At 67.4% G+C, this 111,883-nt stretch carries 110 protein-coding genes (1 of these 110 cut by a window edge); 68 read left to right on the forward strand and 42 right to left on the reverse strand.

Translation table 11 applies throughout. From position 1 onward, the window contains the following. Positions 1-3 precede the first annotated feature (3 nt). Positions 4-1,170 (forward strand): hydroxymethylglutaryl-CoA reductase, encoded by a 1,167-nt coding sequence (locus tag ACJMKX_RS11420; protein ID WP_405225195.1) that lies wholly within the window; start codon positions 4-6, stop codon positions 1,168-1,170. Positions 1,171-1,172: 2 nt separating this feature from the next. Beyond that, a complete protein-coding gene (locus ACJMKX_RS11425; RefSeq protein WP_405225198.1) occupies positions 1,173-2,831 on the forward strand; it encodes a BamA/TamA family outer membrane protein in 1,659 nt (552 codons plus the stop codon). Here the strand turns inward: ACJMKX_RS11425 and ACJMKX_RS11430 are convergent. After that, positions 2,828-3,205 (reverse strand): DUF2784 domain-containing protein, encoded by a 378-nt coding sequence (locus tag ACJMKX_RS11430; RefSeq protein ID WP_405225201.1) that lies wholly within the window; start codon positions 3,203-3,205, stop codon positions 2,828-2,830. The two genes, ACJMKX_RS11425 and ACJMKX_RS11430, sit on opposite strands and share 4 nt — an antisense overlap. Before the next feature lie 152 nt (positions 3,206-3,357). Here ACJMKX_RS11430 and ACJMKX_RS11435 point away from each other — a divergent pair, with 152 nt between their 5' ends. The 8 genes from ACJMKX_RS11435 to ACJMKX_RS11470 all read left to right on the forward strand — a co-directional run bounded on the left by ACJMKX_RS11435 (position 3,358) and on the right by ACJMKX_RS11470 (position 8,305). Beyond that, complete coding sequence (locus ACJMKX_RS11435) at positions 3,358-3,978, forward strand: sulfotransferase family protein (RefSeq protein WP_405225204.1); 621 nt, start codon at positions 3,358-3,360, stop codon at positions 3,976-3,978. A gap of 74 nt (positions 3,979-4,052) precedes the next feature. Next, positions 4,053-4,724: a glutathione S-transferase family protein gene (locus ACJMKX_RS11440; protein ID WP_405225207.1), complete on the forward strand. Its 672-nt coding sequence runs from the start codon at positions 4,053-4,055 to the stop codon at positions 4,722-4,724. Between the two features lie 21 nt (positions 4,725-4,745). Next, positions 4,746-5,141: an MAPEG family protein gene (locus tag ACJMKX_RS11445; RefSeq protein WP_405225210.1), complete on the forward strand. Its 396-nt coding sequence runs from the start codon at positions 4,746-4,748 to the stop codon at positions 5,139-5,141. 155 nt (positions 5,142-5,296) lie between these two features. Next, positions 5,297-5,761 (forward strand): FKBP-type peptidyl-prolyl cis-trans isomerase, encoded by a 465-nt coding sequence (locus ACJMKX_RS11450; protein WP_405225213.1) that lies wholly within the window; start codon positions 5,297-5,299, stop codon positions 5,759-5,761. Beyond that, on the forward strand, positions 5,761-5,967 hold the full coding sequence (locus ACJMKX_RS11455) for a SlyX family protein (protein ID WP_405225216.1): 207 nt from the start codon (positions 5,761-5,763) through the stop codon (positions 5,965-5,967). The genes ACJMKX_RS11450 and ACJMKX_RS11455 overlap by 1 nt, the downstream gene beginning before the upstream one ends. Positions 5,968-5,991: 24 nt before the next feature. Continuing rightward, entirely contained in the window at positions 5,992-6,783 is a 792-nt protein-coding gene (locus ACJMKX_RS11460) for a CPBP family intramembrane glutamic endopeptidase (protein ID WP_405225219.1), read from the forward strand. 88 nt (positions 6,784-6,871) lie between these two features. Beyond that, positions 6,872-7,135, forward strand: a complete 264-nt coding sequence (locus ACJMKX_RS11465) for a DUF4404 family protein (RefSeq protein WP_405225222.1) — start codon at positions 6,872-6,874, stop codon at positions 7,133-7,135. Between the two features lie 90 nt (positions 7,136-7,225). Beyond that, positions 7,226-8,305 (forward strand): mechanosensitive ion channel family protein, encoded by a 1,080-nt coding sequence (locus tag ACJMKX_RS11470; RefSeq protein ID WP_405226621.1) that lies wholly within the window; start codon positions 7,226-7,228, stop codon positions 8,303-8,305. 6 nt (positions 8,306-8,311) lie between these two features. On the opposite strand, the gene ACJMKX_RS11475 is transcribed toward ACJMKX_RS11470, so the two are convergent. After that, positions 8,312-8,638, reverse strand: a complete 327-nt coding sequence (locus ACJMKX_RS11475) for a hypothetical protein (protein WP_405225224.1) — start codon at positions 8,636-8,638, stop codon at positions 8,312-8,314. Positions 8,639-8,731: 93 nt separating this feature from the next. Between ACJMKX_RS11475 and uvrD the strand changes: the two genes are divergently transcribed. Genes uvrD through ACJMKX_RS11505 form a run of 6 tightly spaced genes read left to right on the forward strand, consistent with a single transcriptional unit; the run spans position 8,732 to position 16,112 of the window. Further along, positions 8,732-10,909: a DNA helicase II gene (uvrD, locus tag ACJMKX_RS11480; RefSeq protein ID WP_405225227.1), complete on the forward strand. Its 2,178-nt coding sequence runs from the start codon at positions 8,732-8,734 to the stop codon at positions 10,907-10,909. Between the two features lie 39 nt (positions 10,910-10,948). Beyond that, complete coding sequence (trkA, locus tag ACJMKX_RS11485) at positions 10,949-12,325, forward strand: Trk system potassium transporter TrkA (protein ID WP_405225229.1); 1,377 nt, start codon at positions 10,949-10,951, stop codon at positions 12,323-12,325. A gap of 52 nt (positions 12,326-12,377) precedes the next feature. After that, positions 12,378-13,829: a TrkH family potassium uptake protein gene (locus ACJMKX_RS11490; protein WP_405225232.1), complete on the forward strand. Its 1,452-nt coding sequence runs from the start codon at positions 12,378-12,380 to the stop codon at positions 13,827-13,829. Further along, the gene (locus tag ACJMKX_RS11495; protein WP_405225235.1) at positions 13,829-14,164 is read left to right on the forward strand and encodes a tetratricopeptide repeat protein; all 336 of its coding nucleotides are present in this window, start codon (positions 13,829-13,831) and stop codon (positions 14,162-14,164) included. The genes ACJMKX_RS11490 and ACJMKX_RS11495 overlap by 1 nt, the downstream gene beginning before the upstream one ends. After that, on the forward strand, positions 14,157-14,735 hold the full coding sequence (locus tag ACJMKX_RS11500; RefSeq protein WP_405225238.1) for a TRAP transporter small permease subunit: 579 nt from the start codon (positions 14,157-14,159) through the stop codon (positions 14,733-14,735). Before ACJMKX_RS11495 ends, ACJMKX_RS11500 begins: the two co-directional genes overlap by 8 nt. A 3-nt stretch (positions 14,736-14,738) precedes the next feature. Then, positions 14,739-16,112 (forward strand): TRAP transporter large permease, encoded by a 1,374-nt coding sequence (locus tag ACJMKX_RS11505; protein ID WP_405225241.1) that lies wholly within the window; start codon positions 14,739-14,741, stop codon positions 16,110-16,112. Between the two features lie 330 nt (positions 16,113-16,442). Here ACJMKX_RS11505 and ACJMKX_RS11510 read toward each other — a convergent pair whose 3' ends face one another. After that, entirely contained in the window at positions 16,443-17,558 is a 1,116-nt protein-coding gene (locus tag ACJMKX_RS11510) for a TRAP transporter substrate-binding protein (protein WP_405225244.1), read from the reverse strand. Positions 17,559-17,941: 383 nt separating this feature from the next. Between ACJMKX_RS11510 and dtd the strand changes: the two genes are divergently transcribed. From dtd to ACJMKX_RS11535, 5 genes are all read left to right on the forward strand, one after another. Beyond that, complete coding sequence (dtd, locus tag ACJMKX_RS11515) at positions 17,942-18,379, forward strand: D-aminoacyl-tRNA deacylase (protein WP_405225247.1); 438 nt, start codon at positions 17,942-17,944, stop codon at positions 18,377-18,379. A gap of 138 nt (positions 18,380-18,517) precedes the next feature. Continuing rightward, entirely contained in the window at positions 18,518-18,778 is a 261-nt protein-coding gene (locus ACJMKX_RS11520; protein ID WP_405225250.1) for a Sec-independent protein translocase subunit TatA, read from the forward strand. Between the two features lie 15 nt (positions 18,779-18,793). Then, entirely contained in the window at positions 18,794-19,345 is a 552-nt protein-coding gene (gene tatB, locus ACJMKX_RS11525) for a Sec-independent protein translocase protein TatB (protein ID WP_405225253.1), read from the forward strand. Then, positions 19,342-20,145 carry a twin-arginine translocase subunit TatC gene (tatC, locus tag ACJMKX_RS11530; protein ID WP_405225256.1) on the forward strand — a complete coding sequence of 268 codons (804 nt, stop codon included), beginning with the start codon at positions 19,342-19,344 and terminating at the stop codon, positions 20,143-20,145. The genes tatB and tatC overlap by 4 nt, the downstream gene beginning before the upstream one ends. Positions 20,146-20,149: 4 nt before the next feature. After that, positions 20,150-22,570: an ATP-binding protein gene (locus tag ACJMKX_RS11535; protein ID WP_405225259.1), complete on the forward strand. Its 2,421-nt coding sequence runs from the start codon at positions 20,150-20,152 to the stop codon at positions 22,568-22,570. A gap of 33 nt (positions 22,571-22,603) precedes the next feature. Here the strand turns inward: ACJMKX_RS11535 and ACJMKX_RS11540 are convergent, their stop codons facing one another. The 11 genes from ACJMKX_RS11540 to ACJMKX_RS11590 all read right to left on the reverse strand — a co-directional run bounded on the left by ACJMKX_RS11540 (position 22,604) and on the right by ACJMKX_RS11590 (position 31,349). Then, positions 22,604-23,125 carry a GNAT family N-acetyltransferase gene (locus ACJMKX_RS11540; protein ID WP_405225262.1) on the reverse strand — a complete coding sequence of 174 codons (522 nt, stop codon included), beginning with the start codon at positions 23,123-23,125 and terminating at the stop codon, positions 22,604-22,606. Positions 23,126-23,130: 5 nt separating this feature from the next. After that, positions 23,131-23,997 (reverse strand): Kazal-type serine protease inhibitor family protein, encoded by an 867-nt coding sequence (locus tag ACJMKX_RS11545; protein WP_405225264.1) that lies wholly within the window; start codon positions 23,995-23,997, stop codon positions 23,131-23,133. Between the two features lie 73 nt (positions 23,998-24,070). Then, complete coding sequence (locus ACJMKX_RS11550) at positions 24,071-24,694, reverse strand: class I SAM-dependent methyltransferase (RefSeq protein ID WP_405225266.1); 624 nt, start codon at positions 24,692-24,694, stop codon at positions 24,071-24,073. Further along, entirely contained in the window at positions 24,691-25,251 is a 561-nt protein-coding gene (locus ACJMKX_RS11555; RefSeq protein WP_405226624.1) for an NUDIX domain-containing protein, read from the reverse strand. The genes ACJMKX_RS11550 and ACJMKX_RS11555 overlap by 4 nt, the downstream gene beginning before the upstream one ends. Continuing rightward, the gene (locus ACJMKX_RS11560) at positions 25,232-25,867 is read right to left on the reverse strand and encodes a DUF1254 domain-containing protein (RefSeq protein WP_405225269.1); all 636 of its coding nucleotides are present in this window, start codon (positions 25,865-25,867) and stop codon (positions 25,232-25,234) included. Before ACJMKX_RS11560 ends, ACJMKX_RS11555 begins: the two co-directional genes overlap by 20 nt. After that, positions 25,860-26,423: a DUF1214 domain-containing protein gene (locus ACJMKX_RS11565; protein ID WP_405225272.1), complete on the reverse strand. Its 564-nt coding sequence runs from the start codon at positions 26,421-26,423 to the stop codon at positions 25,860-25,862. Before ACJMKX_RS11565 ends, ACJMKX_RS11560 begins: the two co-directional genes overlap by 8 nt. 39 nt (positions 26,424-26,462) lie before the next feature. Then, the gene (locus ACJMKX_RS11570) at positions 26,463-27,536 is read right to left on the reverse strand and encodes a GGDEF domain-containing protein (protein ID WP_405225275.1); all 1,074 of its coding nucleotides are present in this window, start codon (positions 27,534-27,536) and stop codon (positions 26,463-26,465) included. A 22-nt stretch (positions 27,537-27,558) separates the two neighbouring features. Further along, on the reverse strand, positions 27,559-28,131 hold the full coding sequence (locus ACJMKX_RS11575; RefSeq protein ID WP_405225278.1) for a DJ-1 family glyoxalase III: 573 nt from the start codon (positions 28,129-28,131) through the stop codon (positions 27,559-27,561). Then, positions 28,086-28,892 carry a divergent polysaccharide deacetylase family protein gene (locus tag ACJMKX_RS11580; protein ID WP_405225281.1) on the reverse strand — a complete coding sequence of 269 codons (807 nt, stop codon included), beginning with the start codon at positions 28,890-28,892 and terminating at the stop codon, positions 28,086-28,088. The genes ACJMKX_RS11575 and ACJMKX_RS11580 overlap by 46 nt, the downstream gene beginning before the upstream one ends. Further along, the gene (locus ACJMKX_RS11585; RefSeq protein ID WP_405225284.1) at positions 28,889-30,112 is read right to left on the reverse strand and encodes a S41 family peptidase; all 1,224 of its coding nucleotides are present in this window, start codon (positions 30,110-30,112) and stop codon (positions 28,889-28,891) included. The genes ACJMKX_RS11580 and ACJMKX_RS11585 overlap by 4 nt, the downstream gene beginning before the upstream one ends. Positions 30,113-30,194: 82 nt before the next feature. Continuing rightward, complete coding sequence (locus tag ACJMKX_RS11590; RefSeq protein WP_405225287.1) at positions 30,195-31,349, reverse strand: murein hydrolase activator EnvC family protein; 1,155 nt, start codon at positions 31,347-31,349, stop codon at positions 30,195-30,197. A 112-nt stretch (positions 31,350-31,461) separates the two neighbouring features. Here ACJMKX_RS11590 and ACJMKX_RS11595 point away from each other — a divergent pair, with 112 nt between their 5' ends. Genes ACJMKX_RS11595 through ACJMKX_RS11610 form a run of 4 tightly spaced genes read left to right on the forward strand, consistent with a single transcriptional unit; the run spans position 31,462 to position 33,758 of the window. Further along, a complete protein-coding gene (locus ACJMKX_RS11595) occupies positions 31,462-31,899 on the forward strand; it encodes a rhodanese-like domain-containing protein (protein ID WP_405225290.1) in 438 nt (145 codons plus the stop codon). Next, the gene (grxC, locus tag ACJMKX_RS11600) at positions 31,896-32,210 is read left to right on the forward strand and encodes a glutaredoxin 3 (RefSeq protein WP_405225293.1); all 315 of its coding nucleotides are present in this window, start codon (positions 31,896-31,898) and stop codon (positions 32,208-32,210) included. The genes ACJMKX_RS11595 and grxC overlap by 4 nt, the downstream gene beginning before the upstream one ends. A gap of 21 nt (positions 32,211-32,231) precedes the next feature. Next, a complete protein-coding gene (gene secB, locus ACJMKX_RS11605) occupies positions 32,232-32,702 on the forward strand; it encodes a protein-export chaperone SecB (protein WP_405225296.1) in 471 nt (156 codons plus the stop codon). Positions 32,703-32,714: 12 nt separating this feature from the next. Next, entirely contained in the window at positions 32,715-33,758 is a 1,044-nt protein-coding gene (locus ACJMKX_RS11610; RefSeq protein ID WP_405225299.1) for an NAD(P)H-dependent glycerol-3-phosphate dehydrogenase, read from the forward strand. A 22-nt stretch (positions 33,759-33,780) separates the two neighbouring features. On the opposite strand, the gene ACJMKX_RS11615 is transcribed toward ACJMKX_RS11610, so the two are convergent. Continuing rightward, positions 33,781-34,251 (reverse strand): tRNA (cytidine(34)-2'-O)-methyltransferase, encoded by a 471-nt coding sequence (locus ACJMKX_RS11615; RefSeq protein ID WP_405226627.1) that lies wholly within the window; start codon positions 34,249-34,251, stop codon positions 33,781-33,783. Positions 34,252-34,299: 48 nt separating this feature from the next. Between ACJMKX_RS11615 and ACJMKX_RS11620 the strand changes: the two genes are divergently transcribed. Beyond that, complete coding sequence (locus ACJMKX_RS11620; protein ID WP_405225302.1) at positions 34,300-35,298, forward strand: dihydroorotate dehydrogenase; 999 nt, start codon at positions 34,300-34,302, stop codon at positions 35,296-35,298. Between the two features lie 6 nt (positions 35,299-35,304). Here the strand turns inward: ACJMKX_RS11620 and ACJMKX_RS11625 are convergent, their stop codons facing one another. The 5 genes from ACJMKX_RS11625 to glnA form a co-directional block, all read right to left on the reverse strand. Continuing rightward, positions 35,305-35,934: a peroxiredoxin-like family protein gene (locus tag ACJMKX_RS11625; protein ID WP_405225304.1), complete on the reverse strand. Its 630-nt coding sequence runs from the start codon at positions 35,932-35,934 to the stop codon at positions 35,305-35,307. A 103-nt stretch (positions 35,935-36,037) separates the two neighbouring features. Next, positions 36,038-37,444: a nitrogen regulation protein NR(I) gene (ntrC, locus tag ACJMKX_RS11630; RefSeq protein WP_405225307.1), complete on the reverse strand. Its 1,407-nt coding sequence runs from the start codon at positions 37,442-37,444 to the stop codon at positions 36,038-36,040. Next, on the reverse strand, positions 37,441-38,625 hold the full coding sequence (gene glnL, locus ACJMKX_RS11635) for a nitrogen regulation protein NR(II) (RefSeq protein ID WP_405225310.1): 1,185 nt from the start codon (positions 38,623-38,625) through the stop codon (positions 37,441-37,443). Before glnL ends, ntrC begins: the two co-directional genes overlap by 4 nt. Further along, the gene (locus ACJMKX_RS11640) at positions 38,529-39,065 is read right to left on the reverse strand and encodes a DUF4124 domain-containing protein (protein ID WP_405225313.1); all 537 of its coding nucleotides are present in this window, start codon (positions 39,063-39,065) and stop codon (positions 38,529-38,531) included. The genes glnL and ACJMKX_RS11640 overlap by 97 nt, the downstream gene beginning before the upstream one ends. Before the next feature lie 73 nt (positions 39,066-39,138). Next, positions 39,139-40,548 carry a glutamate--ammonia ligase gene (glnA, locus tag ACJMKX_RS11645; RefSeq protein ID WP_405225316.1) on the reverse strand — a complete coding sequence of 470 codons (1,410 nt, stop codon included), beginning with the start codon at positions 40,546-40,548 and terminating at the stop codon, positions 39,139-39,141. A 335-nt stretch (positions 40,549-40,883) separates the two neighbouring features. On the opposite strand from glnA, the gene glyQ reads away from it, so the two are divergent. From glyQ to ACJMKX_RS11665, 4 genes are read left to right on the forward strand one after another with little or no spacing between them, the layout of a single operon-like run. Then, complete coding sequence (gene glyQ / locus ACJMKX_RS11650; protein ID WP_405225319.1) at positions 40,884-41,840, forward strand: glycine--tRNA ligase subunit alpha; 957 nt, start codon at positions 40,884-40,886, stop codon at positions 41,838-41,840. After that, the gene (gene glyS, locus ACJMKX_RS11655) at positions 41,837-43,945 is read left to right on the forward strand and encodes a glycine--tRNA ligase subunit beta (protein ID WP_405225321.1); all 2,109 of its coding nucleotides are present in this window, start codon (positions 41,837-41,839) and stop codon (positions 43,943-43,945) included. The genes glyQ and glyS overlap by 4 nt, the downstream gene beginning before the upstream one ends. Before the next feature lie 19 nt (positions 43,946-43,964). After that, positions 43,965-44,501: a D-glycero-beta-D-manno-heptose 1,7-bisphosphate 7-phosphatase gene (gmhB, locus tag ACJMKX_RS11660; protein WP_405226630.1), complete on the forward strand. Its 537-nt coding sequence runs from the start codon at positions 43,965-43,967 to the stop codon at positions 44,499-44,501. A gap of 5 nt (positions 44,502-44,506) precedes the next feature. After that, the gene (locus ACJMKX_RS11665; protein ID WP_405225324.1) at positions 44,507-45,523 is read left to right on the forward strand and encodes a lysophospholipid acyltransferase family protein; all 1,017 of its coding nucleotides are present in this window, start codon (positions 44,507-44,509) and stop codon (positions 45,521-45,523) included. Between the two features lie 6 nt (positions 45,524-45,529). On the opposite strand, the gene gyrB is transcribed toward ACJMKX_RS11665, so the two are convergent. The 4 genes from gyrB to dnaA all read right to left on the reverse strand — a co-directional run bounded on the left by gyrB (position 45,530) and on the right by dnaA (position 51,802). Then, positions 45,530-47,968, reverse strand: coding sequence for a DNA topoisomerase (ATP-hydrolyzing) subunit B (gene gyrB, locus ACJMKX_RS11670; RefSeq protein WP_405225326.1), 2,439 nt, complete (start codon positions 47,966-47,968; stop codon positions 45,530-45,532). A 93-nt stretch (positions 47,969-48,061) separates the two neighbouring features. After that, entirely contained in the window at positions 48,062-49,129 is a 1,068-nt protein-coding gene (recF, locus tag ACJMKX_RS11675) for a DNA replication/repair protein RecF (protein ID WP_405225329.1), read from the reverse strand. Between the two features lie 22 nt (positions 49,130-49,151). Continuing rightward, complete coding sequence (gene dnaN / locus ACJMKX_RS11680; protein WP_405225332.1) at positions 49,152-50,249, reverse strand: DNA polymerase III subunit beta; 1,098 nt, start codon at positions 50,247-50,249, stop codon at positions 49,152-49,154. 209 nt (positions 50,250-50,458) lie between these two features. Beyond that, complete coding sequence (dnaA, locus tag ACJMKX_RS11685; protein WP_405225335.1) at positions 50,459-51,802, reverse strand: chromosomal replication initiator protein DnaA; 1,344 nt, start codon at positions 51,800-51,802, stop codon at positions 50,459-50,461. A 245-nt stretch (positions 51,803-52,047) separates the two neighbouring features. Here dnaA and rpmH point away from each other — a divergent pair, with 245 nt between their 5' ends. The 3 genes from rpmH (at position 52,048) to yidC (ending at position 54,392) form a co-directional block, all read left to right on the forward strand. Beyond that, the gene (gene rpmH / locus ACJMKX_RS11690; protein ID WP_405225338.1) at positions 52,048-52,182 is read left to right on the forward strand and encodes a 50S ribosomal protein L34; all 135 of its coding nucleotides are present in this window, start codon (positions 52,048-52,050) and stop codon (positions 52,180-52,182) included. Continuing rightward, positions 52,179-52,592 (forward strand): ribonuclease P protein component, encoded by a 414-nt coding sequence (gene rnpA / locus ACJMKX_RS11695; protein WP_405226633.1) that lies wholly within the window; start codon positions 52,179-52,181, stop codon positions 52,590-52,592. Before rpmH ends, rnpA begins: the two co-directional genes overlap by 4 nt. 66 nt (positions 52,593-52,658) lie before the next feature. Next, positions 52,659-54,392, forward strand: a complete 1,734-nt coding sequence (yidC, locus tag ACJMKX_RS11700; protein ID WP_405225341.1) for a membrane protein insertase YidC — start codon at positions 52,659-52,661, stop codon at positions 54,390-54,392. Between the two features lie 15 nt (positions 54,393-54,407). Here yidC and ACJMKX_RS11705 read toward each other — a convergent pair whose 3' ends face one another. Continuing rightward, on the reverse strand, positions 54,408-55,622 hold the full coding sequence (locus ACJMKX_RS11705) for a bifunctional alpha/beta hydrolase/OsmC family protein (protein WP_405225344.1): 1,215 nt from the start codon (positions 55,620-55,622) through the stop codon (positions 54,408-54,410). Positions 55,623-55,672: 50 nt separating this feature from the next. Here ACJMKX_RS11705 and mnmE point away from each other — a divergent pair, with 50 nt between their 5' ends. From mnmE to ACJMKX_RS11720, 3 genes are all read left to right on the forward strand, one after another. Further along, positions 55,673-57,025 carry a tRNA uridine-5-carboxymethylaminomethyl(34) synthesis GTPase MnmE gene (gene mnmE, locus ACJMKX_RS11710; RefSeq protein ID WP_405225347.1) on the forward strand — a complete coding sequence of 451 codons (1,353 nt, stop codon included), beginning with the start codon at positions 55,673-55,675 and terminating at the stop codon, positions 57,023-57,025. Between the two features lie 34 nt (positions 57,026-57,059). Further along, positions 57,060-58,547 carry a flavin-containing monooxygenase gene (locus ACJMKX_RS11715; RefSeq protein WP_405226635.1) on the forward strand — a complete coding sequence of 496 codons (1,488 nt, stop codon included), beginning with the start codon at positions 57,060-57,062 and terminating at the stop codon, positions 58,545-58,547. A gap of 174 nt (positions 58,548-58,721) precedes the next feature. Next, positions 58,722-59,963 carry a sensor histidine kinase gene (locus ACJMKX_RS11720; protein ID WP_405225350.1) on the forward strand — a complete coding sequence of 414 codons (1,242 nt, stop codon included), beginning with the start codon at positions 58,722-58,724 and terminating at the stop codon, positions 59,961-59,963. Here the strand turns inward: ACJMKX_RS11720 and ACJMKX_RS11725 are convergent. From ACJMKX_RS11725 to ACJMKX_RS11740, 4 genes are all read right to left on the reverse strand, one after another. Continuing rightward, a complete protein-coding gene (locus ACJMKX_RS11725; protein ID WP_405225352.1) occupies positions 59,952-60,641 on the reverse strand; it encodes a response regulator in 690 nt (229 codons plus the stop codon). The two genes, ACJMKX_RS11720 and ACJMKX_RS11725, sit on opposite strands and share 12 nt — an antisense overlap. Before the next feature lie 96 nt (positions 60,642-60,737). Continuing rightward, positions 60,738-61,907, reverse strand: coding sequence for a response regulator (locus ACJMKX_RS11730; protein WP_405225355.1), 1,170 nt, complete (start codon positions 61,905-61,907; stop codon positions 60,738-60,740). A 129-nt stretch (positions 61,908-62,036) separates the two neighbouring features. Next, positions 62,037-64,139: a multicopper oxidase family protein gene (locus tag ACJMKX_RS11735; RefSeq protein WP_405225358.1), complete on the reverse strand. Its 2,103-nt coding sequence runs from the start codon at positions 64,137-64,139 to the stop codon at positions 62,037-62,039. A 322-nt stretch (positions 64,140-64,461) separates the two neighbouring features. Further along, a complete protein-coding gene (locus tag ACJMKX_RS11740) occupies positions 64,462-65,022 on the reverse strand; it encodes a helix-turn-helix domain-containing protein (RefSeq protein WP_405225360.1) in 561 nt (186 codons plus the stop codon). 103 nt (positions 65,023-65,125) lie between these two features. Between ACJMKX_RS11740 and ACJMKX_RS11745 the strand changes: the two genes are divergently transcribed. Further along, the gene (locus ACJMKX_RS11745) at positions 65,126-65,530 is read left to right on the forward strand and encodes a VOC family protein (protein WP_405225363.1); all 405 of its coding nucleotides are present in this window, start codon (positions 65,126-65,128) and stop codon (positions 65,528-65,530) included. Between the two features lie 68 nt (positions 65,531-65,598). On the opposite strand, the gene ACJMKX_RS11750 is transcribed toward ACJMKX_RS11745, so the two are convergent. The 4 genes from ACJMKX_RS11750 to ACJMKX_RS11765 all read right to left on the reverse strand — a co-directional run bounded on the left by ACJMKX_RS11750 (position 65,599) and on the right by ACJMKX_RS11765 (position 69,646). Then, positions 65,599-66,153: a porin family protein gene (locus ACJMKX_RS11750; protein ID WP_405225366.1), complete on the reverse strand. Its 555-nt coding sequence runs from the start codon at positions 66,151-66,153 to the stop codon at positions 65,599-65,601. A 114-nt stretch (positions 66,154-66,267) separates the two neighbouring features. Beyond that, positions 66,268-67,446, reverse strand: coding sequence for an ABC transporter permease (locus ACJMKX_RS11755; RefSeq protein ID WP_405225369.1), 1,179 nt, complete (start codon positions 67,444-67,446; stop codon positions 66,268-66,270). Then, a complete protein-coding gene (locus tag ACJMKX_RS11760) occupies positions 67,443-68,174 on the reverse strand; it encodes an ABC transporter ATP-binding protein (protein ID WP_405225372.1) in 732 nt (243 codons plus the stop codon). The genes ACJMKX_RS11755 and ACJMKX_RS11760 overlap by 4 nt, the downstream gene beginning before the upstream one ends. Continuing rightward, positions 68,171-69,646, reverse strand: coding sequence for an alpha/beta hydrolase (locus ACJMKX_RS11765; RefSeq protein ID WP_405225374.1), 1,476 nt, complete (start codon positions 69,644-69,646; stop codon positions 68,171-68,173). The genes ACJMKX_RS11760 and ACJMKX_RS11765 overlap by 4 nt, the downstream gene beginning before the upstream one ends. 222 nt (positions 69,647-69,868) lie before the next feature. On the opposite strand from ACJMKX_RS11765, the gene mnmG reads away from it, so the two are divergent. Genes mnmG through ACJMKX_RS11790 form a run of 5 tightly spaced genes read left to right on the forward strand, consistent with a single transcriptional unit; the run spans position 69,869 to position 77,118 of the window. Next, positions 69,869-71,779: a tRNA uridine-5-carboxymethylaminomethyl(34) synthesis enzyme MnmG gene (mnmG, locus tag ACJMKX_RS11770; protein ID WP_405225377.1), complete on the forward strand. Its 1,911-nt coding sequence runs from the start codon at positions 69,869-69,871 to the stop codon at positions 71,777-71,779. Beyond that, complete coding sequence (locus ACJMKX_RS11775) at positions 71,779-73,482, forward strand: peptide ABC transporter substrate-binding protein (protein WP_405225380.1); 1,704 nt, start codon at positions 71,779-71,781, stop codon at positions 73,480-73,482. The genes mnmG and ACJMKX_RS11775 overlap by 1 nt, the downstream gene beginning before the upstream one ends. A gap of 2 nt (positions 73,483-73,484) precedes the next feature. Then, positions 73,485-74,402, forward strand: a complete 918-nt coding sequence (locus tag ACJMKX_RS11780; protein ID WP_405225383.1) for an ABC transporter permease — start codon at positions 73,485-73,487, stop codon at positions 74,400-74,402. Further along, a complete protein-coding gene (locus tag ACJMKX_RS11785; protein WP_405225386.1) occupies positions 74,399-75,268 on the forward strand; it encodes an ABC transporter permease in 870 nt (289 codons plus the stop codon). The genes ACJMKX_RS11780 and ACJMKX_RS11785 overlap by 4 nt, the downstream gene beginning before the upstream one ends. Continuing rightward, entirely contained in the window at positions 75,265-77,118 is a 1,854-nt protein-coding gene (locus ACJMKX_RS11790; protein WP_405225389.1) for an ABC transporter ATP-binding protein, read from the forward strand. The genes ACJMKX_RS11785 and ACJMKX_RS11790 overlap by 4 nt, the downstream gene beginning before the upstream one ends. Here the strand turns inward: ACJMKX_RS11790 and ACJMKX_RS11795 are convergent. Beyond that, a complete protein-coding gene (locus tag ACJMKX_RS11795) occupies positions 77,081-78,451 on the reverse strand; it encodes a DUF945 family protein (protein WP_405225392.1) in 1,371 nt (456 codons plus the stop codon). The two genes, ACJMKX_RS11790 and ACJMKX_RS11795, sit on opposite strands and share 38 nt — an antisense overlap. A gap of 96 nt (positions 78,452-78,547) precedes the next feature. Between ACJMKX_RS11795 and ACJMKX_RS11800 the strand changes: the two genes are divergently transcribed. Continuing rightward, positions 78,548-79,225 (forward strand): c-type cytochrome, encoded by a 678-nt coding sequence (locus ACJMKX_RS11800; RefSeq protein ID WP_405225395.1) that lies wholly within the window; start codon positions 78,548-78,550, stop codon positions 79,223-79,225. Between the two features lie 33 nt (positions 79,226-79,258). On the opposite strand, the gene ACJMKX_RS11805 is transcribed toward ACJMKX_RS11800, so the two are convergent. Continuing rightward, positions 79,259-80,800 (reverse strand): cryptochrome/photolyase family protein, encoded by a 1,542-nt coding sequence (locus ACJMKX_RS11805; protein WP_405225398.1) that lies wholly within the window; start codon positions 80,798-80,800, stop codon positions 79,259-79,261. 237 nt (positions 80,801-81,037) lie between these two features. Here ACJMKX_RS11805 and ACJMKX_RS11810 point away from each other — a divergent pair, with 237 nt between their 5' ends. The 5 genes from ACJMKX_RS11810 to ACJMKX_RS11830 all read left to right on the forward strand — a co-directional run bounded on the left by ACJMKX_RS11810 (position 81,038) and on the right by ACJMKX_RS11830 (position 87,079). Then, positions 81,038-82,033: an oxidoreductase gene (locus ACJMKX_RS11810; RefSeq protein WP_405225401.1), complete on the forward strand. Its 996-nt coding sequence runs from the start codon at positions 81,038-81,040 to the stop codon at positions 82,031-82,033. 108 nt (positions 82,034-82,141) lie between these two features. Continuing rightward, positions 82,142-83,035, forward strand: a complete 894-nt coding sequence (gene prpB, locus ACJMKX_RS11815; RefSeq protein WP_405225403.1) for a methylisocitrate lyase — start codon at positions 82,142-82,144, stop codon at positions 83,033-83,035. A gap of 51 nt (positions 83,036-83,086) precedes the next feature. Beyond that, positions 83,087-84,211: a bifunctional 2-methylcitrate synthase/citrate synthase gene (prpC, locus tag ACJMKX_RS11820; protein ID WP_405225406.1), complete on the forward strand. Its 1,125-nt coding sequence runs from the start codon at positions 83,087-83,089 to the stop codon at positions 84,209-84,211. Positions 84,212-84,223: 12 nt separating this feature from the next. Further along, positions 84,224-85,669 (forward strand): bifunctional 2-methylcitrate dehydratase/aconitate hydratase, encoded by a 1,446-nt coding sequence (locus tag ACJMKX_RS11825; protein WP_405225409.1) that lies wholly within the window; start codon positions 84,224-84,226, stop codon positions 85,667-85,669. A 162-nt stretch (positions 85,670-85,831) separates the two neighbouring features. Further along, entirely contained in the window at positions 85,832-87,079 is a 1,248-nt protein-coding gene (locus tag ACJMKX_RS11830; RefSeq protein WP_405225412.1) for an OmpA family protein, read from the forward strand. 275 nt (positions 87,080-87,354) lie between these two features. Here the strand turns inward: ACJMKX_RS11830 and ACJMKX_RS11835 are convergent, their stop codons facing one another. From ACJMKX_RS11835 to ACJMKX_RS11850, 4 genes are read right to left on the reverse strand one after another with little or no spacing between them, the layout of a single operon-like run. Beyond that, complete coding sequence (locus tag ACJMKX_RS11835; RefSeq protein ID WP_405225414.1) at positions 87,355-88,764, reverse strand: glycosyltransferase family 2 protein; 1,410 nt, start codon at positions 88,762-88,764, stop codon at positions 87,355-87,357. Next, positions 88,761-89,837 carry a HEAT repeat domain-containing protein gene (locus ACJMKX_RS11840; protein ID WP_405225417.1) on the reverse strand — a complete coding sequence of 359 codons (1,077 nt, stop codon included), beginning with the start codon at positions 89,835-89,837 and terminating at the stop codon, positions 88,761-88,763. Before ACJMKX_RS11840 ends, ACJMKX_RS11835 begins: the two co-directional genes overlap by 4 nt. Further along, positions 89,806-90,975: a YaiO family outer membrane beta-barrel protein gene (locus ACJMKX_RS11845; protein WP_405225420.1), complete on the reverse strand. Its 1,170-nt coding sequence runs from the start codon at positions 90,973-90,975 to the stop codon at positions 89,806-89,808. The genes ACJMKX_RS11840 and ACJMKX_RS11845 overlap by 32 nt, the downstream gene beginning before the upstream one ends. Continuing rightward, positions 90,972-91,391: a response regulator transcription factor gene (locus tag ACJMKX_RS11850; protein WP_405225423.1), complete on the reverse strand. Its 420-nt coding sequence runs from the start codon at positions 91,389-91,391 to the stop codon at positions 90,972-90,974. The genes ACJMKX_RS11845 and ACJMKX_RS11850 overlap by 4 nt, the downstream gene beginning before the upstream one ends. Before the next feature lie 181 nt (positions 91,392-91,572). Between ACJMKX_RS11850 and rsmG the strand changes: the two genes are divergently transcribed. The 3 genes from rsmG to ACJMKX_RS11865 all read left to right on the forward strand — a co-directional run bounded on the left by rsmG (position 91,573) and on the right by ACJMKX_RS11865 (position 94,079). Then, entirely contained in the window at positions 91,573-92,253 is a 681-nt protein-coding gene (gene rsmG / locus ACJMKX_RS11855) for a 16S rRNA (guanine(527)-N(7))-methyltransferase RsmG (protein ID WP_405225426.1), read from the forward strand. Continuing rightward, positions 92,250-93,044, forward strand: coding sequence for a ParA family protein (locus ACJMKX_RS11860; RefSeq protein WP_405225429.1), 795 nt, complete (start codon positions 92,250-92,252; stop codon positions 93,042-93,044). The genes rsmG and ACJMKX_RS11860 overlap by 4 nt, the downstream gene beginning before the upstream one ends. A 111-nt stretch (positions 93,045-93,155) precedes the next feature. Then, positions 93,156-94,079, forward strand: coding sequence for a ParB/RepB/Spo0J family partition protein (locus ACJMKX_RS11865; protein WP_405225431.1), 924 nt, complete (start codon positions 93,156-93,158; stop codon positions 94,077-94,079). 26 nt (positions 94,080-94,105) lie between these two features. Here the strand turns inward: ACJMKX_RS11865 and ACJMKX_RS11870 are convergent, their stop codons facing one another. Beyond that, positions 94,106-94,921, reverse strand: a complete 816-nt coding sequence (locus ACJMKX_RS11870) for an EAL domain-containing protein (RefSeq protein WP_405225434.1) — start codon at positions 94,919-94,921, stop codon at positions 94,106-94,108. 292 nt (positions 94,922-95,213) lie between these two features. Between ACJMKX_RS11870 and ACJMKX_RS11875 the strand changes: the two genes are divergently transcribed. From ACJMKX_RS11875 to modC, 12 genes are all read left to right on the forward strand, one after another. Further along, positions 95,214-95,630: an ATP synthase subunit I gene (locus ACJMKX_RS11875; RefSeq protein ID WP_405225436.1), complete on the forward strand. Its 417-nt coding sequence runs from the start codon at positions 95,214-95,216 to the stop codon at positions 95,628-95,630. Between the two features lie 8 nt (positions 95,631-95,638). Next, the gene (gene atpB, locus ACJMKX_RS11880; protein ID WP_405225439.1) at positions 95,639-96,487 is read left to right on the forward strand and encodes a F0F1 ATP synthase subunit A; all 849 of its coding nucleotides are present in this window, start codon (positions 95,639-95,641) and stop codon (positions 96,485-96,487) included. 66 nt (positions 96,488-96,553) lie between these two features. Further along, positions 96,554-96,820: a F0F1 ATP synthase subunit C gene (gene atpE / locus ACJMKX_RS11885; RefSeq protein WP_405225442.1), complete on the forward strand. Its 267-nt coding sequence runs from the start codon at positions 96,554-96,556 to the stop codon at positions 96,818-96,820. 94 nt (positions 96,821-96,914) lie between these two features. Further along, positions 96,915-97,385 (forward strand): F0F1 ATP synthase subunit B, encoded by a 471-nt coding sequence (locus tag ACJMKX_RS11890; protein ID WP_405225445.1) that lies wholly within the window; start codon positions 96,915-96,917, stop codon positions 97,383-97,385. 9 nt (positions 97,386-97,394) lie between these two features. Then, positions 97,395-97,955, forward strand: a complete 561-nt coding sequence (locus tag ACJMKX_RS11895; protein ID WP_405225448.1) for a F0F1 ATP synthase subunit delta — start codon at positions 97,395-97,397, stop codon at positions 97,953-97,955. A 12-nt stretch (positions 97,956-97,967) separates the two neighbouring features. Beyond that, on the forward strand, positions 97,968-99,509 hold the full coding sequence (gene atpA / locus ACJMKX_RS11900) for a F0F1 ATP synthase subunit alpha (RefSeq protein ID WP_405225451.1): 1,542 nt from the start codon (positions 97,968-97,970) through the stop codon (positions 99,507-99,509). 53 nt (positions 99,510-99,562) lie between these two features. Further along, positions 99,563-100,435, forward strand: coding sequence for a F0F1 ATP synthase subunit gamma (gene atpG / locus ACJMKX_RS11905; protein WP_405225454.1), 873 nt, complete (start codon positions 99,563-99,565; stop codon positions 100,433-100,435). A gap of 104 nt (positions 100,436-100,539) precedes the next feature. After that, a complete protein-coding gene (gene atpD / locus ACJMKX_RS11910) occupies positions 100,540-101,919 on the forward strand; it encodes a F0F1 ATP synthase subunit beta (RefSeq protein WP_405225457.1) in 1,380 nt (459 codons plus the stop codon). Positions 101,920-101,961: 42 nt separating this feature from the next. Beyond that, on the forward strand, positions 101,962-102,381 hold the full coding sequence (locus ACJMKX_RS11915; protein WP_405225460.1) for a F0F1 ATP synthase subunit epsilon: 420 nt from the start codon (positions 101,962-101,964) through the stop codon (positions 102,379-102,381). A gap of 106 nt (positions 102,382-102,487) precedes the next feature. Continuing rightward, complete coding sequence (gene modA, locus ACJMKX_RS11920) at positions 102,488-103,243, forward strand: molybdate ABC transporter substrate-binding protein (RefSeq protein ID WP_405225463.1); 756 nt, start codon at positions 102,488-102,490, stop codon at positions 103,241-103,243. Position 103,244: 1 nt separating this feature from the next. Further along, positions 103,245-103,925, forward strand: coding sequence for a molybdate ABC transporter permease subunit (modB, locus tag ACJMKX_RS11925; RefSeq protein WP_405225466.1), 681 nt, complete (start codon positions 103,245-103,247; stop codon positions 103,923-103,925). Next, complete coding sequence (gene modC / locus ACJMKX_RS11930) at positions 103,925-105,004, forward strand: molybdenum ABC transporter ATP-binding protein (protein WP_405225469.1); 1,080 nt, start codon at positions 103,925-103,927, stop codon at positions 105,002-105,004. Before modB ends, modC begins: the two co-directional genes overlap by 1 nt. A 16-nt stretch (positions 105,005-105,020) precedes the next feature. Here modC and ACJMKX_RS11935 read toward each other — a convergent pair whose 3' ends face one another. Further along, positions 105,021-105,575 carry a hypothetical protein gene (locus ACJMKX_RS11935; protein ID WP_405225472.1) on the reverse strand — a complete coding sequence of 185 codons (555 nt, stop codon included), beginning with the start codon at positions 105,573-105,575 and terminating at the stop codon, positions 105,021-105,023. A gap of 161 nt (positions 105,576-105,736) precedes the next feature. On the opposite strand from ACJMKX_RS11935, the gene glmU reads away from it, so the two are divergent. From glmU to ACJMKX_RS11950, 3 genes are all read left to right on the forward strand, one after another. Then, positions 105,737-107,104, forward strand: a complete 1,368-nt coding sequence (glmU, locus tag ACJMKX_RS11940) for a bifunctional UDP-N-acetylglucosamine diphosphorylase/glucosamine-1-phosphate N-acetyltransferase GlmU (RefSeq protein WP_405225475.1) — start codon at positions 105,737-105,739, stop codon at positions 107,102-107,104. Positions 107,105-107,134: 30 nt separating this feature from the next. After that, entirely contained in the window at positions 107,135-108,967 is a 1,833-nt protein-coding gene (gene glmS / locus ACJMKX_RS11945) for a glutamine--fructose-6-phosphate transaminase (isomerizing) (RefSeq protein WP_405225478.1), read from the forward strand. 202 nt (positions 108,968-109,169) lie between these two features. Beyond that, a complete protein-coding gene (locus tag ACJMKX_RS11950; RefSeq protein ID WP_405225481.1) occupies positions 109,170-109,445 on the forward strand; it encodes a hypothetical protein in 276 nt (91 codons plus the stop codon). Between the two features lie 64 nt (positions 109,446-109,509). On the opposite strand, the gene ACJMKX_RS11955 is transcribed toward ACJMKX_RS11950, so the two are convergent. Next, positions 109,510-109,965 (reverse strand): HNH endonuclease, encoded by a 456-nt coding sequence (locus ACJMKX_RS11955; RefSeq protein ID WP_405225483.1) that lies wholly within the window; start codon positions 109,963-109,965, stop codon positions 109,510-109,512. A 307-nt stretch (positions 109,966-110,272) separates the two neighbouring features. On the opposite strand from ACJMKX_RS11955, the gene ACJMKX_RS11960 reads away from it, so the two are divergent. Together ACJMKX_RS11960 and ACJMKX_RS11965 are read left to right on the forward strand one after the other, a co-directional pair. Then, positions 110,273-111,235, forward strand: a complete 963-nt coding sequence (locus tag ACJMKX_RS11960) for a choice-of-anchor D domain-containing protein (protein ID WP_405225486.1) — start codon at positions 110,273-110,275, stop codon at positions 111,233-111,235. A 645-nt stretch (positions 111,236-111,880) separates the two neighbouring features. After that, on the forward strand, positions 111,881-111,883 hold the beginning of the coding sequence (locus ACJMKX_RS11965) for a BrnT family toxin (protein ID WP_405225488.1). Its footprint extends 306 nt past the window's final position; only the first 3 of its 309 coding nucleotides appear in the window; it begins with the start codon at positions 111,881-111,883; the stop codon falls past the right edge of the window.

A 111,883-nucleotide genomic window follows, 5' to 3' on the forward strand; every position in this document is an offset into this window, starting at 1 on the left:
CCAATGACGGAATCAGTGCCAAGGTCGCGCGACGACGACTACACCCCCGAGATGGCCGAGAAGCGGCGAGGCTTCGTTGGCGAGCGCACCGGCGTCAGGCTGAGGCACGTCGGCCAGTTCTCCTTCGAGCCGTCGGCGCTGCCCGGCAACATCGAGAACTTCATCGGCGTGGCCCAGGTCCCGATCGGGCTGGCGGGGCCGCTGCTCGTGCACGGCGAACACGCCGAAGGGGAGTTCTACATTCCCCTGGCCACCACCGAAGGCACGCTGGTGGCCAGTTACAACCGGGGCATGAAGCTGCTCCGTGCCGCCGGCGGCGTGCGCACGACGGTGCACGACGACTGCATGCAGCGGGCCCCCGCATTCATCTTCAAGAGCGCGCGGGATGCGCGCGAGTTCGGCATCTGGATCGAGGAGAACATCGACGCGATCCGCGAGCAGGCGGAGTCGACGAGCAGCGTCGCGAAACTGCGCAACATCGAGCAGTACTCGGCCAGCCGTTTCCGCTACCTGCGTTTCGACTACACCACCGGTGACGCGGCCGGCCAGAACATGGTGACCCGGGCGACCCGGGCGGCCTGCGACTGGATCAAGGCCAATTATCCGGGCATCGACCATTACTACCTCGAGTCGAACTTCGCCACGGACAAGAAGAGCTCCCAGGTCAATGTGTTGCACACCCGGGGCAAGCGGGTGACCGCCGAGGCCATCATCCCCGGCGACCTGCTGACCTCGGTGACCCATGCGCCGGCCAGCCTGGTGCTACGGGGTCGACAGGTCGCGAATCTCGGTGCCATGCTGTCCGGGGCGAACAACAACGGCGCCCATTCCGCGAACGCCATCACGGCCATTTTCATCGCCACCGGCCAGGATGTGGCCAACGTCGCGGAGTCGAGTGCCGGCATCATCCACGCGGAACTGACCCCGGAAGGGGATTATTATTTCTCCATCACGCTACCGTCCCTTATCGTCGCCACCCACGGCGGCGGCACGGGACTGCCGACCCAGCGGGAGTGCCTGGAGGTACTCGGATGTTACGGCAAGGGCAAGGTGCTGAAACTGGCAGAGATCGTGGCCGCGACCGTGCTCTGCGGGGAGCTCTCGCTGGGCGGCGCCATCGTGGCCGACGAATGGGTATCCAGCCACGAGAGCTACGGCCGCAACCGCTGAGCGTGGGGTGGTATGCCGCCACGGTGATGTTCGCGCTGCTGGCGGCCGCGCCGACCGTGGCCGATGAGCCGGCGGGGCCGGAGCCCGCCTTCAGCTACGAACGGCCCGAGAGCCTGCCGAGCGACGAGCAACTGGTGGCGATGGGGGCCGTGATCGGCGATGTCCGCCTCGACCGCCAGCAGATCTTCGACACGAGCCAGCCGGAAGAGGACAAGGTGCTGTACCGGCTGGCCAACCGGCTGCACCCGCTGACCCGGCCCTCGGTCATCACCAGCCAGCTCCTGTTTGCGAGCGGCGAACCCTACGATCCGCGCCTGCTCGCGGAGTCCGAGCGGATCCTGCGCGGCAACGGCTTCCTGTTCGACGCGCTGGTGGTGCCGGTGGCCTACGAGGACGGCGAGGTGGACGTGCTGGTGCGCACCCGCGACGTGTGGACGCTGGAACCCTCGCTGTCGCTGTCGCGCTCCGGCGGGGAAAACCGCTCGCTGGTAGGGGTCGAGGACCAGAACTTCCTCGGCACCGGCGCGACCATTGCGCTGGAATTCGAGAACGACGTCGACCGGGATTCCCGCCGCATCACCTATTCCGACCGCCAGCTCGGGCGCAACTGGATCTCGGTGGATCTGACCTACTCCGACAACACGGACGGCTCCACCCAGGCCGTCAGTGTCTGGCGGCCTTTCTACGCCCTCGACACCCGCCGCGCCGGCGGCTTCACCGGAATCACGGACGACCGGGAGGAATCGCTGTACGAGCTGGGCGACGAGGTGGTCGACTACCGCCACGAGGAGGATCTGCTGCACGCCTGGTACGGCTGGTCGGCGGGGCTCAGCGAGGGCTGGACGCGGCGCTGGCGCGCAGGCGTGGTCTACGACGACAACGTATTCGGCCCGCCGGACGATCTCGTCCGGGCCGGGCCGGTGCCGGAGGATCGCAAGCTCGTCTATCCCTATATCGGCGTCGAGATCATCGAGGACCGCTATACGGAAACCACGAACCACGACCAGATCGGCCGCACGGAAGACTTCTTCCTCGGCGCCCGGCTGTCGGCGAGCATCGGCTGGAGCAACGAGTCGTTCGGCGCGGATCGGGAGGCGTGGATCGTCTCCGGCGCCGCCAGCCGCGGCTACGGCACGCCCGCCGACCGCATGCTGCTGCTGGATGCCCGGGCATCGGCGCGGCTGGAGTCCGGCAACATCGAAAACGGGCTGCTGCGCGGCTCCATCCGCTATTACCACAAGCAGTCGGAGAAACGGCTTTTCTTCATGACCCTGCACGGTGCGGTAAGCGAGAACCTGGACCTGGACAACCCGCTGCAGCTGGGCGGCGACACCGGCCTGCGCGGCTACCCCCTCCGCTACCAGACCGGTGAAGCGAGCGCGGTCTTCACCATCGAGCAGCGCTACTTCACGGACTGGTATCCGTGGCGCTTCTTCCGTGTGGGCGGTGCGGTCTTCGCCGACATCGGCCGCACCTGGGGCGACAACCCGGTGGGCGGCGACAGCCTCGGCCTGCTGAAGGACGCGGGCTTCGGCCTTCGCCTCGCCCCCACCCGGGGCGGCAGCGAGAAGGTAGTCCACATCGACATCGCCTTCCCCCTGGACGGCGACGACTCCCTCGATACGGTGCAGATCAGCGTGGAAGGGAAGCGCAGCTTCTAGCGCCCGCGCCTGCCGGCCCGCCGGCGCCGCAGCACGATGCCGTAGACCACGAGGTTGACGAGGATCACTCCGCTGCCGAGCAGCAGCTGCACCGCTGGCGTCAGACCGGCGGGGTAGATCAGTGGCAGCAGGTAGTGCTCGATGAAACCGCCGCTGTAGCCCGCCTCTCCCGCGCTCGCCCGCAGGCGCTGCTCCAGTGGTGTCAGCGGGCAGACGCCGCCGGTGAACTCGATGCCGGCCCCCCACGCGGCGCAGGGCAGATGCACCGCGGCCGCCAGCGGCCAGCGCAGCGCGAGCAGGCCGCCGGCCACGACGAAGACGATGAACGCCGCGTGCAGCAAGAGTACGGCGTCTGCGGCCAGGCTTGCGGCCATCGGCGTTTGCCTCCCGGCGTCTTGCGTAAATCCCATAGTTACACGCCGCGCCCGCGGAGCGAAACTGGCTCGTATCGAGACAGCCACCAGCGAGCGCCGGCACCCGGCCGGGGGTTCCCGTCCACGCGGGCCGGCATCGGAAGGAGGGACCAGTGAACGAGTCGACAACAGGTGTCCGCGTCATCGGCGCGGGGGTCGGCAGGACGGGCACCCATTCGCTGAAATGCGCGCTCGAACACCTGCTCGGCGGACGCTGCTACGACATGGACGAGGTGCTCGCGCACCGGCAGCACGAAACCGTCTGGAAGGCCGCCGCGGAAGGGCGCATGCCCGACTGGCGGCGTTTGCTCGGTGACTACGCCAGCACGGAGGACTGGCCGGCGGCCGCGTTCTGGCCCGAACTCACCGAGGCGTTCCCGCATGCCTTCGTGGTCCTGTCCCACCGCCGCGCCGAAGACTGGCTCCTGAGCGCCCGGGCCACCATCTTCCAGGCGATGGAAGAAGACGAGGACACGCCGTGGGGGGACATGATCCACACGATCATGCGCGATCGCTTCACCGACCGGCTAGAGGACGACAACGCCTGCCTGGAGGCCTATGAGCGGCACAACGCGGCGGTGCGCGCTGCGGTACCGCCCGAGCGGCTCATCGACTGGCCCACCGGCGCGGGCTGGGAACCGCTGTGCCAGGCGCTCGGCGTCGCGGTGCCGGACATGCCATTCCCCCACGTGAACACCACGCGGGAGTTCCGGGAGCGGGTGAGAGCGCACTGACGGCTCCCGTTGCGGTACCCTGTGCGCCGGCGCGCAGCCGGGCTTGCGCCAGCGTGCCGTAACGAGGAGAGAACATGATCACCGTCCATCACCTGGAAGACTCGCGCTCCCAGCGCGTGCTGTGGCTGCTCGAGGAACTGGGCGCCGACTACGAGATCCGCCGCTACGAGCGTGACCCCGAGACCATGCTCGGCCCCGACTCCCTGAAGGAGGTGCACCCGCTGGGCAAATCGCCGGTGATCGAAGAGGACGGGCGCGTCGTGGCGGAATCGGGCGCCATCATCGAATACCTGATAGCGCGCCACGGCGGCGGCAGGCTGATCCCGCCCGCGGACTCCGACGAGCGCCTGCGCTATACCTACTGGCTGCACTACGCCGAAGGCACACTGATGCCGCTGTTCGTCATGGGGCTGGTGTTCGAGCGCCTGTCGCAGCCGCCGATGCCGCTGCTGCTGCGGCCCGTCGGCGGCCTCATCGGCGCCGGAGTCAGAAAGTCGTTCATCGAGCCGCGCCTCGAGCAGAACCTGGGCTTCATCGAGGAGGAACTGGGCCGCAGCAGCTGGTTTGCCGGGGAGGAACTCACCGGCGCCGACGTGCAGATGAGCTTCCCCCTCGAGGCCGCGGTGGCCCGGGGCGGCGTCGGCGACGCCTGCCCCCGCATCCGCGCCTTCGTCGAGCGCGTGCACTCGCGGCCCGCCTACCGCCGGGCGCTCGAGCGCGGCGGCCCCTATTCCTACGCCGGCTGAGCGGCCGGCAGGAGCACGACGATGACCGTAATGGCGATCTGCATCGCACTGCTGGGGCTGCTCGTTTTCCTCCTCGGCTTGGCCGTGTCGCTGGCACGGCGTCGTGGCAGGACCGGCATCGGCTACCCCGACGACCCCGCCGACCCGCTGCACAAGCTGGTGCGCGCCCACGGCAACACCATCGAATACGCGCCCATGCTGGCGCTGCTGATCTGGGTGGCCGGCACCGCCACCAGCGCGGCCTGGCTGCAGTGGATCATGATCGGGGCCACGGCCAGCCGCTACATGATCGTCGCGGGCATGCTGCTGGCGCCGTCGCTGCGCCACCCGCACCCGTTGCGATTCCTCGGCGCCCTGGGCACGTACGTCTTCGGCACGGTGCTCTGCCTGGACCTCCTCTACCGCGCGCTGGCCTGACGCGAGAGCGCCGCCCGCCCTGCATCACGGCGCCGAAAACGTTACCCTACGGCCAGTGGCTCGGGGACCGGCATCGCGCCGGCGCCTCCGGGCGCGATAATCCACGAAGCGGTGTGGCCGCGACCGCCCCGCTGATGAGCACTATGGAGAACCCTGTGAAGATTGCTGAAAACTGCGTCGTCGCGATCGACTACACCCTGACCGACGACGAGAAGAACGAGCTCGACAGCTCCGCGGGCCGCGAGCCGCTGAAATATCTGCACGGTGCGCAGAACATCATCCCGGGCCTGGAGAAGGCGCTCGCCGGCAAGGCCGAGGGCGACGAGGTGCAGGTCACGGTGCAGCCGGAAGAGGCCTACGGCCCGGTGAACCCGGACCTGATCCAGAAGGCCCCGCTGAGCGCCTTCCAGGGCGTCGAAGAGGTGAAGCCCGGCATGCAGTTCCAGGCGGAGGGCCCGAACGGACAGACCCAGATCATCACGGTGCGCGAAGTGCATGACGACGGCGTTTCCATCGACGCCAACCACCCGCTGGCCGGCCAGGTGCTGCACTTCGACGTGAAGGTCCAGGAAGTCCGCGAGGCCACCGAGGAAGAAGTGGAACACGGCCACGTACACTGATGACGGACGACCGGATCGATAACGTCGAGGCGAAGGTGGCCTATCTGGAAGACGCGAACGAGACACTGAGCGGCGAGGTGGCCGCGCAGCTGCGCATGATAGAGAGCCTGGAGTCACGGCTGGCGCTGGCTCTCGAGCGCATCGGAGAGCTCGAGCCGGGCGCCCCGGACGAGCCCCGGGGAGACGAGCCGCCGCCCCACTACTGATCCGGGGACGGGGACAGCCGGCACATGGATGCACTGGCCGTCTCCGCCAATCTGATACTGATCGCGATCCTGTTCGCGATGTTCGTCGAGGCGGTGGGCCGCCGCCTCTTCGCACCTCCCTGGCTGCGTTACGGTCTTGCGGCGGCAGCGCTGCTGGTGGCCGCGGACCTGGCCGTCTACCTGATCGAAGCCGAGGTACGGCGGGTGGTGCCGGTCTGGTTCTACCTGATCGCCACCGCCATACTCATCGCCCGCGCCGTGACCGAGACGGTGGTGGGACTGGCCGCCGCGGAGAGGCTGGGGCTGAAGCCGCTGCCACTGCTGCGTCCGCGGACGGATGCAGGGCACCGCGGCGGTGCCCTCGCCGTCGTGGGCGCGGGTATCGGCTGCGGCCTCGGCATCGCGGCGTGGAGTGCGGCCCTGTTTCTCGTCACGGCACCCGGGCCGGCCGCCGGCGGGGAGCTCGCTCCCTGGGAAATGCCGGAGGGTGCCGCCCTCGCCTGGTTTCTGACCGCGCTGGTGGTCACGTCCCTGGGCGAGGAGCTGACCTTCCGCCTCGGTATCCAGAATTACTTCGGCGCGCTGTTCGGCCGCGGTGCGGTCGGCTACTGGGCCGCCATCGTCCTCTCGTCCGTGCTGTGGTCCCTGGGCCACATCGGCCGCGTGGATCCGGAGTGGGTGAAATTCGCGCAGATCTTCCCGGCGGGGCTGCTCCTGGGCTGGCTGTTTCGCCGCATGGGCTTCGAGGCCTGCGTGATCGCCCATGCCGTGCTGAACCTGATCATGGCCTTCGCGACGCCGAAACTGCTCGGATGAGCGACGGCGCCCTGGCACGCCCCGCCCCCGTGGCATAATCGGGACAGCACGCAGACACACGGATACGCCAGTGACCGAAAAGGATCGATTGAAGGATCACCTCCGCACGCTGCATCGGGAGCTCGAGGGCTCCGGGCAGCTGGACGAGGACATGCGCAGGCTGCTGACCCAGGTGGACGAAGACATCCACCGGCTGCTCGATCAGGGCGAGGAGCCCGCAGCAGAGCCGGAAGGCGACGACGCGCTCAGCAACCAGGTGCGCGAGACAGCAACCAACTTCCAGGCCGAGCACCCGCGCACCTACCGCGTGCTGCGGGAGATCGCGGACACACTGGCCAAGCTGGGCATCTAGTACGGTGGCCATGACGGTGGCCCGTATGACGGCGGTGATGACCGGCCCGACGCCGGTCGTTGCGGGGCGGCAGCCCGCGGCGTGAGCGACATGATCGGGGCATTCGGCGACTACGTCCCCGCGCTGGCGGCCGCCGCACTGGTCGCGGCGGTCCTCGCGCTGGGGCAGTGGCTGCTGCTGTCTCGCAAGCCTCTCGGCACGGAGGCGCGCCTGCCCCGGCAGCTGGTGATGCTGCTACTCACCGCGGCGGGGCTCCTTCTCGTCGTGCTGCTGCTGCCCATGTCGGACAACACCCGGGGACAGGTGCTGAGTCTGATCGGCATCGTGCTCACCGCCGTCATCGCGCTGTCCTCCACCACCTTCGTGGCCAACGCCATGGCAGGCCTCATGCTGCGCATGGTGAAGAGTTTTCGGCCCGGCGACTTCGTCAGCGTCGGCGAGGAGTTCGGCCGCGTAACCGAACGGGGCCTGTTCCACACCGAGATCCAGACCGAGGAACGCGACCTCACGACCATCCCGAACCTCTACCTGGTCACCAATCCGGTCACCGTCGTGCACTACTCCGGCACCATGATCGCGGCTTCGCTGTCGTTGGGGTACGACGTGGCCCACCGCCGCATAGAGACGCTGTTGAAGGAAGCGGCATCGGACGCAGGACTGGAGGAGCCCTTCGTGCAGGTGCGCGAGCTCGGTGACTTCTCGGTCACCTATCGGGTATCGGGCTTCCTGGCGGAGGTGAAGCACCTGCTGACGGCGCGTTCCAATCTCCGACGCGCGATCCTAGACACGCTGCATGGCGCCGGCATCGAGATCGTCTCACCCACGTTCATGAACCAGCGGCGTATCGGCGACGGCGTTCAGGTCATGCCGCCGGAGGCGGATGGAGGCTCGGCGCCGCGGAAACCGGCACCGGCGGAGGAAAAACCCGAGGACCGGATATTCGACAAGGCCGAGGAAGCCGGCGAGCGCGAATCCCTGCGGTTGGAGCTGGAAGAGCAGCAGGCTGCGAAGACCGCGCTCGAGGGCGCAATCAAGGAAGCCGACGAGGGGAAGAAGCCGGCCATGGAGCGCGAGCTCGAAGCGGTTGAGCGGCGGGTGGCCGCGCTCACCGAGGCCGTGAACGCCGTACGCGCCGACAAGGACGCGAGGAACGACAAGGCGTCGGGCTGAGGCGTCTCAGGCGGCCGAGACCTGGCGGATCCGCGGTACGAACATCATCAGCAGCGCGGCCGAGAGTATCGGCAGCCGCGAGACCACGACGAACAGCGGCCGGTAGGAGTCGTTCTGGATGATCCAGCCGGCCATGGGCGCGAACAGGGCAGCGCCCAGACTGCCGACGGCTCCGTACGCTCCCCACACCGAGGCCACCCGGCCGGCGGAGAACAGGTCCGAGGGCAGGGTGAAGAACACCGAGCTCTTCACCTGGATGGAGAACATGCCCAAGTCCAACCCGACTCGCGCCGCCCCCGGTTCGCGGCGCCAGCCCCAGCGCGGCGGACTCATCCGGTATACTCCCACCCCCGGCGCCCGCTCCCGGCATCCGCTGCCGCCGCACCGCCGTTCTTACATCAAGCTCATCACGATCCACGCGAGCCCATGGACGTCACGCCCATCATCGATCCGTTGAACGACGCTCAGCGGGAAGCGGTCACCGCACCCGACGAACCCGTGCTGGTGATCGCCGGCGCCGGCAGCGGCAAGACCCGCGTACTGGTGCACCGCGCCGCCTGGCTGATCCGGGTGGGCGGCGTCGCGCCCCAGAGCCTGCTCGCAGTGACCTTCACGAACAAGGCGGCGAACGAGATGCGCAGCCGCATCGAGAGCCTGCTGGACATGCCGGCCCAGCATCTTTGGATCGGTACCTTCCACGGCCTCGCCCACCGGCTGTTGCGCCGCCACTGGCGCGAGGCCGGGCTGCCCCAATCCTTCCAGATCATCGATTCCGACGACCAGCAGCGGCTGATAAAACGCATGCTGCGCGGCATGGAGCTGGACGAGACACGCTGGGTGCCGAAGGAAGTCCAGTGGTTCATCAACAACCAGAAGGACGAGGGTCTCAGGCCGGACCACCTGGACGACGGCGGCGACCCGAACCGGCGGCGCATGATCGAGCTCTACCGGGCCTACCAGGAGCAGTGCGACCGCGCCGGCCTCGTGGACTTCGCCGAGCTGCTGCTGCGGGCGCATGAGCTCTGGCGCAACGACCCGGAGCTGCTGGCCCATTACCAGCGCCGCTTCCGCCATCTGCTGGTGGACGAGTTCCAGGACACCAACGCCATCCAGTACGCCTGGCTGAGGATGCTGGCCGGCACCAGCGGCATCCCCTTCGTGGTGGGCGACGACGACCAGTCCATCTACCGCTGGCGCGGCGCACGCGTCGAGCACATCCAGCGCTTCCAGAAGGACTTCCCCGGCGCGAAGGTGGTGAAGCTCGAGCAGAACTACCGCTCGACCGGCACCATCCTCGAGGCCGCCAACGCCATCATCGCCAACAACGACGGGCGCATGGGCAAGAACCTGTGGACCGATGGCAGCGAAGGCGAGCCCATCCGCATCTACGCCGCGTTCAACGAGCGCGACGAGAGCGACTTCGTCGTGAACCGCATCCGTGACTGGGTGGCCCAGGGCAACGCCCGTGCCGACGCCGCCATCCTGTACCGCTCCAACGCCCAGTCCCGCGTGCTCGAAGAGGGCCTGGTCAACGCGCGCATCCCCTACCGGGTGTACGGCGGCCTTCGCTTCTTCGAGCGCGCCGAGATCAAGGACGCGCTCGCCTACCTGCGGCTCATCGCCAACCGGGACGACGACGCCTCTTTCGAGCGCGTGGTGAACACGCCGACGCGGGGCATCGGGGCACGCAGCGTGGAGGCCATGCGCTCCTACGCCCGCGCCAACGCCTGCTCGCTGTGGCGGGCGGCGGGCGCGCTCGCCAGCGACGACGGCGTCAATGCGCGCGCTGCCAACGCCATCCGCGCCTTCCTGAATCTCATCGAGGTGCTCGACCGGGACACCAGGGGCCTGGACCTGCACGAGCAGGTGGACCACGTCATCGGCGCCAGCGGCCTGGTGGAGCACTTCCGCAAGGAGAAGAGCGAGCGCGCCATCACCCGGGTGGAGAACCTGGAGGAACTGGTGAGCGCCGCCCGGGGTTTCGACCCGGAGCAGAGCGACACCGACATGCCGCCGCTGGACGCGTTCCTGGCGCACGCGGCGCTGGAGGCCGGCGAGGGCCAGGCGGATGCCTGGGAGGACTGCGTCCAGCTGATGACCCTGCACTCGGCCAAGGGCCTCGAGTTCCCGCTGGTCTTCCTCTGCGGCATGGAGGACGGGCTGTTCCCCCACCAGCGCTCCATCAACGATCCGGGCGGGCTCGAGGAGGAGCGGCGCCTGTGCTACGTCGGCACCACCCGGGCGATGCGTCAGCTCTACATCACCTATGCCGAGCAGCGGCGCCTGCACGGCACCGACAGCTTCGCGCTGCCGTCGCGCTTCATCGCCGAGATCCCCACCGAGCTGGTTGAGGAGATCCGGCCCCGTGCCCAGATCAGCCGGCCCGTGGTCTCACCGGCGCGGCGCCCGTCACGGGCCGGCCGCGAGCCTGCCGGCAGCGAGAACGGCATTCGTCTCGGCCAGCGGGTGCGCCACGGCAAGTTCGGCGAAGGCGTGGTGCTGAACTGCGAAGGCCAGGGCGCCCACGCCCGGGTGCAGGTGAACTTTGAAGGCGCCGGCACCAAGTGGCTGGTGCTCACCTATGCCAACCTGGAACTGATGTAAAATGGGCCCGGGTCCGGGGGGCCGACAGCCGGCAAGAACATGAAAATACTCATACTCGGCGCAGGGCAGGTCGGATCCTCGGCCGCCTATCACCTCTCCCGGGAGGAAGCCAACGAGGTCACGGTCGTCGACCGCAGCCCGGAAGTGCTGCGCGAGCTGCAGGACCGCCTCGACATCCGCACCGTGGTGGGCCATGCCGCCTATCCGGATGTGCTCACCCGGGCCGGCGCGAGCGACGCCGACATCCTGATCGCGCTCACTGACAGCGACGAGACCAACATGATCGCCTGTCAGATCGCCTACACCCTGTATCACACGCCCACCAAGATCGCCCGTATCCGCGCGGCGGAGTACATGAACGCGAAGAAGCTGTTCAGCCAGGAATCCCTGCCGGTGGACGTGCTGATCAGCCCGGAGCAGCTCGTCTGCGAGTACGTGGAGCAGCTCATACTGTATCCGGGCGCGCTGCAGGTGCTGGAGTTCGCCGACGGCCGGGTGCGGCTCGTGGGCGCCCGGGCCGACCGGGACGGCCTGCTGGTGGGCCAGCAGCTGAAGAACATGAAGGAACACATCCCGAACACGGAGGCCCGCATCGCGGCCATCTACCGGGACGGCCAGAGCGTCATGCCGGACGGCGACACGGTGATCCGCGAGGGCGACGAGGTCTTCTTCCTGGCGGCGCGCAAGGACATCCGGGTGTTCATGAGCGAGATGCGCAAGCTCGACGACCCCATCCGCCGGGTGGTCATCGCCGGCGGCGGCAACATCGGCTTCCGCCTCGCCATGGCGCTGGAGCAGACCAACCAGGTGAAGATCATCGAGCGCAATCCGGAGCGCGCGCGGCGCATCTCCGAGCAGCTCGCCAAGGCCATCGTGCTGGTCGGTGACGCCGCCGACGAGGAGCTGCTGCTCGAGGAGAATATCGACTCCACCGACGTCTTCTGCGCGCTCACCAACGCGGAGGAAGCGAATATCCTCTCGGCCATGCTGGCAAAGCGGCTGGGCGCGCACAAGGTGATGGCGCTCATCAACCGACCCTCCTATGCCGAGCTGGTCGAGGCGGGCACCATCGACATCGCCATCTCGCCGCAGCAGGTCACCATCGGCTCGCTGCTGGCACACGTGCGACGCGGCGACGTGGTGAAAGTGCATTCCATGCGCCGCGGGGCGGCCGAGGCCATCGAGGCCGTGGCCCACGGCTCGCCGGAGAACTCGAAGGTGGTGGGCCGCAAGATCGAGGACATACCGATACCGCGGGGCACCACCATCGCCGCACTGGTGCGGGACGACCAGGTGATATTCGCCCACCACGACACCGAAGTGCAGGCCGACGACCACGTGATCCTCTTCATGACGGACCGGCGCCGCATCGAGGACGTGGAGGAACTCTTCCAGGTCGGCGTGTCCTTCGTCTGACCGGTATGGCCGTCTCTGCGAGTCACAGCCAGCGGCGGGGATCAGCGGAGCGATGAACCGGGTCGTCGTCCAGCGCATACTCGGCCTGCTGCTGATGATGTTCAGCGTGACGATGCTGCCGCCGGTGGTGGTCTCGCTGATCTACGGCGACGGCGGCTGGCTGGCGTTCGTCGAGGGCTTCCTTCTCAACCTGGCAGCGGGTTTCTTTCTCTGGCTGCCCGTCCGCGACGCCCGCGCCGATCTCAGGCTGCGGGACGGCTTCCTGGTGGTGGCCTCTTTCTGGCTGGTGCTGGGCACCTTCGGCGCCGCGCCGCTGTATTTCTCCGATGTGCCGACAATGTCCTTCACGGATGCCGTGTTCGAATCCATGTCCGGGCTGACGACCACGGGCGCAACGGTGCTGACCGGGCTCGACGCCCTGCCCCGGTCGATCCTGTGGTACCGCCAGCAGCTGCAGTGGCTGGGAGGCATGGGCATCATCGTGCTGGCCGTCGCCATCCTGCCGATGCTCGGCGTCGGCGGCATGCAGCTCTACCGGGCGGAGACGCCGGGCCCGATCAAGGATACCAAGCTCACGCCGCGCATCACCGAGACCGCGAAGGCGCTGTGGTATCTGTACCTCGGCTTCACCATCATCTGCGCCGCGGCCTACTGGGCCGCCGGCATGAGCGTGTTCGACGCGCTGTGCCACAGCTTCAGCACTGTCGCCATCGGCGGCTTCTCCACCCACGATCTCAGCATCGGCCATTTCCAGTCCACCACCATCAACCTCATCGCGGTGGTGTTCATGTTCCTGGCCGGCATCAACTTCTCGCTGCATTTCTTCGCCTGGCGCTACAGCAGCGTTACCCACTACTTCAAGGATCCGGAGTTCCGGGCCTACTCGTTCATCCTGATGATGCTGGTGGCGACTATCGTCATAGTGCTTGCGCTGCGGGGCACCTACGAGAGCCCGCTGCAGGCCGCGGAGCACGGACTGTTCCAGGCGGTCTCCATCGCGACCACCACCGGTTTCACCACCGCCAACTATTCGGCCTGGCCGGGCGCCCTGCCGGTGCTGCTGATCTTCGCGAGCTTCGTCGGCGGCTGCGCGGGCTCCACGGCGGGCGGCATGAAGGTGATCCGCTGGTTGCTGATCTACAAGCAGGGTGTGCGCGAGATCGCGCGACTGGTGCATCCCAGTGCCGAGATCCCGGTGAAACTGGGCCCGAGGGCCGTGCAGGCCCGGGTGATCGAGGCGGTGTGGGGCTTCTTCTCGGTATACGTCGTTGTCTTCGCCGTCATGATGATGCTGATGCTCTCCACGGGCCTGGACCAGGTGACCGCCTTCTCGGCGGTGGCGGCGGTGCTGAATAATCTGGGTCCCGGGCTGGGCGACGTGGCCAGCGGCTTCATGACCGTGCCCACCCTCGGCAAGTGGGTGGCGATCCTCGCGATGGTGATGGGGCGACTGGAGATATTCACCCTTCTCGTACTGGTGACGCCGATATTCTGGAGGCGCTGATGGCGGGCGATCGTCTGCAGGCATTGCAGAAGCTGCTCGAAAGCGGGCGGGAGGACGCCCTGCTGCGCTATTCCCTGGGCAACGAATGGTTGTCCGCCGCCGAACCGGCGGAAGCCGTGCCCCACCTCGAACGGGCGGTGGAACTCGACCCCGGCTATTCCGCGGCCTGGAAACTGCTGGGCCGCGCGCTCACCGATACCGGCGACGCCGGGGCCGCGGCGGCCGCGTACCGGCGCGGCATTGCCGTGGCCGAGGAGCGGGGCGACAAGCAGGCGGCGAAGGAGATGCAGGTCTTCCTGCGCCGCATCCAGAAGGCCGGCGGCGCGGATGACTGACCGCACGGCGACCGTTGCGACCCTTGCGGCCCTGGGCCTCGCACTGGACCGGGTGAGCGCGGTGATCGGCCGCACGATCTCCTGGCTCACGCTGGTCATGGTGCTGGTGACGTTCCTGGTCGTCGTGCTGCGCTACGTCTTCGACGCGGGCTTCATCTGGCTGCAGGAGAGCATTACCTGGATGCACGCGGCCGTGTTCATGCTGGGTGCGGCGTATACGCTCGAGCAGGACCAGCACGTGCGGGTGGACGTCTTCTACCGGGGCTTGTCCGAGCGGGGCAAGGCGGTGGTGGACATCGCCGGCGTGCTGCTGCTCCTGCTCCCGCTCATGGCGTTCTTCCTGTGGCAGTCGTGGGACTACGTCGAGACCTCCTGGCGCATCGGCGAGTCGTCCCGCGAGGCCGGCGGTCTGCCGTATCCCTGGACACCGTTATTGAAGAGCTGCCTGCTGCTGATGCCGGCGACGGTGTCACTGCAGGCGCTCGCCCTGTTGCTGCGCTCCGCGCTGACTCTGTCCCGCGGCTACCGGGTGCCGGCCGTCGACGACGACAGCGAAGATATCCGGGGCTGAGCCATGGAATGGATGTCGGCAGTCCTGTTTCTGGTCGTGATTCTGGTGCTGCTGGCCGGCTTCCCGGTGGCGTTCACCCTGGGTGGCACGGCCCTCGTCTTCGCCGGCATCGGCGCCGCGGCCGGCGTCTTCGATGCGGCCTTCCTGTCGAGCATCCCGAACCGGCTCTTCGGCATCATGGGTAACGAGACCCTGGTGGCGGTGCCGCTGTTCGTATTCATGGGCATCACCCTGGAGCGGGCCCGCATTGCCGAGGAACTGTTGGACACGCTGTCGGCGCTGTTCGGCCGGGTCCGCGGGGGGCTCGGCATCTCGGTCACCCTCGTCGGCATGCTGCTCGCGGCCAGCACGGGCATCGTCGGCGCGACGGTGGTGACCATGGGGCTGCTCTCCCTGCCTACCATGTTGAAACGGGGCTACTCGCCGTCGGTGGCCTGCGGCACGATCTGCGCTTCGGGTACGCTCGGCCAGATCATCCCGCCGTCCATCATCCTGGTGCTCCTCGGCGACGTCCTGTCGTCCGCCTATCAGGAAGCGCAGTTGGAGCAGGGCATCTTCTCGCCGGAGACCGTATCGGTGGGCGATCTGTTCGCGGGCGCGCTGGTGCCCGGGCTGCTGCTGGTGGCGCTGTACGTCGCCTACGTGGCGGTGACCGCGCTGCTGCGGCCGGAATCCATGCCGGCACCGGTCGAGGTGACCGGTGCCGGCGAACACCTCGGAGCCCGCATTTTCCGGGCACTGCTGCCGCCGCTCGGGCTGATCCTGGCGGTGCTCGGCTCCATCCTGGCAGGGATCGCCACACCCACCGAGGCCGCGGCCGTGGGCGCGATGGGCGCCATGCTGCTCGCACTCGGCCGCCGCCAGCTGGACCTGCCCCGTCTGCGGGAGATCATGGAAGGCACCGTACGGGTGAGCAGCATGGTGTTCCTGATCCTGATCGGCGCCTCGGTGTTCTCGGTGGTGTTCCGCGGCTACGGCGGCGACGACGCGGTGGCCGAGATCCTCGGCGGCCTGCCCGGCGGTGTCTTCGGCGCGGTCGTCGTGGTGATGCTGGTGATGTTCCTGCTGGGCTTCGTCCTGGACTTCATCGAAATCACTTTCGTCGTGGTGCCAATCGTGGGGCCCGTGCTGCTGGCCATGGGCCTGGACCCCGTGTGGCTCGGGGTGATGATCGCGATCAACCTGCAGACCTCGTTCCTGACGCCGCCCTTCGGCTTTGCGCTGTTCTATCTGCGCGGCGTGGCGCCGGAAACGATACGCACCGGCCAGATCTACCGGGGCGTGATCCCGTTCGTGATCATCCAGCTCGTCACCCTGGGCGTGCTGGCGCTGTGGCCGGAACTGGTCACCTGGCTCCCCGACCGCATCTACGGCTGACCCGCTCTTCTGGGCGTGGCGTCCTTCTATTGGCGCAGGCCCGCCATCGGGTGGGTAAGGGTGGCGGGGACGCTCAGTCGGACGTCCTGGCTCCAGTCGGCCCGGACGACCCCGCCACCCTCACCCACCCGCTGACGGGCCCGTAGCCGAGAGGTCTGGCACGAGTCAGCAGGCGCCGCTGACTGGCGGATCCTCTCGGCCACCGCGAGGCGGCCGTCATGCGGGGGTATCCATCGCCGCGACCTTTTGTCGGGAGCAAGATGGATACCCCCGCATGACGGCCACGATAGAACGGGGGTCTGGGAGAGCGGATCGGGCCTGAAGGCCCTCCTACAAATCTACCGGGCCGTCGCGGGCTTCCAGGTAGGCGCGCTCCGTGATGCTCTGGAACACCGCGGAGCGCTCGAGGAACGCTTCCTGGGACGCGCGGATCCTGGCGATCAACGGGTCGCGGGCGCTCATTTCGTCGAGGAGGTCCCGCGTGATCTCCTTCAGGCGCTCCAGCACCGGCTGGGGGAAGCGTCGCACCTCGATGTCCGGGTCGGCGAGGATGGTCTGCAGCGCCTCGGCGTCCCGGTAGGCGAACTCGGCGCGCATGTCGTTGTTGACGGACTGGCTGGCCACGGCGATGACGGCCTGCAGGTCCGGCGGCAGACTTTCCCAGGCGTCCTTGTTGACGATGCACTCCAGCGTCGGGCCCGGCTCGTGCCAGCCGGGGTAGTAATAGTAGCGGGCGGCCTTGTTCAGGCCGAAGGCGACGTCGTTGTAGGGGCCGACCCATTCGGTGGCGTCGATGTTGCCGGTCTGCAGGGCGGTGAATATCTCGCCGCCGGGCAGGCTGACCGGCGTGCCGCCGGCCCGGCGCAGCACCTCGCCGCCGAGGCCGGGGATGCGCATCTTCAGCCCATCGAGGTCGGCGAAGGTCTCGATGGGCTTGTTGAACCAGCCGCCCATCTGCACGCCCGTGTTGCCGGCCGCGTGGGGCACGAGGTTGAACGGGTCATAGGTCTCCCGCCACAAATCCATGCCGCCGCCGTAGAACAGCCAGCCGTTCATCTCGTGGGAGTTCAGGCCGAACGGGATCGAGGTGAAGAACTGGCCTGCCTCAACCTTGCCTTTCCAGTAATAGGCGGCGCCGTGGCCCAGCTCCGCCGTGCCCTGGGAGACGGCGTCGAACACCTCGAACGGCGGTACCAGTTCGCCTGCCGCATAGACGTGAACCTTGATGCGGCCGCCCGAGACTTCCTCGATGCGCCGGGCCAGATTGGCGGCGCCTCGACCGAGGCCGGGGAAGTTGGGCGGCCAGGTGGTCACCATCTTCCAGTTCAGGGTAGGAGCGTCGGCGCACGCGGCGCCCGGCGCGGCCGACTGTTCGCCGGCACAGCCTGCCAGGCCGGCGGTGAGTGCGCCGGCGCCAATGCCGGTAACGAAATCCCGTCTCTTCATGCCGATACCCCGCTGATGTTCCCGGGAGTGTAGTCCGAGCAGGGCCGACCGCCAACATTCAGCGGCAGGAGGGGCGTTTACCACATTAGCTGAATAATTGACTCGTATGGTTATATTATTCCCACCGAATTAGCATTATTCGAGTAGTGGGATTTTTATTGATTAATGCGTAAATTATTGAATAATTTGTGGGACTAATTGGCGGGGGAGGAGGGCCGCGGTCCCATGCACCTCCCTGTGAGCGGGCGGCTGCGGCGGTCTCCTCCCCCGTGGAAAGCCGTTGGCGTGCCCGCGCGGCGGGGTGCCGGCGACCGGGGTAGACTGCCATCGGGCCCGACAGGCAGCATCGCCATTTTCTGGGAAACCGCGGGAAGAATCTGGACATGATCGGTCTGCTGCAGCGGGTCACGGAAGCGTCCGTCCACGTGGACGGGCGGGAGGTGGCCAGCATCGGCGAGGGGCTCGCGGTCCTGGTGGGGGTACGCCGGGGCGACGACCAGCGCGACGCCGCCCGCCTGGCAGAGCGCCTGCTCGGTTACCGGGTGTTCCCGGATGCCGAGGGCCGCATGAACCGGTCCCTCGCGGACACCGGCGGGGCGCTGCTGCTGGTGCCCCAGTTCACCCTGGCCGCCAATACGCGCAAGGGCACCCGGGCCAGCTTCACGACGGCGGCGCCGCCGGAGGAGGGCCGGCGCCTGTTCGACGAGCTGGCCGCCCGGGCGCGGGCCGCCCACGGTACCGTCGCCACCGGGGAGTTCGGTGCCGACATGCGCGTATCACTTGTCAACTGGGGCCCCGTGACCTTCTGGCTCGAGACCTGAGCGGAAGCCTCCGGCATCGGGGAACCTGCGCACATTTCCTGTTGCCGAATTGACGTATCATCCACCACTCGGAGGTGGCCCCGTGGCCGCCGCACATTCACAATCGGTACACAGGACCGCCTGTGGGGTGACTAGGAAATGTTAGGGAACATCAGTATCTGGCAGCTCCTTATCGTGCTGCTGATCGTCATCGCGATCTTCGGCACGAAGAAGCTGCGCAACATGGGTTCCGACGTGGGCGAGGCCGTCCGCGGTTTCCGCAGCGCGATGGACGATGCCGACAAGGAACCCGAGCAGAAGAATCTCCCGGACAGCGAGGAGAAGGACGCGGACTTCGGCACGCAGAACGAGACCCGCACGACGGAGAGCCAGTCCGGTTCGAAGACCGGTCAGTCCTGACCCTGCGCGCACGCCGTGTTCGACGTCGGTTTTTCCGAACTCATCCTGCTGTTCGTCATCGGGCTCCTGGTGCTGGGGCCCGAGAAGCTGCCGCAGGTGGCGAACAAGCTCGGCAGCTGGGTGGGGCAGGCACGGCGCATGACCCGCATGCTCAAGCGGCAGGTCGAGGAGGAACTCGAGTTCTCCAAGGTGCGCGAGTCGGTCAACCAGCCGCTGTCCTCGCTCATGGACAAGCCCGTCGCAAAGCCAAAGCCAAAGCCGAAACCGACCGACCTGGACTACGAGGACGGCGAGGACGACGAGTCCGGCTTCGGCGAAACGGGTCACGCCGATGCCGAACAACAGGGCGACGACCGCCCGGTGCCGGACCCGGCGGCACCGCCGCGGCCCGATGCCGGAGAGACGAAGGCCGGGGCACCGGCGGCCGCCGGCGAGCAGGGCGACGAGCCGCCGCAGCAATCCGCCGACCAGTCCCGAAACCCATCGGTTGAGGAGCCGGCCGGCGAGCCCGGCGACCACAGCCCGGAGGACGGCGCAGGCAGCCACAAGACCACGGCGTCGTCATGACCACGAGCGAAGAGCGCACTCAGGAACCGAAAGATGAGGAGCGTCTGGAGGAAGCGACGCTGCTCTCGCATCTCGTCGAGCTGCGGTCCCGATTGCTCAAGGCCACGATCGCCGTCCTCGTCATTTTCCTGATACTGGCGCCGTTCGCGGCACGCATCTTCACGCTGGTGGCAACGCCCCTCGTGCGGGCCCTCCCCGAGGGCAACAGCATGATCGCCACCGGCGTCGCATCCCCCTTCTTCTCGCCGTTCAAGCTCTCGTTCTTCGTCGCGCTGTTCCTGGCCATGCCGGTGGTGCTGTATCAGGCCTGGGCCTTCATCGCCCCCGGCCTCTACAAGCGCGAAAAGAAGATGGCGGTGCCATTGCTGGCCTCGAGCATCCTGCTCTTCTACCTCGGCATCGCCTTCGCCTATTTCGTGGTGTTCCCGCTGATGTTCGGCTTCTTCACCAGCGTGGCGCCCACGGACGTGGCGGTGATGACCGATATCGAGGCCTACCTCAGCTTCATCATCGCGATCTTCTTCGCCTTCGGTCTGGCCTTCGAGGTGCCGGTGGCGACCGTGCTGCTGGTATGGGCCGGCTTCACGACCCCGGAGACGCTCGGGAAAGCGCGCGCGTACGTATTCCTGGGCGCTTTTGTGCTGGGCATGGTGCTGACGCCGCCGGACATGATCAGCCAGACGCTGCTGGCGATCCCGGTGTACCTTCTGTACGAGGCGGGGATCTTCATGTCGAAGGTGCTGGTGAAACGCGGTAGCGGCAAGGAAGAAACCGAACCGGATACCGGAGGCGAGGGCTGATGCGATGCAGGATTTCGAGAAACTCGGTGCGTTCTACGTAGGCAAGGCGGTCGACGAGGCCAGCGGCAAGGTCGGCGACGAGCTGGTCCTGTACGACTCGAAGGACCTCACCACCCATGCCGTAATCATCGGCATGACCGGCAGCGGCAAGACCGGCCTCGGCATCGGCATCATCGAGGAAGCCGCCATGGACCACGTGCCGGTGATCGCGATCGATCCGAAGGGCGACCTCGGCAACCTGCTGCTGACCTTCCCCGACCTCGCCGCCGACGATTTCGAGCCGTGGGTGAACCCCTCCGAAGCGGTGAACCAGGGCCGCACGGTGCGCCAGTTCGCCGCCGACCAGGCGGCGCTGTGGAAGAAGGGCCTGACGGACTGGGGCCAGGACGGTGAACGCATCCGGGCGCTGCGCGAGCGCACCGACATGGCCGTCTACACGCCCGGCTCCACCGCCGGCCTGCCGGTCTCGGTGCTGCGCTCGTTCGCAGCGCCGGATGCGGTATTCTGCGAGGACCGGGACCTCTACCGGGAGCGCGTGCAGGCGACCGCCACCGGCGTCCTGTCGCTGCTCGGCATCGACGCCGACCCGGTGACCAGCCGGGAGCACATCCTCGTCTCGAACCTGCTGGACCACTACTGGGGCGAGGACCGCGACCTGGACGTCGCCACGCTGATCGGGCTGATCCAGAATCCGCCAATCACGCGCATCGGCGTGATGTCGCTCGACTCCTTCTATCCGCCGAAGGAACGCTTCGAGCTTGCCATGCAGCTGAACAGCCTGCTGGCCGCGCCGGGCTTCGAAGCCTGGATGGAGGGCGAGCCGCTCAGTGCCGGGCGCCTGCTCTACACGGAGAGCGGCAAGCCCCGGGTGTCGGTCATGTCGATCGCCCACCTCTCCGAGCCGGAACGCATGTTCTTCGTCAGCATGCTGCTGAACGAACTCATCGCCTGGATGCGCGCCCAGCCCGGCACCGCCAGCCTGCGCGCCATCCTCTACATGGACGAGATATTCGGCTACATGCCGCCGGTGGCGAATCCCCCGTCCAAGCCGCTGTTCCTGACCCTGCTCAAGCAGGCGCGTGCCTATGGCCTGGGGCTGGTGCTCTCCACCCAGAACCCGGTGGACCTCGACTACAAGGGTCTTTCCAATACGGGCACCTGGTTCATCGGCCGCCTGCAGACCGAGCGCGACAAGGCCCGGGTCATGGAGGGCCTCGAAGGGGCGGCCGCCGGCGTCGAGTTCGACCGCGGCCGCATGGAGCAGACCATCGCCGGGCTCGGCAAGCGACGTTTCCTGCTGCACAACGTGCACGAGGATGCGCCGGTCGTCTTCAACACCCGCTGGGTCATGTCGTATCTGCCGGGGCCGCTCACCCGGGATCAGATCCGGCGCCTGATGCAGGGCCGGCGGCCGGCGCCGGCTGAAGCCGCAGAACCCGACGAGTCCGCGGGTGCTTCGACGCTGGGCGAGGTGGCCTCGGCGCCCCCGGTACTTGCGCCCGCCGTGCAGCAGTTCTGGCTGCCGGCCGGGGCGGAGAACCCCGGCGACATCGTCTACCGCCCCCGGGTAATCGGTGCGGCAGAGGCAGCCTACACCAGCAGCCGGTACGGGGTGGACGAGGAACGCCGCTACCTCCTCGCGGCCGAGGCCGGGGACGGCGCGGTGGCGCTGGACTGGAACGAGGCGCAGGAACTGCCGTTCGCTGCCGACGAGCTCGAGACACGGGGTCTGCCCGGCACCGCCTACACCCCGCTCGCGGGCACGCTGGCGGCGGCGGACAGCTATGCCGACTGGGAGCGCGACCTGAAGCGCTGGATACGCAACGAGCGGCCGGTCGTCCTGTATCGCAACCGGCACCTCAAGCTGACGTCGGAGCCGGCCGAGAGCGAGGCCGACTTCCGCATCCGATTGCAGCAGGCTGCCAGCGAGAAGCGTGACCAGGAGGTGGCGCGGCTCCGCAAACGCTATGCCTCCAAGGTCAACACGCTGGAGAACCGTCTGCTGCGGGCCAGGCAGACGCTGGAACGCGAGAGCCAGCAGGTGGCGAAGAAGCGCATCGATACCGTGATCTCGGTGGGCACGGCCATCCTCGGCGCGGTGCTCGGCCGCAAGCGCCTGTCGACTGCGACCGCGGGCAAGATCGGTACCGCCGTGAAAACGGCCGGTGGCATGAGCAAAGAGGCAGGGGACGTCGCGCGGGCAGAAGAAACCGTAACGCGGGTCGAGACCGAACTCGCCGAGCTGAACGCGCAGATGGAGCAGGAAGTGGCGCAGCTCGATACCGCTTTCGACGCACAGGAGGCGGAGCTCGACGAGATTCCCGTACGGGCGGCGGCGAGCAACGTCCGGGTGCGCTTCGTCGGCTTGCTCTGGGTGCCTCACCGCCGCACCGCCGATGGCCGGCTGGTGCCGCTCGCCGTCTAGGCGCGATTCGTCCGGCCCCGGGTCAGGCCCGGGTCAAGCGTCCGGTTCCTCGTCCTCGGCCTCCCCGGAGAGCGAGACGTACTTCTTCAGGAAGTAGTCCGTGTGACCGGGCGGATGATCCGGCAGCTCGGCGAACACCTCGTAGCCCATCTTCCGGTAGAAGCCGAGCGCCTGGAAGCTGGTGGTGCCCACCTGGAAGCGGTTGACGTCGCGGTCCAGCGCGAGACGCTCCAGCCGCATCATCAGTTCGGTGCCGACGTGACGGCCGCGGAATTCCTCGTCGACCCAGAGACGCTCGACGTAAAGCCAGCCCCAGCCGATGTAGCCGGTGGCCCCGCCGCGCACGCGCCCGGTGGGGTCGCGGACGAAGACGCCCACCGGCACGTGATGGGCCGTGGGGCCGATCTGCGAGTCGTTCCACGCGGCGACGCCGCGGCGTACCACCTCCAGGGCGGAGGCATCCGGATTCTCCACCGCCTCGAAGGCCAGGTCCGAGCGCCGGCGGCGGCGCACCAGCCAGTCCGACAGCCGGCGTCTGAGGGTGAGCTCCCCCATGACGGTCAGAGACACTCCCCGGCGTAGGCCAGTTCGATCCCGGCGGACTCCAGCAGGCACTCGTTGTCGTAGGTGCGCCCGTCCATGCCGCAGACCGGCTGATAGGTGGGGGGGCAATTAAGACCGCTGCAGGTACCGGGCATCTCGATGCGGGCGCCGGCGCGCTCGGCCTCGCAGGCATTACCGTAGGTCACCCCGTCAGCGCCGCAGACCGGCACGAACATGCCCGGGCAGGGCCGCGTCCCGCAGGCATTCAGCTCGACGATGCGCACCGACTCGGCCTCCGCCACGCAGGCGTTGGCGTAGGTGCGCCCGTCCTCGCCGCAGACCGGCGCGTACACGTCCGGGCAGTTGGTCACGTCGCAGATGCCCTCGCGCTGGACGGCGACCCGGGCCAGGTCGGCCTGGCAGCGGTTGCGGAAGGTGCGTCCGTTCATGCCGCACACCGGCTCGTAGACGTCGGGGCATTCCGGCTCCTGGCAGATGCCGTAGCTCACCACCTCGACGCCCGCGCGCTTCGCATAACAGTCATTGCTGTAGGTGTTGCCGTCCGCCCCGCACACGGGTCGGAAACGGTCGGGGCAGGTTCTCTGCTTGTCGCAAACGCCGGCCACGGCGGAGGCGTGTCCGGCCGCCTGCGCCATGCAGGCGTTGGTGTAGGTCTTGCCGTCCGGCGCGCAGACCGGATCGTAGTCCCGGGGGCAGACGACATCTCCGCTGCGCGCCGGCGCGGCCGTCTCAGCGGCGCCGGAGGCCGGTGCCGGTGGCGGCTCCTCCACCTGGCCCGCGTCCTGCGCCATCGCGCCCGACGGGAGCGCGGCGCACAGGAGCAGTGCTGCCAGGATCGGCTTGCGCGATCGGTTCATCGTCATGGGGTTCCGGATTATAGCGCCGGCGCCCGGCCGGCCCTGTGACGGAGTTTGGACAAGCGGGCCGCGGCCCGGTTCAATGGCCGGGTCGGGCACTGCCCCACCACTGCCAGGACAGCATCTTCGGGCCGCCGGGTACGTACATGCTGTCCTCCTCCTCGATGCGGAAGCCGGCCTCCCGGATCAGGGCGGGTATGTCCCGGTTCAGCTGACAGCCGCCGGCGATGCGGCTCCAGGGCCGGTTGAGGCGGTCCTGCCAGCGGCGGACGCGCTCGTCCGGCGCCCGCCCGTGTTCGCAGAACAGCAGCCGACCGCCGGGCTTCAGCACGCGCTGCATACCGGCCAGCGCGGCCGTCGTGTCGGGGATCGTGCAGAGCGTGAACGTACAGAGCACCGTGTCGACGCTGGCGTCCTCCAGGGGAATCTCCTCGCCCGGCAGATCGATGAACTCGAACTCGGTGCGCACGGGATTCAGGCGCTTGCGGGCGAGACGGCGCATGCCCTCGGAGGGCTCCAGCGCCCAGAGCTTCGTGACCTTGCCGAAGTCGTAGTAAGGCACGTTGAGGCCGCTGCCGAAGCCGATCTCGAGCACCCGGCCCTCCGCCGCCGGCACCACTTTTCGCCGCTGACGCCGGATCGCCTTGAAGCCGCAGGCCAGATTCAGCGCGTGGGGCAGCACATGGTGCTCGTAGAAGCTCAAGATCCGCGCTCCATATCGGATTCCCGTCCGGGCAGGGGGACGTAATCCCGCTCGTAGCCGCGGCTGGCCAGCCAGTCCCTGAGCGCGGTGCCCGTGCCTCTCGGCCAGGGCCGCACCTTCTCCACCGGTACCTCCCGCCAGTCGGCCAGCTCGCTCTCGTCCAGACGGATCTCGCCGGGAGCGGCGAGCACGTGGTAGGCGATGATGAGCTGGTTCATCCGATAGAAAGGGTACATACCCACGTAACCGCCGAGTTCGGCCGCCAGCCCGGTCTCCTCGCGGACCTCGCGCAGCACCGCCTCCTCGGGCATCTCGCCGTGCTCGAGGAAGCCGGTGACCAGCCCGAACCATTTCTCCGGCCAGCCGTGGCTGCGGACGAGGATGATGTGATCGTCGCGCTCCACAATGGCCGCCACCACCGGCGCCGGGTTGTTCCAGTGCACGAAGCCGCAGCCCTCCGCGGGACACACCCCCCGCAGGCTGCCGCCCCGTTCCTCCTCCGCCAGCGGCGTGGCGCAGCGCGGACAGTAGCGGTAGTCAGGCATCGTCGCCTCCATTACCGGGCCAGTCACCCGTGCGCCGCGCCCGGTCCGAGGGCGCCATCTCGGCCCGGGATGCGCCGGGGCCGCAGGCCAGGGTGCGACGCGCCGCCTCTATGGCCGCGGCATTCGCGCCGCTGCCCGCGAAGTAGCGCACCAGCGCCATGCCCCGCTCGCCCGGGGCCCGGACCACCAGCGGCCGGCCTCCCGTGGCGGCCTCGTACTCGTCCACGGGCCCGGAGACGATCAGGAGTTCCATGGAGCCGCGTGGCGCCTGCCGGTCGTTCACGGTGAAGAAATTGTCGGTGTTCATGGCGTAGAGCGAGACTGACATATAGCTGTCCGGCACCTCCAGCCGGATCGACCAGGGGCCTGCCGCCAGGTCGTACAGGCAGACGGAGTAGACGAGGTCCGGACTGGGGCGCACCACGGTGCGGGAGGTGGCATCGGGCCGGGGCGCGTGCAGCAGGCCCGTATCGTCGGCGACCTCGGAGATGGCCTGCCATGCGCCGTGCATCAGCAGACGCGGATAGACATGGACGGCTGCCAGATGGGTGAACGCGGCGATCAGCGCCACGCCGAGCAGCCAGGCTGCCAGTCGACCCGGCGACCGGCCCTTGCGCCGCTCACTCATGGCCGTCCACCCGTTCGATCACCGGCAGGTCTGACGCGCTCGCCCGGCCCCGAGGGTTGTACAGCCGCAGCAGCAGATCGAACTGCCTGGCCTCACCGAGCGGCAACCAGTCACCCTCGTGGGGCCTGCGCGAGACCAGAAATGCGAAGCCGCCATCCCCGCCGCGGGACACCGTCTCGCTGTTGAAGGAATAGACTCCCTGTTCGTTGGGGATCAGGTAGTAGTCGGGACCGTAGGCCGTGATGCTCCACCAGCGGGCGGGGATGCCGGCGCCGCTGATGCGGTACGTGGCGTCGGCGGAGAGGGGGCGGCCGTCGCTGTCACGGGTCGCGACGTAATAGACGGCCTCCTCCCGGGTCAGACCGAGCAGCGCGTGATGGGCCACCCGCGCCCGGTCCCGGGGCCCTGCAGTGGCACTGCCCACCAGGGGGTTGTTCTCCCAGGGGCCGTAGGCCACGCCCGTCACGGCGCCGCCCGTGATCACGTACCAGGCACTGCCGAGACCGAGCAGAAGCCCGGCGAGCACCAGGGTGACGAGATAGACGGCGCGTCTCATGGGCCAAGCTTAACCCGCCGCGGCGCGGGGAGTGCGTCCTCAGCCGGCATAACCGCTCGGCCACTTGGCGGCCTCCAGGCGCTCGCGCTCGGCGCGCTCCCGGTACATCGCCCGTTCGGCGAGCGTGGCCAGCTCCCGGTGATCCTCGCCGTCCTCGGGATAAACTGCCGCGCCCAGGCTGGCGCTGATGCGGATCATCGACCGACCCACGCTGAACGTGGTGGCATGCACGCTGTTGCGTATCCTGAGCATGATGCGCTCGGCGGTCGCCCGATCGGCGCCGGGCAGCAGCAGTATCAGCTCGTCGCCGCCCAGGCGGGCGAGCGTGTCGGCCCGCCGCGTACAGCGCTGGATGGCCTTGACCACCAGGCGGATCGCGCGGTTGCCCGTCTCGTGGCCGAATTCCTGGTTGATCTTCTTCAGGTTGTCCACGTCGACGACGACGACGGCGTAGCGGCCGCCCTCGTGGCTCGCGCGCCGGTGTTCCTGCTGCAGGCGGCGGGTGAAGGCGTGCATGTTCAGCTGGCCGGTGAGGGCATCGCGCTCGCTCAGGTCACGGATGCGGGCGCGCCCGGCGCGGATATTGCCGGCCAGAAGCATCGTCAGGACCGCCACCAGCGCCATCGGCGCAAGCAGGGTGAACAGTGCGGCGAAGTCCTCGCGGTCGGGGGCCCCCCGTCTGACCGTCATCAGCGTGAACAGGCAGGCCACCAGGAAGACGAACAGCCACAGCGTGGTGAGGCGGCCGAAGATCAGCGCGCTGGTCACCAGGGGCAGGAGGTACAGATTGATCAGCGGGCTGTGCACGCCGCCGGTCTGCCAGCTCACCAGCGTCACGAACAGGGTCATCAGCGCCAGCTCGACCCCGATCAGCAGACGTGGCGTGCCGCGCAGGGCCGGCGTGTAGCGCAGCACCAGGATGCTGGCGGCGAAACCGCTGACGAAGGCCACGTAGAGCCCGGGGCTGCCCGGGCCACCATCCGGGAAGTCCGCGAAATAGACATAGACCAGCGCCAGCGCCACCAGCAGCCACTCCACCTCGACCAGGCTGCGCGCGAAGCCGCTGAGCTCCGCCCAGTCGAGGTCCGGCAGTTCCCGGGGCGACCGGCTCACCGGCAGTGCACGCCGTCCGCGCTCACACCGGCGCGCGGAGGGGATGCGAGCGCCGGAGGCGCTGTTCCACTTCCATCGCGCGTTCCTCGCCGAGGAGGGCGGCCACCAGCTCGAGCGCGAAATCCATGGCCGTGCCCGCGCTGCGGGAGGTGATGATGCGACCGTCCCGCACCACGGCGTCCGCGGCCAGCTGCACACCCGCTTCCCGGTAGGGATCGAGGAAGCCGGGGAAGCTGGTAGCGCGGCGCCCCTCCAGCAGGCCCGCGGCGGCCAACACCTTCGGCGCCGCGCAAACCGCGGCAGTAAAGCGGCCGCTGTCGGCCATGCGCCGCAGGAGCCCGGCGATGCGCTCGTCGGCCTCCAGGTTGTCCGCGCCGGGCAGACCGCCCGGCAGCACGATCATGTCGTAGTCCCGGCTGAGCACGTCGTCCAGGGTCTCGTCCGGCACCAGCTGGATGCCGTGGGAGCCGTGCACGGGCCCAGGCGCCAGGCCGGCGACGGTCACCTCTGCGCCGCCCCGGCGCAGGACGTCGACGACGGTGACCGCTTCTATCTCTTCGAAGCCGTCTGCAAGCGGTACGAGGACGGTGGCCATGATCGATTCGCCTCCGATGTGCGTATGCGGACCAGTTCGCCGGGGCTCACCAGTTCGATGCCCAGCTCGGCGAGCCGAGGCAGCTCCGTCTCCAGCAGCGTCAGTGTGGCCGGGTAGGGATGACCGATCGCGAGCGCGCTGCCATGCCGGCGCGCAAGCGCGAGCAGCCGGTCGAACTCACGCCGCACGGTCGCCGGGTCCCGATCCGGGTCCAGGAACACGTCCCGGCGGGCGGCCGGGATGCCGGATTCGCGGGCGATGCCGAGGGCGACGCTGGCGGCAGTGGTGTAGCTGTCGATGAAGAACAACCCCTCGCGGGCGCCGATCTCCTCCATCAGCCACGTCATGTGACCCGGGTGCCGGGTCAGCAGGCTGCCGCGGTGGTTGTTGATACCGGTGACATGGGGGATGGCGGCGAGGTCGGCGGCCACCCGCGCGGCGAGCTGCGTCCGCGTCGTGTCGAGCTGGAACAGGCCGGGCGCCGGTTCGATGTCGTCGAGCGACTGCATCGGCAGGTGCAGCATGACCTGCTTGCCGGCCGCGTGAGCCAGCCGGGCCAGGCGGACGCCGTGGGGCGTGCCCGGCAGCACGGCGCAGGCGACGGGACCGGGCAGGCGCGTCACGCGCTCGCCGGCCGCCCGGCCATAGCCGAGGTCGTCGATGATGATGGCGATACGCGGCGGTGCCTGCTCGGCGGAGGCGTGGCTCAGACCCGCATACCCGAGTAGCGCCGGGATCAGCAGTCCCGCGAGACGCGTCACGGTGCCTTGCTTTGTACGATACGAGGCCGGGTGATCCGGTCGATCGCTCCCGCAAGCTGCCGGTCCACCGCCGCATCGGGCGGCGCCAGTATGGCGGAGACCGCCGGCACCTCCGGCGGCTGCTCGATCACGACATCCGGCTTGATGCCGGTCTCGTGGATGCTGGCGCCGGAGGGCGTGAAGTAGCGGGAGGTGGTCAGCTTGATCGCGTGGCCATTCGACAGCGGCATCACCGTCTGCACCGAGCCCTTGCCGAAGGTATGGGTACCGAGGACGACGGCCCGATGATTGTCCTGCAGCGCGCCGGCCACGATCTCGGATGCCGAGGCCGAGCCGCCGTTCACCAGGACGACCAGTTCCGCCCCGTCCAGCACGTCGCCCCGCCTCGCGCTGTGGGAGAAACGCGCTTCCTCGCTGCGGCCCTCCGCCGAGACGATCAGGCCTTCGTCCAGGAACAGGTCCGAGACGTCCACCGCCGCATCGAGCACGCCGCCGGGGTTATTGCGCAGATCGAGCACCAGGCCGTCCAGGTCGCCGCCATTCTCCTGCTCCAGGCCGCGCAGGGCACGTTTCAGATCCCGGCTGGTGGCCTCGCTGAACTGGGTGACCCGCACGTAGCCGAGGCCGTCGTCCAGCAGATGGGCCCGCACGCTCTTCACGTGCACGTTGGCCCGCAGCAGGGCGAAGTCCAGAGATTCCTCGCCGCGCATCACGGTGAGCTTGACCCGTGTGCCCACCTTGCCGCGCATGCGGCTGACGGTCTCGTCCAGGTTCTCGTGGTCGACCGGCAGGTCGTCGATGGCAATGATGATGTCACCCGGCAGTATGCCCGCCTGCTGGGCGGGCGTGCCGTCGAAGGGCGCCACCACCTGCACCTCGCCGCCGTCCATGCTGACTTCGATGCCCACCCCGGAGTAATTGCCGGTGGTGCTGATGCGGATCTCCTCGTACTGCTCCTCGTCGAGGAAGCGGGAGTGGGGGTCGAGGTCGGCCACCATGCCGCGGATGGCGGCCTCCATCAGGCGGCGGTCGTCGACGTCGTCGACATAGTCGCGCTTGACCCGCTCCATGACCTCGGCCAGCAGCCGGGCCTGCTCCCAGGGCAGGTCCTCGTCTCCCTCGCCCTGCCGGTCCGCCAGCACGCCGCCGCCCAGCGACAGGCTGAGACCCAGCATGGCGCCAACGACGAGTACCAGAATACTGCGGATTTTCAGGGACATAGAAAGCTCCGGACTCCGTTGCCGGAATCAGTGTTCGAAGATAGCACAGCCGCGACGGGCTGGGGAGTGACAGGGTCGGCGTTCAGCCGCCGCCCGGACGGCGACTCACCCAGTCGCCGGGATCCACCGGTTTGCGGCCCTGCCGGATCTCGAAGTACAGCGCCGGTACCGACTGACCGCCGCTCTGGCCGACCGTCGCCAGGACGTCGCCGGGCGCCACCCAGTCGCCGGCGGACTTCAGCAGGGACTCGTTGTGCCCGTACAGCGAGAGGTAGCCGTCGCCGTGGTCCACGATCACCAGCAGGCCCAGGCCGGGCAGCCAATCGGCATAGGCGACCCGTCCATGGTAGACCGAGCGCACTTCCTTGCCCGCGGGTGCGGCGATCAGTACGCCGTTCCAGCGCAGACGGCCGTTGCCCCGGGGCTGGCCGTAATCCTGGATCAGGCGCCCGGCCACCGGCCAGGTCAGCCGGCCCTTCAGCCGGCCGAAAGGATCCTCGGAGCTGATGGGATAGTCGGCCAGGATGGAGGAGAGCTCGGCGATCAGCCGGGTCAGGTCTTGCTCCTGGCGGCGCAGCCGCTCCACCTCGTCGCCGCCGGCGGCGATCTCGGCCTCGATGGCGGCCACCAGCCGCTGCCGCTCGCTGCGGGAGTCCGCCAGGCGGGCGAGTTCCCGGCGCTCCTCCTCCGCCAGCTCCGCGAGCCTCCCCTGCTCCTCCGCTTCCTGGCGGCGCAGCGCGGCCAGCGCGTCTAGCTGCCTGCGGACCTCGCGGATGTTGTCGCCGCGCACCCGGTTCAGGTAACCGTAGTAGGCCAGCAGGCGGCCGAGTTCCGCCGGGTTTTCCTGGTTCAGGAGGAGCTTGATCCGCTCCTGCCGGCCGCTGGCGTACGCCGCCCGTATCTGGCCGCCCAGCCGTTCCTTCTCGGCCTCGAGTTCGCCCCGGCGCTCGGCCTGCTGGCGCGCGACGTCATCGAGACGGGCACGGCTCTCGCGCACTTCGGCCTCGATGCGCTCGAGCTTCACCCGGACACGGCCGATGGCCGCCTCCACGTCACCCAGTTCCGCGCTGAGTTCGTCGCGGCGCCGATTCTGGCGCTCGATGCTCTGCGTGAGTTCCGCGATGCGCTCGCGCACCTCGGCCAGTTCCTGTTCCTTGATGCGGGCCCGCTCCTCGTCGTCGGCGCCGCCCGCAAGCGGCAGCACGCAGAGTAGAAGAAGGAGGGCGACGCGGCGCATCCGCCAAGGATAGTGCGTGGATGTCGGGGACGGAACAGGCCCCCATCACTGGTATACTGCGGCGCTCCCCGGCAACCGGCCTCCCGCTAACCCGGCACCACGACCCGCAGCCATGGACAGACTGATCGAATTCTCCGGCAATCACCCGATTCTGATGATCGGGCTCATGGCCAGCTTCTTCCTGCTCGTGTTCACGGAGATCCGGCGCAAGCGCCAGGGTCTGACCGACCTCGGGCCCCTGGAAGCGGTGCGTCTGATCAACAACGACGCGGTCGTGGTGGACGTACGCAACCCGGAGAGCTACGCCAAGGGCCACATCGTGAATGCGCGCAACATCCCGGCGGACCAGCTGGAGCGCGACCGGCTTGGCGACGCGGCGGAGCACCCCGTGCTCGTGGTGGACGACAACGGCCTTGCGGCAGGACGAGCCGCGGCCAAACTGCGCGGCACCGGCGTGGAGAACGTGTTCAGCCTGCGCGGCGGTCTCGCGGCATGGCAGCAGGAGAGCCTGCCGCTGGTGACCGGCCGCAAGAAGAAAAAGGGTGGATGATGAGCTCGACCGATACCTCCAATACAGGCAGCGCACCGGCCCGACCGCCCGTGCGCATGTACGCCACCGGCTGGTGCCCCTACTGCGTGGCGGCCAGGGACCTGCTGCGCAGCAAGGACGTCCAGTTCGAGGAGATCGACCTGACGAGCGACCCGGCGCGGCGCACGGAAATGGAATCCCTCAGCGGGCGCTCGAGCGTGCCGCAGATATTCATCGGGGACGAGCACGTGGGCGGTTACGACGACATGGCGGCGCTGGAACGCAGCGGCCGCCTGGACCGGCTGCTGGGTATCACGCAGCACAACGAATGACGGAAAGGACGGGACACGGGTATGAGTGAACAGGCCAGCAACGAGCAGGCGGGCGGACAGGTCACCCTGCAGAAGATCTACGTGAAGGACCTCTCCTTCGAGTCGCCGAACGCGCCGCAGGTCTTCACCCAGGAGCTGAAGCCGAAGACCCAGCTGAATCTGCGCTCCGGCCACCGGGAACTCGAAAACGGCACCTACGAGGTCGTGCTCACGGTGACCGTCGAGGCGAAGGCGGAGGAGAAGACGGTCTTCCTGATGGAGATCCAGCAAGCGGGCCTGTTCGGCCTGGCAGGCATCGGCGAGGAGCACCGCTCCATGCTGCTGGGCAGCTTCTGCCCGGGTGTGCTTTATCCGTATGTGCGCGAGGCTGTGGCGAGCTTGGTCCAGCGGGGCGGATTCCCCGAATTCCTGCTGCAGCCCATCGACTTCGACGGTCTGTATGCCCAGTCACGCCAGGAGGGCGCGACTCCACCGGCCGAACAGCAGAACTGAGGGCGGCGCGCCGTGACCCGGGGGGGAGCAGCGTCGTCACCGGCGCCGGCATCGGCGGGACCGGTCGCCGTCATCGGCGCCGGCTCGTGGGGTACGGCGCTGGCCATCCAGTATGCGCGCACCGGCCGCGAGACCCGCATGTGGGGGCGCGAGACCGAAGAGGTGTCGGAAATGCGGGAGCTCGGCGAGAACCGGGGCTATCTGCCCGGCGCCCGCTTCCCGGAGGCGCTGCACCCCGAACCGGATCTGGCGGCCGCGCTCGAGGGGGTCACCGACGTGCTGATCGTGGTCCCGAGCCACGGCCTCCGGGAGACGCTGGTGAAGGTCCGCGATGCCGCCCGCCTGCCGCTGCGGGTGTCCTGGGCCACCAAGGGCTTCGAACTCGAGACCGGCAAGCTGCCCCACGAGGTGGCGCGGGAGGTGCTCGGTGAGGTCGTGCCCGTGGCGGTGCTGTCGGGCCCCACGTTCGCGAAGGAAGTGGGTGCAGGGCTGCCGACCGCGCTGACCGTCGCCTCACCCGACGCGGATTTTGCCCGCGAGATCGCCGAGAGCATATCCACCGACAATTTCCGCGCCTATACCTCAGCCGACATGATCGGCGTGGAGGTAGGCGGCGCCGTCAAAAACGTGCTCGCCATCGGTGCGGGTCTGTCCGACGGGCTGGGCTTCGGCGCCAACACCCGCATCGCGCTCATCACCCGCGGGCTCATCGAGATGACCCGGCTGGGCGTCGCGGTGGGCGCCGAGCGCGATACCTTCATGGGGCTGGCCGGCATGGGCGACCTGGTGCTGACCTGCACCGACAATCAGTCGCGCAACCGGCGCATGGGTCTCGCGCTGGCCGCCGGCAAGACGGTGGCGGAGGCGGAGGCCGAGATCAGGCAGGTGGTGGAAGGCGTGCTCGCGGCGCGGGCCGTGTGGGAGAAGGCGCAGGCACTCGGCGTGGAGATGCCGATCGCCGAGCAGATCTACCGCATCATCTACGAACGGAAGTCGCCCCAGGAAGCGGTCACCGACCTGATGCGCCGGGCGCTGAAGCCGGAGAGCGTGATCTAGCGATCAGGCTTCGGGGCAGCGCTCAGCCGCCGCCGGCGAAGTCGTGCTGCCGCCAGGCCTCGAACAGGGCGACGGCGGCCGCGTTCGACAGGTTCAGGCTGCGGTTGCCCGATACCTTCGCCATCGGCACGCGCAGGCGGCACGACTCGTCGAGTGACGACAGCACCGTGTCCGGCAATCCCCGCGTCTCCGGCCCGAACATGAGGGCGTCGCCCGGCTCATAGCGCACGGCGTCGTAGCGGCGCGTGCCCCGGGTGGAGAAGGCGAACAGCCGCGGCCGGCCGAGCGCCTCCCGGCAGGCGGCAAGATCGTCATGCACGCTCACGCTGGCGAACTCCCGGTAGTCCAGCCCCGCACGCCGCAGCCGCCGCTCGTCGAGCTCGAAACCGAGCGGGCGCACGAGGTGCAGCGCCGTGCCCGTATTGGCGCAAAGGCGTATGATATTGCCCGTATTCGGCGGTATCTCGGGCTGATACAGGATCAGGCTGAACATGGTCCGCCATTGTCCCACGCATCTTCCCACGGACCGAACCTCGACGACATGGTTGCAGCCACCGACGCGAAGAACCACGGGCAGGTCACGGAGAGCGCACATCCCGTCGGGGTGCGCTTCTGCGGCCTGGAACTGGCATCTCCCATCGTACTGCTGTCCGGCTGCGTCGGCTTCGGCGAGGAGTACACCCGGGTGGAGGGCTTCTCCAACCGGGACGTCGGCGCCGTCGTTCTGAAGGGCACCACGCCGGAACCCCGCCTCGGCAATCCGCCCCATCGCATCTGGGAGACGCCGATGGGCATGCTGAATGCCATCGGCCTGCAGAACCCCGGGGCCGACAAGGTGGTGGACGAGATCCTGCCGACGCTGGACTTCGACGAGACCCGCTTCTTCGCCAATGTCTGCGGCTCGACCATCGAAGACTACGCCGAGGTGACCCGGCGCTTCGACGACTCGCCCATCGACGCCATCGAGATCAACATCTCCTGCCCCAACATCAAGGAGGGCGGCGTCGCCTTCGGCAATTATCCGGAAATGTCGGCGCGGGTGGTGGAGGCCTGCCGCAGGGTGACGGACAAGCCCATCATCACCAAGCTCTCGCCGAACCAGACCGACATCGCCGAGAACGCCCGCGCCTGCATCGAGGCGGGCAGCGACGCGCTGGCCGTCATCAACACGATCATGGGCATGGCCGTCGACACCGAGTCGCGCACGCCGGTGATCGGCAACGTGCAGGGCGGCCTGTCCGGCCCTGCCATACGGCCCATCGCATTGCTGAAGGTGCACCAGGTGTACCAGGTGGCGAAGCGCCACGGCGTGCCGATCATCGGTCAGGGCGGCATCCATACCGCGCAGGACGCGCTGGAGTTCCTGATCGCCGGCGCCACCACCGTCGGCATCGGCACGGCGCTGTTCTACGATCCGCTGCTCTGCCGCAAGATCAACGAGGGCATCGCCGATTACCTCTCCCGCCACGGCATCCCGTCGGTGGAGGCACTCGTCGGCTCCCTGCAGACACCCGAACGGGGCAACGCGCCGGTCTGCTGAGCGGCTTCAGTCGACGCCGGCGGCCTCGAGCAACGCTTCTGCGCTGAGCCTTTCCCGATAGTCCGGGTTCACGTAGCGGAAGCGCACGAAGCCGTCGCCGTCCACCAGGAATACGCTCGGTACCGGCAGTTGCTGATGGTCGTAGCCGGACGCGGCTGCGAGGTCGATGCCGAGGCTGCGATAGCGCTCGGCCGTCTCGTCGTCCACGCGGAACGCGATGCCCCAGTCGCGCGCGATCGCCAGCGAGGCATCGGACAGCAGCCGGTAGTCCAGGTCCGGCTCTTCCAGGCTGGCGCGCAAACGGGACGGCCGGTCGGCGGACAGGAACAACACCTCGTAGCCGGTGTCCTGCAGCTGCGGGACGGCATCGCGCAGTTCGGCCAGGTGGCCGTTGCAGTAGGGGCACCAGCCACCCCGGTAGAAGATCAGGATCGCCGGACGGTCCAGCTCGTCCGGGCGGAAGGCATAGACGCTGCCGTCCGGGGCAGGGGCCTCGAAGGCCGGGGCCCGCTCGCCGACATCGAGCGGGCGGACGTCGGCAGCGTCGTCGGGGACCTGTTGGGAGGCGGCGGCCACGGCCATCAGGGCGTACAGGACGAAAACGAGGGGAGTCTGGAGGCGCGTGCGGGGCTGCATGATCTTTGTCCGTGCGATTGCTGATTCACGGACGGAGACCGGGCGGGACCGGCTTTTATTCCCGGGGTTTATTCCGCCGCCGCCGCGGGATCGGTTGCCCGGGTCAGTCCTCGATCTCCAGCGAGCGGATCTTGCGGGTAAGCGTGTTGCGACCCCAGCCGAGCAACCGGGCCGCCTCCTGGCGATGACCATTCGACTCCGCCAGCGCGGCACGGATCAGTGTGCGTTCGAACTCGGGCAGGGCCTCGTCCAGCAACGGCGGCGCCCCCGGCGTGCGCAGCCGCTGCTCCGCCCAGCGCGCCAGGCTCACCGCCCAGTTCTGCCGGCCGGCAACCTCGGCCCGGCGCCCGCCCAGTTCGGGCGGAATGTCCGCGGGGCCGATGACGTTGCCGGGCGCGGTGACGGTCAGCCGTCGGCAGGCATTCACCAGCTGGCGGACGTTGCCCGGCCAGTCGAAGGCGGTAAGGATCGTCACGGCTTCGTCGCTCAGCGTCTTCGCCTCGATGCCGAGTTCCCGGGCCGCCGCGCCGAGGTAGTGGGCGAGCAGCAGCGGGATATCCTCACGGCGCTCGCGCAGTGGCGGCGTTTCGATGCGGATGACGTTCAGGCGGTGGAACAGATCCTCGCGGAACGTGCCTTCCTTCACCGCGCGTCCGAGGTCGTGGTTGGTGGCGGCGATCACGCGTACGTCCACACGGATGGGCACCTGCCCGCCCACCCGGTAGAACTCGCTTTCGGCGAGCACCCGCAGAAGGCGGGTCTGCAGCGCGGCCGACATGTCGCCGATCTCGTCGAGAAACAGGGTGCCGCCGTCGGCCTGCTCGAAGCGGCCGGTGCGCCGGGAGTCGGCCCCGGTGAAAGCGCCGCGCTCGTGACCGAACAGCTCGGACTCCAGCAGTTCGGAGGCGATGGCGGAGGTGTTCAGCGCCACGAAGGGCTTGCGCGAGCGCGGGCTGTGCTGGTGCAGAGCCCGGGCCACCAGTTCCTTGCCGGTGCCGGACTCGCCGGTAATCAGCACCGTCATGCTGGAGCGCGCCAGCCGGCCGATGGAACGGAAGACCTCCTGCATGGCGGGAGCCTGGCCGATGAGCGTGGGGATCACCGGCTGGCTCTCGCCATCCTCCACCTCCCGGCTGGCGCGCTCGCGGCGGGCCCGGCGAACCAGCTCCACCGCCTCATCCACGTCGAAGGGTTTCGGCAGGTATTCGAACGCGCCGCCCTGATAGGCGGCGACGGCGCTGTCCAGATCCGAGTGCGCGGTGATGACGATGACGGGCAGGTCCGGATGATCCTTGTTCAGGCGCTGCATGAGCTCCAGCCCGTCGATGCCGGGCATGCGGACATCGGTGATGACCACGTCGGGCACGGAGTCGGCGAGAGCGTCCAGAAAGTCCTCGCCCCGATCGAAGCAGCGGGGCTCCATGCCGGACTGGGCGAGCGCCTGGTCCAGCACCCAGCGCACCGAATGATCGTCGTCGACCACCCAGACTCTGACAGCGCTCTCGTTCATGGCTTGTGCCCATCCGGCTCGCTCAGCGGCAGCCGGATATGGAAGACGGTGGAACCGGGCCGGCTGGTGAACTCGATGAGCCCGCCGTGACGGTTCACCAGTTCCTGCGCCAGCGGCAGGCCGAGGCCGGTGCCCTCGGGCCGGCTGGTGACCAGCGGATAGAACACGGAGTCCTGCAGCTCCTCGGGGATGCCCGGGCCGTCGTCCTCGACGTCGATGCTGGCGATGACCCGGTGCCGGGTATCGCCGATGGTGAAGTTGGTGATGGCCCGGGTACGCAGCGTCACGGTGCCTGCGGGTCCGGTGGCGGCTACCGCATTGCGCACGAGGTTCAGCACGGCCTGCACCAACAGGTCCCGGTCGAGCATCATCGGCGGCAGACCCGGGTCGTAGTCTCTCTCGAGGCGCAGGCTGCCCTCGGTCTCCGCGGAGACCAGCTGAGCGACGTGCTCCAGTACCTCGTGGATGTTGGTCTCGCGCCGGGACACCTGGCCGCCCGGCCCGAGCAGCGAATCCACCAGGCCCGCGAGACGGTCCGCCTCGCGGATGATGACACCGGTGTATTCCTTCAGCTCCGGGCTCGCGAGCTGGCGTTCGAGCAGCTGGGCCGCGCCGCGCAGACCGCCGAGCGGGTTCTTTATCTCGTGGGCCAGCTGGCGGATGATCTTGCGGCCGGTGAAGTGCTGGGCCAGCAGGGCGTTCTCGCGGGTGATGCGCAGGCGCCGGGTGACGTCCGAGAACTCCACAATAAGGGTGACGTCAGGGCGGATGCCGCCGTGGGGCGTGACCCGGCAGTCGGTGATGCGCTGGTCGTCGTCGCCGTTGCGGGTGGCGAAGGTGATCTCCCGCGCAAAGGTCTGACCGGCGTCCAGCGCTCGTTGCAGCACCTCGGCGAGTTTCCGGTTGTCGCCGCACAGGCTGACCAGAGGCGTGCCGCGGGCACGCTCGTGACTGACGCCGAGCAGATTCTCGGCCGCGGGGTTCAGATCGACTACGCAGAATTCGTCGTCCAGGAGGATGACGCTGGTTGAGAGATACTCGATGATGACGCGGGCCCCCTCGGCATCAGACCCGCCGGCGCCGATCAGGGAGGATTGATCACCGAGGTCTGCTGCACGTAGAACGTGATCTCGTTGCTCTGGATGCGCACCTGGCCGCTGGAGTCCAGCACCCGTGCCCACAGAGTGTGTGTGCCCCGGTAGACCTCCGGTATCGTGAAGCTGAGGCTCCCGGGCGCGCGGCTCTCCAGCACCGAGCCGTCGAACCACACCTCTATCTCGTGGCCCTCCCTGAGGCCCGGTGTCAGGCTCAACGACACTTCCAGTGTGGCGCCTATATTCCAAAGTGTCTCCTCGTCAGACGGCTGCACGATCTGGAAGCTGCGGTACGCGAACCCCTGATCGGCATCCTGTTCTGCTGCTGCAGCGCTGCGTTCCGCCGACGGAGTCGGCGCCGGCCGGCGGAAGGTGGTGCCCCTGGCCTCGGGCAGGTCGACGACCTCGGCACCCTCCACGGGGCGGTCGGTGTAGTGCACGACGCCGTCCTCGTCGACCCAGCGATAGACCTGGGCGAGGGCGGGCTGTACGAGCAGCAGTGCGACGAGTAAGACGGTAAGACGCATGCCGCTAGCATAACCTGCACCCCCGGAGCGGGCCAGCGTCCGGGCGACATAATCGCCCGGACGCCGGTTCCGGTCAGAGGCTGTAGTACATCTCGAACTCGACCGGGTGGGTCGTCATCCGGAGCAGCTGTACGTTCTCCTCCTTCAGCTCGAGGTAACCGTCGATGAGATCGTCGGTGAATACGCCGCCGGCTTTCAGGAAGTCGCGATCCTCGTCCAGCGCGCGCAGCGCCTGCTCCAGCGAGAAGCAGACCGTCTGCAGGTTCTTCTCCTCCTCGGGCGGCAGATCGTAGAGATCCTTGTCCGCCGGATCGCCGGGGTGGATCTTGTTCTGGATGCCGTCGAGACCGGCCATCATCATCGCGGCGAAGGCAAAGTAGGGGTTCGCCATCGAATCCGGGAAGCGCACCTCGATGCGGCGCGCCTTCGGATTCGCGATGTAGGGCACGCGGATGGAGGCGGAACGGTTCCGCGCCGAATAGGCGAGGATGGTGGGCGCCTCGAAGCCGGGGATCAGCCGCTTGTAGCTGTTCGTGGCCGGGTTCGTGAAGGCGTTCAGCGCCTTCGCGTGCTTCATGATGCCGCCGATGTAGTACAGCGCCGTCTCCGACAGGCCGCCGTAGCCGTCGCCGGTGAACAGATTCTTGCCGTCCTTCGCCAGCGACTGATGCACGTGCATGCCGTTGCCATTGTCGTTCACCAGCGGCTTCGGCATGAAGGTGGCGGTCTTGCCGTAGCCGTGCGCCACGTTGTGCACGACGTACTTCAGGATCTGCACCTCATCCGCCTTGCGGGTGAGCGCGTTGAAGGCAACGCCGATCTCGCACTGGCCGGCCGTGGCCACCTCGTGGTGGTGCACCTCGGTCTTCAGGCCCATCTCCTCGAGCGCCAGGCACATCGCGCCGCGGATGTCGTGCAGGCTGTCCACCGGCGGCACCGGGAAATAGCCGCCCTTCACGCCCGGGCGGTGACCCATGTTGCCTTCCGGTACGTCGCGACCCGAGTTCCAGGCGCCTTCCGCGGAGTCGATGTGGTAGTAGGCGCCCTCCATGGCAGAGCCGAACCGCACGTCGTCGAACACGAAGAACTCGTTCTCCGGGCCGAAGAAGGCGGTGTCCGCGATGCCCGTGGACTTCAGGTATTCCTCGGCACGCTTGGCCAGGGAACGGGGATCCCGCTCGTAGCCCTGCATGGTGGAGGGCTCGACCACGTCGCAGCGCAGGTTGAGTGTCGTCTCCTCGCAGAAGACGTCCAGGACGGCCGTCGTCGGATCGGGCATCAGGATCATGTCCGACTCGTTGATGCCCTTCCAGCCCGCGATGGACGAGCCATCGAACATCTTGCCTTCCTCGAACACCTCGTCTTCCATGGTGTGAGCAGGCACGCTCACGTGCTGCTCCTTGCCCTTGGTATCGGTGAAGCGGTAGTCGACGAACTTGACGTCCTTTTCTTTGATAAGGCTGAGTACTTCAGCAGGGGTCATGGGGTTTCCTCCAGAATTCCGTTGGCTGTGGTTATGTGCTGTGGTTATGTTTTTCCCCGGCCCTATGCCCGGGAAGGCAACATGCGCTGATGCACCTGAACCTTGGCCGCATGCAGGATGCGTGCCGGTTTTTGGTGCAGGCTAACTCGTTGAAAATAAAGAATTAGAAGAAAGTATTCCGAGGGAGTTTGCACTAACTATGTGCAATTATACCCCCCGTTTGCACTAAATTGGTTCAATCTTGCCGGCGTCGGGCGATCTTCGCCGCCGGACGGATCGGCACCGCGGCCCCGGTCCGGTATACTGCTGCGTCTTTTGTGACCGGCATGCCGATCATGCAACCGACTGCCGACAAAGCGCCGGCTGCGCCGCCGCAGACCTTCCAGGACCTCATCCTCCGCCTGCAGCAATTCTGGGCAGCGGAAGGCTGCGTGGTACAGCAGCCCTACGACATGGAGATGGGCGCCGGCACCTTCCATCCCGCCACGTTTCTGCGCTCCATCGGCCCGGAGCCATGGAGTGCTGCCTACGTGCAGCCGTGCCGCCGTCCCACCGACGGCCGCTACGGGGACAACCCCTTCCGCCTGCAGCACTATTACCAGTATCAGGTGGTGATCAAGCCCTCGCCGGCAGACATCCAGGATAGGTACCTGCGTTCACTGGCCGCCCTCGGCATCGACTCGGGCGTCCACGACATCCGTTTCGTCGAGGACAACTGGGAGTCGCCCACCCTCGGTGCATGGGGCCTGGGCTGGGAAGTCTGGCTGAACGGCATGGAGATCACCCAGTTCACCTACTTCCAGCAGGTGGGCGGCCTCGAGTGCCGGCCCGTCACGGGCGAGATCACCTACGGGCTGGAGCGCATCGCCATGTACCTGCAGCAGGTGGAGAGCATCTTCGACATCGTCTGGACCGACGGACCGCTCGGGCGCATCACCTACCGGGACGTCTTCCACCAGAACGAGGTCGAGCAGTCCCGCTATAACTTCGAGGAGGCGAACGTGGAGCATCTGTTCGCCGCCTTCGAGCAGTGCGAGCACGAGAACGCGCGGCTCATCGAGCTGAATCTGGCACTGCCGGCCTACGAACAGGTACTCGCCGCCTCGCATGCGTTCAACCTGCTGGACGCCCGTCAGGCCATCTCGGTCACCGAGCGGCAGCGCTACATCCTGCGCGTGCGCACGATGGCCCGGGCCGTGGCCGAAGCCTATTACGAGAGCCGCCGCGCACTCGGTTTTCCCATGGTCGAGAGCGCCGCCGCCCGCGAAAGCGCGCAGGGGGAGCGACGGTGAGCGGCAAGGCCGGCGGAGAGCCGCGCGATCTCCTCGTCGAGATCGGCACCGAGGAGCTGCCGCCGACGGCGCTGCGCGGGCTGATGCAGGCCTTCGCCGGCGGACTGGGCGAGGCAGTGGAGGGAGCCGGTCTGTCTCACGGTGCCGTGCATCCCTATGCGAGCCCGCGCCGGCTGGCGGTGCTGATCGAGTCCGTGCCCACGGGCCAGCCCGACGAGCAAGTGGAGACGCGGGGCCCGCCGGTGACAGTCGCCTTCGACGAAGACGGCAACCCCACCCGCGCGGCCCAGGCCTTTGCCGGAAAGTGCGGCGTGGCCGTGGAGGAACTGGAGCGGGTCAGCACCCCGAAGGGCGAATGGCTCGCGCATCGCTCCGTGCGCAAGGGCCGGACGGCGGCGGAGCTGATTCCCGAACTGGTGCAGGCAGCCCTGGACCGGCTGCCGGTGCCGCGGCGGATGCGCTGGGGCGACGGCGACGCCGAGTTCGTGCGTCCGGTGCACTGGCTGGTGATGCTGCTCGGGGACGAGATCGTGCCTGCCCGCCTGTACGGGCTCGACTCGGGCCGGTACAGCCGCGGCCATCGCGTGCACGCCGCCGACCGCGAGATTGCGATCACGGACCCGGGGGCCTACGTCGAGACGCTGAGGGAGCCGGGCAGCGTCGTGGTGGATTTCGACGAGCGCCGCGATTCCATCAGCCGGGCCGTGACCGAGGCCGCGGCAGCGGCGGGCGGCCACCCGGTCAGTGATGCCGCGCTCATGGACGAGGTCGCGGCGCTGAACGAGTGGCCGGTGGCCGTGACGGGATCCTTCGATCCCGCCTTCCTCGAGCTGCCCCGGGAGGTGCTGGTGTCCACGCTGCAGAAACATCAGCGCTACTTCCCGGTGGAGCGGGACGATGGCGCGCTGGTAGCGAGTTTCATCGCCGTGGCCAACCTGGAGAGCCGGGAGCCGGAGAAGGTGCGGGAAGGCAACGAGCGGGTGGTCAAGCCCAGGCTGGCGGATGCCGCATTCTTCTGGGAAGCGGACCAGCGCATGCCGCTGGCGACCCGGCGCGACGAGATGCAGCACGTGGTCTACCAGCGGGAACTCGGCACGCTGCTCGCGAAGAGCCAGCGGGTGGCCGCGCTGGCCGGTCACCTCGCCCGCGAGCTCGACGCGGCGCCGGAGCACGCGGTGCGGGCGGCGGAACTCGCCCGCGCCGACCTCCTTACCGACATGGTGGGCGAGTTCCCGGACCTGCAGGGCATCATGGGCGGACACTACGCGCGTGCCGACGGCGAACCGGAGGCCGTGGCCGCCGCGATTGCCGAGCAGTACCTGCCCCGCTACGCCGGCGATGCGCTACCGGCCACCGAGGCGGGGCGCATCCTCGCGCTGGCCGACCGACTGGATACGCTGGCGGGCATCTTCGCCATCGGCCGGCGGCCCACCGGCAACCGGGATCCGTTCGGCCTGCGCCGGGGCGCGCTCGGGCTGCTGCGCATCGTGATCGAGGGCGGCCTGGAGCTGGACCTGAAGGCCGCGGTCGCCGAGGCGCTGTCGCTGCAGCCGGTGAGCGAGAGCGAGGGGCAGCCGCAGCTGGCGGGCGAGATCTACGATTTCGTGATGGAGCGGCTGCGCGCCTGGTACGCCGAACGCGAGCCATCGATTACCCCGGAGATGTTCCAGGCGGTGCTCGCGCGGGAACCCCGCTCGCCGCTCGACTTCGACGCCCGGTTGCGGGCGGTGGCTGCCTTCACGCGCCACTCGAGCGCAGAGAGCCTGTCGGCAGCGAACAAACGCATCGCCAATATCCTGCGTCAGGCCAAGGGCGATGCCGGGGCGGCTCCGGACGCAGCACTGCTGAAAGAAGCGGAGGAGAAAACGCTGTTCGCCGCCCTCGGCGAGGCCCGGGCCGAAGTGGAACCGTTGCTGGCCGGCCGGGAATACACCGAGGTGCTGGACCGACTGGCACTTCTGCGCGAACCGGTGGACGACTTCTTCGATCACGTGCTGGTGATGGACGAGGACGTGGCGGTGCGCCGCAACCGGCTCGGGCTGCTCGGCGAGCTGCGCGGACTGTTCCTCGAAGTGGCGGACATCTCGCGGCTATCCACCGGTTAGGGCCGGCAGAATGGAGGGGATGAAGCTCGTGGTGCTGGATCGGGACGGCACGATCAACCGGGATTCGGCCGCCTACATCAAAAGCCCGGACGAATGGACTCCGCTGCCCGGCAGTGCGGAGGCCATCGCGCGGCTGAACCGGGCAGGATTCACGGTAGCGGTCGCCAGTAACCAGTCGGGGCTGGCGCGCGGGCTGTTCGACGAGGCGACCCTCGCGAAGATACATGCCAAGATGCATGCGGTCGTGGGTGCAGCCGGCGGCGAGATCGACCGGGTCGTCTGGTGTCCGCATCATCCGGACGCCGGCTGCGACTGCCGCAAGCCGCGGCCGGGATTGCTGCACCGGCTGGCGACGGACTACGGCATCGGCCTCGAGGGCGTGCCCGTGGTCGGGGACTCGGCCCGGGACCTGGAGGCCGCACGCGCTGTCGGCGCGCGGCCGGTGCTGGTGCGCACCGGCAACGGCCGACGCACCGAGGCCGAAGGGACGGCGGGCGACGCCGAGGTGTACGACGACCTCGCCGCGGCCGCCGCGGCACTCACGGGGGAGCGCTAGCCGTCATGCAGATGCTGCGATCGATCGTCTTCACGGTGTGGCTGTTCGTTTCCGTGCCATTCTACGTGTTCGCGCTGCTGTTGCTCGCACCCCTGCCTCACCACATGCGTTATCCGATCGCCGTCGCCTGGGTGCGTCAGGTGATGTGGGTGATGCGCCACCTGGTCGGACTCGACTACCGTGTGGTGGGACGCGAGAACATTCCGGACGAAGCCTCGGTGGTGCTGCTGAAGCACTCGTCGACACTGGAGACTCTGGCGGAGCTGCTGCTGTTTCCGCCCCAGACCTGGGTGCTGAAGCGGGAACTGATGTTCGCGCCGTTCTTCGGCTGGGGCATCGCGCTGCTGAAGCCGATCGCGATCAACCGGAGCGCCGGGCGCAGCGCCGTGCGCCAGGTGATCAGCCAGGGCAGCGAGCGCCTGCGTGAGGGCATCTGGGTGATGATCTTCCCGGAAGGCACCCGCATGCCGGCCGGACAGACCCGACGTTACGGAGTGAGCGGCGCAGCGCTGGCGGCCGCGGCAGGCAGGAAGATAGTGCCCGTCGCCCACGATGCCGGACACTACTGGCCGCGGCGGGGCTGGCTGAAGAAGCGCGGCACGGCGACCTTCGTGATCGGCGAACCGGTCGACGCGGTGGGCCGGGACCCCCGCGAGGTGAACCGTGAGATCCAGGACTGGATCGAGAGGACCATCCGCAATATCGACGACATCGCCGCCGGCGCGGCCGGAGCGCAACGCGATGGCGCCGCACGGCCGCGCGAAACCGGGTCGGGGGCCGGCGAACGCAGAGGTGCACGAGGCCGCATGGTCGAGCCGGCCGGGCGGAAGGACGAGCGCCCGGACCGGGACGAAGAAGAAGCGGCGGAACCGGCGAAAGGCACGGACGCACCGCGAGACGGCGCGGTCTCATCGGACACGCCACGGTCTATACCATCGGGGCGTACCCCTGCCTCGCCGGAAGCTCCGGACACCGCGGCCAAGTCTGACTCGAGCCAGGCTAGGGGATCCCGCCGCGACTGACTCCGTTCAGATGTCGAGGTTGGACACGGCCAGCGCGTTGTCCTCGATGAACTCCCGCCGCGGTTCCACCTGGTCGCCCATCAGCGTGGTGAAGATCTCGTCGGCGCGCACCGCGTCCTCGATCCGCACCTGCATGAGGCGTCGGGTCTCCGGGTTCACAGTGGTATCCCAGAGCTGGTTCGGGTTCATCTCACCCAGACCCTTGTAGCGCTGCACCGACTGGCCACGGCGCGCCTCGGTCATGAACCACTGCACAACTTCGCCCAGCGTGGAGATCTCCTCCCGGCGCTCGCCACGCTGCACGTAGGCGCCTTCGCCGATCAGGCCCTGCATCTGCTCGCCCAGGGAAGCCATGCGACGGTATTCCGCCGACTCGAAGAATTCCTTGGGGATGTAGCGTGTGGTCGTGAGGCCGTGCTGGGTGTGATGGATGGCGATGCGGGTGCCTTCGCCACCGTTGTCACCACGCTCCAGCGTCGCCTCGTAGCTGCCCCCGTTGGTGTCCCGGCTGCTCTGGGTGGCACCCTTCGGCAGGGACTCGGACAGCGACCGGGTCCATTCTTCCAGTCGGTCAATATTCGACACGATGTCCTCGTCGACCCGGGGCACCTCCAGCATCGCCCGCAGCACCGACTCGTTATAGCGGCGGGCCAGCCGGTCGATGATGGCCTGCACGGTCATGTAGTCCCGCGACAGCGTCTCGAGGGCGGAGCCGGACATGGCCGGTGCTTCGTCGTTGACGTGCAGCTCGGCGCCTTCCAGAGCGGAAGTCAGCAGGTACTCGGTGAGCTCCGCGTCGTCCTTGAGGTAGACCTCCTGCTTGCCGCGCTTGATCTTGTACAGCGGGGGCTGGGCGATATAGATGTGGCCCCGCTCGATCAGCTCCGGCATCTGCCGGTAGAAGAACGTCAGCAGCAACGTCCGGATGTGAGAGCCGTCGACGTCGGCGTCCGTCATGATGATGATGCGGTGGTAACGCAGCTTGTCGGGGTCGAAATCGTCCCTGCCGATGCCGCAACCGAGCGCCGTGATGAGCGTGCCCACCTCGGCGGACGACAGCATCTTGTCGAAACGGGCCTTCTCCACGTTCAGGATCTTGCCCTTCAGGGGCAGAATCGCCTGGGTGCGGCGGTCCCGGCCCTGCTTGGCGGAGCCGCCGGCGGAGTCGCCCTCCACCAGAAACAGCTCGGACAGCGCGGGGTCTTTCTCCTGGCAGTCGGCCAGCTTGCCCGGCAGCCCGGCGATATCCAGTGCGCCCTTGCGCCGGGTCATCTCCCGCGCCTTGCGCGCAGCCTCCCGGGCCCGGGCGGCATCCAGGATCTTCGCGACGATGGCCTTCGCTTCCTGCGGATACTCGAGCAGGAAGTCCTCCAGCGCCTCGGCCATGGCTGATTCGACGATGCCCTTCACCTCCGAGGAGACCAGTTTGTCCTTGGTCTGCGAGGAGAACTTCGGGTCCGGCACCTTCACCGAGAGGACGGCGGTCAGGCCTTCCCGGGAATCGTCGCCGGCGGGCGTGATCCGCTCCTTGCGACTGCTCATTTCCCGCTCGATGTAGCTGTTCAGCGTCCGCGTCAGCGCACTGCGGAATCCGGCCAGATGCGTGCCGCCATCCCGCTGGGGGATGTTGTTGGTGTAGCAGAACATGTTCTCCTGATAGGCATCGTTCCACTGCATCGCCGCTTCCACGATGACGCCCTCGCGCTCCGCCTCGAAATGGATCACGCTGTCGTGGATGGTGGTCTTGTTCCGGTTCAGGTGCTCGACGAAGGCCCGGATGCCGCCCTGGTACTCGAACACGTCGTGCTGATCGGTGCGCTCGTCGACCAGCTCGATGTGCACGCCCGAGTTCAGGAACGAGAGCTCGCGCAGGCGCTTCGCCAGAATGTCGTAGCTGAATTCGATGTTGTTGAAGATCGTGTCGCTCGGGCGGAAGCGGATGATGCTGCCGCTCTTGTCCGTCTCGCCCACGACCGTCAGGGGGCCGACGGGCTCGCCCATCCGGTATTCCTGGTAATGGATCTCGCCGGCGCGATAGATGGTAAGGCTGAGCTGCTCGGACAGGGCATTCACCACCGACACGCCGACGCCGTGCAGGCCGCCCGAGACCTTGTACGAGTTGTCATCGAACTTACCGCCGGCGTGGAGGACCGTCATGATGACCTCTGCGGCGGACCGCCCTTCCTCAGGGTGGATGTCGACGGGGATGCCGCGCCCGTCGTCGGACACCGTCACCGACTCGTCGGCATGGATGGTGACGATGATGTTGCTGCAGTAACCGCCCAGGGCTTCGTCGATACTGTTGTCGACGACCTCGAAGACCATGTGGTGCAGGCCGGTGCCGTCGTCGGTGTCCCCGATGTACATACCGGGGCGTTTGCGCACAGCCTCAAGGCCCTTTAAGACCTTGATATTACTGGAATCGTAGGTATTCTGATCGGCCATTCGGCACCCTCCGGATCAAGCGTTCCATTATAGCATCCCTGAGGGGTGCACGGGTCGCTCGTGTGGCGGTGCGACCGCCTGGTCAGGCCCGGGTCAGCTGGCGGCAGTGACCTCGCCATGTTCCACGTGGAACATCCGGGTACCGTCCGGAAGCGATACCGCGTCCTCCGTCAGGGCTGTCACGATCAGTTGGCTGTCCGTCTCGAGCACGCAAGCCATCAGGCCGGTCAGGGACCCCCCGTCCAGTTCCGCCGCCGGGTCATCTACCAGCAGTACAGGCGGATCTCGCAGCCTCTCTGACATCAGACGCGTCTGCGCGAGCACCAACGCGGCGCCAAACAGCTTCTGCTGGCCACGGGAGACCTGCTGCCGGGCACTCCTGTCGCGGTACACCAGTCTCAGGTCGGCCCGATGAGGCCCCACCGTCGTGGTGCCCTGCTCCCGGTCTCTGTCTCGCACAGCGTCCAGCGCGGCCTCCAGGCCAATGCCTTCAGCCCACCCGCACCGATACTCGCAAGCGACCGAACCGGCCAACAGTCTCTCGCCAAGATCGACGAATGCCTCCGCCAGCGCCGCCACGTGACGCCGCCGCAGACCGTCGACGGTCTCCCCGGCCGCTACCACCTGCGGCTCCCATGCTTTCACCGCCTGCTCGCCCAGCCCCTCCCGCAGCGCCGCATTACGCTGCCGCAACGCCCTGCGATAACGCCTCCAGGCCCCCAGAAAACCGTGTTCCACGTGAAACACACCGTAATCGAGGAAGCGACGCCTGACTTCCGGTCCGTCCGAGACCAGCCTGTGAATCTCCGGATCGATGACCTGGACCGCCAGTCTCTCCGCCAGTGCCGCCAGGCTATCCGCCGGTTCCCGATCCACCCGGATCGCCAGATGCCCCCGGCCACCCTCCACCCCAAGCCTGTGCTCCCGATCACCGGATCGCACAAGCGCCGCCACCGTGAAATGACCGGATCCGTGACGTACCAGACCATCGGTACGCGTCCCCCGGAAAGAACGGCCCCGGCTGAGGAAGCCGATGGCCTCGAGCAGGCTGGTCTTCCCGCTTCCGTTCGGACCGCAAATGAGATTGCTGCGCCCCGTCAGCTCCAACCGCGCCGACGCGATACACCGGAAATCGGCAACATCGATCCTGATCAGGCTCACCGGGCGATTCCCCGGCAGCTGTCTACAGCCGCATCGGCATGACGACGAACTTGCTGTCGTCCCTGTCCAGATCCGTCACCAGGCAACTGCTGTTGCTGTCCGTCAGGCCGAGCTTCACCGATTCGGATTCCACCGCCGCCAGCGCGTCCAGCAGGTAATTCACGTTGAAGCCGATCTCGATGTCTTCCCCGCTGTACTCGACTTCCACTTCTTCCTCCGCTTCTTCCTGTTCCGGGTTGTGCGCCTGAATCACCACCCCGCTGTCCTTGATGTCCAGCCGAATCCCCCGGTATTTCTCGTTCGACAGGATCGCAGCCCTCTGCAGCGCGTGCCGGAGCGTACCCCGGTCGGCCGTCAGCACGTTCGGCGGATCCTGGGGTATCACCCGGTCGTACTCCGGGAACCGCCCGTCGATGAGCTTCGAGGTGAAGCGAATCCCGTCCACCTGAATCCGGATGTGATTCGAACCGATATCAATGGTCAGATCGCCGCTGCCATCGAGCAGCCTCTGCAGCTCGATTACGCCCTTGCGCGGCACGATCACCTGCTGGGCCGGCAGTTTCTGATCCGGGACCGCCACCTCGCACAGCGCCAGCCGGTGCCCGTCGGTCGCCACCGCGCGGAGGTAGTGCTCTCCCGTCTCCAGCAGCATCCCGTTCAGGTAATAGCGTACGTCCTGCTGCGCCATCGCAAAATGCGTCTTCTCGAGCAGCCGCTCCACCGCCTCCCGCGGCAGCCTGAAGCTCTGGCCCGCCTGGATGTCGTCCACTGTCGGAAACTCCGCGGCGGGCAGTGACGACAGGTTGAAGCGGCTGCGTCCCGCCTGGACCTGCACCCGGTCCCCCTTCACCGCGACCGATACGGTCACGCCATCCGGCAGGGCGCGGCAGATATCCAGCAGCTTGCGCCCCGGCACCGTGATTTCTCCCTCACTCTCCACGTCCACGTCGCCACTCGCAACGAGCTCCACTTCCAGATCCGTGGCCGTTACCAGGAGCTGATCGTTCTTCACCACCAGCAGCATGTTCGCCAGTATCGGCATCGTCTGACGCCGCTCCACCACACCGATGATGGCCTGAAGGGGTTTCAGCAAGGTCTCCCTGGGAGCAGTGAACTTCATCGATTCCACCTGTTAATAAATATTGACTATATAGTGTTCTATTATCGTTATTAGGCCGCCCACCGGCTGTGTATAAACGATAAAAATCTTTTTAAAACAATATCTTAAATGATTTTTTCCTGCCCATAACCCGGCCGCTAACCTCATCGCCGCCTGTGCACCGCCTGTGGATAAAACCACCTGCTGCGATTACCAACAAGTTATCCACATCATCCGGTCAGGGTTCTCAACAGGTTCAGATAATCCTCTTCCACCCGGCTCTCGGTCTCCCGCAACGCCTTCACCCGCCGGCACGCATGCAGCACCGTCGTGTGGTCGCGTCCGCCGAAAGCGTCGCCAATCTCCGGCAGGCTGTGACTGGTCAGCTCCTTCGCCAGGCTCATCGCGATCTGGCGCGGCCGCGTGATAGAGCGGCTCCGCCGCTTCGACAGCAGATCCGCAACACGGATCTTGAAGTACTCGGCCACGGTTTTCTGGATGTTCTCCACCGTCACCAGCTTGTCCTGCAGCGCCAGCAGGTCTCGCAACGCCTCTTTGGTGAAGTCCAGGGTGATGGCCCTGCCCGTGAAGCGTGAATTCGCGATCACGCGCCGCAACGCGCCTTCCAGCTCGCGAACGTTCGAGCGGATGCGCTTGGCGATGAAGAAGGCGACTTCTTCCGGCAGCACCACGCCTTCGTTCTGTGATTTGCTCATCAGGATCGCCACGGAAGTCTCCAGCTCCGGCGGCTCGATGGCCACCGTCAGGCCCCAGCCGAACCGAGATTTCAGGCGCTCCTCCAGGCCGGTCACCTCCTTGGGATAGCGGTCGCAGGTGAGGATGATCTGACGCTGCCCTTCCAGCAGCGCGTTGAAGGTGTGGAAGAACTCTTCCTGGGAGCGCTCCTTGCCGGCGAAGAACTGGATATCGTCGATCAGCAGGGCGTCGAGAGAACGGTAAGCGCGCTTGAACTCGCTGATGGTGTTGTGCTGGAGGCCCTTCACCATGTCGCCCACGAAGCGCTCCGAATGGACGTAGCACACACGGGCCTCAGGGTTGCGGGCGAGCATCAGGTTTCCCACGGAATGCATCAGGTGGGTCTTGCCGAGTCCCACACCACCGTAAATAAACAGCGGATTGTATGCTTTTCCGGGATTCTCCCCCACCTGGGACGCAGCCGCCCGCGCGAGCTGATTACTCTTGCCCTCGACGAAATTCTCGAACGTGAATTCCGGGTTCAGCCGGCTCTCGACCGGACGCGGTCGCGGTCCGCCCTCCGACCTGGGGGGCGGCGGCGCCACCGTGGGAGCTGCCGGGGGCGGCGATCCGCCCCGGGATCCCACTTCGATGATGACTCGTGCATCGGCGTCGGCGCTGCTCACCACTTCGCTGATACGCTGCAGGAAGTGTTCCCGCAGCCACTCCACCACAAACCGGTTCGGCGCCAGCAGTCGCAGCACGTCGCCCTGCTCGACGGCCTGCAGCGGACGGATCCAGGTATTGAACTGCTGCTCCGGCAGCTCGGATCGCAGCTGACGGACGCAGCGGTTCCATAGCGTGGTGTCGGTCTGCAACGGGATCCCCAGGTGACTGGAATACGGGTGACTCGAATGACGATTGTTTTTTGCAGCTTTCCCGGATCGACGCGCAGGCGCGCGGAAATTCGCGGGAGGACCGTCAAGTCTATACCGCATCCCCTGCGCTAATCTAGCAGCGGATCCTCAGCGAAACGCGACCGCGCAAGTTGACAGGGCTGCACCCCGTGCGTAACCTTCTCGCCCCCTTGTGACGGGTGCCCTCACCACCGGGATCGAAGACGATGAAACGTACCTACCAGCCCAGCCGAATCAAGAAGAAGCGAGCTCACGGTTTCCGTGCCCGTATGGCCACCAAGGCCGGCCGGCAGGTACTGAAGCGTCGTCGGGCGAAAGGCCGCGCCCGCCTCACACCCTGAGTGCATCCGACGGCTCATCCGGGCACGATGGCGGGGACGCTCCCCGGCAATCCACCGCGCGATTTCCGCGCCAGTCCCGGCTCACCACTGGCGCCGACTTCTCCCGCGTTTTCCGCCGCGCCAGCCGCCGCGCCGACGACTACTTCACCGTGCTCGCCCGTCTCCGCGACGAGGACGGCGCGCGCCTGGGCATGGCGATCTCCCGGCGCAGCGCGAAGAGTGCGGTGGCGCGCAATCGCATCAAGCGACTCATTCGCGAATCCTTCCGTCACGCGTGCGACCGACTGCCCTGCGCTGATATAGTTGTCATCAGCCGACCGCCGGCCGCCGAGGCCAGCAACAAGACGTTAACCCGAAGTCTCGAGACCCACTGGCGCCGCCTCCGCAGCCGGCGCCGGGCCGAGGGATGATCGACGCTCGCGCGCTGCTGCCCGGGCGGAGCACAAGAACCGCTTAACGACTGCTGACAAGCGCCCATGGAAAACCAACGCCTCTTCATCTGGGCTCTGTTCGGGCTCATGGCTTTCATGACCTGGACAGCCTGGCAGCAGGATTATGCCCCGCGCCCGGAGCCCGCCGACCCGTCGTCGCAACAGGCAGCCGAGCGGCCGCCGTCTGACGATACGCTGAGCGCGGATCTTCCCGACGTCGGTGATGTGCCGACGGTGGATGCAGCCGCCGGGACCGCCGCTCCCCGGCCTGCCGACAGTCTCGCCGAACCGGAGGAGACACGCGTCCGGGTGATTACGGACGTGCTCGACGTACTGATCTCGAGCCGCGGCGGAGACATCGTTTCCGCCGTCACGCGGCGTTATCCGGTGGAGAAGGACCGGCCCGACCAGCTGGTGCAGGTGCTGAACCCCTCCCCGAACGAGCTCGCGGTCTTCCGCACCGGCCTGCGCACCGTATCCGGCGATACGAATCAGCCGGAGCCGAACCATCGGGCCGAGTTCACTGCCCGGCGCAGCGACTACCGTCTCGGCGACGGCGAGGATGTGCTGGAGGTGCCTCTCACCTGGCAGCGGGAAGACGGTCTCAGCGTTACCAAGATCTACCGCTTCGAACGGGGCAGCTACATCATCCCGTTGGAGCAACGCGTCACGAACGGCACGGGCGAGACCTGGGCCGCCGCACCCTACGGCCAGATCGCACACCGGATGCATGCCCAGGAGCGGTCCATGTTCGATGTGGCCACCTACTCCTACGACGGGCCGGTGCTCTACAACGGCGACAAGTACGAGAAGATCAAGCCGGACGACCTCCAGGACGACGGACCCGTGCAGGCCCGCGCCGAGAACGGCTGGCTGGCCGCCATCGAGCACCATTTCCTGTCGGCTATCGTGCCGCCCTCCGGCCAGGAGTACCGCTACGACCTGAGCGCCCGCGGCGACAACTTCCTGGCGAGTGCGATCGGCCCGGCATACCGCTTCGAACCCGGCGAGACCGGCAGCCTGGAGATGACGCTGTTCGTCGGTCCCAAGATCCAGGACCAGCTGACCCAGGTGGCCGAGACCCTCAAGCTCACGGTCGACTACGGTTTCCTGACCATCCTCTCGCAGCCGCTGTTCTGGCTGCTGGACAAGGTGCACGACTTCGTCGGCAACTGGGGCTGGTCCATCATCATCGTCACCCTGCTCATCAAGCTGGTGTTCTACAAGCTGACGGAGACCAGCGGCCGCTCGATGGCGAAGATGCGCAAGCTGCAGCCGCGGCTGAAGGCCATCCAGGAACGCTACAAGGACGATCGCCAGAAACTCTCCCAGGCGATGATGGAGCTGTACAAACGGGAGAAGGTGAATCCCGCGGCAGGCTGTCTGCCCATCCTCGTCCAGATGCCGTTCTTCCTGGCCTTCTACTGGGTGCTGCTCGAGAGCGTGGAGATGCGCCAGGCGCCGTTCATGCTCTGGATCCAGGACCTCTCGTCGCGGGACCCGTACTTTATCCTGCCCGTCCTGATGGGCGCGGCGATGTTCGGCCAGCAGAAGCTGAACCCGGCGCCGCCGGACCCGGTGCAGGCGAAGGTGATGAGCATCCTGCCCATCGTCTTCACCGTGTTCTTCGCGTTCTTCCCGGCCGGGCTGGTGCTCTACTGGCTCACCAACACGCTGCTCTCGATCGCCCAGCAGTGGCAGGTCAACCGCGTAGTGGAGGCAGAGGACCGCAAGACGCGTCAGCCGAAGTCGAAGAAGAAGAACGACGACGAAGGCTGACGACCCGATCGCCGCTCAGCGGCGCAGCCGGGTCTGTACCTGGATCTCGCCGTGCAGGCTGCGGTGCACCGGGCAGCGGTCGGCGATCTCGGTGATGCGCTCCAGTTGCTCGTCGGTGAGGTCGCCCTCGACCGTCAGTTCGCGCTCGAACCGGTCGATCTTCCCGTCCCGCTGCTCGCATTCCTCGCAGTCCTTCGCGTGGATCTTGTCGTGGCGCACGCTGACCGTCACCGACTCCAGCGGCAGCTTCTTGTGATCGGCATACATGCGGATGGTCATGCTGGTGCAGGTGGCGAGCGCGCCGCTTAGCAGATCGTATGGCGTCGGCCCCATGTTCGTGCCGCCGTAGTCCTCGGGCTCGTCGGCGATGAGGGTGTGGCCGGACAGGCTCACGTCGCTCCTGAATCCGGAGGCGCCGGTACGGGACACCGCCTCGCCGGGGTCGGCGCCGAGCCGCAGTACCGGGCGGTCGATGTCGAGATACTTAGCCGCCCAGGCGGCGAGCACCCGGCCGGCGTAGCGGGAATCCGGCTCGTCGGTCATCAGGTGATCCGCCTGGTCCAGGCTGACGAAGCTCTTCGGATGCATCGCGTTCGTAAACAGCAGGGTGGCGTTCTCGATGTCCACCACGGTGTCCACAGGCGAGTGCAGGATCAGCAGCGGCCGGCGCAGTTCGCCAACCGAGCCGGGCAGATCGTGACCGCCCAGATCCTCGAGGAACTGTCTGCGGACGCGGAAGGTGCGCCCGCCCAGGTCCACTTCGGCTTCGCCTTCTTCCTCGATCCTGTCCCGGTCGCCGGCGAACAGCCGCGCCACGTGTTCGGGGTCGGCCGGCGCGCCGATGGTGGCGACGGCGCGCACGGTCTCCAGTTCCGACGCCGCCTGCAGCACTGCCGTACCCCCTAGACTGTGGCCGACGAGCAGCTGCGGGCTCTCGTGCTCCTCGCCCAGATAGCGCACCGCTGCCAGCAGGTCGGAGACGTTGCTGGAGAAATTCGTTTCTTCGAAATCCCCCTCGCTCTGGCCCAGCCCGGTAAAATCGAATCGCAGGACGGCGTAGCCGTGGTCGGCCAGCACCCGGGCGATGTTGGCCGCCGCCTTGGCATTCTTGGTGCAGGTGAAACAATGCGCGAACAGTGCCCACGCCCGGGGCCGGCCGGCGGGTTCGTCGATGAGGCCGGTGAGGGTTTCGCCGTCCTCGTTGCGGAAATTCACGCTGCGGGTTTTCATGCCGTCTTTCCTTTCTTCCCTGCCAGTCCGATGCGAGGCCAGAGCTCTCCGTGACCCCCGAGGATGACACTATTGTCGCGCTCGCGACACCGCCGGGCCGGGGCGGTGTGGGCGTCGTGCGCGTCTCCGGTCCCGGCGTCCCGCAGATGGTGCAGACCCTGTTCGGCGTCGTCCCGCCGCCGCGCAAGGCCCGGATCGTCCACCTGGCCGGCGCCGACGGTGCGCCCGTCGATTACGGCCTGCTGCTGTACTTCGCCGCGCCGCATTCGTTCACCGGTGAGCACGTGTTCGAGTTCCAGGGGCACGGCGGCCCGGTGGTGATGCAGCTTGCCATCGAGCGATTCATGGAACTCGGTGCCCGCCTGGCCGAGCCCGGCGAGTTCTCTCGCCGGGCCTTCCTGAACGACCGGCTCGACCTCGCCCAGGCCGAGGCCATAGCGGATCTCATCGCCAGCAGTTCGGCCCAGGCGGCGCGAGCCGCATTGCGTTCGCTGGAGGGCGAATTCTCCGCCGCCGTCCGTCAGCTGAGCGAACTGCTGACCCAGCTGCGCATGTACGTCGAGGCGGCGATCGATTTCCCCGAGGAGGAGATCGATTTCCTTTCCGACCAGGCGCTGGCCGACCGGGTGCAGGGCGTGGCCGCGGCCTTCGAGGAACTCACCGCCCGGGCCGAGCAGGGTCGCCTGCTAGCCGACGGCATCACCGTCGTCATCGCCGGCCGCCCGAATGCCGGCAAGTCCAGTCTCCTGAACGCGCTTGCGGGCGCGGAGACCGCCATCGTTACCGACATCCCCGGCACCACCCGGGATCTGCTGCGCGAGACCGTCGTCATCGACGGCCTGGCGGTGCATCTCACCGACACGGCAGGCCTGCGCAACGATGCCGACACGGTAGAGGCTGAGGGCATCCGCCGGGCCCGGGCCACCCTGGCCACGGCCGACCATGCACTGCTGCTGCTGGATGCCGCGGATGAAACCACGCCGCGGCACGTTGTGGCCGAGGAGCTGCTGGCCGAGCTGCCGGACCACCTCGGTCACACGGTCGTTCTCAACAAGGTGGATCTGAGCGGGGAGACGGCGGGACCGGCGGAGGACGGCGCCCTGAATATCTCCGCGAAGACCGGCGCCGGTCTGGATGCGCTGCGCGCCCGGTTGCGCGCGCTTGCCGGCACGACGGACTTCGGCGAGGGTGCGCTTTCCGCCCGCCGCCGCCACCTCGAAGCGCTGGCCGAGGCGCGGGCCCGCTTTGATGCCGGACGGGGGCACCTGGAGACCAGCCGCGCCGGCGAACTGATGGCGGAGGAGTTGCGCCAGGCGCAGATGGCCCTGGGCCGCATCACCGGCGAGGTTACCAGCGACGATCTGCTGGGCCGTATCTTCGCGAGTTTCTGCATTGGTAAATGACACAAAGCCAGAGGGGGTTAATGCCCGCGTGAACATGGAACACTACGACGTCATCATCGTCGGTGCCGGCCTGTCCGGCATCGGCGCCGCCGCCCACCTGGAGCAGGAATGCCCGGGCAAGCGCTACCTCATCCTGGAAGGGCGCGAGCGCATGGGCGGCACCTGGGACCTGTTCCGCTATCCGGGCATACGCTCGGACAGCGACATGCACACCCTCGGCTATGACTTCAAACCCTGGCAGGAGGAGAAAGCCATCGCCGACGGGCCGGCCATCCTCGACTACATTCGCGAGACGGCCGCCGAGCACGACATCGACTCACGCATACGCTACGGCCACCGGGTGACGAATGCGGCCTGGTCGAGCGCCGATGCCGCCTGGACGATCGAGGCCGAGAAGACCGACACCGGGGAGACGGTCGCCGTACGCGGCAACTTCCTGATGATGTGTTCCGGCTACTTCAGCTACGACCGCGGCTACACGCCGGACTTCCCGGGCCGCGAGCGTTTCGGCGGCGAGATCGTGCATCCCCAGGACTGGCCGGAAGACCTCGACTACGCCGGCAAGCGCGTCGTGGTCATCGGCTCCGGTGCCACCGCCATGACGCTGGTGCCCGCGATGGCGGAGGACGCCGGCCACGTGGTGATGCTGCAGCGCTCCCCCACCTACGTGGTTTCCCGCCCGGATCGGGACGCGATTGCGAACTTCCTGCGCAAGGTATTGCCGGGCCGCGCGGCCTACGCGCTCACCCGCTGGAAGAACATCGCCCTGCAGCGTTGGTTCTACGGGCGCACCCGCAAGGCGCCGCAGAAGGTGAAACGCCAGCTGCTGAAATGGGTGCGCGACGAGCTCGGCGACGACTTCGACGTGGACAAGCACTTCACGCCGGATTACGACCCATGGGATCAGCGTCTGTGCCTGGTGCCGAACAGCGACCTGTTCCGCGCCCTGCGCGCCGGCAGGGCATCGGTCGCCACCGACGAGATCGACAGCTTTACCGAGACCGGCATCCGGCTGGCGTCCGGCGAGGAGATCGAAGCCGACATCATCGTCACGGCGACGGGCCTGGACCTCGTCGTCCTGGGCGGCGTGCGGTTCGCCGTCGACGGCCAACCGGTGGACTTTGCCGAGACCGTGACCTATCGGGGCATGATGTACTCGGGCGTGCCGAACATGGTCTCCGTGTTCGGCTACATCAATGCCTCCTGGACCCTGCGTGCGGATCTCATCGAGCGCTTCGCGTGCCGCCTCATCAACCACCTGGACACCACGGGTACGGATCGGGCCACGCCGCGCCTGCGACCGGCGGACCGGGAGATGACGCTGAGGCCCTACGTGGAGGACTTCACGCCGGGCTACATGCTGCGGGTGATCCACTTGTTGCCGAAGCAGGGCGACCGGGAGCCGTGGACGAATCCCCAGGATTACCGCCAAGACCGCAAGGCCTTCCTCGAGGGGCCGCTGGAAGACGGCGTGCTGGAGTTCGGCGGCGCCGGGTCGGAGTCGCGGGACCGGGCCGCCTGACCGCCCGTCATGACGGGATTCTTTACATAATGGGCGGTCCGTGCCGGACCAGGCAGGCGGTCCGGCCCGCTAAGTTATTGACCGCTTGACAGACTTTTCTGTTTGGTATCACACTTGCATATCTGGTATTTCGACTCCCAGTAAGCCTCTGTGCCTAAGGAGGGACCGGCACGGATGGAGACTGCAGAAGAACAGGCCCACGGGAGCGACTGTCACCGCAAGGGCCGGGGGAAAGAGCAGGCGCCGCAGCCGGGTGGCACTCCCACCTCGCGCCCGGTGCCCGAGATCGTATTTCTGCTGGACGCCGACGGCCGGATTGTGCGCTGGACCGCCCCACATCCGGGCCCGCGCCTCGGCGAACTGAATCTGCTCGCCGGGATGAGCATCCATGATGCGCTGCATCCGGGGTGCCGGAAGGAGCGGTGCCGCCTGACCGCCAGCTTCTCGGATGCCTGGGCGACCCACCTTTCCGGCCTGCCCGTCGAATGGCTCTTTGCCTCGAATACTCTCGAAGGGGTATTGAAACTCCGACTGCAGCCGGTCGCTTACGCCTGCGGCGAATTCTTCGGCGAGGCCGTGGCATGCCACGCGGCCCATTCGGTACTGTTCATGCTCGACATCACCGTCGGCTATCGAGCGGCGGAGCGGGACGACAATCCAGGCTGGCAGGCCGTGCGCGAAATACCGGAACCCGTGCCGATGGTCGAGCGCTTCCTGCCGGTGGGCTCGCCGGTGCTGGAACCCGCGCCCGACGCTCGCTTGACCAGCCTGACCGCCCAGTTGCTGGTGGCTCAGGAGGCGGAGCAGAAGCGTCTGGCCGCCGAGTTGCACGACGGACTGGGGCAGTCTCTCAGTCTGCTTCGGTTCGAGATCGACGGTGGCATCGCGAAGCAGGCGGACCGGGACTGCGCGATACGGACCCTCGAACGAGCCGCCGAATACGTGCGTCGCTCGCAGGAGGAATTGCGCCGCATCACCTCGAACCTGGGGCCCGTCAGTCTGAAAAAATACGGTCTCATCGGTTCGCTGGATCTGCTCTGCAAGGAGCTGCGCGCCGCCTGCCCCGGTATCGGCGTGCGCTGCGTGCTAGACGGCACGGAGCAGATCGTACCCGGGGATCTTGCTGTGGCCGTCTACCGGATCGCACAGGAAGCGATGAACAACGTGGCCACTCATGCCGGCGCTGCATCGCTGACCCTCGAGTTCCGGACGCCGGAGGGTGGCGTCGAACTGCGCGTCGTGGATGACGGCGTGGGCCTGCCGCTGGACGGCGAGTGCCGCGAGGGGCTCGGACTCACCACCATGCGTGAGCGCGCGGAGTTCCTGGGCGGCCGATTCAGCCTGATCAGCGCGCCGCTGGAAGGCTGCGAGGTGCGCGTGAGCTGGAGCGCTGCCGCCGTGCGCCTACTGGGATAACAGTCCGTTCTCGATGGCATAGGTGGTTACTGCCGAGACGTTGTGCAGCCTCAGCTTGCGCATCATATTGGACCGGTGTTTCTCTACGGTCTTTGCGCTCAGCGAGAGGTAACCCGCGATCTGCCGTGTGGTATAGCCTTCGGCAACCAGCTTCAGCACCTCGCGTTCCCGCTCGGTCAGGACTTCCCACGAAGCGCTCCTGCCCGGGTCCTGCGGTTCCCCGGCGCGAACGTAGCCCGACATCACCCGGTCGCAGATAGCCGGGCTCAGGTAACTCCGCCCGGCTGCCACGTGCCTCACCGCGGTCAGCAGTTCGGTGCGGCCGTCGTCCTTCAGGACGTAGCCGTCCGCCCCGGCCTGCAGAGCGGCGTGGATGTGGGCGTCTTCCTTGTGGAAGGTGAGCACGACCACACGCACGTCCGGATGACGTCGCTTTATCACGCTGATGGCGCGCGCGCCGTCCGTACGCGGCATGGAAAGATCAATGAGGACCAGATCCGGTTCGTGCCTGTCCACTACCTCGATGGCAGCCTTGCCATCCGCTGCGGTAGCGACCACTTCCAGGTCGTCCTCGTTCCCCAGCATCGCGGTCAGGCCGTCGCGCATGATCGCGTGGTCGTCTACCACGACGATCTGCGTCGGCCCGGTCCCGTGGCCGGAGGCCATTACGCTAACCATTACAGCAACTCGCTGTCCCCCCCGACGAAGGGACATACTAAACCCACGACCGCCCAGCCCGCACCTGTCGCGCTATGGCGACAGCCGCGGTCGGGCCTATTGCAACAATCCGACGGTATATACCGGCAGCACCTCGCAGTCCTGGAGCCCGCTCCCTGCCGGTTCCAGGGCGAAACCGTCAGCGCCGGAACGCACGCAGAACGCTCCGGCGGACGTTTCGATGCGCACCTGCCCGAGTATCCCCATCGACTGCAATTCGGTGATCAATGCCGTGGCCGCGTCCGGCGGAACGACGGCCGCTGCCGACGGGACCTCGCCGAAGAAGGCGGTTCGATCGTTCAGCGAAGCTGCGGCCTGAGCCTGCAATCGCTCCACGCTTTCGCGGAGCTCCGACAGCGCTGCCGCCTGCGCTCCGAGGGCCGTATCAGCCTTCTCGCCGCCGGCCCGTGCCTCCAGGCCGCCGGGCTGCATAGTCAGCCCGGCGACCAGTCCGGCGGTTAGCATCAGCAAACAGGATGCCGCCAGGGCATAGCGGCGCCAGCCACGGGCGCGGCTGCGCTGCCCCGCCACTTCCCGGCCGCCGGCAGTCACCGCTTCGTCCAGTCTCTCGTTTGATGCTCGCAAGAGCTCGTCCAACCGCGCCAGAAGATCGCCGCGCATGCGTTCCTCGTGGCGTTCCAGGATCACGAACTCCGCAAGCAGATCCTGGCGCAGCTTCTCGTGCTGCGCCTGCACCAGCGGTTCGAGCGATCGCAGCAGTTCGCCGCTCGTCGCATCGTGGGCCGATTGATCTGCACGCTCAACTTCCCGGGCGAGCCTGCGCGGTATCGTCACGACCTTGGTTTCGGCGGCGTGCGGCTTCTCCGGCAACAGGTCAAGCCGGCGAAGGATCTCGTTCAGCTTCTTCGTTTCTCCCGTCTTGAAGAACACGTCGTCGGCACCGGCGTCCTTCGCCTGTCCGGCGAACGCGTCGGTGTCCTGGGACGTGTACATGACGATAGGCAGCTTCGCGCTGCGCGGCTGGGCTCGGAGCCGGCGGACACACTCCAGCCCGTCGATGCCCGGCAGCAGGTGGTCCATGAACACGACATCGGGCAGCTCCTTGCCTAGCTGCCTGACGGCCAGTTCCGCCGAGTCCGCCAGGTCCACCTCGAAGCCGAGGCGGTCCAGCAGGCCGTAGAGCACGTAGCGGGCGATGCGCGAATCGTCGACGACGAGCGCGCGTGGCTTGGCGTGGACGTCTTCTCTCTGAATGACGGCAACCATGGTTCTCTCCCCGAAGGATATGGGTGAGGGGTGGGACGGGTGGGCGGCCCGGCTCGCCGGACCGCCCCTTACCCGTTCAGCCGAAGGCGCTGAACCCCGTCGTCACCCCATGGTGATGACCCGATGCGCTCACGCGCCCGGTCCGACGTGCAGCACACGCATCATCTCGTGGTCTTCGTGCGAGAGGATGTGGCAGTGCCAGACGTAGCGGCCTCCCCGATCGAACTTCATCTTGATCCGCGTCACCTGGCCCGGCAGTGCCGTGACCATGTCCTTCGGTGCGTTCTCGACGTATTCCGGCAGGTCCATGGGGTTTACGTCGGCACCAAGCTCAATATTCGTTATCTTGGCGCCGGTACCCCAGGTCGCAGCATGGGTCGTCGAGTTGTGCTGGATCACCGGCTGAGGCTCGGTCGTAATCACGCACTCCTGTCGGTTCAGCACTTCGAAATGGACTAAGTGCAGGTGGATAGGATGCGCGTCGCCTGTCGTGTTGTAGATCTCCCAGATTTCGGTTGCCCCCAGCGCCGGATTCTCCGTCGTCGGGCTATGCCAGGCGATGGCGCCTTCCATTTGCCGTCTATTACCGTTTTCATCATAGGCAAGCCCTGCGGTGCTGTAAGGTTGCGTTTCAGGCCAGAAGATCGGGTTCTCTTCCGAGTCCGTGGCGGGTTCTGCTGTCCCGAGCAGAGGTTGCAGCCGTCCGTACTCGTCCGTTCCCTCGAACAGCGCCACCTTGCGAGTTCGAATCTTGGTTGAGTCTGCCTCCAGCTGATAAGCAGGAAACGCCTTTCTCGTATCTACGTAACTGCTGAATATGGCCGGGCCGCCGCTGACAGGTGTGATGTCCGCCGTGTCAATATCGAAAGGCAGGACGACGTCGAAGGCCATTATCTGGCGCATTTCCGGGAATGCCCCTGGTCCGCCCGGCTCGAGAATCCCACCCCCGAAGGGATCGTCTCCGCCGAGATTCTCAACGATGATGCGACTGCATCCGATCGGGATCTTCTTGAAGTCGAAGATGACGTCATAGCGCGAACCGGTTTCGATCAGCAGCTTCGAGACTTCCTTCGGCTCCGTGGCGATACCCTGATCACTTCCAATCACATGGAAGGAGAGTGGTTCACCCAAAATCGGTTCGTTGAGCGCATTGGTTCCCATGACCGGCCGGAACGTCACTACGAGGAAGCGACTATCGCAGCCGTTCAGCAGCCGGAGCCGGTAGTTTCTAGGTTCCACGTCCATCTTGGGCCATGCGGCGCCGTTGACCAGGAAATGGTCACCGAAGAACTCGGCAAGCGCTGTCGGACCGAATGCGGGCATGTCGCCTTCGCGCGCGACGTTAGTAAAGTAATCGGATCCTGAGAGATCTGCGCCTTCGTCGAAGATGAAGTCGGCATAGAACGGATCCCCGGGGAAGGACGGGTAGAACAGCTTGCCGTCTGCGGTGAACATCTTGTCCTGGATGGCCAGAGCAGCCTCGTAGGGCCAGGCCGGCAGGCTCAGGCTGTTGTTGGCCTTACCGGTGTCCCAGGCATCGCGGATGATGTAGAAGCCGGCCATCCCGGCGTACACGTTGAGGCGCGTGATGCCCAGCGCGTGGTCGTGGTACCAGACGGTCCCCGCCGGCTGATCGTTGTCGTAGACGTACTCGTTGCCCGTATAGCGTGGGCCTTGGATGACTTGATTCGGTCCCCAGAAATACTCCGGGTTGCCGTCATAACGTGGGTCGGTGTGGCCGCCATGAACATGCGGCACGATGGGGATCCCATGGTCTTTCAACGAGTATTCCGTATAGCCGTGCAGGCTGTAAGCCCAATGCAGGCTCGTGTCGACCGGCGACAATGCCCAGGGATTTCCCGGGTTGAATTCGCCGGCAAAGGTTGCGATCGGCAGGGGTTGCGTGCCGAGGTTGTTCTCCCAGATCACCTTGAGCGGCTTATTGCTCTCGACTTCAAAGGTCCGCCCCGGCCACGACACGAACCGCTTGTCGCCATAGCCAAAGACGGGCGTGCTAGCCGGTGTGTTTGTGAGCTGGTTCATCAGTCCCGTCTGCTGTACCGAGGCGCCGACCCCGACATTGATCTGCTTCATGCCGCCGCGACCGCCGCGCGGCCGGAACTTGAACGTCGGACTCAGTGCGTCGGGAACCGGCGTCACAAACTTGGGCTGCAACGCCGGATTGGAAAGGTTAGCGGCCGCCTCGGCACCATAAGCCTTCTTGATGAACATGTGCCACGGCATCCCCGCTGCCGCCGCTGCTGCTATGGTTGCCTGAAGGAATGATCTCCTCGTAATCATCTTGTCTCTCCTCGTGTCTCGCGAGATGCGGTTGCGCCTGTCTTCTGCTTCCGTGCAGGCGTTATTGCAGAGATACAGGAACGAGGGATCGGGCAGAGGGGGGCGGTGCACCCGTACCTGAGGGCGGAATCCCTACCTTCGGATGGGGGGAAGCCCTTCGGGGAAAGTACCGATTGCCCGGTCGCACCGGGGGTCTAGATTAGACCGTTTGAGGGCAGGGGCGGTGATGCCTGCGAGCTCGCCTCGAGCCGCCTCAAAACGGTATCGGCACGACGACGCTGATGGCCTCCGCCGTCTTGCTCCCGCGGTTGCGGTACGAGTGCGCCTGATCGCCGGGGAATGCCAGCACGTCGCCGGCGGCGACGACGAAGGCCTCGCCGGCCACGAGCACCGTCACCTCGCCGGTGAGGCAGTAAAGGTACTCCTTCGTGCCGGCGATATGGGGCGTTCCCGCCATCGAGGCACCGGGCGCGATCTCGAGTCGATCGAGTTCCAGCCCGCGCACCCGCTCCGGCAGGAGCTTGCGAATGCGGACGGCGCCCTGGCTGCGGTTTCGCACGGGGATGTCGGCGGCTCTCAGCAACTGGCATTCCGAGCGCGGCCGCGACAGGATTTCCTCGAGCCCGACTCCGAGCGCGCTCGACAGCAGCGCCAAATTGCTGAGGGAAGGATTGGCGCCGCCGGATTCGATATTGGTCACGGTGGAGCGGGGCATGCCGGCACGAAGAGCGAGCTGCTCCTGACTCATGTTCTGCCGCCGTCGCAGGCTCCTCACGTTCCTCGCAAGATACTCCGATACCCGGGACTGGCTCATGCGCTACTACCTTGGCGGCCTGCCAATATACTGGCGTAAAAGTTGGCTTATTGACAGTGCTGCCGCACCCTGACGGCATCATCAGTCAGACAGAGAGACAGCCATGATCGATGTGAACGGTATCGACCACATCAACGTGTCCGTGACGGACCTCGCGCGCTCCCTCCGGTTCTACACGGAGACTTTCGGGCTGGAGCTGAAGGAGGACGGCAGGTCGCGCAAGCGTCCTTTCGTCATCGTCGGCAAGCCGGGCGTCGCCTATCTGGCCCTGCACCAGAGCAAGGACGCCGGGCCTGCCGCGCATCCGGCGATAAACCACTGGGGATTCGTCGTGGGTGACCTCGATCCCGTCCTCGACCGGCTGGAGGCCGGCGGGGTGAAGATCCGCTTTACCGAGACCTATCCCCGCGGGGTGATCGAGTACCCGCGGTCGCGGTCCGTCTACGTCGAGGATCCGGACGGTCACGAGATCGAACTCACTGAGGCGTTCGGCGGCGGCCTCGACTGACGCGGCCGAGCCGGAGGCCGCATGCTGCGGACGGCCTCCGGCTCACTCCGCCGGCCGGTCAGAACCGCCTAGCGGAACCGGAACTGGATACCCGCAGACACCATCTCGACCTCCACTTCGTCGAGCTCATACCGGGTCCAGTCGCCTGTTACGGAAAAGTTGCGGCCAAAATCCACCCTCAGACCGGCGCCGTAGAAGAAGTTCTCGTCGCTCTCGTCGAAGCGGATGTCGTCCACGCGGTTCTCGCTGTCCCAGAACAGGAAGCCGCCGCGGCCGGTGAGGATCAGGCTGTCGGTGACCGGCCAGCCGACGGTGCCCGCCACCGTGTAGCCCTCGGCGTCCGCGGAGATCGGCACGAAGCTGGTGCCGATGTCCACGCGCTCGTCCAGCTCACCGAAGTTGACGTAGCCGAGCTCTGCGCCCAGGTAGTCGCTGAGCCGCCAGCCGCCGTAGAGCCGCCAGGCGTCGGTGCTGGCATCGAAATCGAAGCCGTCGAAGAATTCCTCGGCGCTGACCTCGCCGAGGTCGCCGCCGACATAGAAGCCGCCGCCGGCGTTAGCGGCCGGGGTGAGTGCCAGTCCGAGCAGGCCGGCGCTGAGCCATCCGAAGTTTCGTCTTTCCATGATGTTTCCCTCCGTCACGGGACGGCCGCAGGCCGGCCGACAGCTTCAAGGCTAGGCCGGTGAGCCTTAACGGGGGCTGAAGGGGAGGGACCCCGCGGCGGGGTCGGGCGTGGTTCAGCCGAGGATGCCTTCCCGGTGATAGAGCCGCATGGCGAGCCAGGTGAGCGCGATGCCGACCACGAGGGTGCTGCCGACGGAGGTCGCCACGAACAGGGGCGACAGCGCCTCGTCCTTGATGAGGTCGGTGACCAGCAGGTGCTGGCTGAGGCTCGGTACCGCCATCCACTGCAGCGTGGGCCGCACGGTGAGCAGCGCTGCGATCATGATGGGCAGCGTCGGCAGCAGCAGCACCACGGTCATGTAGCTCTGCGCTTCCTTGTAGCTCTTGGTGAAGGAGGCCACCACGGTCATGAGCGAGGCGCCGAGCAGCGTGAACGGCACCAGGATAAGGAACGCGCTGGTGATGACGCCCGGACCGAAGTTCGCGGTCATGCCCACCTTCTCGAGCGGCAGGAACTGCAGCGAGACGGAGAAGGCGATCAGGGCGGCGGCCAGCGACATGGACATGTAGACGCAGGTGGCGAGGATCTTGCCCCCGATCAGCGTGCTGCGCTCCACGGGCAGCGTGAGCAGCGGTTCCAGCGAGCCGCGCTCCCGCTCGCCGGCGGTGGTGTCTATGGCCAGATACATGCCGCCCATCAGCATGGAGAAGATCAGGAAGTAGCTCATCATGCCGAGCAGGATGGCCGAGCGCCCCGTGGGCGTGGAGACGTCGATCTCCTGCAGCTGCACGGCGCGGGTGACGGCGGGATCGATGCCCCGCACCTGCAGTCTGAGCATGCCGATCTGGCGGCCCCAGGCGCTCACCAGCCCGCGCGCCCGGCGGATGTCGCCGGTGGCGCGGTTGTTCGATTCGTCGATGATGAGCTCAACCCGTGCCGGGATGCCGGCGCGGAACTGCTCGCCGTAGACCTCGGGGATGTAGAGGATCTGATCGTGCTCGCCGGCCTTCACCGCAGCCATGGCGGCGTCCCGGTCCATGCCGAGCTCCTCCGGTTCCACATTGTTCTGCCTGAGGAAGTCCACCAGGTTGGGCGCCCGGTCGGCGCCGGCGACGGCGAGCTCCAGCGGCTTGCCCGAGTCGGAGATGGCCTGGTCCAGCGAGAGGGTCATGATGCCGAGGAACAGCACCGGGCCGAAGAACGGGCCGAACACCAGCGCGGAGAGCAGCGTGCGCCGGTCGCGGAAGTTGTCCTTCACTTCCTTGGCGCAGACGGTGAGGAGCCGGCTCATTCCAGACCCTCCGCCGAGCCGATGGCGCTGACGAAGGCATCCTCCAGGTTCTCCCGGCCGGTGCGCCTGCGGATCTCGGCCGGCGTGCCCGACAGCGCCACCCGGCCCTCGGAGATGATCACGATCTCGTCGCACAGCGCCGCCACTTCCTGCATCACGTGGCTGGAGAACAGCACGCATTTGCCGGCGTCGCGCAGCCGGCGGATGAGCTCGCGCAGCGAACGGGTGGCCATCACGTCCAGGCCGTTGGTCGGTTCGTCCAGGATCACGTTGCGAGGTTCGTGCACCATCGCACGGGCGAGCGCCACCTTCGTACGCTGGCCCTGGGAAAAGCCCTTGGTGCGTCGGTCGGCGAAATCGCCGATCTCGAGCAGGTCGATCATGGACTGCACGTGCCGTTCCAGCTCCCCGCCGGCGAGGCCGTGCAGCGCGCCGTAGTAGGCAATGTTCTCCCGCGCCGTCAGCTGGGGATAGAGACCCGAGGAATGGGGCAGCGCGCCGATGCGGGCGCGCGCGCCCAGGCTGTCCGCGGTGACGTCGATGCCGTCGATGCTGGCGCTGCCGGCATCCGGCTTCAGGACGGTGTAGAGCACCCGGAGCGTGGTGGACTTGCCGGCGCCGTTCGGCCCGAGCAGGCCGGTGATGCGGCCGTCCTCGGCGGTGAAGCTCACGTCGCGTACGGCCTGCACCTTGCCGAACGACTTGGCGATGTGGTCCACGCGAATCATGGCCGGGGTCCGTTGAAGTCGAGGAAGAAGGGCATCGGACCGAGGCGGGAGACGCAGTCGGCGTCGAGGTTCTCCACGCTGGCGTCGGCGATGAAATCGGCCACCAGGCGCGGTGTGCAGCCGTGGGGCAGCAGTCCGTGGCCCTGTCCCGGCCCCACCACGTGGCGGGCGTTGTCGTATTGCGCGGCGGCGCGGTCGCCCCAGGCCGGCGGCGTGACGGGATCGAATTCGCCGGAGAGCAGCAGCACGGGCACCTCCGTGTCCAGCGGCTCGCGGAAGTCGGGGTCGATGGGTCCCCGGGGCCAGTGGCGGCAGATCTCGCGCAGCATGTCGATCTGCTGCTCGCCCATGAACGTCGCGCCCAGCGCCTCCCGGTCGATGTCGGCCTCGGTCACGAAAGGCATGTCCTCGGCGCACACCACCGAGTGGTGCATACCGATGGCCAGCGACTCGTACATCGACGCCTCGATCATCATGATCTGCGCGGTCAGCGGACTCAGGTTGCCGCGGGCGCCCTCGTGGATCAGGTGGGGCAGAAGTGCCGCGCTGGCGGGGGCATAGGCCAGCAGCCTCACGGCCCCGGCCAGCTCCTGGTTGGAGAAACGACGCTCCGCCGGCTCGCCCGTCACGGGATGATTCAGGGTGACTTCCTCGGGGCTGGCCGCCAGCCCGTCGAGCAGGGCGGCGAACTCGGACTCGACGTCCGGGAAGCGCTCGGCGCAGGCCTCGCTCCCGGCGCAGCGGTGGAAGATGTCATCGACTGCCGCCTGCGCGAACAGGGCGATGTCGGGGCCGAGCACTTCGCCGGCCGGTATCACGCCGTCGAGCACCACGGAGCGGGTCCGGTCCGGATAGCGCCGCAGATAATGCTGGGCCACGCGGGTGCCGTAGGAGATGCCGTAGAGATTCAGCGCCGGGTAGCCGAGCGCCTCGCGCACGGCCTCGAGGTCGCGTACGGCGACGCTGGTGGTGTAATAGCGCGGGTCGGCGTCCAGCCCGTCGAGGCACTCGTCCACCAGCGGGCCGATCTCCTCGAGCTCGGGCACCTCTTCCAGCATGTCTTCGGATTCCGGGCATGTCAGCCGCGCGGATTCGCCGGTGCCGCGCTGATCGACCAGCAGGATGGGGCGCTCGCGGCGCAGGGACTCGAAGGCGCCCCGGTAGGCCACGTAGAAATCGGTGGCCGCCTGGCCGGGTCCGCCCGCCAGCGGCACGACGGGATCCGCTGCCGGTTCCACCGACAGCGCGGGCACCACGGCGACCCGCAGCCCGATGCGGCGCCCGTCCGGGTCATCCGGGTTCTCGGGCCGCTCCAGGGTGCCGCAGCGCGCCTTCACCGTCGCGAGGCCCGGCCCGGCGTCCAGACGGCAGTCCTCCAGCGCCAGCGCTGCACCCGCTGCCGGCCCGGCGGCGGCCAGGATTGCCACGGCGCATGACAGAGTCACCGCGAATGTCGTCAGTCGGATGGGCACGACCGCTCCCTGCAGTCCGCACGAAAGTGGGCAATACTGCGGGCCGACCCGCCTGCTGTAAAGACGGTTTCCCCTTTGCTCCCGGTAGTCGGGCACTTAGAATGTGCCGCCTGCGGCTGCATGCCGCCACGGTCACCGTTGCCACGACGGCCGTACTGGCCACGACCGGCCACCGGCCCGCAGCTACGGCATCTCGATTCCCGGAATTGAAGACCCATTGCCATGGACAACGGACGTCACTACGAAGTCATCGTCATCGGCGGCGGCCACGCCGGCACCGAGGCGGCTCTTGCCGCCGCGCGCACCGGCGCCCGGACCCTGCTGGTGACCGACAATCTGGAGACGCTGGGCCAGATGAGCTGCAATCCCGCCATCGGCGGCATCGGCAAGGGCCACCTCACCCGGGAAGTCGACGCCCTGGGCGGTGCCTTGGCGCGCGCCATCGACCGGGCCGGCATCCAGTTCCGCACGCTGAACGCGAGCAAGGGCCCCGCCGTGCGGGCCACCCGGGCCCAGGCTGACCGGGCGCTTTACCGCCAGGCCATCCGCGGCTTCCTGGAAAACCAGCCGAACCTGACGCTGTTCCAGCAGTCCGTGGACGACCTCATCGTGGAAGGCGAGCGGGTGCGCGGCATCCTCACGCGCCTGGGGCTGCGGCTGACCGCAGAGACGGTGGTGCTCACGGTCGGCACGTTCCTCGGCGGCCGCATCCATATCGGCCGGGAGCAGTCCGGCGGCGGCCGGGCCGGCGACGCGCCGGCACTCCGGCTGGCCGAGCGGCTGAGGGAGCTGCCGATACGGGTGGGCCGGCTGAAGACCGGCACGCCACCGCGACTCGACGGCCGCAGCCTGTGCTTCGAGCGCATGCAGCCGCAGCCGGGCGACGAGCCGGCGCCCGTGTTCTCCTTTCTCGGCAGCCGGCAAGAGCATCCCCGGCAGGTGCCCTGCCACATCACCCATACCTGCGAGGCCACCCACGACATCATCCGGGCGTCGCTGGGCGAGTCCGCGATGTTCGGCGGCAACATCGGGGGGGTCGGGCCGCGCTACTGCCCGTCGGTGGAGGACAAGATCCACCGCTTCGCAGACCGCGGTTCCCACCAGATTTTCGTCGAGCCGGAAGGGCTCACCACCCACGAGGTCTACCCCAACGGCATCTCCACCAGCCTGCCGTTCGAGGTGCAGGAGCGCTTCGTGCGCAGCATTCCGGGCTTCGAGAATGCGCACATCACGCGGCCGGGCTACGCCATCGAGTACGACTTCTTCGATCCGCGGGATCTGATGCCGAGCCTGGAAACCAAGCAAATTCAAGGACTTTTCTTCGCGGGACAAATCAATGGCACCACCGGCTACGAGGAGGCGGCTGCGCAGGGACTGATCGCCGGCCTGAATGCTGCACGAAAAGTGCAGCAAAAATCGCCGTGGACGCCGGGCCGGGATGCGGCCTACATCGGCGTGCTCATCGACGATCTGAACACCCGCGGCGCCAGCGAGCCCTACCGGATGTTCACCAGCCGTGCCGAGTACCGGCTGCTGCTGCGTGAGGACAACGCGGACCTGCGGCTGACCCCGGTCGGCCGCGAGATGGGCCTGGTGGACGACGAGCGCTGGCGGCGCTTCGAGGCCAAGCGCGAGGCGGTGGCGCGTGAGCGCGGCCGGCTGCAGGCCTGTCTGGTCCGGCCGGCCGACGTGACCGCCGAAGAGGCCGGGCGGCTGCTCGGCGGGCCGCTTTCCCGGGAGGCGCGGGCGCTCGAGCTCCTCCGTCGTCCCGAGCTCGACCATGCCGCGGTCACGGCGCTCGCCGCCGTCGGCGCGGATACCCTCGACGAGACCCACCCGCCCGAGGAGGCGGAGCAGACCCGTCTGCAGGTGGAGGTGGGCGTCAAGTACGAGGGCTATATCGAACGCCAGCAGCGGGAGATCGCCCGCCACGCCCGCCAGGAGCACCTGGCGCTGCCGGCCGATCTCGACTACACGGACGTGCAGGGACTGTCCAACGAGGTGCGCCAGAAACTGGCGGCGGCGCGGCCGGCGACCATCGGCCAGGCCTCCCGGCTGGACGGGATGACGCCCGCCGCCGTCTCGCTGCTGCTGATCCATCTCAAGAAACGCGGTCTCAGGCGCAGCGCCTGATGGAGTATGCCCCGGTGGAGAAGGCCATGAATGCGACGAGAGCCATGGTGGCAGCGGCGGCCCTGCTGCTGACTGCCTGCGGCGGTTCCGGCGACACAGCCGGGGAGGCGCCCGGCGCGAAGCCGTCCGAGGCGGCGCCGCAGGCCGTCGACCAGGGCCCGGACTTCCTCCGCCGCGCCATCTCGGCCGAGCCGGAATCGCTGGATCCCCACCTCGCCCGCAGCGTCCCCGCCACCAAGGTGCTCGGCGACCTGTTCGAGGGACTGCTGACCCTGGGGCCCGACGGCAGCCTGCAGGCGGGCGCGGCGTCCGGCTGGGAGTCCGGCGACGAAGGCCTCACCTGGACCTTCCACCTGCGCGAGGGTCTCGCCTGGTCGAACGGCGATCCGCTGACGGCGGAGGATTTCGTCTGGAGCTTCCGCCGTCTGCTGGACCCCGCCACGGGCGCGTTCTACGCCAGCAATCTGGCGCCGCTCGCCGGCGCCGAGGCCATTCTGGCCGGCGAGGCCGTCCCCGACACGCTCGGGGTGGAGGCGCCGGATGCCCGGACGCTGGTGATCCGCCTCGCCCACCCGCTGGGCGACCTCCTGCACCGGCTCGCCCATCCCAGCGCGGCGCCGGTGCACCGACCGTCGGTGGAGCAATGGGGCGACGACTATCCCGCGCCGAAGCGCCTGGTCAGCAACGGCCCCTACCGGCTGGTGGAGCGGATCATCGGTGGCCACATCGGCCTGGAGAAGAACGGGTTCTACCGGGATCCCGTGTCGGTGCCGATCGAGCGGGTGCGCTACTACCCGCTGGAAGACGAGACCGCCGAGTACAACCGCTATCGGGCCGGCGAGCTGGACGTGACCGCCCGGGTGCCGGCGCCGGTTTTCGCCGACGTGGGCATCGAGCGGCCGGGTGAGCTGCGGGTGGCGCCCTATCTCGGCGTCTACTACGTAGGGTTCAACCTGAACGAGCCGCCGTTCGCCGACGCCCCCGGTCTGCGCAAGGCCCTGTCCCTCGCCATCGACCGGGAGCGCCTCGCCGAGGCGGTCCTGGGCCGCGGCGAGCAGCCGGCCTGGAGCTGGGTGCCGCCGGCCGTGCAGGACTATACGCCGCCCCGCTTCGGCTACGCGCAGGCCGGTGCCGAGGCGCGGGCGGAACAGGCGCGGCGTCTCTACCGGGAGGCGGGTTACGGCCCCGACCGTCCGCTGTCCTTCCGGCTGCGCTACAACACCAGCGACGAGAACCGCCGCATCGCCGCCGCGCTGCAGTCCATGTGGCGCGAAGTCCTCGGCGCGGAGGCCGAGCTGGTCAACCAGGAGTTCCGGGTGATGATCGCCGAGACCCGCAGGGGCGACGTGCCGGGGCTGTTCCGCGGCAGCTGGATTGCCGACTACGACGACGCGGGCAACTTCCTCTCGGTGCTGACCTCGCGCAGCAGCGCCAACCAGTTCGGCTACGCCAACCCGGCCTACGACTCACTCGTGGCGGCAGCCATGCGCGAGCAGGGCGGGGAGGAGCGGGCCTCCCTGTTCGCGAACGCCGAGACCGTGCTGCTGGCCGACCACCCCGTCCTGCCGCTCTTCTTCTACGTGAGCAAGCACCTGGTTCACCCGCGGGTGGGCGGCTGGGTGGATAATCCGCTCGACTATCATTACTCACGGTACCTCCGCCTGCGCGAGATCGAACCCGAAGGCCCCGACACCGGAGACTGACCTTGCTGCGCTATGCGCTGACGCGGCTCGCGAGCGCCATCCCGACGCTGCTGCTGGTGGTGGCGCTGGCCTTCGTGCTGGTGCGCGCCGCGCCCGGCGGCCCCTTCGACACCGAGCGCCGCCTCAGCCCGGCGATGGAGCAGCGCCTGGCGGAGGCCTATCACCTGGACGAGCCGCTGCCGACCCAGTTCCTGCGCTACCTCGGCGGTCTGCTGCAGGGCGACCTCGGCCCCTCCTATCGCTACCGGCAGTCGGACGTGAGCGAGCTCATCGCCGACGGCTTCCCGGTCTCGCTGAAGATCGGCGGCCTCGCCATGCTGCTGGCGGTGGTGCTGGGCATCGCCGCCGGCACGCTGGCGGCGCTGCGCCAGAACCGGCTCGCCGACCACGTGGTGATGGCGTTGTCGATGACCGGCATCTCGGTGCCGAATTTCGTCGTGGCGCCGGTGCTGGTGCTGGTGTTCGCCGTCGTGCTGCGCTGGCTGCCGGCCGGCGACCTCGCCTCGCCTGCCCATTACGTGCTGCCGGTGATCGCGCTCGCGCTGCCCCAGCTCGCCTACATCGCGCGGCTGACCCGGGCCAGCATGATCGACGTGCTGAAGAGCCCTTATATCCGCACCGCCCGGGCGCAGGGGCTGTCCGAGCGCAGCATCGTGCTGCAACACGCGCTGAAGCCGACGCTGCTGCCGGTGGTCTCCTACCTCGGACCGGCCACCGCGGCCATCCTCACCGGTTCGGTGGTCATCGAGCAGATCTTCAACCTGCCGGGACTCGGCCGTTTCTTCGTCCAGGGCGCACTGAACCGGGACTACACGCTGGTGATGGGCGTCGTCGTCTTCTACGGCGTGCTGATCGTGCTGTTCAACTTCGTGGTCGATCTGCTCTACGGTCTGCTCGACCCGCGGGTGCGCTACCGATGACCGCCGCGGCCGTGCCCGGCGGCCTCGGCCGCCACGCGCTCGCCGCACTCGGCCGTAACCGGGCGGCCGTGGTCTCGGCCTGCCTGCTGGGACTGATCGTGGTGCTGGTCATCGCCGGCCCCTGGCTGAGCCCTCACGACTATTACGAGACCGACTTCGACCGCATCCTGGCGCCGCCGTCGCTGGCCGGGGGCCACCTGTTCGGTACCGACGACCTTGGGCGCGACCTGTTCGTGCGCACGCTGACGGGCGGTCGCATCTCGCTCGCGGTCGGCGTCGTCGCCACCGCCGTCAGTCTGCTGATCGGCGTCGCCTGGGGGGCGGTCGCCGGCTATCTGGGCGGGCGCGTCGATCACCTGATGATGCGCGTGGTCGACATCCTGTATGCGATGCCGTTCATGTTCTTCGTGATCCTGCTGATGGTGGTGTTCGGCCGCAACATCCTGCTGATCTTCGTCGCCATCGGCGCGGTGAACTGGCTGGACATGGCCCGCATCGTGCGCGGCCAGACCCTCAGCCTGCGCCAGCAGGAGTTCGTGGAGGCCGCCGAGGCTACGGGCGTGTCCACCTTCTCCATCCTGCGCCGCCACATCGTGCCGAACCTGCTCGGCGTGGTGGTGGTGTACGCCACGCTGACCATTCCCCAGGTAATTCTGGTGGAGTCGTTCCTGAGCTTCCTCGGTCTCGGCGTGCAGGAGCCCATGAGTTCGTGGGGCTCCCTGGTGCAGCAGGGTTCCCGCCTGATGGAGACCGCCCCCTGGATGCTGGTCTTCCCGGGCCTGTTCCTGGCGACGACGCTGTTCTGTTTCAACTTCCTCGGCGACGGCCTGCGCGACGCGCTGGACCCCAGGGACCGGCCCCGATGAGCGTGCTCTCCGTCACCAACCTGGACGTCACCTTCGAGACCGCCGCCGGCCCGGTGGCGGCGGTGCGTGACCTGCGCTTCCGGCTGGACGCCCGGCAGACGCTGGGCATCGTCGGTGAGTCCGGCTCGGGCAAGAGCCAGTCGGTGCTGGCCATCATGGGCCTGCTGGCGGAGAACGGCCGCGCCGGGGGCAGCGTGAAGCTCGACGGCGAGGAGATCCTGAACCGGCCCGCGGCGGAGATGAACCGCGTACGGGGCCGGCGCATCGCCATGGTGTTCCAGGACCCCATGACCTCGCTGAACCCGCACGTCACCGTCGGGCGCCAGCTGGCGCGGGTGCTGATGGAACACCGTGGCCGCTCCTACAAGGACTCGCTGAAGGAAGTGGAGCAGATGCTCGATGCGGTGCGGCTGCCGGCGGCGGGCCGGCGGCTGTCCAGCTATCCGCACGAGTTCTCGGGCGGCATGCGCCAGCGGGTGATGATCGCCGGCGCTCTGCTGTGCCGGCCGGAGGTGCTGATCGCCGACGAGCCCACCACCGCGCTGGACGTCACCGTGCAGGCGAGCATCCTGGCCCTGCTGCGCGAGCTGCGCGACGCCTTCGGCACGGCGCTGATCCTGATCACCCACGACCTCGGCGTGGTGGCCGGGAATTGTGACCAGGTCATCGTGATGCAGCACGGCGAACGCCGGGAAGAAGGCGCCACCGCGGAAATATTTGCCAGTCCCCGGGACCCGTACACCCGCAAGCTGCTGGCGGCGGTGCCGCGGCTCGACGAGCGCACCCCGCTGCGTCCGGCGCTGGCCGCCGACGGCGCCGATCCGCTGCTGGAAGTCAGTGGCCTGAGCGTGCGCTTCCCGCTGCCACGCCAGCGGCTGCTCGCGCGCCGCGAGTATTTCCGGGCCGTGGAGGACGCGGACCTGACGCTGGCGCCGGCGGAGACCCTGGGTGTGGTCGGCGAGTCCGGCTGCGGCAAGTCCAGCCTGGCGCGGGCGGTGCTGCGGCTGCTGCCGGTCACCGAGGGCACGGTGGCGCTGCTGGGACGGCCGCTGGACCGGCTGGACCGTGCCGCGATGCGGGCCGTGCGCCGGGATCTGCAGCTGGTGTTCCAGGACCCGCTGGGATCGCTGGATCCGCGCATGCCCATCGGCGATATCGTGGCCGAACCGCTGACCGTGCACGAGCGCGGCCTCCGCCGGGCCGAGCGCCGGGAACGGGTGGCGGCCATGCTGGAGCGCGTGGGCCTGGGGCCCGAGACCCTGTCCCGCTATCCCCACGAACTCTCCGGTGGCCAGTGTCAGCGGGCCGGCATCGCCCGGGCGCTGGTCACCCGGCCCCGCCTGCTGATCTGCGACGAGGCCGTCAGTGCCCTCGACGTCTCGGTGCAGGCCGGCATCATCGACCTGCTGCTGTCGCTGCAGCAGGAGATGGGCCTCGGCATTCTGTTCATCGCACACGATCTCGCCGTGGTGCGGCGGGTGAGCCACCGGGTGATGGTGATGTATCTCGGCCGGATCGTGGAGCGGAACCGGGCCGGCGAGCTCTACGCGCGGCCCTGCCATCCGTACACGCGGGCGCTGCTGGATGCCGTGCCGGTGCCGGACCCCGCCGTCGAGCGCCTTCGGGCGCCGCCGCCGGCGGCCCGGGACCTGCCGGTGCCCTGGAATCCGCCGGCGGGCTGCGCCTACCGCACCCGCTGTCCCTGGGCCGTGGAGCGCTGCGCCGCGGAGGAACCGCCGCTGCGGTCAGTGGGTGGCGGCGAGGTCGCCTGTCACCGGGCGGAAGAGCTCGACCTGTCTCTGCCCACGCCGCTTACCAGGCAAGGGGAATCGGCAGCGGCAGACCATTGACGGTCAGCAGGCCGTTGCCGTATTCCGCCTGCATGCGATAGTCCTCGCCGTCCGGGCGCAGCATGCCGGCTGCGATGAGCATCTCCAGCTGCTCGGCAGCGTCGGGGGCGATGCTGCGCACCTGTTCCACCACGCTGACCGGGATGCGCAGTTCGACGGTGCCGGTCAGCCGTTCCAGCAGCTCCCGGGCTGCCAGCGGCGAACCGGTATCGCCAATGCCATCGCCATCGCCGCCGGCGGCCAGGGCCAGGTAGCTCGTGAGCCGCACCTCGCCTTCCGGCAGCGCGATGCCCAGTTTGCGCAGATCGAGCACCGGCCCCTCCGCCACCAGCCGGGCAAGGTCCGGCTCCATCAGTCGGTATGCCTCCCCCGGCGGTATCTGCGAACCTGCTCCCTCGAGTGTCTGCACGGTGTCCGAGAGGGAGGCGAGGCTGGGCTCGTGCACGTTCTGTATCGCCAGCTCCACGCTCAGGGAGACGGGCCCGGGCCCGCCGCCCTCGATGCGGCCCACCTGCAGTTCCGTGGTGCCGGAGAGGAGCTCACCCACCAGCTCGCCGTCGGACGTGAGCCGGATGTCCTGCAGGGTGACGCCCGCGTCGTCCTCGGTGACCGAAACCGTGCCGATGGTCACAGCCGTCGGGCCTACCGGGAGGCCGTTAGGGCTGTAGTGCTGGATGCTGTCGCCCTCGATGTCGGCGATGCGCACCCGCGCGGTGCCGCTGCCGGCTCGGTCCGTGGCCACCAGTTCGAAGCCGCCGATGCGCCCGCGTGTGTGGATGCGGCGCCCGTCGGCGCTGATGTCGGCATCGAGGTTCGCCGCCTCCCAGCTGATGCGCCCGGCGGTTTCCGGCAGTTGCCGGGAACCGGCCTGCAGGCGGAACTCCGCGTGGGTGCTGCCGTCCAGCGCCGTACTCGTGACCAGCCTTCCGGGCAGTGGCACCGCCTCCCCGTCGCTGCCGGGGTCCAGGCTGAACGTGGACACCGCCCGGGAGAGCCCCGGCCGGAACGGCGCGTCGGCGCCGCGTGGCAGCGGTCCGTGCTCGATGCGGGTGTCGATCACGATGGCCGGCTCGTCGGCGAACACCTCGCCGCCGGCCAGTTCGCGCAGGGCCTCGGTGGTCCGGGGGTCGGTGATGACGATGCGGTGGCGGCTGTCGCTGGAGAACCAGCGCCGGCGGTACTCCTCCGTGACGATGGCCATGCCGGGTCGCTTGTCGGCGCCCGCATCCAGCCGCTCCTCGAGCTTGCGCTCGGTGAACGAACCGAGGAACCAGGGCGCCGCCAGCAGCACGGCGAAGAGTCCGAGTACGAGGAAGAACAGGGTTTTCTTCACGACCGCTCCGGGCGCCAGGGCAGGCTGTGGATGCTATCACAGCGCCCGCAGGGCCCAGGCGGGGCGACGGTGCCGGATGTGCGCTAGAAATCGGCGATGACACTCACTACCATAGCGGCCTTGTTTCCGATCCCCAGCCATCACACGGGTATCTGCGTGCTCACACTGACCTTCAAGCGTGCGGCCCTGCTCGCCGCAGCCCTGCTCCCCCTGTCCGTCCCCTTCACCGCCGGCGCCGCAGGCGATGCGGAGCGGGGCGAGGCGCTCGCCTATACCTGCCTCGGCTGCCACGGCATCGAGGGCTATCGCAACGCGTATCCCTCCTTCCGGGTGCCAAAGCTGGGCGGTCAGCACCCCGAGTACATCGTGGCCGCGCTGAAAGCCTACAAGGCCGGCGAGCGGCCCCACGACACCATGAAGGCCCAGGCGAGTTCGTTTTCCGAGCAGGAGATGCAGGACATCGCCGCATATTTCGCCACCTGGGGCGAGGCGCAAGCCGAGCCGCAGCCGAACGTACCGGAGGGTGCGCCCGACAAGCTCTCCACCTGCGTGGCCTGCCACAGCGGCAATGGCATCAGCCAGTCGCCGGAGTGGCCGACCCTGGCCGGGCAGCACGAGAGCTACCTCGCCCACTCCCTCGAGCAGTACAAGGACGGCACGCGGGTAAACGCGGTCATGGCAGGCATCGTCACTGCGCTGACGCCGCAGGAGATCCGCGCGCTGTCGGCCTACTTCGCCGGGCAGAAGGGCCTGTTCACCACCGTAGAGGACTAGCGCCCGGCAGCGGATGGCGCCGGGGCCGGGCGGCTAGCCGGACAGGGAACGGCGGAAATCCCGCGCCTGTCCGCGGATCGTCCCCAGCTCCTCTTCGCTCCAGCGGTCCAGGTTCTTCAGGATCATGTTCATGCGGCCCGTCTGCCGCAGTCGTTCCCGGTTGCGCGCAAGGAAGTCCCAGTACAGGAGCGTATAGGGGCAGGCGTCCTCGCCGGTGCGTTTCCCGGGGTCGTAGCGGCAGCCGCTGCAGTAGTTGCTCATGCGCTTGATGTACGCGCCGCCGGCCGCATAGGGCTTGGAGCCCACGATGCCGCCGTCCCCGTGCAGGGCCATCCCCAGGGTGTTGGGCAGCTCCACCCACTCCACTGCGTCCACGTAGACGGCGAGATACCAGTCGCAGACCTCTGCCGGCCGCAACCCTGCGAGCAGGGCGAAGTTGCCGATCACCATCAGCCGCTGAATGTGATGCGCATAGCCGTTGCCGAGGGTGTCGCCGATGCTCTGCGCCAGGCAGTTCATCTGCGTGTCGCCGGTCCAGAAGAAATCCGGCAACGGCTGCTCGTGCTCGAAGTGATTCAGGCCGCGGTAGCCCGGCATCTCCAGCCAGTAGACGCCGCGTATGAACTCCCGCCAGCCGAGGATCTGGCGCACGAAGCCCTCCACTGCGTTCAGCGGCGCCCGGCCCTCCCGCCAGGCATCCACGGCCGCGTCGATCGCCTCCCGGGGGTCCAGCAGCTTCAGGTTCAGGCTGGACGACAGCAGGGAGTGATACAGGAACGGCTCGCCCTGCCACATCGCGTCCTGGTATCGGCCGAACAGCGGCAGGCGGCCCGCGACGAAGGCCGCGAGGGCCTCGCGCGCCTGCTCGCGCGTGACCGGCCAGCGGAAATTCTCCGTGCTGCCCGGGTGGTCCGGGAAATGCCGATCGACGGCGTCGAGCACGTCGCGGGTTGCCGCGTCCGGCTCGAAGCCGGTCCGCTCCGGCAGGTCGCCCGGCCCGTCCCGCCCGAAGGATTGCCGGTTGTCGGCATCGTAATTCCAATCGCCGCCCACCGGCTCGTCGCCCTCCATCAGCACGTCGTGGCGCCGGCGCATCTGCCGATAGAAATACTCCATCACGAGGCGCTTGCGTCCGTCCGCCCATGCGGCGAATTCCTCGCGGGTGCAGAGGAAATGACCGTCGGCGAGCCATTCCACGGGCAGGTCGAGCGAGCCGCACACGGTGTCCACGGCATGGCGAACCCGCCATTCGCCGGGTTCGACCGCCACCAGACGCCGTGCGTGATAGCGCTTCGCCGCCTCCTCGATGGCGGCCGGGAGACTGGCCACGCCCTCGTCGATGTCCCGGTAGGAGATCCGCCGGCCGGACTCGCGCAGCTCCGCGGCGTAATGGCGCATGGCCGCGAAGAACACGGCGATGCGGTGCTTGTGGCTGGGCACGGCGGCGGCCTCGCCCGCGGTCTCCGCCATCAGTATTACGTCTTCGGCGGGATCGGACCCGGCGACAGCGGCATTGTTTTCGTCCAGCTGGTCGCCGAGCACCAGCACCAGGTCCCGGCAGTTGCGCTGCGTCATGGCTCTCTCCGTCGCTTGGGCGTCACTCTAACCCGGGTGGCGGCACGGTACAGAGGGCGTAGAATTGGTCAGTGCCTGCGCACGGGGGCGGATGCCCGCCGGCAGCCGGCTTGCGGCGAGCCGTCAGTCCGATCCGGATTTCCGCGCCGTTGGTAACAGCCATCACCACACGAGCCATCACCACACCAGCCATTCCCCCAACAGCCATCACCCAGGAGCTATCAGCCAGGAGCGACCATGGACAGATTCAGGGCCTACCGCATCGACAAGCAGGACGACGGGATCACCGCCGGGTTCGAGGAGATCGGCCTCGACGACCTGGGCGAGGGCGACGTGGTGGTGAAGGTCGGCTGGTCCACCATCAATTACAAGGATGCGCTGGCGGCGACCGGCACGAGCCCCATCCTGCGTCGCTACCCGCTGGTGGGCGGCATCGATCTCGCCGGCGTGGTGGAGAGCTCGGCGGACGAGCGCTTCCCGGTCGGTACTCCGGTGCTCGTGAACGGCTGCGGGCTCGGCGAAAGCCATGACGGCGGCTATGCCGAGTACGCCCGGGTGAAAGGCGACTGGGTGGTGCCCATACCCGACGGTATGGATGCCCGTGAGGCCATGATGATCGGCACCGCGGGCTACACCGCGGCGCTGGCCGTCCACCGCATGGAACAGAACGGCCAGGCGCCGGAGACCGGGCCGGTGGCGGTGACCGGTGCCACCGGCGGCGTGGGCAGCATCGCCATCGACATGCTGGCGGGCCGCGGCTACGAGGTGGCGGCGGTCACCGGCAAGGCCGACGAGCGCGGCTATCTCGAGTCCATCGGCGCCGCCGAGGTGCTGCTGCGCGACGAGATCGACCTGGGCAAGCGGCCGATGGAGAGGGCCCGGTGGGCCGGCGCGGTCGACAACCTGGGCGGGGAAGTGCTGACCTGGCTCACCCGCACCGCCGACTACGGCGCCAACATCGCCAGCATCGGCCTCGCCGCCAGCCCGAAGCTCGAGACCACCGTGCTGCCATTCATCCTGCGCGCGGTGTGTCTGCTCGGCATCAACTCGGTGGACACGCCGCGGCCTCTGAGGCTGGACGTGTGGAAGCGCATCGGCACTGATCTGAAGCCCCGCCACCTGCACGACATCGGCCATCGCGAGATCGCCTTCGAGGATCTGCCCGGCGCGTTCGACGATTACATCGCCGGCCGGGTGACGGGCCGCACCATCGTACGCATAGGGGGCGCGTAGCCCGAAAATAGTCCGACTGGTCTATTTGGGAAAGGGCTCGGCGCTGGTTTAGAATCGCCGCCCCCGCCCGGGACCCCGGGATCGATCGGAAACACTGGAGAATTCGGGATGCAGAAGGAATCGGCCGGCGCCAGGTTCTGGCAGGCGCTGGAGGATGAACGGCCCCTGCAGGTGGTCGGCACCATCAATGCCTACAGCGCCCTCCTGGCCGGAGAAGCCGGTTTCCGTGCCATCTACCTGTCCGGGGCCGGCGTGGCCAACGCGTCCTTCGGTCTGCCGGATCTCGCGATGACCACCCTGAACGACGTCTGCGAGGACGTGCGCCGCATCAGCTACGTGAGCGACCTGCCGCTGCTGGTGGATGCCGACACCGGTTGGGGCAGCGCCTTCATGATCGGCCGCACCATCCGCGAGCTGATCCGGGCCGGCGCCGCCGGCTGCCACATCGAGGACCAGGTGGCGGCCAAGCGCTGCGGCCACCGGCCGGGTAAGGCGCTGGTGGAGGCCGGCGAGATGGTGGACCGCATCAAGGCCGCCGCCGACGGGCGCACCGACGATCGCTTCGCGATCATGGCCCGCACCGATGCCCACGCCGTGGAAGGACAGCAGGCCGCGCTGGACCGGGCCGCCCGCTACGTGGAAGCGGGCGCCGACATGATCTTCGCCGAGGCACTGACCACGCTGGACGAGTACCGCCAGTTCACCGCCGCCATCGACGTGCCGGTGCTGGCGAACATGACCGAATTCGGCAAGACGCCGCTCTTCACCACGGAGGAGCTCGGCGAGGCCGGCGTGGCGATGGCGCTGTACCCGCTGTCCGCCTTCCGCGCGATGAGCGCGGCGGCCATGCACGTATACCGCACGCTGCGCTCGAAGGGCACCCAGGAAGCGGCCGTGGAACGCATGCAGACCCGCGCGGAACTCTACGACGTGCTCGGCTACCACGAGTACGAGGAGAAGCTCGACGAGCTGTTCGCCGAGAGCGGGCTCGCCAGGAAATGACACGACCGCCGTTACCGGAACGACGACACAACGATACGGGGACCGAAGACTATGACAGTTAACAAGAAGACCGGTGGTCTCGCCGGTGTGGTGGCAGGCAAGACGGCGCTCTGCACGGTGGGCAAGGAAGGCGCCGGACTCACCTACCGCGGCTATGACATCGACGACCTCGCCCACCAGGCGAACTTCGAGGAGGTCGCCCATCTGCTGATGCACGGTAAGCTGCCGAACCGCAGCGAACTGGAAGCCTACGTGAAGAAGCTGAAGGGAATGCGCGGCCTTCCCGACGAGCTGAAGACGGTCCTGGAGATGATCCCCGCCAGCGCCCATCCCATGGACGTACTGCGCACCGGGGTGTCCTTGCTCGGCAACCTGCAACCCGAGGGCGATGTGTCCAACCAGGCGGACGTGGCCGACCGGCTGGTCGCCGTGCTCCCGTCGATCCTCCTGTACTGGCACCGCTTCCACGCCGACGGCGCCAGGATCGAAACGGAGACCGACGACGACAGCGTCGCCGGCCACTTCCTGCACCTGCTGCACGACAAGCCGCCGAGCGAGCTGCACAGAAAGACGCTCGATACCTCACTGATCCTCTACGCCGAGCATGAATTCAACGCGTCCACCTTCACGGCGCGGGTCATCACGGCCACGCTGTCGGACTTCCACAGCGCCGTGACCGGCGCCATCGGCGCGCTGCGCGGCCCGCTGCACGGCGGCGCCAACGAGGCGGCGATGGAGCTGATCGAGAAATTCTCCTCGCCGGAGGAGGCCACCGCCGGCATCAAGCAGATGCTGGAGCGCAAGGACAAGATCATGGGCTTCGGCCACCGCGTCTACACCGAGTCCGATCCGCGCAATACGATCAACAAGAAGATGTCGAAGCGCCTCTCCGAGGAGACCGGCGACACGCATCTCTATGCCGTATCCGAGGCCATCGAGAAGGTCATGTGGGACGAGAAGCGGCTGTTCGCCAACGCGGACTTCTTCTCGGCCAGCTGCTACCACTTCATGGGCATCCCCACTTACCTGTTCACGCCCATCTTCGTGTGCTCGCGCATTACCGGCTGGGCCGCCCACATCATGGAGCAGCGCGCCGACAACAAGCTGATCCGGCCGGGCGCCGACTACGTGGGCCCCGATCTGCGGCCGTTCACGCCCATCGACGAGAGAGACTGACAGGAGACCTCCATGTCCGCCGATATCCGCTCTGCCAAGCGGCCTGACCCCGATCAGGTCCTGGTCGACATCGCCGATTACGTCACCGGTTACGAGATCGACAGCGATGTCGCCTACGAGACCGCCCACTACTGCCTGCTCGATACGCTGGCCTGCGGCTTCCAGGCGCTGGACTATCCCGCCTGCACCAAGCTGATGGGCCCGGTCGTACCGGGTGCGACGCTCAAGGGCGGGGCGCGGGTACCCGGCACGGATTACGAGCTGGACCCGGTACAGGCGGCCTTCAACATCGGTGCCATGATCCGCTGGCTGGATTTCAACGACACCTGGCTCGCGGCCGAATGGGGTCACCCCTCGGACAACCTGGGCGGTATCCTGGCCACCGCGGACTATCTCAGCCGCCAGGCGCGCAAGGACGGCAAAAAGCCCCTCGCCATGCGCGACGTACTGACGGCCATGATCAAGGCCCACGAGATCCAGGGCGTGCTCGCGCTGGAGAACAGCTTCAACCGGGTGGGCCTGGACCACGTGCTGCTGGTGCGCATCGCATCCACCGGCGTGGTCACGAAATTGCTCGGCGGCGACCGCGAGCAGGTCATCAACGCGGTCTCCAACGCCTGGATCGACGGCGGCGCGCTGCGCACCTACCGTCACGCGCCCAACACCGGTTCGAGGAAGAGCTGGGCCGCGGGCGACGCCACCAGCCGGGCGGTGCGCCACGCGCTCATCGCACTGAAGGGCGAGATGGGTTACCCGTCCGCCCTGTCGGCGAAGACCTGGGGCTTCTACGACGTGCTGTTCAAGGGCAAGGAATTCACCTTCCCCCAGGGCTACGGCAGCTATGTCATGGAGAACATCCTTTTCAAGATCTCCTACCCGGCCGAGTTCCACGCACAGACTGCGGTGGAAGCCGGCATGAAGCTGCACGAGGAGGTACGCGACCGCGTCGACGAGGTCGAGCGGATCGTCATCGAGACCCAGGAGCCCGGCGTGCGCATCATCGACAAGACCGGCCCCCTCGACAACCCGGCCGACCGGGACCACTGCATCCAGTACATGACCGCCATTCCGCTGATCTTCGGCCGGCTTACCGCGGCCGATTACGAGGACGACGTGGCAAGCGACCCGCGGGTGGACGCGCTGCGGGATGCGATGGTGGTCACCGAGAACGAGCAGTTCACGAAGGACTACTATGATCCGGACAAGCGCTACATCGGCAATGCGGTGCAGGTGTTCTTCAAGGACGGCTCGAAGACGGAGCGGGTGGAGGTGGAATACCCCATCGGCCACCGCAAACGCCGCGAGGAGGGCATCCCGGTGCTGATGCAGAAGTTCCGGAAGAGCCTGCAGAAGAAGCTCGCCGGCGACCAGTGGAAACAGCTCTCCGAGCTTTCTGCCGACAAGGACAAGCTGGCGGCTACGCCCGTCGACGAATTCGTGGCACTCCTCGTCAAATAAAATGTAGGAGGGCCTTCAGGCCCGACCTGGTAGAGGATCGGGCCTGAAGGCCCTCCTAGCCGGCTGTTGACTTGTCTTGTTGCGCGGCCGGACAATGTTGAACGAAGCGCGCAGAACCTTGCCCGCACGCACGACTGCCTCGAGTATTCAGGGAGAATCCTAATGAGCAGGACCATCGCAGTCTTCACCGCAATATTCATCGCTCTCCTCGGCGCCGGCCAGGCGCTGGCAGGAGACAACGTCGGTGAGGTCTACATCACGCCGTCCATCGTCTACATGGACGATGATGCGGACCGCAACGTGGATGACGGCATCATCGGCGGCCAGCTGGCCATCGGCTATGCCTGGACCCGCTTCATCAACATCGAGGGTTTCATCAACGTGGGTCAGCTCGACGGCGCGCAGGACTTCGATCAGTACGAGATCGGCGCCAACCTGCTCGGCGTGTTGAATCGCGAGGGCATCTTCTCCCCCTATCTGCTGGCAGGCATCAGCCAGACCGAGACGGACGAGCCTCTGGGCGGTACCAACAACGAGGCGGCCTCCAGTCTGGGTGTCGGCTTCATGCTGGACCTGGGTAACACGCCCGCCACGCTGAGGGCCGAATGGCGTTACCGCACCGAGCTCGCCGGCTACGAATTCGAGGACCAGATCGCCACCCTCGGCATCCAGTTCCCGCTCGCCGGCGGCAAGCCCCGGGTGGTGGACACCGACGGCGATGGCGTGCCCGACGACGTCGACCGCTGCCCCGGCACGCCCATCGGCACGCCAGTGGACCGCTTCGGCTGCGAACTCGACTCCGATGACGACGGCGTGGTGGACAGCATCGACGAATGCCCGAACACGACGCCCGGCGCTGCCGTGGACGCGCGGGGTTGTGAGCGCGACAGCGACGGCGACGGCGTCGTCGACAGCCGCGACCAGTGCCCGGGCACCCCGGCCGGTGCCCCTGTGGACGAGGTCGGCTGCGAGCTCGACTCCGACGGCGACGGCGTGGTCGACCGCCTCGACGAATGCCCGAACACCGCGGCCGGCGTCCCGGTGGACACCCGCGGCTGCGAAATCCGCGACGTCATCCGGCTGCCCGGCGTGAACTTCGAGACCAACTCCGACCGGCTGCGGCCGGGCGCGGAGGACGTGCTCGAAGACGCGGCCGAGACGCTGAAGCGCAACCCGGGTCTCGAGGTGGAGGTGGCCGGCCACACCGACAGCCAGGGCGCGGCGGCGTACAACCAGGGCCTGTCCGAGCGCCGCGCGCGCACGGTCATGGACTACCTGATCGGCCGTGGCGTCGACGAGGACATGCTGAGCTTCCGCGGCTACGGCGAGTCCCAGCCCATCGCGGACAACGCGACGGCAGCGGGCCGCGCCGAGAACCGCCGGGTGGAGCTGCGCATCCTCGACCGATAGGACAATGTAGGAGGGGCTTCAGCCCCGATTCCTCCCTGCCAGGTCACCTTCTATTGTGGCCGCCCTGCGGGGGTGTCCATCTTGCTCCCGACAAAAGGTCGCGGCGATGGATACCCCCGCATGACGGCCGTGCTTGCGGTGTTGTGACGGCAGCGCCAGTCAGCAGGGCCTGCTGACTGGTGCCAAACCTCTCAGGCACGGGCCCGCCACCCTGGTCCACCCGATGGCGGGCCAACGTCAAAAGAGACCGGATCGGGCCTGAAGGCCCTCCTACATTAGCTGTCCGCCAGGCTGGTGCTGCGGGTGATCGTCTCCCACTTGTGCTGGCCGCCGCGCCACCAGCGGAACAGGCCCTGCAGGCGCCAGAGCGCGGTCAGCTGGCGATAGCCGAAGTTCTCCACCACGGCGATCACGTACAGCAGCAGCAGGTCGCGCGTACGCGGGTACATGTGGAACGACAGCTCCTCCAGCATGATCGCGCTGGTGGAGAGCAGCACGCCGAGTCCGATGGCGAGCGCCAGGAATATCCCGGCCTCGGGCCAGGACAGCCAGCCCATCAGCCCGCAGACGATGATGAAAACGTAGCCCGTCACCTCGATGATCGGGCCGAACAGCTCGAAGATCAGATAGAAGGGGATCGCCAGCCAGGAGACGGCTCCGCCCCGCGGGTTGAAGATCAGCGAGCGGTTCATGAACAGGCACTGGCCGAGACCGTGCTGCCAGCGTACCCGCTGGCTCTTCAGGTCCTTCAGCGTCTCCGGGGCATCGGTCCAGCAGACGGGATCCGGGATGAAGCTGATCCGGTACGGTCGTCGTTTCGCTTTCATGAGCCGGTGCAGACGCAGGATCAGCTCCATATCCTCGCCGACGGCCTGCGGGTTGAAGCCGCCTACCTCCACCAGCGTTTCCTTGTGAAAGACGCCGAACGCGCCGGAGATGATCAGCAGACCGTTGATGGGCGACCAGCCCATGCGCCCGAACAGGAAGGCACGCAGATACTCGACCACCTGCACGAGCGCCAGGAAATTGCTTGGCAGTCCCACCTTCTCCAGAAAACCCTGACGCACGGTGCAGCCGTTGGCGATGCGCACGGTGCCGCCCACGGCCACCGTCGTGGAGTCTTCCAGGAAGGGCCTCACGATGCGGCGCAGGCTGTCGGGCTGCAGGATCGAGTCGGCGTCCACGACGCAGACGAGGGGGTAACGGCAGGCGTTGATGCCGGCATTGGAGGCGTCGGCCTTGCAGCCGCCGTTCTCCTTGTCGATAACCCGCAGGTTCCTGTAGCGGGCGGACCGGTAGATGGTTTTCACGGGCTTGCATTCGACGCGGGCCCGGTAGGCCTCGGGGAACGGTTGCAGGCCGAAGGCCTCGATGAGCTTCTCGAGCGTGTCGTCGCTGGAGCCGTCGTTCACCACCACCAGCTCGAAGTCCGGGTACTCCAGCTGCAGCAGCGCCTTGACGGAACTGATGATGGAGGCCGACTCGTTGTACGCGGGCACGACCACACTGATGGGGATGTCGAGCGCCGAGAACACGCCCTCCGCCTCGAACTGGTCCGCCGTCTGCAGGTAACGGCGGATGCCCATCGTCGCGATGACGTTCTGGGCCAGGTAGCCGACGTTGATGCCGACGAAGTAGGCCAGGAAGATCCACTGGGCGCCGAGTACGACGTCGGCGACGGTCATGCCAGGCCTCTCTCGGCCATGGCCTGCTCCAGCATATCCCGGGCATAGCGGTCGGACTGACGCTCGCGCAGGTCGCGCAGCGCGTTCGGGCCCAGGAACGGCAGCCGCACCAGAGCCTGGGCCGCGCGGTAGCGCACCCACCACTCCGGGTCGTCCAGCAGCGAGGCGAGCAGCGAAACGTGCTCCATCTGGCCGACACGCCCCAGTACCTTGGCCACCTGCATGCGCACATACCAGGCATCGTGACGCGTGAGGCTCGGCAACCGCGGCACGCCCGCGTGGCCGCTTACCTGCTTCAGTGCCGCCGTGAGAACGCCGGGATGGTTGGTGCTGCGGATGATCTCGTCGCAGAGCGCATCCACCGTCTCCGCCTCGGCCAGCGGCCCGAACTGCAGCAGGTAGATCTTCTCGTCGTCGTCGCCGGAGCGAATCGCACGGTACAGTGGCTCGCTGACGAGCTCGCTACCGGCCTTGCGCAGGATCCGCGAGACCCGTGTGCGCGGCCAGTCACGTCGTTGTGGAATCATCGGCACGAGCAACTCCACGGCCCGCGCCGGGTCGATCTCCGCCAGCGCCACGGCGGCGGTGACGGAAAGGGCCGTGTTGGGGCTCGCCACCAGCGCGGCGATCGCGCCCCAGCTGTCCGCGTCGCGCAGATGACCGAGCGTCTGCACCCCGAGCAGGCGGCCGCTGAGCCTGCGGCTGCGCAGGAGTTCGCGGGCGATGCGGGCGAAACCGAGTCGGTCGGCAAGGATGATCAGATTGTCGGCGGCGCTGCCTTCGACCGTGTCCCGGGCGCGGTTCCACTCCTCGAGCAGATCGGTGCGTTGATAATGCCGCACACGGGGCAGAGCCTCGTTCTCGGCGTTCCGGCGGGACAGTATCGCGTTGGCGAAGATGCCGCGCCAGCGCGAAACGAGGCGGCGCCGACGGCGGGCGCCCGTGACCGTCGCGAAGCGCAGGCCGAGTGTGTAGACGAACAACACCACCGTCGCGATACCGGCGACCACCGTGGACCAAAGCGCCGCCCTGACCTCGGTGTCATAGGCCGAATCGAACAGCCAGGCCAGCATAGCGCCTCCGGTAGATGTCTCCCTGCGCGTGGGTGCCGAGCCACCAGTCGAGCGTGATCCTCGGCGCGAGGGCGTGGCGGCCGGTCAGTGTGAGGCTGTCGACGTCCGTCTCCAGGATCTGTCCGGGTGCAACGACTTCGGTCTCCTCGCCCGTCGCGGCCACCAGCCCGAACGACAGCCCCGCCCGCGGGTACCAGCCCAGCGACACGACGTGGGACAGCGAGGTGGTGGCCCCGTGCAGCCGCGAAGCATTCAGGGTGTAGGAGGCCCGGTAGTCGCCGAAGTAGCGCTCCGCCTCGGCGGACCACGTGCTCACCGTCGTGGTCTCGTAACGGCGATGGCGGAAAGCGGCGGCCGCGTTCCAGCCATCGCCGAGCGCTCTCAGCACGCGGCCGTAGAACCCGGTATCCGGCAGGAATTCGGCGTCGCCGCCCAGCGCCAGCTCGGCCTGCAGGGTCCAGTCCTCTCCCGCCTGCCATATGCCGCCCACGCCGAACTCGAGGTCCGAGCGGTCGAAGCGCTCGTAGCGGCCCAGGCTCACGTGATAATCGCTGCTCGCGGCAGTCTCGCCGTCCAGGCGCAGGAACTGCTGCTGCCAGCCCGGCAGACCGTTGGTGAGGTCCTCGTAGCCCGCGCCCGCGGTCAGGAAGTAACGCGTCCCGGCGTGCGCGGCGTCGGGATTTTCGTCCTCTGCGAGACGCTGCTCCAGCCGCCGTACCGCCTCGTACTCCGGCGCCAGCCGTGCCGCCCGGCGCGCGCCCTCCAGCGCTTCGGCATCCCGCCCGAGCTGCTCCAGCGCGAGTGCGCGGCCGTACACGTAGTCGACGTTGTCGGGAAACTCGTCCAGCAGCGCATCGTATTCCGCCAGCGCGCCCCGCGGCTCCCCCGACCATCGCAGCACCTGGGCGAGGCGGAAGCGCAGCGCAGGGTCGCCGGGGCGCTCGGCCAGCGCGTCCCGCAGCAACGCGCGCGCTGCGGGCCAGTCCCGCTCGCCAATGGCGGCGTCGGCGGCCGTTGCCGGGTCGGTCGGGATGGCCTGGTCGTCCTGCCCGGCTGCCGCGGCCGCCACGGGCACGCCAGCGGCGAGCAGCCCGGCGAGCAGCCCGGCCTGCACAAATTGCAGCGCCGGCCGGCTCATGCCGATAGCCTCTCGCGGGTGGCGATCAGTCGCCGGATGCGCGCCAGCAGCTCCTGGGGCCGGAACGGTTTGGTGACATAGTCGTCGGCGCCCTGGTCCAGCGCCCGGGTCACGTCCATCTCGAGCACCTTGCCGGAGAGCACGAGAATGGGTACGTCGCGCCAGGCGGGGTCCTCGCGGGCGTCGAGGATGATCTGGTAGCCGGAGACATAGGGCAGCATCAGGTCCAGCACGATCACGTCCACCGGCGGCACGTTGCGCATCACCTCCTGGGCGTCGCGGCCATTCGGCGCCACCATGACCTCGTAGCCCGCGCGGTGCAGCAGGAACTCGAGCAGATAGGCGGTATGCTCGTTGTCCTCGACCACGAGGACACGACGTGCCGATCGGACACTGGGCGCGGGATTCTTGCTCAAGGCGGCCTGCAGGTGGGTTTCACATAATCAATGTGGAAAGTTTAGGGATCGTGAGTCCTGACGGCGTGATCTGTGTCGCAGAACGCCTCGCCGCCCGCTGCAACACGGCCCGCCGCACCGGTGCGCCAGCCGCTATAATCCCCGCCCCCAAAGAGTGGCGCGACGGTGGTGCGACGGGACCATGGCGGAGAAAACGGCGGCGGGGCCGGCAGCGGCAGATCCGGAAGCGGAGAAACTGGAAAAGGCAATAAGCCGCGGCGCGGCCGCCCTCGGCCAGCAGCTGCCCGCGGCTGCGGCCGCAAGGCTCGCCCGCCTGCTGCTCCTGCTGGCGAAATGGTCACGCGCCTACAACCTCACCGCCGTGCGTCGCCCCGGGGACATGGTGACCGAGCACGTCCTGGATGCGCTCAGCATCCGGCCCTGGCTGGACGGCCACCGCATCGCCGACGTGGGCACCGGCGCCGGGCTGCCCGGCCTGGTGCTGGCGATCGTGGAGCCGGAACGCCGCTTCACGCTGCTGGACGCCAGCGGCAAGAAGCTGCGCTTCGTGCGCCACGCCGTGGCGGAGCTCGGGCTCGCCAACGTGGAGGTGGTGCAGGCCCGGGTGGAAGACTATGCGCCGGAGGCCGGCTTTGATACCGTGCTTTGCAGAGCGTTCGCGCCGCTGCCACGGTTCGTCGAGTCGAGCGCCCACCTCATCACCGGACACGGCAAGCTCCTGGCGCAGAAGGGTCTCTCGCCCGACGGCGAACTGGGCGCTTTGCCGCCGGGCTGGGCGGCTGAAACGGCGCCGGTGACGGTGCCCGGTCTCGCCAAGACCCGGCACGTGGTCAGCCTGAGAAGAACAGAGAAGGCGGCATGACGAGAATCATCGCGGTAGCGAATCAGAAGGGCGGGGTCGGCAAGACGACCACGGCCGTGAATCTGGCGGCCTCGCTGGCGGCCACCCACCGCCGCGTCCTGCTGGTCGACATGGATCCCCAGGGCAACGCCACCATGGGCTGTGGCGTCAACAAGATGGAGCTGGAGGCCAGCACCTGCGACGTGCTGCTCGGGGAAGCGAGCGCCGCAGACACCATCGTCTCCGTGCCCACCGGCAATTTCGCGCTGCTGCCCGGCAACGAGGACCTGACCCTGGCCGAGGTGCAGCTGCTGCAGGAGATCGGCCGGGAGATGAAGCTCGCGAAGGCGCTGGAACCGGTTGCTGGGCTCTACGACTTCGTGCTGATCGACTGCCCGCCGTCGATCAACATGCTGACCATCAACGCGCTCACCGCCGCCGACGGCGTGCTGATCCCCATGCAGTGCGAGTACTACGCGCTGGAGGGCCTGAGCGCGCTGCTGAACACGATCGCGCAGATCCGCGACAGCGTAAATTCGCGGCTCGAGATGCACGGGCTGCTGCGCACCATGTTCGATCCGCGCAACAACCTGGCCAACGAGGTCTCCGCCCAGCTCATCGAGCACTTCGGCGACAGGGTCTACCGCACCGTCATCCCGCGCAACGTGCGACTGGCCGAGGCGCCAAGCTACGGACTGCCCGTGCTCTATCACGACAAGTACTCCCGGGGCGCACTGGCCTATCTGGCGCTGGCCGGCGAGATACTGCGCCGGGAGGGCGAGCCGGTGCCGCGGGTGCGCACGGCCTCCTGACGCGGCGGCGGCCGGGGGCGAACCTGCTACAATTCCGCTCCCCCGCCCCGCGGGCGCGAGGGCGGCGCCGCGGCCGCGGCAGGCGAGACGAGAGAATCCGCGAGACCCCACATGGTGACCAAGAAGAAGAGGCTGGGACGAGGACTGGATGCGCTGCTGTCCCAGTCGTCCGCGCGTGCCGCCGAGAGCGGCGAGCGGCCGGCCGCCGGCGAATCCGACACGCTGCGCGAGGTCCCGGTTGACCTCCTGCAGCGCGGCCGTTATCAGCCGCGCACGGACATGCGCCAGGAGTCGCTGGAGGAGCTGGCCGATTCCATCCGCGCCCAGGGCGTGGTGCAGCCGATCGTCGTCCGGCCCATTGCTCCGACCGGGGGCCCGGCCGGCGGCAACCGTGGCGAGACCCGCTACGAGATTGTGGCCGGCGAGAGGCGCTGGCGCGCGGCCCAGATCGCCGGGCTGGACACCATCCCGGCCGTGGTCCGGCAGATTCCGGACGAGGCGGCCGTGGCCATGGCCCTCATCGAGAACATCCAGCGCGAGGACCTGAATCCGCTGGAAGAGGCCATGGCGCTGTCGCGCCTGATCGCCGAATTCGACATGACCCATCAGCAGGCCGCCGAGGCGGTGGGCCGCTCCCGCGCCGCGGTGAGCAATCTGCTGCGGCTGCTCGAGCTCGGCGAGGCGGTGAAGAAGCTGGTGGAGGCCCGACAGCTGGAGATGGGCCACGCCCGCGCGCTGCTGGCGCTCACCGACCCGGCCGCGCAGCTGGAAGCTGCCCGACGGGTGGCGAAGGGCCAGCTCTCCGTGCGGGCCACCGAGCAGCTGGTGCAGAAGCTCAACGCGCCGGGGAAGAAGCCGTCCGCGGGCAAGTCGAAGAAGCCGGTGGATCCGGACATCCGCCGACTGGAATCCGAAGTGGCGGAGCGTCTCGGCGCCCGGGTGGAACTCGAGCATGCCGCCGGCGGCAAGGGCCGGTTGGTGATCCGCTACAACAGTCTCGACGAACTCGAGGGCATCCTCGAGCACATCCGCTAGCATCCGCTGGATTCAGGCGCCGGACCTCAGGCGGCCGTCGCCGCCACCGCCGGATAGCAGCTGCGGATGATCTCCGGCATGACCGCCGCCGAGATCAGGAAGCCCTGCATCTTGTCGCAGCGGATCTCGCGCAGGAAGGCCAGCGTCTCCTCGTCCTCCACGCCCTCGGCGCACACCGTGATGCCGGAGCTGTGGGCCAGGCCCGTGATCGCGGCCAGCGCCGTGCGCGACATCTCGTTGGCCCGGGCGTGCGTCAGCATGCTGGCGTCGATCTTGATCTCGTCGAACTCCAGCGCGCCGAACGCCTTCAGCGAGGAGGCCGCGGCGCCGAAGTCGTCCAGCGAGAGGCGGAAGCCCTGCTGGCGCAACGCCGATACCACGCGCCGGCCGGCGAAGCCCGGGTCGGCCACGGCCGATTCGGCGATCTCCAGCGTGACGTCGCCGCAGGCGAGCCCGTACTGCTCGACGATCTGGGCGTAGCGCCAGGGCAGCGCGGGGTCGGTGAGCTCCACCGGCGCCAGGTTGATGCAGCCCTTCAGCGCCAGGCCCCGCTCGCGCCACTTGCGCAGGTTCCTGAGCAGATTCCTCAGCACCAGCTCGTCCAGCTCGGCAATGCGACCCAGCCGCTCGGCCGCCGGCAGGAAGGCGCCGGGCCCCAGCAGTCCGTGCTCCGGGTGGCGCCAGCGGATCAGCGCCTCCGCCTCGGTCGTGCGCCATTCGCCGGTCTCGCCGATCCGTTCCACCTTGGGCTGGAACTGCACGACGAACTCGCGCCGCACCACCGCCGCCTCCAGCTGGGCCGCCGTGATCCGGGGCCCGGGTATGCCGCCTGTGTCCGCCATTCATTACCTCCGGGGTCATTGCGGCGTGTCGGTCGGCGCCGCAGACTCACTGTCGAGGATCGACTATACGGCCGCGGCGCGCGGGTTCTGTGCGCCAGTTCGCAGACCGCCGCGCCGCGCCGCCGGGAACGGCCGTGGCCGGGGCCGGCGGGCGATGTTGCGCAGCAGCAGGACGCTATCTATAATGCTCAGGTTTGCACAGGATCGTTTCCAAAGACCTGTCCACGCCACGTACCCAGGGGTTAGTGGCGTTTTTATTGTCAGCGTCATCCATAAACGAGGGTCGCTCCGCGTGAGCGCCCCGCGCGGCGACCGCGACGGTCGCGATGAGCGCGATCCTCGGCACCTGGTGCTGAAGATCCTGCTGGCACAGACAGGGCTGACGCTGTTCCTGACCGCGGCGGTCTGGATCGGTTACGGGACGGTCCCGGGCTATTCGCTGCTGATCGGCGGCCTGATCTGCATTCTGCCGAATGCGTTCCTGGCCGCGCGGATCCTGAAAGCGGATCTCGAGGGGCTCATGCGCGGCGCGTGGCTCGGCGAGATCGGCAAGTTCGCACTGACCGTGCTCCTGTTCGGCGTGGTCTTTGCGCTGGTGAGGCCGCTCTCCTATGTCGCGGTGCTCGCCGGATTCATACTGGCACAACTGGTGATTCTGATTGCGCCCGTCCTGGAGGGCGGCGCGACCAAAACACATTCTGACGGATAGAGAGCGGCATGGCAGGCGAAGGCACCTCCCCGGCGGACAGAACCGCGAGCGAATACATCTCGCATCACCTGCAGAATCTGCAGGTGTGCCGGGTGGACGGCGAGTGGGTATGGAACAAGTGCGGCAGCACCTTCTTTGCCATCAACGTCGACTCCATCGTGGTCGCCGTGATCCTCGGTTTCGCCTTCATCTGGCTGTTCCGCAAGGTGGCCAGCGCCGCCACCAGCGGCGTGCCCGGCAAGCTGCAGGCCTTCATCGAGCTCATCGTCGACTTCGTGGACGGCTCCGTGAAGGACGCCTTCCACGGCAAGAGCGACCTCATCGCGCCCCTCGCCCTGACCGTATTCATCTGGGTCTTCCTGATGAACCTCATGGACCTGGTGCCGGTGGACTGGCTGCCGTACTCGGCCGAGCTGATCGGCATCCCGTATCTGAAGGTGGTGCCCACCACCGACGTAAACGTGACCTTCGGGCTGTCGCTGTCGGTGTTCGCGCTGATCGTGTTCTACAGCATCAAGGTGAAGGGCTTCGGCGGCTTCATCGGCGAGCTGACGCTGCACCCCATCAAGCCGCCGTCGAAGGGCCTCGGCCTCATCGGCGCGCCGTTCATCATCGCGTTCAACTTCATCCTCGAGGGCGTGTCCCTGCTGGCCAAGCCGCTCTCGCTGTCGCTGCGACTCTTCGGCAACCTCTACGCCGGCGAGCTGATATTCATCCTCATCGCGCTGGTCGGGCTGTGGCAGCTGCCGCTGCACTTTGCCTGGGCGGTGTTCCATATCCTCGTGATCATCCTGCAGGCCTTCATCTTCATGATGCTCACGATCGTTTACCTGAGCCTTGCTCACGAGCACCACTGATTCCGTATCGAGTCTTTCTCAACGACGATTCCTTTCAACTGACCTGATCCTGAGACGGAGAAACTGATGGACTTTGTAATTGGCATGACGGCGATTGCGGTGGCAATCATGATCGGCTTCGGCGCCATCGGCGTCGCCATCGGCATGGGACTGCTGGGCGGCCGCTTCCTCGAGAGCTCTGCCCGCCAGCCGGAACTGGCACCGATGCTGCAGACGAAGATGTTCCTGGTCGTCGCCCTGCTCGACGCCGTCGCGATGATCGGCGTGGGTGTCGCGCTCCTGTTCGCCTTCGCGAATCCCTTCGTCGGTCAGCTCCAGGCGACCCTCGGCTGAGTATTCCGGCGTCGCCGGGCCGTGTGCGGGCGTGTGCCTGCATGACGAGCGGCCCACAGCCGGGATACCCAGGAAAGATTGAGGAGAAACGCAGGTGAATATCAACCTGACACTGATCGGCCAGTCCGTCGCGTTCCTGTTCTTCGTGTGGTTCTGCATGAAGTTCATCTGGCCGCACCTCATGAACGCCATCGAGGAACGGCAGAAGACCATCGCCGACGGCCTCGCGGCGGCCGAGCGCGGTCAGCAGAGTCTCGAGACGGCCGAAGCGAAGGTCGATGAACTCGTGCGTGAGGCCCGGGAACGGGCCCAGGAGATCGTGGATCAGGCGAACGCACGGGCCAACCAGATCGTCGCCGAAGGCAAGGCAGAGGGCGAGCGCGAACGCGAGCGCCAACTGGCGGCCGCGCGCGCGGAGATACAGCAGGAGACCCACAAGGCGCGGGAGGAACTCCGCGGCCAGGTGTCTGCTATCGCCGTGGCGAGCGCCGAGAAGATCCTGCAGCGCGAGATCGACAGCGCCAGCCATGAAGACATCCTGAACAAGCTGGCCTCCCAGCTCTAGGGGCGGACGATGGCGGACAAGCACACCCTGGCAAGACCCTACGCGGACGCCCTGTTCGACCTGGCGCGCCAGGACGGCACGCTGGACGATTGGTCTTCGGCGCTCGGCGTGGCGGCGACGGTCGCCGCCGACGATGGCGTGGCCGGGGTGATGCACGACCCGCGCTACTCCGATACGCAGCGGATCGAGTTCCTGACCGGCCTGTTCGCCGAGGTGCCCGCGGCGAAGATGCTCGCGGGCGGCGAGACGAAGGGCACGAACCTGCTCCGGCTGCTGGTGGATTACGACCGCATCGAGGTGCTGCCGGAGATCGCCGGCCATTTCGATGAGCTGAAAGCGGAACTGGAGAACACCATCGAGGTGACCGTGACCGCCGCCTCGCCGCTGACCGACGAACTGTCGGCGCGCATCCGCAAGGCACTCGAGGAGAAACTGGGCCGGGAGGTGACACTCTCCACGGCGGTGGACGAAGAACTCATCGGCGGCGCCGTGATACGCGCCGGCGACTTTGTCATTGATGGCTCGATACGTTCGCGGCTCACGAAGCTCGCCAACGTACTGGGCAGCTAAGAGGAACGAGACATGGCACTCAAGGCTTCTGAAATCAGTGAACTGATTAAAGAGCGCATACAGAATTTCGAGTCCGCCGCCGAGGCGCGCGACGTCGGCACTGTCATCGGTCTGAACGACGGCATCACCCGCATCTACGGCCTCACGGATGCGAAGTACGGTGAGATGCTCGAGTTCCCCGGCGACACGTTCGGCCTCGCCCTGAACCTCGAGCAGGACTCGGTGGGCGCCGTGATCCTGGGTGACTACACCCACATCTCGGAAGGCGACACGGTGAAGACCACCGGCCGCATCCTCGAGGTGCCGGTGGGCGAGGCGCTGCTCGGTCGCGTCGTCGATTCGCTGGGCCGCCCCATCGACGGCAAGGGCGACATCAAGGAGTCCGGCTTCGAGCCCATCGAGAAGATCGCCCCGGGCGTCATCGAAAGGAAGTCGGTGGACCAGCCGGTGCAGACCGGCCTGAAGGCCATCGACTCCATGGTGCCGATCGGCCGCGGCCAGCGCGAGTTGATCATCGGCGACCGCCAGACCGGCAAGACTGCCATCGCAGTCGACACGATCATCAACCAGAAAGGCAAGGGCATAAAGTGCATCTACGTCGCCGTGGGCCAGAAGGTCTCGTCGGTGGCCGGCGTCGTGCGCAAGCTCGAGGAAGAGGGCGCGATGGATCACACCATCGTCGTCGCGGCCACCGCCGCCGAATCCGCCGCCATGCAGTACATCGCCCCCTACGCCGGCTGCGCCATGGGCGAGTACTTCCGCGACCGCGGCCAGGACGCGCTCATCATCTACGACGACCTCACCAAGCAGGCCTGGGCGTATCGCCAGGTGTCGCTGCTGCTGCGCCGCCCGCCGGGCCGCGAGGCCTATCCCGGCGACGTCTTCTACCTGCACTCCCGCCTGCTGGAGCGCGCGGCGCGGGTGAATGAGGACTACGTCGAGCGCGCCACTAACGGCGAGGTGAAGGGCAAGACGGGCTCGCTGACGGCGCTGCCGATCATCGAGACCCAGGCCGGCGACGTCTCGGCCTTCGTGCCCACCAACGTGATCTCCATTACCGACGGCCAGATCTTCCTGGAGTCGGACCTGTTCAACGCAGGCGTCCGACCGGCCATCAACGCCGGCCTGTCGGTGTCCCGCGTGGGCGGCGCGGCCCAGACCAAGATCATCAAGAAGCTCGGCGGCGGCGTGCGCCTGGCCCTGGCCCAGTACCGGGAGCTGGCGGCATTCGCCCAGTTCGCCTCCGATCTGGACGAGACCACCCGCAAGCAGCTGGCACGCGGCCAGCGCGTCACGGAGCTGATGAAGCAGAAGCAGTACTCGCCCCTGTCGGTCGGCGAGATGGGCCTTTCCCTCTACGCGGTCAACGAGGGTTATATCGACGACGTGCCCGTGGACAAGGTGGTGGACTTCGAGGCCGCCCTGCATGCCTTCGCCCACGCGAGCCACGCTGACCTGATTGCGAAGATCGACGACACCGGTGCCTACGACGACGAGATCCAGGACGGACTGAAGAAGGTCTTGCAGGAGTTCAAGGAGACCGGCACCTGGTAAGCGCCGGGTAACAGCGTCCCCGAGAAACCCGAGAGAGAGCCCGAGAGAGCAATATGGCTGGCGAGAAGGAAATACGCTCCAAGATAAAGAGCGTAAAGAACATGCAGAAGATCACCAGCGCCATGGAAATGGTCGCGGCGAGCAAGATCCGCAAGGCGCAGGCCCAGATGGAGGCCTCCCGCCCGTATGCCGAGCGTATCCGCCGGGTGGTCGGCCACCTCTCCCAGGCCAATCCGGACTACCGCCACCCGTGGCTCGAGCAGCGCGAGGCGCGCCGCGTCGGCTTCATCGTCATCTCCACCGACCGCGGCCTCTGCGGCGGCCTGAACGTGAACATGTTCAAGCGCGTCATCCAGGAGCTGCGCCAGTGGCAGGAGCAGGAGGTGGAGTTCGACCTGGCCCTGATCGGCGCGAAGGCGGTGCAGTTCTTCCGCCGGGTCGGCGGCAATGTCGTCGCCACGGCCAGCCACCTCGGCGACTCGCCGCAGATCAACGACCTGCTCGGCTCCATCAAGGTGATGCTGGACGCCTACAGCGAGGGCCGCATCGACCGGCTGTTCCTGGTGCACAACGAGTTCGTGAGCACGATGAGCCAGAAGCCGGAGGTGAAGACCATCCTGCCGGTCAGCGAGATCGAGGGCGACAACGAAGAGCTGCAGCAGCACTGGGACTACATCTACGAGCCCGATCCGGCGGAACTGCTGGACGACGTGCTGCAGCGCTACATCGAATCCCAGGTCTACCGCGGCGCGGTCGAGAACTTCGCCTGCGAGATGGCCGCGAAGATGATCGCCATGAAGTCCGCCACGGACAACGCCGGCGACATCATCGAGAGCCTGCAGCTGCAGTACAACAAGGCCCGCCAGGCCGCCATCACCCAGGAGATCTCCGAGATCGTGGGCGGCGCGGCAGCCGTGAGCGGCTGATTGAATTTAATGTAGGAGGGCCTTCAGGCCCGATTTGAGAATGTAGGAGGGCCTTCAGGCCCGAACAGGCCTTCAGGCCCGATTCGAATGATGAGGAAATACGCATGAGCACCGGAAAGACCGTGCAGATCATCGGCGCCGTCGTGGACGTGGAGTTCCCCCGGGAATCCATCCCGAATATCTACGACGCGCTGGAACTCGAAGACGGCGGGCTGACGCTGGAGGTACAGCAGCAGCTCGGCGACGGCGTGGTCCGCACGATCGCCATGGGTTCCAGTGAGGGCCTGCAGCGCGGCATGACGGTGAAGAACACCGGCCAGCCCATCTCGGTGCCGGTCGGCGCCGGCACCCTCGGCCGCATCATGGACGTGCTCGGCAAGCCCATCGACGACGCGGGCGAGGTGTCCACCGAGGAACTCTGGCCCATCCACCGCAAGCCGCCGGCCTACGAGGACCAGGAGGCCGCCACCCAGCTGCTGGAGACCGGCGTGAAGGTCATCGACCTGATCATGCCCATCGCCAAGGGCGGCAAGGTGGGTCTGTTCGGCGGCGCCGGCGTGGGCAAGACGGTGACGCTGCTCGAGCTCATCAACAACATCGCCAAGCAGCATTCCGGCCTGTCCGTGTTCGCGGGCGTCGGCGAGCGTACCCGCGAGGGTAACGACTTCTACTACGAGATGAAGGAAGCGGGCGTCCTCGACAAGGTGGCGCTCGTCTTCGGCCAGATGAACGAGCCGCCGGGCAACCGCCTGCGCGTGGCGCTCACCGGCCTCACCATGGCGGAGTACTTCCGCGACGAGGGCCGCGACGTCCTGATGTTCATCGACAACATCTACCGCTACACCCTGGCCGGCACCGAGGTCTCGGCGCTGCTGGGCCGCATGCCCTCCGCCGTGGGTTACCAGCCGACGCTGGCCGAGGAGATGGGCGTGCTGCAGGAGCGCATCACCTCCACCAAGACCGGTTCCATCACCTCGTTCCAGGCCGTGTACGTTCCCGCCGACGACCTCACCGACCCGTCGCCGGCCACGACCTTCGCCCACCTGGACGCCACGCTGGTGCTGTCCCGCCAGATCGCCGAACTCGGCATCTACCCGGCCGTGGATCCGCTGGACTCCACCTCGCGCCTGCTGGACCCGAACGTGATCGGCCAGGAGCACTACGACTGCGCCCGCTCGGTGCAGGCCGTGCTGCAGACCTACAAGGAACTGCAGGACATCATCGCCATCCTCGGCATGGACGAACTCTCCGAGGAGCAGAAGCTCACCGTGAATCGGGCGCGCAAAATCCAGCGCTTCCTGTCCCAGCCGTTCTTCGTGGCCGAGACCTTCACCGGCACGCCCGGCACCTACGTCACGCTGAAGGACACCATCCGCGGTTTCCAGGGCATCGTTGACGGCGAGTACGACCACATCCCGGAGCAGGCCTTCTACATGGTCGGCACCATCGAAGAAGCGGTGGAGAACGCCAAGAAGATGCAGTAACGGCCGCTGCATCGCTGTACTGGCACACGAGGCTAACGAGCAATGCCAACCATCAAAGTCGACATCGTCAGCGCGGAAGGCGAGATCTATTCCGGCACCGCCGCAATGGTCTTCGCGCCGGCGTCCGAGGGCGAGGTGGGTATCGCCCCCCGCCACGCGCCGCTGCTGACGACGCTGAAGCCGGGCATGTGCCGGGTGGAGGACGAGGAAGGCGCCGAGCACAACTTCTACCTCACGGGCGGCGTGCTCGAGATCCAGCCGCACATGGTGACCATCCTGGCCGACACGGCTCTCCGCGGTGAGCAGCTGGACGAGGCCGCCGCCCTGCAGGCCAAGGAAGCCGCCGAGAAGGCGCTGGAAGGGGCCGCCGAGGAGACCGACCTGGCCAGGGCCCAGCAGGAGCTGGCCGAGGCCGAGGCCCGCTACCGCGCTGCCCAGAAGCTCAAGGGCAAGTCCGGCTGAGTCCCGCTTGACCCCGCCTGCGCGCCCGCGCAGATTAGATGCCTCTGCACGGAGGCTTCCCCGCATGCGCCACACCGCAACAGGACGAACGGCCGTCCGGCGGGCCATGGCACCGAAGACCGTATTGGCGCTCCTGATCGTCGCGAGCGCCGTCGTGTTCGCCAGCCCGGCTGTGCGGGCCGCGGAGGTCACGGTGGCGGTTGCCGCCAACTTCCTCGCCACGCTGGAGCAGCTGGAACCCGAATTCGAAAAGCAGAGCGGCCACGAGCTGCGCCTCTCGGCCGGTTCCACCGGCAGCCTGTACGCGCAGATCGCGAACGGCGCCCCTTACGACGTTTTCCTGGCCGCCGACGAGGCCCAGCCCGCGCGCGCGCTGGAAGAGGGCCATGCGGTGCCCGGCAGCGCCTTCGTTTACGCCGTCGGCACACTGGTGCTCTGGTCCGCCGATCCGGACCGGATCCACGGGCCCGAGGCCCTGGAAGGCGAGTTCCATCATCTCGCCGTCGCCAACCCCCGCACCGCGCCCTATGGCGCCGCCGCGCAGGAAGTACTGACGGCCCTTGGGCGCTGGGAGCCGCTCGCCGGGCGGATCGCCCGCAGCCAGAGCGTGGCCGGCGCCTGGTCGGCGGTGGCATCCGGCGCGGCGGACCTCGGTTTCGTGGCGCTTTCCTCCCTCGTAGCGGTTGGCGCGCCGGCCGGCAGCTACTGGGAGCCGCCCCAGGCGCTGTACTCGCCGCTGCGCCAGTCTGCCGTCCTGCTATCACGGGGCGCGGATAACCCCGCCGCGACCGCCTTCCTCGAATTTCTGCGTAGCGACGACGCCCGTGCCGTCATCCGCCGCGCCGGCTACCGCACCCACTGATATGCTCTCTCCGGCCGACTGGGAAGCCGCGCGCACCACGCTACTGCTGGCTGCCACTACCGTGGTGGTGCTGATACTCGTGGCCACGCCGCTGGCCTGGCGCCTGGCCTTCGCCCGCGGCCGCTGGGCCCGGGTGGCAGAGGCCGTGGTGGCCATGCCGCTCGTGCTGCCGCCCACGGTCATGGGGTTTTATCTGCTGGTGTTGCTGGGCCCCGCCGGCCCCATCGGCAGCTGGTGGGTAAAGCTCACCGGCGACACCCTGAGCTTCTCCTTCATCGGGCTGGTCATCGCCTCCTGCCTGCACTCGCTGCCATTCGCCGTGCAGCCGCTGCAGAACGCGTTCGAGTCCGTGGGCCGCCGGCGACTCGAGGCCGCCGCCAGCCTGCGGGCGAGTCCGCTGGACGCCTTCTTCTCGGTGGCGCTGCCGCTGGCGCTGCGGGGCTATGTGACCGCTGCGGTGCTCACCTTCGCCCACACCCTCGGTGAGTTCGGCGTCATGCTGATGGTGGGCGGCAACATCCCCGGCCGCACCCGGGTCCTGTCCATCTCCATCTTCGAGCACGTCGAGACGCTGGACTACGCGGCCGCCCATCGGCTGGCCGCGGCGCTGCTGATCTTCTCGTTCGTGGTGCTGCTGTCGGTATATCTCGCCAACGGCCGCTACCGTACCCGGGTGGCCTGATGCGTCTCGCCATCGACCTCCACGTCCGCCGTGACCGCTTCGAACTGCGGGTGGACGAAGCGCTGGAACTGGAGGGCATCACCTCCCTGTTCGGCCCCAGCGGCGCCGGCAAGACCACGTTGCTGCAGGCGCTCGCGGGCTTCCTGCCCGGCACCGGCCGAATCGAGGCGGACGGCGTGATCTGGCAGGACGGCCGGCGCTTCCTCCCGGCCCATCGCCGGCCGGTGGGCGTCGTCTTCCAGGACGGCCGCCTGTTCGAGCACCTGGATGTGGCCGGCAACCTGGACTACGGCGCCCGCCGGGCGGATCCGCGCGGTCCGTCGGTGCGCCGCAGCGAAGTGGTCGCGGCCCTCGGGCTCGCCGGGCTGCTGGACCGCCGCGTGGATACCCTCTCCGGCGGCGAGACCCAGCGGGTGGCCATCGGCCGCGCTCTGCTGGCCCGCCCGCGTCTGCTCTTGATGGACGAGCCGCTGGTGGCGCTGGACCGGGAGCGCAAGGCCGTCATCCTCGCGATGATCGCGGAGCTGCCACGGCGTTTCGGTTTGCCCGTGCTGTTCGTCAGTCACCTGGTGGAGGAGATCGCCCAGATCGCCGACCGCCTCGTGGCGCTGCGGGACGGCCGCACTGCCGGCCAGGGTCCGACGGTGGCCATGCTGGAGCGACTCGGTGCCGAAGTCACCGGACACTTCGAGGCCGGCTCCCTGCTCGAGGGCCATGTCACCCGCCACGACGAGGAACACTCGCTGACCTGCGTGGACGTCGGCGCGGGGTTGCTGTGGACGCCGGGTGCCATGCATGCCGGAGTGGGCGAGCGCGTTCGGGTGCGGCTGCGCGCCCGCGACGTGGCGTTGTCCCTGCGGCGGCTGGAGGGGGTATCCATGCGCAACCAGCTGCCGGCCACCGTAGTGCAAATCCAGGAGGAGACCGGCCCGTATGCGGAGGTGCGGCTGGACTGCGGCGGGGCGATAGTGCGGGCGCGTATCACCCGGCTGGCGGTGCGGGACCTCGGGCTCGAGCCCGGCCTGCCCGTCTACGCGCTGGTGAAGACGGTGGCTTTCGACCGCCGCCTCAAGTCTTGATACTCCGCCGCGGTCCTCAGCGCAGCGCCCCGGTCACGCTCGCGTAGTTCCAGGACCCCACGATACGGGTGCGGGGCCGATGATCCGCCAGGCGCTGCCGCTGCCAGCGCTCGAACGCGGCCTGCTCCAGCTGCGGGGGCCGGCGCCAGTCGTCCCGGGCGTGGTAGTGCCAGACGTACTCGTCCAGATAGCCCGCATCCGCCACCGCCGCCAGCGTGTCCAGGTACTCGTCCCGGGCGTCCTTCATGCGGCTCTGGTCGTGCCAGGTCTCCACGAGTATCTCCCGTGCCCCCAGCTCGCAGTCCCAGGAATGGTTGCGGGCCGGGTTGTCCCCGCCGATCATGAGCTGACAGGTGCTGCGGTCGAGGCTGTAGGCCACCCAGCTCTGCAGGTCCGGGCTGTCGTCGATGAGCACCTGCGGCGGCAGGTAGAACGTGTCGCCGTCGGTGACGCCGTCGCGCACGTAGATGCGGCCGTCGCAGGCGGCCAGGGCCAGCGTCGCCGCCGCGATAGCCAGCGTCACCGCGGGACCGGGCCGGCGCGCGGCCTCTGTTTTGGGGCTGCCAATCATGTCCGTCCTCCCGGGAGGATTGTGATCCGCGGATTCTGCCACAGCCAAACTGAACGGACGCTGAGCACCGTCACGCGTGTGAACCGGGTAACATCACGGCCTCGGCGCCTGCGCTATCATTCCATTTTACGTAAACACTCCCACAGACAGACCCGAAACCCTTGCCACTCAGCATCGTCATACTCGCGGCCGGACAGGGCACCCGCATGCGTTCGGACCTGCCCAAGATCCTGCAGCCGCTGGCGGGCCGCCCGCTTCTGGCCCACGTGGTGGATACCGCCCGCGCGCTGGGCGCGGACGACGTCTGCGTGGTCTATGGCCACGGCGGCGACCGGGTGCGGGAAGCCTTCCCCCAGGCCGACCTCCGCTGGGCCCTGCAGGCGGAGCAGCTGGGCACCGGCCACGCGGTCATGCAGGCGCTGCCGGACACCCCGGTGGCCAACCAGGTGCTGGTGCTGTGCGGCGACGTGCCGCTGATCCGGCCGGAGACGCTCGAGCGCCTCGTCGAGGCCTGTGCAGACGGCAGCGTTGGCGTGCTCACGGTGGACGTGCCGGACCCGACGGGCTACGGGCGCATCGTCCGCGGCGCGGACGGCGACGTGCAGCGCATCGTCGAGCAAAAGGATGCGAGTGGCGCCGAGCTCGACATCGCCGAGATCAACAGCGGCATTATTATTGCCCCGGCGGCCCGGCTCTCGGGCTGGCTCGAGAACCTGAGCGCCGACAACGCCCAGGGCGAGTACTACCTCACCGACATCATCGCCAGCGCGGTGGCCGAGGGAGTCGCCGTGCACGGCGTGAAGGCGGACTCCTGGACCGAGGTCATGGGCATTAACGACAGGCGACAGCTGGCCGAGGCCGAGCGGGCGCTGCAGCGCCGCCGGGTGGATGCGATCATGACGGCGGGCGCCACCGTGGCCGACCCGGCCCGGGTGGACATCCGCGGCACGCTGACCGTGGGCCGCGACGTCTTCATCGACGTGAATGCCGTGTTCGAGGGCGAGGTGGTGCTCGGCGACCGGGCGCATATCGGCCCTGGCGTGGTGGTGCGCGACAGCCGCATCGGCGCCGATACCGTGATCCATCCTCACACGGTGATCGAGGAGAGCGTCATCCACGCCGGCTGCCAGATCGGCCCGTTCGCGCGGCTGCGCCCCGGCGCCGAATTCGCCGACGGCTCCAAGGCCGGCAACTTCGTCGAGGTGAAGAAGAGTCTGATCGGCGAAGGCAGCAAGGTGAACCATCTGACCTACATCGGCGACACCACCATCGGCCGCAAGGTGAACGTGGGCGCCGGCACCATCACCTGCAACTATGACGGCGCCAACAAGCACCGCACCGTCATCGGCGACGGCGCGTTCATCGGCTCGGGGGTCAACCTGGTCGCGCCGGTGGAAGTGGGCGCGGGAGCCACCATCGGCGCGGGCTCCACCATCAGCAAGCCGGCCCCGGCGGACAAGCTCACGCTGGCCCGGACCAAGCAGATCACACTGGAACACTGGAAGCGGCCGCAGAAGAAGCAGTCCTGACGGGCTCGCGGCTGCAGCAAGGAGAAATATATGTGCGGTATCGTCGGCGCCATCGCTGAACGGAACGTGGTCCCGGTCCTCGTCGAGGGCCTCAGGCGTCTGGAATACCGCGGCTACGACTCCGCGGGCGTGGCCGTGCTGCAGCCGGGCGGCGACATCGGGCTCCGCCGCACCGTCGGCAAGGTGGCCGAACTCGACGCGAAGCTCGAGGCCGACCCTCTCGAAGGCCGTCTCGGTGTCGCCCACACTCGCTGGGCCACCCACGGCGGCGTCACCGAGGCCAATGCCCACCCGCACCTCTCCGGCGACCGCGTCGCCGTGATCCACAACGGCATCATCGAGAACTACCAAGAGATCAAGGACGAACTCGAGGCCAAGGGTTACGAGTTTCTCTCCGAGACCGACACCGAGGTGGCCGCCCACCTCGTCCACGACCACCTGAAGTCAGGCTGCGACCTGCCCGAGGCCGTGCGCCGCTCCGTCGCCCGCTTCACCGGCGCCTTCGCACTGCTGGTTTTCGATGCGTCGGATCCGGACCGCTTCGTCGTCAGCCGCGTCGCGAGCCCGCTGGTCATCGGGCTCGGCATCGGGGAGAACTACGTGGCCAGCGGCGTGCCCGCGCTGCTGCCGGTCACCCAGCGCTTCATCTACCTCGAGCAGGGCGACCTCGCCGAGATCAAACGCGACGCCGTCAACATCTTCGACGTGGACGGCAACGCGGTCGAGCGCAAGGTGCACGAGACCCAGTGGAGCAGCGACTCGGCGGAGAAGGGCCCCTACCGCCACTTCATGCTGAAGGAGATCTTCGAGCAGCCGAGCGCGCTGGCCAGCACCCTGTACGGCCGTATCGAGAGCGGCAAGGTCGTCACCGATTCCCTCGGCCCCCAGGCGGCCGAGATGCTGAATGGCGTCGAGCACATCCACATCGTCGCCTGCGGCACCAGCTACCATGCCGGCTGCGTCGGCAAGTACTGGCTGGAGTCACTCGCCGGCGTCACCTGCCAGGTGGAGATCGCCAGCGAATACCGCTACCGCAAGGTGGCCGTGCCGCCCAACACCCTGTTCCTGACGCTGTCACAGTCCGGCGAGACCGCCGACACACTCGAGGCGCTGCGCATCGCCAAGCAGTCCGGCTATGTCGGCAGCCTCACCATCTGCAACAGCGCTCACAGCTCCATGGTGCGGGAATCCGACCTCACCATGATGACCCACGCCGGCCCTGAGATCGGCGTGGCCAGCACCAAGGCCTTCACCACCCAGCTGCTCTCCATGCTGCTGGTCACCCTCATCCTCGCCCGACAGCGCGGCATGAGCGCGGAACTGGAAGATGAGCTCGTGCCCCACGTCATGCACACGGCGGCGGCGGTGGAAGAGGCCCTCGGCATGAGCGACGCGCTGAAGGACCTGGCCGAGGACTTCTCGGAGAAACACCACACGCTCTTCCTCGGCCGTGGCCCCATGTGGCCGGTAGCCATGGAAGGCGCGCTGAAGCTGAAGGAGATCTCCTACATCCACGCCGAGGCGTATGCCGCGGGAGAACTGAAGCACGGCCCGCTGGCCCTCATCGACGAGGACATGCCGGTGGTGGTGGTCGCGCCCAACAACGAGCTGCTGGACAAGCTGAAGTCGAACATGCAGGTGGTGCGGGCTCGCGGCGGACAGCTCTATGTGTTCGCCGACAAGGAGACGGGCATCAAGAGTGAAGAGGGCATCAAGGTCATTGATATGCCCCATGCCGATCGGTTGATCGCGCCGATTGTGTATACCGTGCCGCTGCAGTTGCTCGCTTATCACGTCGCCGTTCTGAAGGGGACGGATGTGGATCAGCCTAGGAATCTGGCTAAGTCGGTGACGGTGGAGTAGGCAGCGCGGCTGCGGTGCTGTGGATTCTAGCAATTAAAAGCGTCGGAGCTTGAGGCGAATCAGACGGCAGATCCAGCTGGTTATGATGTCCGCTATCGATCCGAAGCGACCAATTGTCTGTATCTTCGATCAGAGAAATTGCTCCGTCCTCATTTCCAGGCGTTCTTCTTTTGAAGAGTGATACTCTGCAAGGCGACCCAGGATGAAACACGGCACTATTCATCCGGACGACGAAACAGACAAGAGTCCCACCCGCCGTTATTACTTGATCTTCGACGGCTTAAGTGTCGCCTACATTGAAGGCGAGGCTGTCGCTTATCATCTCGACAAAATGACCGGTGAGTGGATCGAGGACGCCTTCACGTGGCGACACATCAGCGGAATTGGGGGCGATTCAAACTGCGAGGAAGTCAGCGAACGTCAAGCACAGGAATGGGTCGCCGAAAATCTTGCGAAGTTGAAGGTGAATTGGTCGTGAACCCCAAGCATTTCGAATCTGCTCGGAGGTTACATGGACGGCTCTCTACCGCGGTCCACGAAGGCTACTCGTCATGCCGACGTCGCCGCTTTCTACGGCGTTCCTGCTGTACAAAACCTGCGGCAATTTCCTCGCCGACAGCTGTCTTTTTTTCGACTTGGTATTTCGCCCAAACACCGAGCTTCAGAATGTACTGAAACTCTTCGGGTAGGTAATGCCACCGGTAGTTATTGCACAGTTCGTGGGCAGGCAGATAGTTCTCTTCCGCATGTTCCCCACCCCCGCCGTAAGCTTGTACATGATCAGCGTGCCACCTCGCTCCAACCTTACCCCCACAGATGTGACACCGGCCGTCAGTCTTAGCAAGTATTCGCGCACGCTGATTTGCAGACAATCGTTTCCGTGGCGCCCGACCATTGGCCCGCGCACTAGCCATCATCTCACCCCGCTTCGCGCTTAGCTTAGCGAATAGCTTGCGAAGGTAGGTTGCCCGCTTACGGGGTGGCCACTTGTCTTCCATACGCCCGATTGTGCATGCCGGTTGTCTGCATCACAACTCGTCAAGCAGAGCGCTCGTGGCCGGTTTCGCTGTACTTGCGGACCCTGGATAGCCCTCTGTCTTGGGCGGTTAAGGTCGCTTAACGACCCGAAGCAGACTCTCCCATCGTAGATTCCCGTATTGACCGGACGGCCCAGTTCCTGCACGTTGAAATTGCCAAGGAATGGTGAGCTTACCGTGGACAGCCAAGGTGGCTGTTTGCTTGACAGATCAGGGAAGAGTCTGCCGCAAGCCTCCAGCTGCCCGCCCGCAGCAGGAGGGTTTTAACATGCGTATTCACAGGCTTCTGCTCTTTCTCGCAGCAGCATCCCTTCCATTAATCGCGACAGCGGCCCAGTTGACATGGTCCCCGCTCTACGTGGATTTCGGGCAGGTCACGATCGGGGGCACGGCATATCAGACGCTAACATTGACCAATGAGGATGCTGGGGAGGTCATCACGGTTTCCGCGATTGAGTTCACCTTCAACCAAGGCGGCGCATTCACATGGAACGCCGCCGTGCCGGCGGAAATTTTGCCCGGCGAATCTCTGGACATCGAACTCAGCTTCACGCCGAATGACTGGAGCTTCGCGATGGCGGACATGTGGATCTACAACAGCTCCGATAATGCGCCTTCGCTATATATCCAGCTCATGGGTGAGGGAATCGAAGGCGATCCCTGTGCGCCTCTCACCAATTGCTATGGGCTTTGCGTCGATCTGCAGACCGACGTGAGCAATTGTGGCACCTGCGGCAACGCTTGTGGGCCGGTGGACAATGGGACCGTCGCATGCGAATCAGGCGAGTGCATCGTCACATGCGATGAAGGCTACGAGCTTGATGGCGACACCTGTGAGCCCGTGGTTTCCGAAAGTGCGCTCGCGATGCTGATGACGCTGATCGACGATGTTGATGACTATGTCGCCGACGGCACTCTTTTTGGCTACGGGCCCGGTCGAAGCGCGGATGCGCATCTCAAGAACTTCACCAGAGCGCTGTCCGACGCTTCGGTAAACCTGCTTGTTGGCGAAGAGCCCCAGGTTCAGATGGCCTGTGACCTGCTGAGCGTGTGGCCGCGGCGCTGCGATGGCGCTTGGCCAGTCCCGCCGGACCAGCTCGCTGGTGAGATGGCCTATGTCGTCAGCGGCCGGATCATCGAGGTTATGGAAGCAATCGGAGCCGAGTACCCGCTTGTAATCTGTGAGCCTTTGCCCGCGATTGTCCCTGGGCCGGAGAATCCTTCTCGCTGACCTCCTTTCGGCCGGCAAACACTAGAACGGAGCCCCGCCTACAGAGCGGGGCTCTTTTCACTGACCGCTACTGGCCGGAAGCGGACGATTGAATATCTAACGCCTCAGCGCGATTCTCCCCGCACTACCGCTGGGCTGGGGGCCACATGCATGCATGAAGCGCGAGGGTTTGCGTGAGTGATTCCCGAACGCCAGTCGACTTTCGACGGGAATCGCGCAGATGTTGCCTCGAAGTCTTTGTGGGGTTTCAGCAGCATCTGTACTGAGGCACGGCTGGCGTTGGCGCTGCCAAGAACGAAGCGATCCATGCCGACATGATTCCCTGATCGGCCTGCCAGTTTCTCGAACAATCGCACCGAAATTCGAGTGGCGAGCTGGCACAGAGGGAGCGACCATATTACTGCGCCTGCACTCGCGACGGGCGATGAGCATATCGCCAATGGCTCATAACCGGCGCCGGGGTAAGGCCTCACGTTAGACCTTTTCCTAAAGTAGATTCTCGAATACGTTTCCGCTGAAACACCGGGAAGCCTCCTGAACGCCGGCCAGTCCCTTCTAGAAGCCGGGTCTGACACGCGCCGACGATCATCACGAGCCGACGGCGTGTTCGTGCGCATAGCCCTAAGCCATTGACGGACTACGTCATTG

The organism is Lentisalinibacter sediminis (assembly GCF_040706615.1).
Lineage (GTDB): Bacteria > Pseudomonadota > Gammaproteobacteria > Steroidobacterales > Woeseiaceae > Lentisalinibacter > Lentisalinibacter sediminis.

Bases quoted from the DNA above. Each gene is read 5' to 3' on its own strand.
- ACJMKX_RS11420 (WP_405225195.1), top strand. From the start codon at position 4: ATGACGGAATCAGTGCCAAGGTCGCGCGACGACGACTACACCCCCGAG.
- ACJMKX_RS11430 (WP_405225201.1), bottom strand. From the start codon at position 3,205: ATGGCCGCAAGCCTGGCCGCAGACGCCGTACTCTTGCTGCACGCGGCG.
- ACJMKX_RS11440 (WP_405225207.1), top strand. From the start codon at position 4,053: ATGATCACCGTCCATCACCTGGAAGACTCGCGCTCCCAGCGCGTGCTG.
- ACJMKX_RS11445 (WP_405225210.1), top strand. From the start codon at position 4,746: ATGACCGTAATGGCGATCTGCATCGCACTGCTGGGGCTGCTCGTTTTC.
- ACJMKX_RS11455 (WP_405225216.1), top strand. From the start codon at position 5,761: ATGACGGACGACCGGATCGATAACGTCGAGGCGAAGGTGGCCTATCTG.
- ACJMKX_RS11460 (WP_405225219.1), top strand. From the start codon at position 5,992: ATGGATGCACTGGCCGTCTCCGCCAATCTGATACTGATCGCGATCCTG.
- ACJMKX_RS11470 (WP_405226621.1), top strand. From the start codon at position 7,226: ATGATCGGGGCATTCGGCGACTACGTCCCCGCGCTGGCGGCCGCCGCA.
- ACJMKX_RS11475 (WP_405225224.1), bottom strand. From the start codon at position 8,638: ATGAGTCCGCCGCGCTGGGGCTGGCGCCGCGAACCGGGGGCGGCGCGA.
- uvrD (WP_405225227.1), top strand. From the start codon at position 8,732: ATGGACGTCACGCCCATCATCGATCCGTTGAACGACGCTCAGCGGGAA.
- trkA (WP_405225229.1), top strand. From the start codon at position 10,949: ATGAAAATACTCATACTCGGCGCAGGGCAGGTCGGATCCTCGGCCGCC.
- ACJMKX_RS11490 (WP_405225232.1), top strand. From the start codon at position 12,378: ATGAACCGGGTCGTCGTCCAGCGCATACTCGGCCTGCTGCTGATGATG.
- ACJMKX_RS11495 (WP_405225235.1), top strand. From the start codon at position 13,829: ATGGCGGGCGATCGTCTGCAGGCATTGCAGAAGCTGCTCGAAAGCGGG.
- ACJMKX_RS11500 (WP_405225238.1), top strand. From the start codon at position 14,157: ATGACTGACCGCACGGCGACCGTTGCGACCCTTGCGGCCCTGGGCCTC.
- ACJMKX_RS11505 (WP_405225241.1), top strand. From the start codon at position 14,739: ATGGAATGGATGTCGGCAGTCCTGTTTCTGGTCGTGATTCTGGTGCTG.
- ACJMKX_RS11510 (WP_405225244.1), bottom strand. From the start codon at position 17,558: ATGAAGAGACGGGATTTCGTTACCGGCATTGGCGCCGGCGCACTCACC.
- dtd (WP_405225247.1), top strand. From the start codon at position 17,942: ATGATCGGTCTGCTGCAGCGGGTCACGGAAGCGTCCGTCCACGTGGAC.
- ACJMKX_RS11520 (WP_405225250.1), top strand. From the start codon at position 18,518: ATGTTAGGGAACATCAGTATCTGGCAGCTCCTTATCGTGCTGCTGATC.
- tatC (WP_405225256.1), top strand. From the start codon at position 19,342: ATGACCACGAGCGAAGAGCGCACTCAGGAACCGAAAGATGAGGAGCGT.
- ACJMKX_RS11535 (WP_405225259.1), top strand. From the start codon at position 20,150: ATGCAGGATTTCGAGAAACTCGGTGCGTTCTACGTAGGCAAGGCGGTC.
- ACJMKX_RS11540 (WP_405225262.1), bottom strand. From the start codon at position 23,125: ATGGGGGAGCTCACCCTCAGACGCCGGCTGTCGGACTGGCTGGTGCGC.
- ACJMKX_RS11545 (WP_405225264.1), bottom strand. From the start codon at position 23,997: ATGACGATGAACCGATCGCGCAAGCCGATCCTGGCAGCACTGCTCCTG.
- ACJMKX_RS11555 (WP_405226624.1), bottom strand. From the start codon at position 25,251: ATGGAGGCGACGATGCCTGACTACCGCTACTGTCCGCGCTGCGCCACG.
- ACJMKX_RS11560 (WP_405225269.1), bottom strand. From the start codon at position 25,867: ATGAGTGAGCGGCGCAAGGGCCGGTCGCCGGGTCGACTGGCAGCCTGG.
- ACJMKX_RS11565 (WP_405225272.1), bottom strand. From the start codon at position 26,423: ATGAGACGCGCCGTCTATCTCGTCACCCTGGTGCTCGCCGGGCTTCTG.
- ACJMKX_RS11575 (WP_405225278.1), bottom strand. From the start codon at position 28,131: ATGGCCACCGTCCTCGTACCGCTTGCAGACGGCTTCGAAGAGATAGAA.
- ACJMKX_RS11585 (WP_405225284.1), bottom strand. From the start codon at position 30,112: ATGTCCCTGAAAATCCGCAGTATTCTGGTACTCGTCGTTGGCGCCATG.
- ACJMKX_RS11590 (WP_405225287.1), bottom strand. From the start codon at position 31,349: ATGCGCCGCGTCGCCCTCCTTCTTCTACTCTGCGTGCTGCCGCTTGCG.
- ACJMKX_RS11595 (WP_405225290.1), top strand. From the start codon at position 31,462: ATGGACAGACTGATCGAATTCTCCGGCAATCACCCGATTCTGATGATC.
- grxC (WP_405225293.1), top strand. From the start codon at position 31,896: ATGATGAGCTCGACCGATACCTCCAATACAGGCAGCGCACCGGCCCGA.
- secB (WP_405225296.1), top strand. From the start codon at position 32,232: ATGAGTGAACAGGCCAGCAACGAGCAGGCGGGCGGACAGGTCACCCTG.
- ACJMKX_RS11615 (WP_405226627.1), bottom strand. From the start codon at position 34,251: ATGTTCAGCCTGATCCTGTATCAGCCCGAGATACCGCCGAATACGGGC.
- ACJMKX_RS11620 (WP_405225302.1), top strand. From the start codon at position 34,300: ATGGTTGCAGCCACCGACGCGAAGAACCACGGGCAGGTCACGGAGAGC.
- ACJMKX_RS11625 (WP_405225304.1), bottom strand. From the start codon at position 35,934: ATGCAGCCCCGCACGCGCCTCCAGACTCCCCTCGTTTTCGTCCTGTAC.
- ntrC (WP_405225307.1), bottom strand. From the start codon at position 37,444: ATGAACGAGAGCGCTGTCAGAGTCTGGGTGGTCGACGACGATCATTCG.
- ACJMKX_RS11640 (WP_405225313.1), bottom strand. From the start codon at position 39,065: ATGCGTCTTACCGTCTTACTCGTCGCACTGCTGCTCGTACAGCCCGCC.
- glnA (WP_405225316.1), bottom strand. From the start codon at position 40,548: ATGACCCCTGCTGAAGTACTCAGCCTTATCAAAGAAAAGGACGTCAAG.
- glyQ (WP_405225319.1), top strand. From the start codon at position 40,884: ATGCAACCGACTGCCGACAAAGCGCCGGCTGCGCCGCCGCAGACCTTC.
- gmhB (WP_405226630.1), top strand. From the start codon at position 43,965: ATGAAGCTCGTGGTGCTGGATCGGGACGGCACGATCAACCGGGATTCG.
- ACJMKX_RS11665 (WP_405225324.1), top strand. From the start codon at position 44,507: ATGCAGATGCTGCGATCGATCGTCTTCACGGTGTGGCTGTTCGTTTCC.
- gyrB (WP_405225326.1), bottom strand. From the start codon at position 47,968: ATGGCCGATCAGAATACCTACGATTCCAGTAATATCAAGGTCTTAAAG.
- dnaN (WP_405225332.1), bottom strand. From the start codon at position 50,249: ATGAAGTTCACTGCTCCCAGGGAGACCTTGCTGAAACCCCTTCAGGCC.
- rpmH (WP_405225338.1), top strand. From the start codon at position 52,048: ATGAAACGTACCTACCAGCCCAGCCGAATCAAGAAGAAGCGAGCTCAC.
- yidC (WP_405225341.1), top strand. From the start codon at position 52,659: ATGGAAAACCAACGCCTCTTCATCTGGGCTCTGTTCGGGCTCATGGCT.
- ACJMKX_RS11705 (WP_405225344.1), bottom strand. From the start codon at position 55,622: ATGAAAACCCGCAGCGTGAATTTCCGCAACGAGGACGGCGAAACCCTC.
- ACJMKX_RS11715 (WP_405226635.1), top strand. From the start codon at position 57,060: ATGGAACACTACGACGTCATCATCGTCGGTGCCGGCCTGTCCGGCATC.
- ACJMKX_RS11720 (WP_405225350.1), top strand. From the start codon at position 58,722: ATGGAGACTGCAGAAGAACAGGCCCACGGGAGCGACTGTCACCGCAAG.
- ACJMKX_RS11725 (WP_405225352.1), bottom strand. From the start codon at position 60,641: ATGGTTAGCGTAATGGCCTCCGGCCACGGGACCGGGCCGACGCAGATC.
- ACJMKX_RS11730 (WP_405225355.1), bottom strand. From the start codon at position 61,907: ATGGTTGCCGTCATTCAGAGAGAAGACGTCCACGCCAAGCCACGCGCG.
- ACJMKX_RS11735 (WP_405225358.1), bottom strand. From the start codon at position 64,139: ATGTTCATCAAGAAGGCTTATGGTGCCGAGGCGGCCGCTAACCTTTCC.
- ACJMKX_RS11740 (WP_405225360.1), bottom strand. From the start codon at position 65,022: ATGAGCCAGTCCCGGGTATCGGAGTATCTTGCGAGGAACGTGAGGAGC.
- ACJMKX_RS11745 (WP_405225363.1), top strand. From the start codon at position 65,126: ATGATCGATGTGAACGGTATCGACCACATCAACGTGTCCGTGACGGAC.
- ACJMKX_RS11750 (WP_405225366.1), bottom strand. From the start codon at position 66,153: ATGGAAAGACGAAACTTCGGATGGCTCAGCGCCGGCCTGCTCGGACTG.
- ACJMKX_RS11755 (WP_405225369.1), bottom strand. From the start codon at position 67,446: ATGAGCCGGCTCCTCACCGTCTGCGCCAAGGAAGTGAAGGACAACTTC.
- ACJMKX_RS11760 (WP_405225372.1), bottom strand. From the start codon at position 68,174: ATGATTCGCGTGGACCACATCGCCAAGTCGTTCGGCAAGGTGCAGGCC.
- mnmG (WP_405225377.1), top strand. From the start codon at position 69,869: ATGGACAACGGACGTCACTACGAAGTCATCGTCATCGGCGGCGGCCAC.
- ACJMKX_RS11775 (WP_405225380.1), top strand. From the start codon at position 71,779: ATGGAGTATGCCCCGGTGGAGAAGGCCATGAATGCGACGAGAGCCATG.
- ACJMKX_RS11785 (WP_405225386.1), top strand. From the start codon at position 74,399: ATGACCGCCGCGGCCGTGCCCGGCGGCCTCGGCCGCCACGCGCTCGCC.
- ACJMKX_RS11790 (WP_405225389.1), top strand. From the start codon at position 75,265: ATGAGCGTGCTCTCCGTCACCAACCTGGACGTCACCTTCGAGACCGCC.
- ACJMKX_RS11800 (WP_405225395.1), top strand. From the start codon at position 78,548: ATGACACTCACTACCATAGCGGCCTTGTTTCCGATCCCCAGCCATCAC.
- ACJMKX_RS11805 (WP_405225398.1), bottom strand. From the start codon at position 80,800: ATGACGCAGCGCAACTGCCGGGACCTGGTGCTGGTGCTCGGCGACCAG.
- ACJMKX_RS11810 (WP_405225401.1), top strand. From the start codon at position 81,038: ATGGACAGATTCAGGGCCTACCGCATCGACAAGCAGGACGACGGGATC.
- prpB (WP_405225403.1), top strand. From the start codon at position 82,142: ATGCAGAAGGAATCGGCCGGCGCCAGGTTCTGGCAGGCGCTGGAGGAT.
- prpC (WP_405225406.1), top strand. From the start codon at position 83,087: ATGACAGTTAACAAGAAGACCGGTGGTCTCGCCGGTGTGGTGGCAGGC.
- ACJMKX_RS11825 (WP_405225409.1), top strand. From the start codon at position 84,224: ATGTCCGCCGATATCCGCTCTGCCAAGCGGCCTGACCCCGATCAGGTC.
- ACJMKX_RS11830 (WP_405225412.1), top strand. From the start codon at position 85,832: ATGAGCAGGACCATCGCAGTCTTCACCGCAATATTCATCGCTCTCCTC.
- ACJMKX_RS11835 (WP_405225414.1), bottom strand. From the start codon at position 88,764: ATGACCGTCGCCGACGTCGTACTCGGCGCCCAGTGGATCTTCCTGGCC.
- ACJMKX_RS11840 (WP_405225417.1), bottom strand. From the start codon at position 89,837: ATGCTGGCCTGGCTGTTCGATTCGGCCTATGACACCGAGGTCAGGGCG.
- ACJMKX_RS11845 (WP_405225420.1), bottom strand. From the start codon at position 90,975: ATGAGCCGGCCGGCGCTGCAATTTGTGCAGGCCGGGCTGCTCGCCGGG.
- rsmG (WP_405225426.1), top strand. From the start codon at position 91,573: ATGGCGGAGAAAACGGCGGCGGGGCCGGCAGCGGCAGATCCGGAAGCG.
- ACJMKX_RS11860 (WP_405225429.1), top strand. From the start codon at position 92,250: ATGACGAGAATCATCGCGGTAGCGAATCAGAAGGGCGGGGTCGGCAAG.
- ACJMKX_RS11865 (WP_405225431.1), top strand. From the start codon at position 93,156: ATGGTGACCAAGAAGAAGAGGCTGGGACGAGGACTGGATGCGCTGCTG.
- ACJMKX_RS11870 (WP_405225434.1), bottom strand. From the start codon at position 94,921: ATGGCGGACACAGGCGGCATACCCGGGCCCCGGATCACGGCGGCCCAG.
- atpB (WP_405225439.1), top strand. From the start codon at position 95,639: ATGGCAGGCGAAGGCACCTCCCCGGCGGACAGAACCGCGAGCGAATAC.
- atpE (WP_405225442.1), top strand. From the start codon at position 96,554: ATGGACTTTGTAATTGGCATGACGGCGATTGCGGTGGCAATCATGATC.
- ACJMKX_RS11895 (WP_405225448.1), top strand. From the start codon at position 97,395: ATGGCGGACAAGCACACCCTGGCAAGACCCTACGCGGACGCCCTGTTC.
- atpA (WP_405225451.1), top strand. From the start codon at position 97,968: ATGGCACTCAAGGCTTCTGAAATCAGTGAACTGATTAAAGAGCGCATA.
- atpG (WP_405225454.1), top strand. From the start codon at position 99,563: ATGGCTGGCGAGAAGGAAATACGCTCCAAGATAAAGAGCGTAAAGAAC.
- atpD (WP_405225457.1), top strand. From the start codon at position 100,540: ATGAGCACCGGAAAGACCGTGCAGATCATCGGCGCCGTCGTGGACGTG.
- ACJMKX_RS11915 (WP_405225460.1), top strand. From the start codon at position 101,962: ATGCCAACCATCAAAGTCGACATCGTCAGCGCGGAAGGCGAGATCTAT.
- modA (WP_405225463.1), top strand. From the start codon at position 102,488: ATGGCACCGAAGACCGTATTGGCGCTCCTGATCGTCGCGAGCGCCGTC.
- modB (WP_405225466.1), top strand. From the start codon at position 103,245: ATGCTCTCTCCGGCCGACTGGGAAGCCGCGCGCACCACGCTACTGCTG.
- modC (WP_405225469.1), top strand. From the start codon at position 103,925: ATGCGTCTCGCCATCGACCTCCACGTCCGCCGTGACCGCTTCGAACTG.
- ACJMKX_RS11935 (WP_405225472.1), bottom strand. From the start codon at position 105,575: ATGATTGGCAGCCCCAAAACAGAGGCCGCGCGCCGGCCCGGTCCCGCG.
- glmS (WP_405225478.1), top strand. From the start codon at position 107,135: ATGTGCGGTATCGTCGGCGCCATCGCTGAACGGAACGTGGTCCCGGTC.
- ACJMKX_RS11950 (WP_405225481.1), top strand. From the start codon at position 109,170: ATGAAACACGGCACTATTCATCCGGACGACGAAACAGACAAGAGTCCC.
- ACJMKX_RS11955 (WP_405225483.1), bottom strand. From the start codon at position 109,965: ATGGAAGACAAGTGGCCACCCCGTAAGCGGGCAACCTACCTTCGCAAG.
- ACJMKX_RS11960 (WP_405225486.1), top strand. From the start codon at position 110,273: ATGCGTATTCACAGGCTTCTGCTCTTTCTCGCAGCAGCATCCCTTCCA.